At 65.3% G+C, this 111,731-nt stretch carries 111 protein-coding genes, 1 tRNA gene and 1 pseudogene (1 of these 113 running past the window's edge); 59 read left to right on the top strand and 54 right to left on the bottom strand.

The annotated features are described in order from the left end of the window. The first annotated feature begins 280 nt into the window (after positions 1-280). Positions 281-1,972 carry a gamma-glutamyltransferase gene (gene ggt / locus FG91_RS01785; protein WP_037511708.1) on the top strand — a complete coding sequence of 564 codons (1,692 nt, stop codon included), beginning with the start codon at positions 281-283 and terminating at the stop codon, positions 1,970-1,972. 49 nt (positions 1,973-2,021) lie between these two features. After that, complete coding sequence (locus FG91_RS01790) at positions 2,022-3,827, top strand: AMP-dependent synthetase/ligase (protein WP_052187218.1); 1,806 nt, start codon at positions 2,022-2,024, stop codon at positions 3,825-3,827. Between the two features lie 251 nt (positions 3,828-4,078). Here FG91_RS01790 and FG91_RS01795 read toward each other — a convergent pair whose 3' ends face one another. The 11 genes from FG91_RS01795 to FG91_RS21220 all read right to left on the bottom strand — a co-directional run bounded on the left by FG91_RS01795 (position 4,079) and on the right by FG91_RS21220 (position 9,339). Then, positions 4,079-4,525, bottom strand: coding sequence for a hypothetical protein (locus FG91_RS01795; protein ID WP_052187219.1), 447 nt, complete (start codon positions 4,523-4,525; stop codon positions 4,079-4,081). A gap of 61 nt (positions 4,526-4,586) precedes the next feature. Continuing rightward, positions 4,587-5,315 (bottom strand): hydroxyacylglutathione hydrolase, encoded by a 729-nt coding sequence (gene gloB, locus FG91_RS01800; RefSeq protein ID WP_037511169.1) that lies wholly within the window; start codon positions 5,313-5,315, stop codon positions 4,587-4,589. Positions 5,316-5,383: 68 nt separating this feature from the next. Further along, positions 5,384-5,791, bottom strand: coding sequence for a VOC family protein (locus FG91_RS01805; RefSeq protein WP_152567964.1), 408 nt, complete (start codon positions 5,789-5,791; stop codon positions 5,384-5,386). Positions 5,792-5,801: 10 nt separating this feature from the next. Further along, on the bottom strand, positions 5,802-6,239 hold the full coding sequence (locus FG91_RS01810; RefSeq protein ID WP_037511171.1) for a VOC family protein: 438 nt from the start codon (positions 6,237-6,239) through the stop codon (positions 5,802-5,804). A gap of 9 nt (positions 6,240-6,248) precedes the next feature. Beyond that, complete coding sequence (locus FG91_RS01815; protein WP_037511172.1) at positions 6,249-6,686, bottom strand: acyl-CoA thioesterase; 438 nt, start codon at positions 6,684-6,686, stop codon at positions 6,249-6,251. 38 nt (positions 6,687-6,724) lie between these two features. Then, positions 6,725-7,480: an alpha/beta fold hydrolase gene (locus FG91_RS01820; RefSeq protein ID WP_037511174.1), complete on the bottom strand. Its 756-nt coding sequence runs from the start codon at positions 7,478-7,480 to the stop codon at positions 6,725-6,727. 5 nt (positions 7,481-7,485) lie between these two features. Beyond that, on the bottom strand, positions 7,486-7,740 hold the full coding sequence (locus FG91_RS01825; RefSeq protein ID WP_037511175.1) for a DUF6356 family protein: 255 nt from the start codon (positions 7,738-7,740) through the stop codon (positions 7,486-7,488). Positions 7,741-7,820: 80 nt separating this feature from the next. Next, a complete protein-coding gene (locus FG91_RS01830) occupies positions 7,821-8,015 on the bottom strand; it encodes a helix-turn-helix transcriptional regulator (protein WP_037511176.1) in 195 nt (64 codons plus the stop codon). Beyond that, a complete protein-coding gene (locus FG91_RS01835) occupies positions 8,012-8,434 on the bottom strand; it encodes a hypothetical protein (protein WP_037511178.1) in 423 nt (140 codons plus the stop codon). The genes FG91_RS01830 and FG91_RS01835 overlap by 4 nt, the downstream gene beginning before the upstream one ends. Positions 8,435-8,539: 105 nt before the next feature. After that, the gene (locus tag FG91_RS01840; protein ID WP_037511181.1) at positions 8,540-8,920 is read right to left on the bottom strand and encodes a VOC family protein; all 381 of its coding nucleotides are present in this window, start codon (positions 8,918-8,920) and stop codon (positions 8,540-8,542) included. Then, entirely contained in the window at positions 8,917-9,339 is a 423-nt protein-coding gene (locus tag FG91_RS21220; RefSeq protein WP_161785610.1) for a MerC family mercury resistance protein, read from the bottom strand. Before FG91_RS21220 ends, FG91_RS01840 begins: the two co-directional genes overlap by 4 nt. Positions 9,340-9,484: 145 nt before the next feature. On the opposite strand from FG91_RS21220, the gene thrS reads away from it, so the two are divergent. The 4 genes from thrS to FG91_RS01865 all read left to right on the top strand — a co-directional run bounded on the left by thrS (position 9,485) and on the right by FG91_RS01865 (position 14,220). Further along, the gene (gene thrS, locus FG91_RS01850; protein ID WP_037511184.1) at positions 9,485-11,491 is read left to right on the top strand and encodes a threonine--tRNA ligase; all 2,007 of its coding nucleotides are present in this window, start codon (positions 9,485-9,487) and stop codon (positions 11,489-11,491) included. Beyond that, positions 11,488-12,174 carry a helix-turn-helix domain-containing protein gene (locus tag FG91_RS20790; protein WP_052187221.1) on the top strand — a complete coding sequence of 229 codons (687 nt, stop codon included), beginning with the start codon at positions 11,488-11,490 and terminating at the stop codon, positions 12,172-12,174. The genes thrS and FG91_RS20790 overlap by 4 nt, the downstream gene beginning before the upstream one ends. Positions 12,175-12,183: 9 nt before the next feature. Then, a complete protein-coding gene (locus FG91_RS01860; RefSeq protein WP_037511187.1) occupies positions 12,184-13,335 on the top strand; it encodes a hypothetical protein in 1,152 nt (383 codons plus the stop codon). 123 nt (positions 13,336-13,458) lie between these two features. Then, on the top strand, positions 13,459-14,220 hold the full coding sequence (locus tag FG91_RS01865) for a sulfite exporter TauE/SafE family protein (protein WP_037511190.1): 762 nt from the start codon (positions 13,459-13,461) through the stop codon (positions 14,218-14,220). On the opposite strand, the gene FG91_RS01870 is transcribed toward FG91_RS01865, so the two are convergent. Together FG91_RS01870 and FG91_RS01875 are read right to left on the bottom strand one after the other, a co-directional pair. Next, positions 14,217-16,718, bottom strand: coding sequence for an ABC transporter permease (locus FG91_RS01870; protein WP_037511193.1), 2,502 nt, complete (start codon positions 16,716-16,718; stop codon positions 14,217-14,219). The genes FG91_RS01865 and FG91_RS01870 overlap by 4 nt on opposite strands. Further along, on the bottom strand, positions 16,719-17,420 hold the full coding sequence (locus tag FG91_RS01875) for an ABC transporter ATP-binding protein (protein WP_037511196.1): 702 nt from the start codon (positions 17,418-17,420) through the stop codon (positions 16,719-16,721). Between the two features lie 17 nt (positions 17,421-17,437). Here FG91_RS01875 and FG91_RS01880 point away from each other — a divergent pair, with 17 nt between their 5' ends. Beyond that, complete coding sequence (locus FG91_RS01880; protein WP_037511199.1) at positions 17,438-18,151, top strand: arylesterase; 714 nt, start codon at positions 17,438-17,440, stop codon at positions 18,149-18,151. 89 nt (positions 18,152-18,240) lie between these two features. On the opposite strand, the gene FG91_RS01885 is transcribed toward FG91_RS01880, so the two are convergent. The 3 genes from FG91_RS01885 to FG91_RS01895 form a co-directional block, all read right to left on the bottom strand. Next, the gene (locus tag FG91_RS01885; protein ID WP_037511201.1) at positions 18,241-18,693 is read right to left on the bottom strand and encodes an outer membrane beta-barrel protein; all 453 of its coding nucleotides are present in this window, start codon (positions 18,691-18,693) and stop codon (positions 18,241-18,243) included. A 223-nt stretch (positions 18,694-18,916) separates the two neighbouring features. Next, complete coding sequence (gene rlmN, locus FG91_RS01890) at positions 18,917-20,161, bottom strand: 23S rRNA (adenine(2503)-C(2))-methyltransferase RlmN (RefSeq protein ID WP_037511204.1); 1,245 nt, start codon at positions 20,159-20,161, stop codon at positions 18,917-18,919. Between the two features lie 72 nt (positions 20,162-20,233). Beyond that, entirely contained in the window at positions 20,234-20,977 is a 744-nt protein-coding gene (locus tag FG91_RS01895; protein ID WP_037511207.1) for an SDR family oxidoreductase, read from the bottom strand. Positions 20,978-21,089: 112 nt separating this feature from the next. Here FG91_RS01895 and FG91_RS01900 point away from each other — a divergent pair, with 112 nt between their 5' ends. Both FG91_RS01900 and FG91_RS01905 read left to right on the top strand, forming a co-directional pair. After that, positions 21,090-21,482, top strand: coding sequence for a winged helix-turn-helix transcriptional regulator (locus tag FG91_RS01900; RefSeq protein WP_037511209.1), 393 nt, complete (start codon positions 21,090-21,092; stop codon positions 21,480-21,482). Positions 21,483-21,552: 70 nt separating this feature from the next. Continuing rightward, the gene (locus tag FG91_RS01905; protein ID WP_152567965.1) at positions 21,553-22,038 is read left to right on the top strand and encodes a hypothetical protein; all 486 of its coding nucleotides are present in this window, start codon (positions 21,553-21,555) and stop codon (positions 22,036-22,038) included. 147 nt (positions 22,039-22,185) lie between these two features. On the opposite strand, the gene FG91_RS01910 is transcribed toward FG91_RS01905, so the two are convergent. Then, positions 22,186-22,515 carry a UrcA family protein gene (locus FG91_RS01910; protein WP_037511215.1) on the bottom strand — a complete coding sequence of 110 codons (330 nt, stop codon included), beginning with the start codon at positions 22,513-22,515 and terminating at the stop codon, positions 22,186-22,188. Positions 22,516-22,666: 151 nt separating this feature from the next. Between FG91_RS01910 and FG91_RS01915 the strand changes: the two genes are divergently transcribed. Further along, entirely contained in the window at positions 22,667-23,548 is an 882-nt protein-coding gene (locus FG91_RS01915) for a LysR family transcriptional regulator (RefSeq protein ID WP_037511218.1), read from the top strand. On the opposite strand, the gene FG91_RS01920 is transcribed toward FG91_RS01915, so the two are convergent. Then, positions 23,545-24,237: an aspartate/glutamate racemase family protein gene (locus FG91_RS01920; protein WP_037511220.1), complete on the bottom strand. Its 693-nt coding sequence runs from the start codon at positions 24,235-24,237 to the stop codon at positions 23,545-23,547. The two genes, FG91_RS01915 and FG91_RS01920, sit on opposite strands and share 4 nt — an antisense overlap. 341 nt (positions 24,238-24,578) lie before the next feature. After that, positions 24,579-25,076 (bottom strand): hypothetical protein, encoded by a 498-nt coding sequence (locus tag FG91_RS01925; protein WP_081940388.1) that lies wholly within the window; start codon positions 25,074-25,076, stop codon positions 24,579-24,581. A gap of 170 nt (positions 25,077-25,246) precedes the next feature. Between FG91_RS01925 and dnaN the strand changes: the two genes are divergently transcribed. Next, a complete protein-coding gene (gene dnaN / locus FG91_RS01930) occupies positions 25,247-26,362 on the top strand; it encodes a DNA polymerase III subunit beta (RefSeq protein ID WP_037511225.1) in 1,116 nt (371 codons plus the stop codon). 52 nt (positions 26,363-26,414) lie between these two features. Here the strand turns inward: dnaN and FG91_RS01935 are convergent, their stop codons facing one another. After that, positions 26,415-27,758 (bottom strand): PQQ-dependent sugar dehydrogenase, encoded by a 1,344-nt coding sequence (locus tag FG91_RS01935; protein WP_037511229.1) that lies wholly within the window; start codon positions 27,756-27,758, stop codon positions 26,415-26,417. A gap of 172 nt (positions 27,759-27,930) precedes the next feature. Between FG91_RS01935 and FG91_RS01940 the strand changes: the two genes are divergently transcribed. Further along, entirely contained in the window at positions 27,931-28,146 is a 216-nt protein-coding gene (locus FG91_RS01940; RefSeq protein ID WP_037511232.1) for a hypothetical protein, read from the top strand. Positions 28,147-28,333: 187 nt separating this feature from the next. Here the strand turns inward: FG91_RS01940 and argC are convergent, their stop codons facing one another. The 3 genes from argC to FG91_RS01955 all read right to left on the bottom strand — a co-directional run bounded on the left by argC (position 28,334) and on the right by FG91_RS01955 (position 31,697). Continuing rightward, a complete protein-coding gene (argC, locus tag FG91_RS01945) occupies positions 28,334-29,260 on the bottom strand; it encodes an N-acetyl-gamma-glutamyl-phosphate reductase (protein WP_037511235.1) in 927 nt (308 codons plus the stop codon). 3 nt (positions 29,261-29,263) lie between these two features. After that, entirely contained in the window at positions 29,264-30,208 is a 945-nt protein-coding gene (locus tag FG91_RS01950) for a C40 family peptidase (RefSeq protein ID WP_235211905.1), read from the bottom strand. Positions 30,209-30,293: 85 nt separating this feature from the next. Then, the gene (locus FG91_RS01955; RefSeq protein ID WP_037511239.1) at positions 30,294-31,697 is read right to left on the bottom strand and encodes a leucyl aminopeptidase family protein; all 1,404 of its coding nucleotides are present in this window, start codon (positions 31,695-31,697) and stop codon (positions 30,294-30,296) included. Between the two features lie 55 nt (positions 31,698-31,752). Between FG91_RS01955 and FG91_RS01960 the strand changes: the two genes are divergently transcribed. From FG91_RS01960 to FG91_RS01970, 3 genes are read left to right on the top strand one after another with little or no spacing between them, the layout of a single operon-like run. Then, positions 31,753-32,586, top strand: a complete 834-nt coding sequence (locus tag FG91_RS01960; RefSeq protein ID WP_037511723.1) for a DUF3298 and DUF4163 domain-containing protein — start codon at positions 31,753-31,755, stop codon at positions 32,584-32,586. Between the two features lie 16 nt (positions 32,587-32,602). Beyond that, positions 32,603-33,538 carry an SDR family oxidoreductase gene (locus tag FG91_RS01965; RefSeq protein WP_081940369.1) on the top strand — a complete coding sequence of 312 codons (936 nt, stop codon included), beginning with the start codon at positions 32,603-32,605 and terminating at the stop codon, positions 33,536-33,538. Between the two features lie 23 nt (positions 33,539-33,561). Beyond that, a complete protein-coding gene (locus FG91_RS01970; protein ID WP_037511241.1) occupies positions 33,562-33,744 on the top strand; it encodes a DUF3008 family protein in 183 nt (60 codons plus the stop codon). Between the two features lie 3 nt (positions 33,745-33,747). Here the strand turns inward: FG91_RS01970 and FG91_RS01975 are convergent, their stop codons facing one another. Next, positions 33,748-35,289, bottom strand: coding sequence for a flavin-containing monooxygenase (locus FG91_RS01975; RefSeq protein ID WP_443027727.1), 1,542 nt, complete (start codon positions 35,287-35,289; stop codon positions 33,748-33,750). 189 nt (positions 35,290-35,478) lie between these two features. On the opposite strand from FG91_RS01975, the gene FG91_RS01980 reads away from it, so the two are divergent. From FG91_RS01980 to FG91_RS01990, 3 genes are all read left to right on the top strand, one after another. Further along, positions 35,479-36,603 (top strand): DUF47 family protein, encoded by a 1,125-nt coding sequence (locus FG91_RS01980; protein WP_161785611.1) that lies wholly within the window; start codon positions 35,479-35,481, stop codon positions 36,601-36,603. Positions 36,604-36,618: 15 nt separating this feature from the next. Further along, positions 36,619-37,632: an inorganic phosphate transporter gene (locus tag FG91_RS01985; protein WP_037511243.1), complete on the top strand. Its 1,014-nt coding sequence runs from the start codon at positions 36,619-36,621 to the stop codon at positions 37,630-37,632. A 70-nt stretch (positions 37,633-37,702) separates the two neighbouring features. Continuing rightward, entirely contained in the window at positions 37,703-38,164 is a 462-nt protein-coding gene (locus tag FG91_RS01990) for a DUF1579 domain-containing protein (RefSeq protein ID WP_200878383.1), read from the top strand. Positions 38,165-38,168: 4 nt separating this feature from the next. Here the strand turns inward: FG91_RS01990 and FG91_RS01995 are convergent, their stop codons facing one another. From FG91_RS01995 to FG91_RS02005, 3 genes are all read right to left on the bottom strand, one after another. Continuing rightward, positions 38,169-39,641, bottom strand: a complete 1,473-nt coding sequence (locus FG91_RS01995) for a DUF4403 family protein (RefSeq protein WP_037511249.1) — start codon at positions 39,639-39,641, stop codon at positions 38,169-38,171. Between the two features lie 65 nt (positions 39,642-39,706). Continuing rightward, a complete protein-coding gene (rimO, locus tag FG91_RS02000) occupies positions 39,707-41,077 on the bottom strand; it encodes a 30S ribosomal protein S12 methylthiotransferase RimO (protein ID WP_037511252.1) in 1,371 nt (456 codons plus the stop codon). Between the two features lie 19 nt (positions 41,078-41,096). Next, the gene (locus tag FG91_RS02005) at positions 41,097-41,816 is read right to left on the bottom strand and encodes an esterase/lipase family protein (RefSeq protein WP_037511254.1); all 720 of its coding nucleotides are present in this window, start codon (positions 41,814-41,816) and stop codon (positions 41,097-41,099) included. 65 nt (positions 41,817-41,881) lie between these two features. On the opposite strand from FG91_RS02005, the gene FG91_RS02010 reads away from it, so the two are divergent. Further along, entirely contained in the window at positions 41,882-42,208 is a 327-nt protein-coding gene (locus FG91_RS02010; protein ID WP_037511257.1) for a DUF423 domain-containing protein, read from the top strand. Here FG91_RS02010 and FG91_RS02015 read toward each other — a convergent pair. The 6 genes from FG91_RS02015 to FG91_RS02040 form a co-directional block, all read right to left on the bottom strand. Then, positions 42,205-43,260, bottom strand: coding sequence for a potassium channel family protein (locus FG91_RS02015; RefSeq protein WP_052187223.1), 1,056 nt, complete (start codon positions 43,258-43,260; stop codon positions 42,205-42,207). The two genes, FG91_RS02010 and FG91_RS02015, sit on opposite strands and share 4 nt — an antisense overlap. Beyond that, a complete protein-coding gene (locus tag FG91_RS02020) occupies positions 43,257-44,309 on the bottom strand; it encodes a LysM peptidoglycan-binding domain-containing M23 family metallopeptidase (RefSeq protein WP_052187224.1) in 1,053 nt (350 codons plus the stop codon). The genes FG91_RS02015 and FG91_RS02020 overlap by 4 nt, the downstream gene beginning before the upstream one ends. A 70-nt stretch (positions 44,310-44,379) precedes the next feature. Beyond that, positions 44,380-45,144 carry a 5'/3'-nucleotidase SurE gene (gene surE / locus FG91_RS02025; RefSeq protein WP_037511262.1) on the bottom strand — a complete coding sequence of 255 codons (765 nt, stop codon included), beginning with the start codon at positions 45,142-45,144 and terminating at the stop codon, positions 44,380-44,382. Positions 45,145-45,248: 104 nt separating this feature from the next. After that, a complete protein-coding gene (gene serS / locus FG91_RS02030; RefSeq protein ID WP_037511738.1) occupies positions 45,249-46,532 on the bottom strand; it encodes a serine--tRNA ligase in 1,284 nt (427 codons plus the stop codon). 42 nt (positions 46,533-46,574) lie between these two features. After that, a complete protein-coding gene (locus FG91_RS02035) occupies positions 46,575-47,033 on the bottom strand; it encodes an SRPBCC family protein (RefSeq protein ID WP_037511264.1) in 459 nt (152 codons plus the stop codon). Further along, positions 47,030-47,374 (bottom strand): ArsR/SmtB family transcription factor, encoded by a 345-nt coding sequence (locus FG91_RS02040; protein WP_052187225.1) that lies wholly within the window; start codon positions 47,372-47,374, stop codon positions 47,030-47,032. The genes FG91_RS02035 and FG91_RS02040 overlap by 4 nt, the downstream gene beginning before the upstream one ends. Before the next feature lie 338 nt (positions 47,375-47,712). On the opposite strand from FG91_RS02040, the gene FG91_RS02045 reads away from it, so the two are divergent. The 3 genes from FG91_RS02045 (at position 47,713) to FG91_RS02055 (ending at position 50,047) form a co-directional block, all read left to right on the top strand. Further along, positions 47,713-48,396: a hypothetical protein gene (locus FG91_RS02045; RefSeq protein ID WP_200878384.1), complete on the top strand. Its 684-nt coding sequence runs from the start codon at positions 47,713-47,715 to the stop codon at positions 48,394-48,396. Between the two features lie 714 nt (positions 48,397-49,110). Further along, positions 49,111-49,572 carry an RNA polymerase-binding protein DksA gene (gene dksA / locus FG91_RS02050; RefSeq protein WP_037511269.1) on the top strand — a complete coding sequence of 154 codons (462 nt, stop codon included), beginning with the start codon at positions 49,111-49,113 and terminating at the stop codon, positions 49,570-49,572. A gap of 85 nt (positions 49,573-49,657) precedes the next feature. After that, a complete protein-coding gene (locus tag FG91_RS02055) occupies positions 49,658-50,047 on the top strand; it encodes a PilZ domain-containing protein (RefSeq protein ID WP_037511272.1) in 390 nt (129 codons plus the stop codon). Between the two features lie 46 nt (positions 50,048-50,093). Here FG91_RS02055 and FG91_RS21225 read toward each other — a convergent pair whose 3' ends face one another. Then, positions 50,094-50,252, bottom strand: coding sequence for a DUF465 domain-containing protein (locus FG91_RS21225; RefSeq protein ID WP_081940370.1), 159 nt, complete (start codon positions 50,250-50,252; stop codon positions 50,094-50,096). A gap of 123 nt (positions 50,253-50,375) precedes the next feature. On the opposite strand from FG91_RS21225, the gene FG91_RS02060 reads away from it, so the two are divergent. Both FG91_RS02060 and FG91_RS02070 read left to right on the top strand, forming a co-directional pair. After that, positions 50,376-50,573, top strand: a complete 198-nt coding sequence (locus FG91_RS02060; RefSeq protein WP_037511274.1) for a YdcH family protein — start codon at positions 50,376-50,378, stop codon at positions 50,571-50,573. A gap of 254 nt (positions 50,574-50,827) precedes the next feature. Then, on the top strand, positions 50,828-51,274 hold the full coding sequence (locus FG91_RS02070; protein ID WP_037511280.1) for a DUF1465 family protein: 447 nt from the start codon (positions 50,828-50,830) through the stop codon (positions 51,272-51,274). Between the two features lie 13 nt (positions 51,275-51,287). Here the strand turns inward: FG91_RS02070 and FG91_RS02075 are convergent, their stop codons facing one another. Beyond that, positions 51,288-52,367 carry a DUF2332 domain-containing protein gene (locus tag FG91_RS02075; RefSeq protein WP_037511283.1) on the bottom strand — a complete coding sequence of 360 codons (1,080 nt, stop codon included), beginning with the start codon at positions 52,365-52,367 and terminating at the stop codon, positions 51,288-51,290. A 39-nt stretch (positions 52,368-52,406) separates the two neighbouring features. Here FG91_RS02075 and hisG point away from each other — a divergent pair, with 39 nt between their 5' ends. The 5 genes from hisG (at position 52,407) to FG91_RS02100 (ending at position 58,165) form a co-directional block, all read left to right on the top strand. After that, positions 52,407-53,069 carry an ATP phosphoribosyltransferase gene (hisG, locus tag FG91_RS02080; protein ID WP_037511285.1) on the top strand — a complete coding sequence of 221 codons (663 nt, stop codon included), beginning with the start codon at positions 52,407-52,409 and terminating at the stop codon, positions 53,067-53,069. Further along, on the top strand, positions 53,056-54,348 hold the full coding sequence (gene hisD / locus FG91_RS02085; protein WP_037511288.1) for a histidinol dehydrogenase: 1,293 nt from the start codon (positions 53,056-53,058) through the stop codon (positions 54,346-54,348). Before hisG ends, hisD begins: the two co-directional genes overlap by 14 nt. Positions 54,349-54,358: 10 nt before the next feature. Beyond that, complete coding sequence (nusB, locus tag FG91_RS02090) at positions 54,359-54,814, top strand: transcription antitermination factor NusB (protein ID WP_037511290.1); 456 nt, start codon at positions 54,359-54,361, stop codon at positions 54,812-54,814. 117 nt (positions 54,815-54,931) lie between these two features. Next, complete coding sequence (gene thiL / locus FG91_RS02095) at positions 54,932-55,864, top strand: thiamine-phosphate kinase (RefSeq protein ID WP_037511293.1); 933 nt, start codon at positions 54,932-54,934, stop codon at positions 55,862-55,864. Positions 55,865-56,047: 183 nt separating this feature from the next. Next, positions 56,048-58,165, top strand: coding sequence for a sodium-translocating pyrophosphatase (locus FG91_RS02100; protein WP_037511297.1), 2,118 nt, complete (start codon positions 56,048-56,050; stop codon positions 58,163-58,165). Positions 58,166-58,257: 92 nt separating this feature from the next. On the opposite strand, the gene FG91_RS02105 is transcribed toward FG91_RS02100, so the two are convergent. Together FG91_RS02105 and FG91_RS02110 are read right to left on the bottom strand one after the other, a co-directional pair. Then, complete coding sequence (locus FG91_RS02105) at positions 58,258-58,953, bottom strand: tetratricopeptide repeat protein (protein WP_161785612.1); 696 nt, start codon at positions 58,951-58,953, stop codon at positions 58,258-58,260. Positions 58,954-59,074: 121 nt separating this feature from the next. Continuing rightward, positions 59,075-59,887 carry an SDR family NAD(P)-dependent oxidoreductase gene (locus tag FG91_RS02110; RefSeq protein ID WP_037511303.1) on the bottom strand — a complete coding sequence of 271 codons (813 nt, stop codon included), beginning with the start codon at positions 59,885-59,887 and terminating at the stop codon, positions 59,075-59,077. Positions 59,888-60,201: 314 nt separating this feature from the next. Between FG91_RS02110 and FG91_RS02115 the strand changes: the two genes are divergently transcribed. Beyond that, positions 60,202-60,729, top strand: a complete 528-nt coding sequence (locus FG91_RS02115) for a CarD family transcriptional regulator (RefSeq protein ID WP_037511307.1) — start codon at positions 60,202-60,204, stop codon at positions 60,727-60,729. 55 nt (positions 60,730-60,784) lie between these two features. Here the strand turns inward: FG91_RS02115 and truA are convergent, their stop codons facing one another. Continuing rightward, positions 60,785-61,525, bottom strand: coding sequence for a tRNA pseudouridine(38-40) synthase TruA (gene truA, locus FG91_RS02120; RefSeq protein ID WP_037511310.1), 741 nt, complete (start codon positions 61,523-61,525; stop codon positions 60,785-60,787). Beyond that, the gene (gene fmt / locus FG91_RS02125) at positions 61,522-62,442 is read right to left on the bottom strand and encodes a methionyl-tRNA formyltransferase (RefSeq protein WP_037511313.1); all 921 of its coding nucleotides are present in this window, start codon (positions 62,440-62,442) and stop codon (positions 61,522-61,524) included. The genes truA and fmt overlap by 4 nt, the downstream gene beginning before the upstream one ends. 35 nt (positions 62,443-62,477) lie before the next feature. Here fmt and recR point away from each other — a divergent pair, with 35 nt between their 5' ends. Together recR and def are read left to right on the top strand one after the other, a co-directional pair. Further along, positions 62,478-63,074 carry a recombination mediator RecR gene (gene recR / locus FG91_RS02130; RefSeq protein WP_037511316.1) on the top strand — a complete coding sequence of 199 codons (597 nt, stop codon included), beginning with the start codon at positions 62,478-62,480 and terminating at the stop codon, positions 63,072-63,074. A gap of 31 nt (positions 63,075-63,105) precedes the next feature. Then, positions 63,106-63,639 carry a peptide deformylase gene (def, locus tag FG91_RS02135; protein WP_037511319.1) on the top strand — a complete coding sequence of 178 codons (534 nt, stop codon included), beginning with the start codon at positions 63,106-63,108 and terminating at the stop codon, positions 63,637-63,639. Between the two features lie 74 nt (positions 63,640-63,713). Here the strand turns inward: def and grpE are convergent, their stop codons facing one another. Then, a complete protein-coding gene (gene grpE, locus FG91_RS02140) occupies positions 63,714-64,247 on the bottom strand; it encodes a nucleotide exchange factor GrpE (protein WP_037511322.1) in 534 nt (177 codons plus the stop codon). Between the two features lie 5 nt (positions 64,248-64,252). Next, positions 64,253-65,296, bottom strand: coding sequence for a heat-inducible transcriptional repressor HrcA (hrcA, locus tag FG91_RS02145; protein WP_037511326.1), 1,044 nt, complete (start codon positions 65,294-65,296; stop codon positions 64,253-64,255). Positions 65,297-65,415: 119 nt separating this feature from the next. Here hrcA and FG91_RS02150 point away from each other — a divergent pair, with 119 nt between their 5' ends. From FG91_RS02150 to FG91_RS02170, 5 genes are all read left to right on the top strand, one after another. Continuing rightward, the gene (locus tag FG91_RS02150) at positions 65,416-66,216 is read left to right on the top strand and encodes a dienelactone hydrolase family protein (RefSeq protein WP_037511329.1); all 801 of its coding nucleotides are present in this window, start codon (positions 65,416-65,418) and stop codon (positions 66,214-66,216) included. Positions 66,217-66,264: 48 nt separating this feature from the next. Further along, complete coding sequence (rph, locus tag FG91_RS02155) at positions 66,265-66,981, top strand: ribonuclease PH (RefSeq protein ID WP_037511331.1); 717 nt, start codon at positions 66,265-66,267, stop codon at positions 66,979-66,981. A 1-nt stretch (position 66,982) separates the two neighbouring features. Then, the gene (rdgB, locus tag FG91_RS02160) at positions 66,983-67,606 is read left to right on the top strand and encodes an RdgB/HAM1 family non-canonical purine NTP pyrophosphatase (protein WP_037511334.1); all 624 of its coding nucleotides are present in this window, start codon (positions 66,983-66,985) and stop codon (positions 67,604-67,606) included. Between the two features lie 108 nt (positions 67,607-67,714). Next, positions 67,715-68,860 carry a radical SAM family heme chaperone HemW gene (gene hemW, locus FG91_RS02165; RefSeq protein ID WP_037511337.1) on the top strand — a complete coding sequence of 382 codons (1,146 nt, stop codon included), beginning with the start codon at positions 67,715-67,717 and terminating at the stop codon, positions 68,858-68,860. Positions 68,861-68,981: 121 nt separating this feature from the next. Then, positions 68,982-69,860, top strand: a complete 879-nt coding sequence (locus tag FG91_RS02170; protein WP_037511340.1) for a tyrosine recombinase XerC — start codon at positions 68,982-68,984, stop codon at positions 69,858-69,860. On the opposite strand, the gene FG91_RS02175 is transcribed toward FG91_RS02170, so the two are convergent. From FG91_RS02175 to rsmI, 4 genes and pseudogenes are all read right to left on the bottom strand, one after another. Next, positions 69,857-70,462: a DedA family protein gene (locus FG91_RS02175; protein ID WP_037511344.1), complete on the bottom strand. Its 606-nt coding sequence runs from the start codon at positions 70,460-70,462 to the stop codon at positions 69,857-69,859. The genes FG91_RS02170 and FG91_RS02175 overlap by 4 nt on opposite strands. Positions 70,463-70,490: 28 nt before the next feature. Then, positions 70,491-71,435 (bottom strand): annotated as a pseudogene (gshB, locus tag FG91_RS02180) (glutathione synthase); the annotation flags it as partial. Between the two features lie 10 nt (positions 71,436-71,445). Next, entirely contained in the window at positions 71,446-71,796 is a 351-nt protein-coding gene (locus FG91_RS02185) for a YraN family protein (protein ID WP_037511347.1), read from the bottom strand. Continuing rightward, complete coding sequence (gene rsmI / locus FG91_RS02190; RefSeq protein WP_037511350.1) at positions 71,793-72,653, bottom strand: 16S rRNA (cytidine(1402)-2'-O)-methyltransferase; 861 nt, start codon at positions 72,651-72,653, stop codon at positions 71,793-71,795. The genes FG91_RS02185 and rsmI overlap by 4 nt, the downstream gene beginning before the upstream one ends. Positions 72,654-72,714: 61 nt before the next feature. On the opposite strand from rsmI, the gene FG91_RS02195 reads away from it, so the two are divergent. Both FG91_RS02195 and infC read left to right on the top strand, forming a co-directional pair. Beyond that, positions 72,715-73,851, top strand: a complete 1,137-nt coding sequence (locus FG91_RS02195) for a penicillin-binding protein activator (protein ID WP_152567978.1) — start codon at positions 72,715-72,717, stop codon at positions 73,849-73,851. Between the two features lie 172 nt (positions 73,852-74,023). Further along, positions 74,024-74,560 (top strand): translation initiation factor IF-3, encoded by a 537-nt coding sequence (gene infC, locus FG91_RS02200; RefSeq protein ID WP_037511353.1) that lies wholly within the window; start codon positions 74,024-74,026, stop codon positions 74,558-74,560. Positions 74,561-74,570: 10 nt separating this feature from the next. On the opposite strand, the gene FG91_RS02205 is transcribed toward infC, so the two are convergent. Beyond that, positions 74,571-75,266 (bottom strand): NRDE family protein, encoded by a 696-nt coding sequence (locus tag FG91_RS02205; RefSeq protein WP_037511356.1) that lies wholly within the window; start codon positions 75,264-75,266, stop codon positions 74,571-74,573. 130 nt (positions 75,267-75,396) lie between these two features. Between FG91_RS02205 and FG91_RS02210 the strand changes: the two genes are divergently transcribed. Next, the gene (locus FG91_RS02210; RefSeq protein ID WP_235211906.1) at positions 75,397-75,837 is read left to right on the top strand and encodes a hypothetical protein; all 441 of its coding nucleotides are present in this window, start codon (positions 75,397-75,399) and stop codon (positions 75,835-75,837) included. A 68-nt stretch (positions 75,838-75,905) separates the two neighbouring features. On the opposite strand, the gene FG91_RS02215 is transcribed toward FG91_RS02210, so the two are convergent. Continuing rightward, positions 75,906-77,414 carry a S10 family peptidase gene (locus FG91_RS02215; RefSeq protein ID WP_037511359.1) on the bottom strand — a complete coding sequence of 503 codons (1,509 nt, stop codon included), beginning with the start codon at positions 77,412-77,414 and terminating at the stop codon, positions 75,906-75,908. A gap of 98 nt (positions 77,415-77,512) precedes the next feature. Next, positions 77,513-79,699, bottom strand: coding sequence for an excinuclease ABC subunit UvrB (gene uvrB / locus FG91_RS02220; protein WP_037511362.1), 2,187 nt, complete (start codon positions 79,697-79,699; stop codon positions 77,513-77,515). 88 nt (positions 79,700-79,787) lie between these two features. Between uvrB and FG91_RS02225 the strand changes: the two genes are divergently transcribed. From FG91_RS02225 to FG91_RS02280, 12 genes are all read left to right on the top strand, one after another. After that, positions 79,788-80,306, top strand: coding sequence for a DUF3617 domain-containing protein (locus FG91_RS02225; RefSeq protein ID WP_037511364.1), 519 nt, complete (start codon positions 79,788-79,790; stop codon positions 80,304-80,306). Between the two features lie 161 nt (positions 80,307-80,467). Continuing rightward, complete coding sequence (locus FG91_RS02230; RefSeq protein WP_052187227.1) at positions 80,468-81,139, top strand: hypothetical protein; 672 nt, start codon at positions 80,468-80,470, stop codon at positions 81,137-81,139. 331 nt (positions 81,140-81,470) lie between these two features. Further along, entirely contained in the window at positions 81,471-83,225 is a 1,755-nt protein-coding gene (locus tag FG91_RS02235) for a tetratricopeptide repeat protein (RefSeq protein WP_037511367.1), read from the top strand. A gap of 31 nt (positions 83,226-83,256) precedes the next feature. Next, positions 83,257-84,456, top strand: a complete 1,200-nt coding sequence (locus FG91_RS02240; RefSeq protein ID WP_052187228.1) for a serine hydrolase domain-containing protein — start codon at positions 83,257-83,259, stop codon at positions 84,454-84,456. Positions 84,457-84,502: 46 nt separating this feature from the next. After that, the gene (locus tag FG91_RS02245) at positions 84,503-84,739 is read left to right on the top strand and encodes an acyl carrier protein (RefSeq protein ID WP_003039428.1); all 237 of its coding nucleotides are present in this window, start codon (positions 84,503-84,505) and stop codon (positions 84,737-84,739) included. A 169-nt stretch (positions 84,740-84,908) separates the two neighbouring features. Then, on the top strand, positions 84,909-86,168 hold the full coding sequence (gene fabF / locus FG91_RS02250) for a beta-ketoacyl-ACP synthase II (protein WP_037511371.1): 1,260 nt from the start codon (positions 84,909-84,911) through the stop codon (positions 86,166-86,168). Positions 86,169-86,172: 4 nt separating this feature from the next. Further along, positions 86,173-87,105, top strand: coding sequence for an endolytic transglycosylase MltG (gene mltG / locus FG91_RS02255; protein WP_037511374.1), 933 nt, complete (start codon positions 86,173-86,175; stop codon positions 87,103-87,105). A gap of 84 nt (positions 87,106-87,189) precedes the next feature. Beyond that, positions 87,190-88,278 (top strand): Kelch repeat-containing protein, encoded by a 1,089-nt coding sequence (locus FG91_RS20795; protein ID WP_161785613.1) that lies wholly within the window; start codon positions 87,190-87,192, stop codon positions 88,276-88,278. 4 nt (positions 88,279-88,282) lie between these two features. Beyond that, positions 88,283-89,035, top strand: coding sequence for an alpha/beta fold hydrolase (locus FG91_RS02265; RefSeq protein WP_037511376.1), 753 nt, complete (start codon positions 88,283-88,285; stop codon positions 89,033-89,035). Between the two features lie 142 nt (positions 89,036-89,177). After that, entirely contained in the window at positions 89,178-89,738 is a 561-nt protein-coding gene (locus FG91_RS02270; protein WP_037511378.1) for a peroxiredoxin, read from the top strand. Positions 89,739-89,811: 73 nt separating this feature from the next. Next, on the top strand, positions 89,812-90,297 hold the full coding sequence (locus FG91_RS02275; RefSeq protein WP_037511757.1) for a 2'-5' RNA ligase family protein: 486 nt from the start codon (positions 89,812-89,814) through the stop codon (positions 90,295-90,297). A 61-nt stretch (positions 90,298-90,358) separates the two neighbouring features. Then, a tRNA-Met gene (locus tag FG91_RS02280) sits at positions 90,359-90,435 on the top strand. Positions 90,436-90,873: 438 nt separating this feature from the next. On the opposite strand, the gene FG91_RS02285 is transcribed toward FG91_RS02280, so the two are convergent. Further along, positions 90,874-91,143 (bottom strand): hypothetical protein, encoded by a 270-nt coding sequence (locus FG91_RS02285; RefSeq protein ID WP_037511379.1) that lies wholly within the window; start codon positions 91,141-91,143, stop codon positions 90,874-90,876. Positions 91,144-92,014: 871 nt separating this feature from the next. Between FG91_RS02285 and FG91_RS02290 the strand changes: the two genes are divergently transcribed. The 6 genes from FG91_RS02290 to FG91_RS02315 all read left to right on the top strand — a co-directional run bounded on the left by FG91_RS02290 (position 92,015) and on the right by FG91_RS02315 (position 105,204). Further along, positions 92,015-92,692, top strand: coding sequence for a response regulator (locus FG91_RS02290; protein WP_037511380.1), 678 nt, complete (start codon positions 92,015-92,017; stop codon positions 92,690-92,692). Then, positions 92,692-93,714, top strand: a complete 1,023-nt coding sequence (locus FG91_RS02295; RefSeq protein ID WP_037511382.1) for a sensor histidine kinase — start codon at positions 92,692-92,694, stop codon at positions 93,712-93,714. Before FG91_RS02290 ends, FG91_RS02295 begins: the two co-directional genes overlap by 1 nt. Positions 93,715-93,864: 150 nt before the next feature. Next, positions 93,865-94,608, top strand: coding sequence for a LuxR C-terminal-related transcriptional regulator (locus FG91_RS02300; RefSeq protein ID WP_081940373.1), 744 nt, complete (start codon positions 93,865-93,867; stop codon positions 94,606-94,608). A gap of 329 nt (positions 94,609-94,937) precedes the next feature. After that, positions 94,938-102,020: a peroxidase family protein gene (locus FG91_RS02305; protein ID WP_152567968.1), complete on the top strand. Its 7,083-nt coding sequence runs from the start codon at positions 94,938-94,940 to the stop codon at positions 102,018-102,020. A 74-nt stretch (positions 102,021-102,094) separates the two neighbouring features. Further along, positions 102,095-103,849 carry a type I secretion system permease/ATPase gene (locus tag FG91_RS02310; RefSeq protein WP_052187232.1) on the top strand — a complete coding sequence of 585 codons (1,755 nt, stop codon included), beginning with the start codon at positions 102,095-102,097 and terminating at the stop codon, positions 103,847-103,849. Continuing rightward, positions 103,846-105,204 carry an HlyD family type I secretion periplasmic adaptor subunit gene (locus FG91_RS02315; protein ID WP_052187233.1) on the top strand — a complete coding sequence of 453 codons (1,359 nt, stop codon included), beginning with the start codon at positions 103,846-103,848 and terminating at the stop codon, positions 105,202-105,204. The genes FG91_RS02310 and FG91_RS02315 overlap by 4 nt, the downstream gene beginning before the upstream one ends. A gap of 32 nt (positions 105,205-105,236) precedes the next feature. Here FG91_RS02315 and FG91_RS02320 read toward each other — a convergent pair whose 3' ends face one another. Together FG91_RS02320 and FG91_RS02325 are read right to left on the bottom strand one after the other, a co-directional pair. After that, the gene (locus FG91_RS02320; protein ID WP_037511384.1) at positions 105,237-106,115 is read right to left on the bottom strand and encodes an alpha/beta fold hydrolase; all 879 of its coding nucleotides are present in this window, start codon (positions 106,113-106,115) and stop codon (positions 105,237-105,239) included. Further along, positions 106,112-107,278, bottom strand: coding sequence for an aromatic ring-hydroxylating oxygenase subunit alpha (locus FG91_RS02325; RefSeq protein ID WP_037511386.1), 1,167 nt, complete (start codon positions 107,276-107,278; stop codon positions 106,112-106,114). The genes FG91_RS02320 and FG91_RS02325 overlap by 4 nt, the downstream gene beginning before the upstream one ends. A gap of 65 nt (positions 107,279-107,343) precedes the next feature. On the opposite strand from FG91_RS02325, the gene FG91_RS20800 reads away from it, so the two are divergent. Beyond that, complete coding sequence (locus FG91_RS20800; protein WP_052187234.1) at positions 107,344-107,964, top strand: TetR/AcrR family transcriptional regulator; 621 nt, start codon at positions 107,344-107,346, stop codon at positions 107,962-107,964. A gap of 43 nt (positions 107,965-108,007) precedes the next feature. Here FG91_RS20800 and FG91_RS02335 read toward each other — a convergent pair whose 3' ends face one another. The 3 genes from FG91_RS02335 to FG91_RS02345 form a co-directional block, all read right to left on the bottom strand. Beyond that, a complete protein-coding gene (locus FG91_RS02335) occupies positions 108,008-110,362 on the bottom strand; it encodes a TonB-dependent receptor (protein WP_037511389.1) in 2,355 nt (784 codons plus the stop codon). Positions 110,363-110,462: 100 nt separating this feature from the next. Next, positions 110,463-111,461 (bottom strand): YeiH family protein, encoded by a 999-nt coding sequence (locus tag FG91_RS02340; protein WP_037511392.1) that lies wholly within the window; start codon positions 111,459-111,461, stop codon positions 110,463-110,465. An 11-nt stretch (positions 111,462-111,472) separates the two neighbouring features. Next, positions 111,473-111,731 carry the 3' end of an MFS transporter gene (locus FG91_RS02345; protein ID WP_037511773.1) on the bottom strand. 1,040 nt of this gene lie beyond the right edge of the window, so the window shows 259 of its 1,299 coding nt (coding positions 1,041-1,299); the start codon falls outside the window, past its right edge; it ends in the stop codon at positions 111,473-111,475.

The raw sequence follows: 111,731 nt of genomic DNA on the forward strand, positions 1-111,731 counted from the left end.
GCGCTCGTCATACGGGCGCACGGCCCGCGCGGCCGGGACGACGGCAGGCAGGGAAAGGCTGAGGGGGGCCGCCGGTCCGGGCCGCGTGCCGGACGCGGTGGGGACGGAATAAGCCGTCCTCCCCTCCCGCTTGCGGGGGGGGCGGCGACACTTGCGAGCTCCCTCGCTGGTCGCAGGGGGGGGGGGGGCTGCGCCCGCCGCTGCCCACCCCTAACCCCTCCCGCAAGCGGGAGGGGAACAAGGGTTGCGCTACCTCGACCTCCGCGCCAATGTCGCGCCCATGTTGAAAAAATTCCTCCCGCTCGCCGCCCTTCTTTCCGTCACCGTCTCGTCGCCCGCGCTCGCGCAGGGCGTCACCTCGTCCGCCGATCCGCGCGCGACCGAGGCCGGGCGCGAGATTCTGCATCAGGGCGGCACCGCTGCCGACGCCGCGGTCGCGATGGTCGCGGTCCTCACGCTGGTCGAACCGCAGTCGAGCGGCATCGGCGGCGGCGGCTTCATGGTCCACCACAATGCCAAGGACGGCAGCATCTCGACGATCGACGGCCGCGAAATGGCGCCCGCCGCGGCAAAACCCGAGCGTTTCCTCGGCGCTGACGGCAAGGCGCGCGGCTATATGGATGTGATTCCCGGCGGGTTGTCGGTCGGTGTCCCCGGCAATGTGCGCCTGATGGAAATGGCGCACAAGAAATGGGGCAAGCTCGAATGGAAGGCGCTGTTCCAGCCCGCGATCAAGCTTGCCGAAGAAGGTTTCATCGTCACCCCGGCGCTCAACAACTGGCTCGTCCAGTTCGAGCCGATGTGGAAGGAATTTCCCGCCCCGCAGGCGATCTATTATGTCGATGGCAAGCCGGCTCCCGTCGGCACGCGCATCAAGAACCCCGCCTACGCCAAGCTGCTCCGCGACATCGCGGCGCGCGGACCTGACGCATTCTACACCGGCGCCAATGCCAAGGCGATCAGCGATGCCGTCGCCAAGGCGCCGCGCCACCCGAGCCAGCTGACCGTCAAGGACATCGCCGCTTACAAGGCGAAGGAGCGTCCGGCGGTCTGCACCACCTATCGTATCTACAAGGTGTGCGGCATGGGCCCGCCCTCGTCGGGTGCGACCACCGTCTTCGGCATCCTCGGCATGATCGAGGGCTGGGACATGAAGGCGATGGGCAAGGATAATCCGATGAGCTGGCATCTGCTCTCGGAAGCGATGCAGCTTTCCTACGCCGACCGCGCCGCTTATCTCGGCGACGGCGATTTCGTCGATGTTCCGGTGAAGGGCCTGCTCGACAAGAGCTATCTCGCCGAGCGCCGCCAGCTCATCTCGCCCTTTGGCGCCGCGGGCAAATATGAACCCGGTGTGCCGCCGGGCGCGAAGCCGCGCGCCGCCGCACCGCCGGTCGAGGAGCAGGGGACAACGCATTTCGTGACCGCCGACAAGGACGGCAATCTCGTGTCGATGACCTCGACGATCGAAAGCATCTTCGGCAGCCAGCTGATGGCGAACGGCTATTTCCTCAACAACGAACTCACCGACTTCGACCTCGCGCCGACCGAGGGCGGGGTGCCGACCGCGAACCGCGTCGAAGCGGGCAAGCGCCCGCTCTCCTCGATGTCGCCGACGGTCGTCTACGGCCCCGACGGCAAGGTCGTGCTCGCGGTCGGATCGGCGGGCGGCAAACGCATCATCATGCATGTGACCAAGGTGCTCGTCGGTGTGCTCGACTGGGGGCTCGACGCCAAACAGGCGATGGAGCTTCCCAACCTTTTCTTCGGCCGCCAGGGTGTGCTGATCGAGAATAACGAGGCGGGCAAGGCGATCGCCGCGAAGATGAAACCTTTCGGCTACAGCTTCACCGCGACCAGCCTCGGCTCGAAGCTCAACGCGGTCGAACAAACCAGTGCGGGCTGGCGCGGCGCCGCCGACCCGCGCGGACCCGGCAGCTCGTCGATCGACGGGGCGCCGGCGCAGAATTAATCAACGATAACAAAACAGAAGCAACGAAATCTCCCTGGAGAGAGGCAGAATGAAGCTCGTAAATCCCCATCTCGACCATTTTTCGAGTCTGGTCGCGATGTTCTTCGACCGTGCGGGGCGCGGCGGCGAAGATCCCTTCCTGTGGCGCAAGGCCGACCGCGCCTGGCATCCGCTGAGCTGGCGGCAGGTCGCCAATCAGGTGTCGGCGCTCGCGCATAATTTGCGCGAACTGGGACTCAGGGAAGGCGACCGGGTGGTGCTGGTCAGCGAGAACCGGCCCGAATGGTGCATCGCCGACCTCGGCATCATGGCCGCGGGCTGCATCACCGTCCCGACCTATACGACCAACACCGAACGCGACCATCAGCACATCCTCGACAACAGCGGCGCGAAGGCGGTGATCGTCTCGACCGCGAAGCTCGCACGCACGCTGATGCCCGCGGTGATGCGCTCCGAAGCGCATATCGTGATCAGCATGGAGAGCCTGCGCGTCGGCCAGCACGGCGAGGTTGCGGTTCACGACTGGGGGCCGCTCGTGGAGGGCGGCGAAGCGTATGTGGAAGAAACGAAGGCGCGCGGCGCCGCGATGAAGCGCGAAGATACCGCGTGCCTCATCTATACCAGCGGCACCGGCGGCGCGCCGCGCGGCGTGATGCAGCATCACGGCGCGATCCTGCACAATGCCGCGGGCGCCGCCGAGGTGCTGGTCAGTGATTTCGGCATCGGCGACGAGGAAGTGTTCCTGTCGTTCCTGCCGCTCAGCCACGCCTATGAACATTCGGGCGGCCAGTTCCTGCCGATCATGGTCGGCGCGCAAATCTATTACAGCGAGGGGCTGGAAAAGCTCGTCTCGAACATCGAGGAGACGCGCCCGACGATCATGGTCGTCGTCCCGCGCCTGTTCGAGGTGATCCGCGCACGGATGATCAAGTCGGTCGAAAAACAGGGCAAGCTCGCGAACTGGATGCTGAACCAGGCGCTGCGCGTCGGTGAAAAGGATTATGAGCGGCGGATGGGCATCCTCGACCGCCCGGTCGACCTGATCCTCGACAAATTGTTCCGCCCCAAGATCGGCAAGCGTTTCGGCGGCCGGATGAAGGCGCTCGTGTCGGGAGGCGCGCCGCTCAACCCCGAAATCGGCGTGTTCTTCCACTCGATCGGGCTGACCTTGCTGCAAGGCTATGGCCAGACCGAGGCGGGACCGGTGATCAGCTGCAACCGCCCGAGCGCGGGGATCAAGATGGACACCGTCGGCCCGCCGCTGATGAACACCGAGGTCCGCATCGCCGACGACGGCGAAATTCTGGTGCGCGGCGAACTGGTGATGAAAGGATACTGGCGCAACAAGGCCGAGACCGAGCGGGTGCTCGTCGACGGCTGGCTCCACACCGGCGACATCGGCCATATCGATGGGCAAGGCCGCATCGTCATCACCGACCGCAAGAAGGACCTGATCGTCAACGACAAGGGCGACAATGTCTCGCCGCAGCGCGTCGAGGGCATGCTGACGCTCCAGCCTGAGATTTTGCAAGCGATGGTCTATGGCGACAAGCGCCCGCACCTCGTCGGCATTCTTGTCCCCGATCCCGAATGGATGGCCGAATGGGCCGAGGCCGAAGGCTTGCCGAAGGATCTCGAGCGCCTCCGCGAGCATGAGAAATTCCGCGCCACGCTGCGCGCCGCGGTCGACCGCGTCAACGGTCAGCTTTCGGTGATCGAAAAGGTCCGCAAATTCGACTTCGCCGACGAGCCCTTCACGATCGAGAATGAACAGATGACGCCATCGATGAAGATCCGGCGCCATATCCTGAAACAGGTCTACGAGGACAAGATCGCGGCGCTGTATAAAGCCTGAGTCCTCCCCCCTTGATGGGGGAGGCAGCGAGACTTGCCAGCTTGCTGGCTAGTCGCAGCGGTGGGGGTGCGGTCTCGGCCTGAAGCGACAGTGCAATGACGCACCATCACCCCCATCCAACTTCGCCTAGCCGCTCCGCGACAAGGCTGCGTATCCTTCCCCCATCGAGGGGGAAGGGGCTATAAGCAGGCGGGGGTGCGACCCGAAGAGCTCGGCGCAAACCGGACCCCGCCTACGACTGAACCCAAGGCTCAGCCTTTGTCCCCCGCCGGTTTGCGATAGGGGACGAACTCGCCAAAAACACATGTCGGACCGCGGATGCCGCTCGACCGGTCGACCAGGTGGAAGAAATCGCCTTCGCAGGTCGACGACCCGAACTGGCGGACCACCATGATGTCGCTGTCGCGCGCGAGGCCCGGGCAACTGCTCTTCAAGTCGTTACGATAGACGAGATTGCCGCCCGAGCGATAAAGCAGGATGCTGTCAGACACGCGGATCGTGTCGTTGCTGCGATAATTGGGGAGGCAGCGCACCGGCTCGCCCGGAACCTTGCCCGCAAGCTGCTTGTCGAGCCGTTCGGCCTGTTTGGGCGTGAGCGCCGCGGCGCCGGGCTCGCCCGAACCGGCGGGCGCGCAGCTTGCGACCAGCGGCGCGGCCGCGGTCAACAGCGCGGCGGCCATCAGGTTCAGCTTCGCCATGAATTTACTCCTTGAGATCGGCCATTATGGCCCGGACGGATGAATGCGCGCTGAAGCGGCATTATGCCGCATCCTTGAGCGCGCGGATACGGCCGAGTTCGGCCGCGCTCGGCGCGCGTAAAAAGGGGTTGGTCGCGCGCTCTTCGCCGATGCTCGTCGGCACCGTCGCCTCGCCCGCCGCGCGCGCGGATTCGACCGCGGCGAGCCGCGCGGCCAGCGCGGCATTGTCGGGCTCGACCGTTACCGCAAAGCGCGCGTTCGACAGCGTATATTCGTGCGCGCAATAAACGCGCGTCGCATCGTCGAGCGTGCCGAGCTTCTGCATATTCGCGAACATCTGCTCGGCGGTGCCTTCGAACAGACGGCCGCAGCCCATCGCGAACATCGTATCGCCGACGAAGATCGCGGCGTCGCTGCCGAAATGATAGGCGATATGCCCCGCGGTGTGCGCGGGCACGTCCCAGACATCGGCGACATGTTCGCCAAGCCGCACCTTGTCGCCGCCCTTCACCTGGACGTCGAGCGTCGGAATGCGCGCATATTCGGCCGCCGGACCGGTGATCTTGCAGCCGGTCGCTTCCTTGATCGCCGCATTGCCGCCGGTGTGATCGGGGTGCCAGTGGGTGTTCCAGATATCGGTGATCGTCCAGCCGCGCGCGGCCGCCGCTTCGAGCACCGGCTCGGCGACCGCGGGGTCGACGACCATCGTCGCTTCGCTGACGGGATCATGGACCAGCCAGACATAATTGTCGCTGAGGACGGGAATACGGACGATGTCCAGCGCAGCCATGATATCTCCTTTCCAGCGTCTCACCCCTTGAAGACGGAGCGGGGACGCCGGGACCTTGATCCGCCTGCTCAGCTCAGAAGGGCGTCATAGCCCCGCTCGTTGAACTCGATCAGGCAGAATCCATTGCCGAACGGGTCGGCGAACATCGCCTGTCTGCCATAGGGCAGCGCCAATGTCTCGCCCTCCTGTTTCGCGCCCGCGGCAATGGCGCGGGCGATCGCATCGTCGAGGTCAGCGACGGAAAAATCGGGATGCACCGGCGTCCAATGCCGGTTGTAACGGCGGAAATCGCCGCCATCGGGGCCGATCGCCGACCCCGCGGGCTTGACGATCAGATAGATGGGCGCCTCGCAGCCGGTCAGCTCGACGATATCGTCGTCGAACCGCCGGGCCGCGGTCAGTCCTAAGGCGCTCGTATAGAAACGCTCTCCAGCGGCGAGGTCGGGCACGTCGATGTTGATCAACAGGCCCGGCACTGCGCGGCTCCTACCAGGCGCCGGTATTGGGCATCGATGCCCAGGGTTCGGCGGGGTCGAGCGTGCCTTCCTGCAGCAGCTCGACCGAAATGCCGTCGGGCGAGCGCACGAACGCCATATGGCCATCGCGCGGCGGGCGATTGATCGTCACCCCGGCGTCCATCAGCCGCTGGCACGTCGCATAGATATCGTCGACGCGGTATGCGAGATGACCGAAATTGCGCCCGCCCGTATAGTCCTCGGGCGCGCTGCCGTCGGCGGGCGGCCAATTATAGGTCAGCTCGACCTCGGCCACGTCGCCCTGTCCGGGGGCGGCGAGAAAGATGAGCGTGAAGCGGCCGGCCTCATTGTCGAAACGGCGCGTTTCCTCCAGCCCGATCAGCTTGAAGAAATCGACGGTGGCATCAGGATCCGAAACGCGGATCATCGTGTGAAGATATTTGATCATCCGCCTATATTAGGCGCGAAGGGCCCGTGCTTCAAACGCTTCGAACAGGAATAGGAATTCGTCCGGCACCGGCGCCGGTGCGCCCTGCGCCTCGGCGACATGGACATAGACCAGCTGCCCGTCAGCGCGCAGATCGTCTTTCCCCGCGCCGTGGAGCTCGAACAAATAGGTCATCGAGCTGGTGCCGACGCGCGAGGCACGCACGCAAATGTCGATTTCCTCGTCGAGCAGGATCGGCGCGCGATAATTGACCTCGGCGCGTGCGACATGGAACTCGGGGCTGCTGTGCGCCGGCCAGCGGTCGTAGACGCCGACACCGCGCCAATATTCGGTGATCCCGATGTCGAAATATTCGAGGTAGCGGCTGTTGAACACCACCGCCTGCGCATCGATCTCGGCATAGCGGACGCGCTTTTTGACGCTGAATTTGAAATCGCTGCGAGCCATGGTATCCCTCTAGTTCGTCGCGAGCCGCGCGACGGTGTCTAATTTGTCGCGATACGCGCGACCGTGTCGATCAGCAGCGCGATGTCGGTGTCGCGCGATAGGCGGTGATCGCCGCCCTTGACCAGCGTCACCTGCACATCCGCGCTCGCAAGCGCCGCGGAAAGCCGCAGGCTGATGCCGGACGGCACATCGCCATCCTCCTCGCCGTGGAGCAGGCGGACCGGGCAGGCGAGGGGGATATCGGTATCGAGCAGCCGGTTCGCCTCGCCCGACTGGAAAAAGCCGCGCGTCGTCACATAGGGCTGGTCGCTGTACGGGGTTTCCTCGCGCAGTTCGCCTTCGGCAAGGATGATCGCCTTCTCGGCGTCGCTGAAACCCCAGTCGGTGAAATCGGGCGCCGCGGCTATCCCGACGAGTCCCGCCACCCGGCCGGGCCCGTCGCGCTGCACGAGCGCCAGCGCAGTGAGCAGCATCAGCCACCCGCCCATCGACGATCCGACGATGACGACCGGGCCCTCGGCCTTCGCATCGATCAGATCGAGCACGTCGCCGCGCCAGTCGAGCAGGGTCTGGTCGGCGAACAACCCGTCCGACAATCCGCATCCGGCATAGTCGAGGAGCAGGCAGGCATGACCCTCGGCCGCGGCCCAATCGAACAGCGCGGTCGCCTTGCCGCCCGCCATGTCGGACATGTAACCGGGCAGGAAGACGATCGTCGGCTTGGTGCCGGCCGTATAGCGATAGGCGAGCCGCGGACGGCCCGAACGGTCGAGATAATCGTGTGGGGCGTCCACCGGGATCAGATGACCCAGTCGATCGTGCTCATCTGCATCACGGCCTGCCCCTTGGCGCGCCGCTTTTCGACCATGATATGGTTCAGCCGCTGGATCGTGTCGCTGCCCGTGGTGATGCACCAGCCGGGAACGACGGCGTGGACGAGCGCGCAGAGGCCGCCATAGATCATCGTCACACCGAATTTCGACGCGACGCCGAAATGCTCGATGTAATTCTCATCGACGCTCTTGGGATGGTCGACGAACAGGCGCTTGAACATGAGGAGGGCTCCTTTCCGGCTGGAGGGTGCCCTAGCGGGGGAGGCCATCTCCCGCAAGACCGGCGCGCCGATCCGTCCGATTATCCCTCTCGCAGGAAGATGTCCTCGATCGGCAGGCCGAACAGGTCGGCGATCCGAAAGGCGAGCGGCAGCGAGGGGTCGTATTTGCCCGTCTCGATCGCGTTGACCGACTGGCGCGAGACCTGCAAATGGTCGGCAAGGTCGCTCTGGCTCCAGTCGCGCTCAGCACGAAGGACCTTCAGGCGATTTTTCACGCGCAGCTACCCGTCGTGCCGATCGTCACCCTGTTATAGACCGCACCGAGGCCCAGTCCGACGAACCAGAAAAAGGCCGCGCCGAAGCCGCCGTTACCGGCCGGAACCATTTCGTAATTCTGCAGGAATTCCCAGATCGTCATCACCGTCAGGCAAAAGCCGGTGGCGAAAAGGCACTGGCGCACCTGGAGCATACGGATGAACTCGTCGCTCTCCTCCACCAGCAGGCGCATGACGGCCCAGAATACGCCGATGATCGGCAAGGCGGGCGTCACCGCGAGTGCAACGGCCGGTATACCCGAAATGTCGCTGTGCCGAAATGTCCAGCCGGCGGCAAAGATCAGGATGACATAAAGGCTCATCAACACCGCAAGGCGGATCATATAACGCCGGATCGCACGACTTTTGTACGTTGCCATGTCAAGGGTCCTCCATATATTGACAAGGATCCTTTACTTAAGCGATTGCGTTATGTCAAGCAAGCTTTGCATAATGACAAGCTTGCTGTCGTTTCTGAACGCGATTCAGCCGATCAGCTCGCTCGGCCAGCCGATGCGGACCAGCGTCTCGTCGGGATCGGACAGCGCGAATTCATACATGCCCCACGGCTTGTGCGTCGGCGCCTTTTCGCGTTCGAGGATCGCGTCGCGCACGCGTTCGGCGAGCTCCGCGACGCGTTCGGTGTAGAGGTAGAGGCCGAACGGGTTCCGGCCCGGCACCAGCCATCCCTCGGGCGACTCGTTCGTCAGATGAAGCTGCCAGCCCTTGCCGTCCTCCAGCAGGCGATAGCTGCCATAGTCGCCGACGACCGACAGGCCGAGCTTTTCATAGAAGGCGGTGCTGGCGTCGAGGTCGGTGCACGGCAGGATCGCGGCGATGCTGTGAAGCGGCGGGGCGTCGGTCATGCCCGCAACTTATGCCCGCCGCCGCGATGACGCCAGCGCCAGTTGACGAGATGCGCGGCGGCAAGCGTAAGCGCGCCGGCCGAGGTCAACAGGCGGTCGGCGGCCTCGGGATCGGCGGCGGCGATCCACCCCTCGTGCGCCGCCAGGCCAAGCGCAAGCAGGACCAGTCCGGTAACTGCGAGCATCGCGGGCGTAACCCGCCGATGCCGTCTCCAACCATCGCGCATCGCGATCGCGGCAGCGGGCAAAGCCAGCAACAGGATCGCCGCATGAACCCCCTCGGGCAGCGCAATCCAGCGGCTGAACGCGGGGGCCAGAAGCAGGAGCAAAGGCAGAGCAAGGCAGTGGAACAGGCAAGTAAACGACAGGGCAAGTCCCGTCAGGTCGGCAAGGCGCGGGCGCGCGGCGGGAAGGCACATGGGGTTTCTTTCGCGGGAGGGTTCCGACGCCAGATAATGATACATTGTATCATTGCAAGCTTTGTTGTGAATCCGCCCCTTGCCGCCCATATCGCATGCTGGCAAAGGGGCGCTGTTCTACCCCGCAAGAAAGGCCGATTTTTCGATGTCCGACATGATCCGCGTCACCCTTCCCGATGGCTCTGCCCGTGAAGTCGTGCGCGGCACTACCGCGCTGCAGATCGCGGCCGACATCGGACCCGGCCTCGCGAAGGCCGCGCTCGCCGCGAAGATCGACGGCGAACTGCGCGACATCATGCGCCCGCTCGAGGAAGACACGAACCTGTCGCTGGTGACGAGCCGCGACGAGGCCGACGCGCTCGAACTCTTCCGCCACGACTATGCGCACGTCCTCGCCGAGGCGGTGCAGAAGCTGTTCCCGGGCACGCAGATCACCTTCGGCCCGTCGACGGGCGACGGCTTCTATTATGACTTCGCGCCCGCCGCCGATCGCGGCCCGTTCCGCGACGACGAACTGCCGCTGATCGAGGAGGAGATGCGCAAGATCATCGCCGCCGATCTTCCCCTCACAAGGGAAGTGTGGGAGCGCGACAAGCTCATCGCCAAATGGGCCGCCGAGGGCGAGACCTTCAAGGCCGAATGGGCCGCCGAACTGCCGCAGGGCGAGGAACTCACCGTCTACCGTTCGGGCGACGGCTGGATGGACATGTGCCGCGGCCCGCACCTCGCCTCGACGGGCAAGCTCGATCCCGCCGCGTTCAAGCTGACGCGCGTCTCGGGCGCATACTGGCGCGGCGACCAGAAGAATGCGCAATTGAGCCGCATCTATGGCACCGGCTGGCTCAACAAGAAGCAGCTCGCCGAGCATCTCGTCCGGCTCGAAGAGGCGGCGAAGCGCGACCACCGCAAGATCGGCCGCGAGATGGACCTGTTCCACCTGCAGGAAGAAGCCCACGGCAGCGTCTTCTGGCACCCCAAGGGTTACCGGATCTACCGCGAGCTCGAAGCCTATATGCGCCGCGCCATCGACGGCTCGGGCTATCAGGAGGTCAAGACCCCGCAGGTGATGGACGCGCGCCAGTGGGAACAGTCGGGCCACTGGGGCAAATATCGCGAGAATATGTTCGTCATCCCCGACGAGGTTCCGAACATCGAGAGTGAAGGCCCACTGGTGTCCGACGATGCCGAGTGGATGGCGCTCAAGCCGATGAACTGCCCAGCGCACGTCCTGATCTTCCGCCAGGGCATGAAGTCGTATCGCGACCTGCCGCTCCGCATGGCCGAAATGGGCTGCTGCCACCGCAACGAGCCGCACGGCGCGCTGCACGGCATCATGCGCGTGCGCCAGTTTACGCAGGACGACGGGCATATCTTCTGCCGCGAGGACCAGATCGTCGAGGAAGTGCGCGACTTCTGCGCGCTGCTCGACCGCGTCTACAAACAGCTCGGCTTCGAGAAATATGCGGTGAAGCTCGCGCTGCGCCCCGACATGCGCTTCGGCACCGACGAAATGTGGGACAAGGCCGAGGCCGAGCTTCGCGAAGCCGTCGAGCGCGCGGGCATGGCGACCGAAGAATATGGCTGGGAAGAACTGCCGGGCGAGGGCGCTTTCTACGCGCCCAAGCTCGAATTCCACCTGACCGATGCGATCGGCCGCACCTGGCAGTGCGGGACGATCCAGTCCGACCGCGTGATGCCCGAACGCCTCGACGCGAGCTATATCGGCGAGGATGGCGAGCGCCATCGCCCGGTGATGCTCCACCGCGCGATCCTCGGCACGTACGAGCGCTTCATCGGCATATTGATCGAGCATTTCGCCGGCCGCTTCCCGACCTGGCTCGCGCCGGTGCAGGCGGTCGTCGCGACGATCGTCAGCGACGCCGACGATTATGCCAAGGACGCGGTGGCACAGCTTGTCGCGGCGGGCATCCGTGCCGACATCGACGTGCGTAACGAGAAGATCAACTACAAGGTCCGCGAGCACAGCCTCGCCAAAGTCCCCTACCTGCTCGTCGTCGGCAACCGCGAGGCCGAGGAAGGCACCGTCGCGATCCGCACCCTCGGGCAGGACGGCCAGCGCATCATGCCGCTCGCCGAGGCGATCGCGATGCTGAAGGGCGAGGCGACGCCGCCGGATTTGCGCGAGCCGTGAGCAGGATCGGCATCGGCCGGTATGCGGCGGGCGAAAGCCTGCCGCGTCATCGCCATGCCGTTGGTTATGCCGCGCTCGTCCTCGGCGGCGATTATGAAGAATCGGGCGATCAGGGGCGCATCGCCGTGCGGCCGGGAACAGTCGTCGTCCACGGCGACTGGACCGCGCATCAGGACCGTTTCGGCGCGCGCGGCGCGCAGGTGCTCAATCTGCCGGTCGCAAAGGGATTTGCGCCGGGGGCGGGGCATATCGCCGATCCCGATACCGCCGCGCGCCTCGCCGAACGCGATCCGCAGGCCGCCGCCGACTATGTCCGCGACCATTTCCGCGCGGGCGCGGCGCGGCGCGACGATTGGCCCGACCTGCTCGCCGCGGCGCTGGCCGCCGATCCCGACATATTGCTCGCCGACTGGGCCGATCATATGGGGCTCAACCCCGCGTCGATCAGCCGCGGCTTCGCGCGCGCCTATGGCGTCAGCCCCAAGCGCTTCCGGCTCGAGGCGCGGACGCGGCAAGCGCTCACTGCGCTCGATCGCTGGCAGGGCAGTCTCGCCGATCTCGCCGCCGACCAGGGGTTCGCCGACCAGGCGCATCTGACCCGGTCGATCGCCGCGATGACCGGCGCCCCGCCGATCCTGCACCGGGCAAAGTCCGTTCAAGCCGGGCGCGTCGATCCCCGCTAAACCGGGTTCATGGATCGCCGCTTCTTCATTGCCGCCTCGCTCGGCACCGCCGCCCTCGCTGTTCCCACCATCGCCTCAGCGCAAAATCAGCGCCCGCCGATGCGCACGCAATGGAAAGTGCGCGCATCCGAAGGCTTCGATGCGCTCGCCTTTCTGGGACCGCTGGCGGGGGGAGAGCTTTATTTGCCCTATTATCAGGCCGACGTCGACGCCTTCGCGCCGCGCCTTTCGGCCGCAGCCCGCGCCGAGATTCCGGCGCTGTCGCGCGAAGCCAATGATGCGGGTTTCGGGCTGCTCGGCCCGGTCTTGTCGCTCATCTTTTCGGGCGGCGACGACAGCAGCCTTGCCGCGCTGATCGCCGCCGCTGCCGCGCCCGAGGCGCGCCTCCTCACCGCCTATCGCGCGAGCAGCAATTGGAACGAAAAGGATTGGGCGTGGTTCGCCGCGCATGCCCCGCGCGTGAAAGCGGTGCTCGAAGCGATGCGAGATGCGGGTTTCGCCGCCTTTCGCACCGAACGCATCGCCGCGCTGGAGGGACGGATCGTTCAGCTTCAGGCCGATCTGGGCGCCTATGACGTCATCCGCCTTCACGAAAAGCTGACCGGGCGGACCTTCGACCCGCAGATCGAGGTGGTGCTGCTGCAATTTTGCAAGCCGCACGGGATCAAGGTGCAGGGGCAGACGTTCCTGCAGGCGGCCGACTGGAACACCGCGATCACCGTGCGCAATGCGGGCCATGAAATGCTCCATCCCCCGGTGGTGATGGACGGCCCCGCGGCAAAGGCCGCGCTCGCCATCCTCGCCAAAGACCCGCTGATCCCGCGCGTCGTCGCCGAGCATGATCCCAAATGGGGCTATACGACGCTCGAAGGCCTGCTGAACGAGGATCTGGCGCAGGCACTCGATCAGCTGATCGCCGAGGCACTGGGGGTCGCGCGCAATCCGTCCGATCGTTGGCGCAAATCGGACGATGGCATCCATATTCTCGCGGGAGCCTTTTACGGGATGCTGCGCCAGGACAATTGGATCGAAACCGGCGGATCGATCGAAACCTGGCTTGCCGACGCGGCAAAGACCGGGCGCCTCGCACCGCAAAAATTGCACAGCATTGCCGCGCATGTGCTCGAACGCCCTGTCGACAAGCTTTGGCCGCTGGCTTGAACGGCGGGGGCTAGCCGCCCCGGCGTTCCTGCGGTATCGGCCGGGCCGGTTCGATCCGCTGCCGGGGAAACAAGCGCTGCCCTTCCATCCCGCCTTCCGCCCGCCCGTCGTGGCGCACGCCGCTTGACCGGCCTGTCGCAGCTTGTCGGCATCGCGCCGCTGACGCTTGTGGGCGCGGCGGCGATGACCTTTGCCGCCGCCTATGTCCGCGGCCTCACCGGCTTTGGCATGGCGATCATCCTCGTACCGCTCCTGGGACTGATCATCGCACCCGGCGAGGCGGTGGTGCTTGGCATATTGCTGCAACTGCTGATCGGCCCGGTCGGGATCGGGATCATCATGGCCGACGCCGACCGCGCGACCGCGGTGCCGATCGCGCTGCTCGCGATGGCGACAACGCCGGTCGGCATGGTCGCGCTCGATGCGACCACCCCCGACGTCGCGCGGCTGCTCATCACGCTGGTCGCGGTCGGTGCCTTTGTCGCGGTGCTGCTGCCCAAACAGCCCGAAGGGCACCGGCCGGGGCGCGGCGCGATTGCGGGGACGGGGGTCGCATCGGGCATCCTCACCGGCTTTGCCGCGATGCCGGGACCGCCGGTCGTGCCCTTCTACCTCCGCCGCCATCTGGAACCCAAGGTCGCGCGCGCGTCGATGCTGCTGATCTTTTTTGGCACCGCGATCGCGGGCACGCTCGCCGCGCTCTGGGTCGGGATCGCGACCTGGCGATTGTTCCTGCTCGCGGTGATCCTGTTCGTGCCGATGTGGCTGGGCAATTATGTCGGCGCGCGCCATTTCGGCCGGGTCCCGCCGCATGTCTGGCAGGCGATGGTCGCGATCGTCCTCGGCATCGCGGCGGTGTCGGCGGTGGTGCGGCTCTTGAACTAGAGGCTGCGCAGCGCCTGCGCGGGTTTGGCCGAGAGCAAGGGCCAGCTCCCCGCAATCCCGATCAGGAACGACAGCCCCGCGCCGCCGAGCAGGGTCATCCCGACGATCAGCGGATCGGGCGCGAAGTCGAAGTCGAACAGCTGCGTCACGACATACCAGGCGCCCGCAAGCCCCAGCCCGAGCGCGAGCACGGCAAGAATGGCCGCGAGCACCGCATATTCCATGCCCTGCGCGCCCAAAATCTGCCCGCGCGTGGCGCCGAGCAGTTTCAGGATCACGCTATCGTAAACACGCCGCTCGCGGCTCGCTGCAATCGCGCCGATCAGCACGGCAATGCCCGCAAGGATCGCGATGCTCGCCGCCGCCGCGATCGCCTGGCTCATCTGCGTCAGCAGCGTCGTCACCTGTGACACGACATCGCGCACCGCGATCAGCGACGCCGACGGGAAGGCCCGCGGGATGCTGCGCGACAAGGCGGCTTCGGCCTCGGGCCCGACCGCCACCGTCGCGACCATATTATGCGGCGCCGCGTCGAAGGTCCCGGGCGAGAAGACGAGCACATAGTTCAGCCCGAAATTGTCCCAGTTGACGGTGCGGAACGAGGCGACCTTCGCCTGCACCTCGACCCCCAGCACGTTGACCGACAGCGTGTCGCCGAGCTTGAGTCCGAGCGATGTGGCGACTTCCTGCTCGACGCTGACCAGCGGCGACCCCTTGTAATCGGCCGCCCACCACTGGCCGCCGACGAGCTCGCTGCCGTTGGGCAAAACGGGGCTGTAGGTCAGCCCGCGGTCGCCGCGCAGCACCCACGCGCCCTCGGGCAATTCGGCGAGTTCGTCGACGCGCTGGCCGGCAAATTCGGTGACGCTGCCGCGCAGCGCGGGGATCATGTTGATCTCGGCCTTGGGATCGGCTCCCGCCACCATCGTCTGGAAGCGCGCGGTCTCGGTGCGCGGCACGTCGAGCACGAAGAAGCTCGGCGCGCGTTGCGGCACGGTCGACTGGATTTCGGCGGTGATGCTCGTCTGGATCGCTGCCAGCGTCACGAACAAGGTCAGGCCAAGGCCGAGCGCGACGACGAGCGCGCCGGTCGCGGCGCCGGGGCGGTGGAGGTTCGCAAGCGCGAGGCGGAACAGCGGGCGCTTGGGGCGCGGCAGGCGGCTCGCGGTACGGCGCACCAGCCAGCCGAGGCCGACGAGGATGAGAAGCAGCCCGATCGCCGCCCCGATGAACCCGAGCGCGAACAGGGGCTCGCGCGCGGTGCCGACCGCGAGCGCGATGATCGCCGCCAGCGCCGCCGCGACCGCGACGACCGTCTGCCGGTCGACCCGCGCCGCGCCGCTCACCGTCGCGCGGTAAAGGCCCGCGGCGGGAACGTGCCGCGTCGCCGCAAGCGGGGGCAGGGCAAAGGCGACGGCTATGAGCAGACCATAGGCCGCGCTAACGGCGAGCGGCAGCGGATAAATGGCAACGCCGGGTTTGACGGGCAGCACGTCGCCGGCGATCCAGCCGATCGCGGCGGGCGCAAGCGCGCCGACGATCAGGCCCGCGACGATCGACACCGCCGCGACCGCAAGGATCTGCAATCCATAGATGCGCGCCACCGTGCCGCTATCGGCGCCGAGCACTTTCAGCGTCGCAAGGCCGGGGCGCTTGCCCGCGAGATAGCTCGCGACGCCGTTGCCGACGCCGATCCCCGCGATCACCAGCGCCGCGAGGCCGACGAGCGACAGGAACTGCCCCATGCGCTCGATGAAGCGCCGCGTGCCCGGCGCGCCATTGCTGCTGTCGGTGATATCCCAGCCCGCGTCGGGGAATTCGGCGGTCAACGCCTTGCCGACCGCTTCGGGGTTCGCGCTTTCGGGCAAACGGACGCGATATTTGCTCTCGTAAAGGCTGCCCGGCTGGATCAGCTGCGTCGCGGGCAGGTCGGCCAGACCGATGATCGCGACGGGGCCGAGCGTGAAGCCCTCGCCCAGCCGGTCGGGCTCCTCGGCGATCACGCCATCGATGAGGAAGCTCGTCTCGCCGAACTTCACGCGCTCGCCGACCTTCAGGCCCAGCCGCGAGACGAGATCCTTGCCGATCCAGATACCGCCCCGCGGCGGGGGACCTTGGCGCGCGCCGCTTTCCAGCCGCATGGTGCCATAGAGGGGGTAGGCGCCGTCGACCGCCTTCAATTCGGACAACAAGGCCTCGCCGTCGGGATCGTTCGCCATCGCGCGCAGCCGAACGGTGGCCGAGGGCGTGCCGACGCGGCGGAAGCCCGCCATTTCCGCGGGGGTGGCCTCACGCTGCGGCAGGCTGAACTCGACATCGCCGCCGAGGATCGTCTGCCCGCGGACTTCGAGTTCGGACGTGATGCCGCGCGTCAGGCTGCCGATCGCCGCGAGCGTCGCGACGCCGAGGAACAGGCAGACTGCGAGGAGGCGCAGCCCGCGAATGCGCGTCGCAAGGTCGCGGCGCGCGATCCGCCAGAGCGTGGCGAGCGGCAGCACCTAGGCGGCCCGCTCTTCGATTTTCCCGTCGTGCATCACGACCACGCGGTCGCAATGCTCGGCGAGTTCGGGGTCGTGGGTGATGATGAGCAACGTCGCGCCCAATGCGGCGCGGCGCGCGAAGATCAGGTCGATGATCGCGTGGCCGGTCGCGGTGTCGAGATTGCCCGTCGGTTCGTCGGCAAAGATGATCGCGGGCGAGCTTGCCATGGCGCGCGCGATCGCGACGCGCTGCTGCTCGCCGCCCGACAGCTGCGCGGGATAGTGGGTCAGACGGTGCCCGAGACCGACGGCTTCGAGTTCGGCCGCGGCGCGACCGAAGGGATCGGCGATGCCCGCGAGTTCCAGCGGCACCGCGACATTTTCGAGCGCGGTCATCGTCGGCAGCAGGTGAAACGCCTGCAACACGATGCCGATCCGCCCGCGCCTTGCGCGCGCCAGATCATCCTCGTCCATCGCCCCGAAATCGAGCCCCGCGACTTGGATGCTGCCGCCGTTCGCGCGTTCCAGTCCGGCCAGCACCGCCATCAGCGAGCTTTTCCCCGACCCCGACGGTCCCAGCAGCGCGACCGAGGCACCCGCGGGAACCTCCAGATCGACGCCGCGCAAAATTTCGACAGGGGCCTTGTCGCTTCCAAGCGTGAGCGTCACATTATGGGCGGCGATCGCCACGCCGGGCGATTGTCGTTGGGCGTCGGGCAAGGAGAGGACCCTTTGAAATGAGAACGGCCGGATGGCGCTCTTTCTTGATATATGGTTGCGCAATCGCGCTTTGCCAACCGCTCGCGGCGTGTGGATCGGCGGAGAAGCCGTCGGCTTCGACCAACGACAAGGTTGCGGCGAAAACGGCGCCCGCAATCCCCGCCGACGCGCCGCTCGTGATCGCCTTTGGTGACTCGCTATACGCGGGTTACCAGCTTGGCCCGAAGGAAGGGCTCGCGCCGCAATTGCAGGCCGCGCTCGCCGACGATGGCATCGTCGCGCGCGTCCAGAATGCCGGCGTTTCGGGCGACACCACCGCCGCGGGGCGCCAGCGCCTGACCTATGTGCTCGATAATGCGAAGGCAAAGCCCGCACTCGTCGTGCTCGGCCTCGGCGGCAACGACATGTTGCGCGGGATCGGCCCCGACCAGACGCGCACCAATCTCGACGCGATGCTCGCCGAATTGAAAAAGCGCGAAATTCCCGTGCTGCTCACCGGCATGATGGCCGCGCCCAATCTCGGCAGCGACTATGCGAAGAAGTTCAATCCCATCTATCCCGAACTCGCGTCGAAATATGACGCAAGCTTCTACCCCTTCATTCTCGACAATGTCGTCACCGACAAGGCGCTGATGCTCGGCGACAATATGCATCCCAATGCCAAGGGGGTGACGGTCGTGGCCGCGGGGCTGGCGCCGCTGGTCGAACAGGCGCTGCCGAACGCGGAATGAATATCCGCGCTGTCGCACAGCGACAGGGCAAATAAAAAGGGGCGACCCGATGGGCCGCCCCTTCTTTTCGTTTCGCTGTTCCGAAAGGATCAGAAAGCGAAGCCGACGCCGACCGCGAAGGTGTCGAAATCGCTGAAGTTCTCGATGAACTGGTGGCGATATTCGGCCTTGGCGTAAACGTTCTGGCCCAGCTTGTGCTGGTAGCCGGCACCGACATAGGGATCGTCGATCTGGCCGAAGGTGTAGCCGCCGTTGACATAGGCTTTGCCGTTGGCGCCGACCTTGGCACCGAGACGCGCGCCCGACGAGAACTGGACCTTGGCGCCGTCGATCAGCACCTTGTCGCCCGCGATTTCGGCGCCGGCGAATGCCGTCGAGCCGAGGTCGAAATCATAGCCGGCCGCGGCGCCAAGCGTGGCGTCGTCGAGGCCGCTGCCCGTGACATAGCCGCCGCGCACTTCGACGCGGCCTTCGCCCTGCGCCATGGCGGGGGTTGCAACGATGGCCGTCAGGAGAGCGGCTGCAACTGCGAATTTCTTCATGTTCTTTTCCTTCTGCTTTTAATCGGTCACGCCCTTTGGGTCGCGACGCCCTCTAAATGGGGCTCGCGGCTGTCGCTGCAATGAACGGATCGTTCAGAATGTGACAATTTTCTTACCTGTGTTATTTTTACCACACAGTATAGAATAGGTATGCGTTCTCGCCCCGCATATCCGCGGGTTTCTGACGCTTACGAAGATGGGAAAAAGAAGCTTGGGGGCGTCGTCAGCCGAGCGCGGCCTGCTTTTCCTCGGCGATCCGGTCGAGTTCGGCGCGGGTCGGCTTGGTCGCCGCGCTCTTGAGCTGCCCGCACGCCGCCATGATGTCGCGCCCGCGCGGGGTGCGCACCGGCGCCGAAATCCCGGCCTTGAAAATCAGGTTGCTGAACGCGCGCACGCGCTCGGGCGACGAGCATTCATAGATCGCGCCGGGCCAGGGGTTGAAGGGGATCAGATTGACCTTCGCGTGCAGGCCATATTCGCGAATCAGCCGGACGAGCTCGCGCGCATCGTCGTCGCTGTCATTCTTGTCCTTCAGCATCACATATTCGAAGGTGATGCGCCGCGAATTGCCGGCACCCGGATAGTCGGCGCACGCCTTCAGCAGCTCGTCGATGCCATATTTGCGGTTGAGCGGGACGATCTCGTCGCGGATTTCCTTCGACACCGCGTGGAGCGAGACCGCGAGATTGACCCCGATCTCTTCGCCCGCGCGCGCCATCATCGGCACGACGCCGCTCGTCGACAGCGTGATCCGGCGGCGCGAGAGCGCAAGCCCGTCGCCATCCATGACGATCTTGAGCGCGCCCTTGACCTCGTCGAAATTATACAGCGGCTCGCCCATGCCCATCATCACGATGTTGGTCAGGATGCGGCCGTCGGCGGTGTAATTGCCGCCCTCTTCGTCATCGTCGTCCTCGGGATCGGGACCGAAGCCCGCCATCGTCCCCTTGGGCCATTCGCCGAGTTCGTCGCGCGCCAGCATCACCTGCCCGACGATCTCGCCCGCGGCGAGGTTGCGGACGAGGCGCATCGTGCCGGTGTGGCAGAAACGGCAATTCAATGTGCAGCCGACCTGGCTCGACACGCAGAGCGTTCCCCGGTCGGCGTCGGGGATGAAGACCATCTCATACTCCTGGCCATCGGCGGCGGCGAGCAGCCATTTGCGCGTGCCGTCGCTCGACACCTGCGCCTCGCGCACCGTCGGGCGGCCGATGATGAAACGGTCGGTCAGCCACGGGCGCATCGCCTTCGCGATGTCGGTCATCGCCTCGAAATCGGTGACGCCGCGGTGATACATCCAGTGCCAGATCTGCTTGGCGCGAAGCTTCGCCGCTTTGGCATCGAGGCCCGCCTCGACCAACACGCCGCCGATCGCGTCGCGCGTCAGCCCGATCAGGTCGATGCGGTTGCCGCCGCGCAAGGGAACGGTGCCCGTCGTGACGGGGTCGATATGGCCGGGAATCTGCATGATGCGCGGCCATATAGGGGCAAAGGGCCGCTTGCGCCAGTCCCGGCGACAAACGGCCCTTTTTCGTCGCAATTACAACGACGCCAGCATCCCCAGCACCTGCGGCACCGTCCCGTTCGCCTCGGCATTGCGCAGCGGCAGGACATTTTGCACGAGAATCTCCTCAGGCGTCGGCTCCACCGCGAACAGCGCCATCACCTCATCGGCAAACTCATCGAGCGGCATATAACCCTCGCGCGTCGACTGGCCGGGTGTCAGGTCGGTGCGCACCGCGGGCGGCGCCAGCTCGATCACCTCGACCTTGCCCGTGAGCTGGATGCGCAGCGCGACCGAGTAGCTGTGGATCGCCGCCTTGGTCGCCGAATAGGTCGGCGCCTTGGGGAAGGGGACGAACGCCAGCCCCGACGTCACATTGACGATCGCGCTGTCCGCCTGCGCCGCCAGATGGTCGACGAGCGCGTCGATCAGCCGGATCGGACCGAGGATGTTGGTGACGACCGTCGCCTCGGCCTGTGCCAGGTCGCGCTTCGCACTCGCATCCTCGGCATTCATGATCCCGGCGTTGTTGACCAGCACATTGAGGTCCGGAAATTTCGCGACGATCTCCTTCGCGAAAGCGGCGATCGCATCGGCATCGGTGACGTCCAGCGCGACCGCCGACATGTTCGGCCGCCCCGCGATCGCGGCGTCGAGCTTCGCGGCATTGCGCCCCGTGACGATGACATCGTTGCCGGCGTCATGCCAGCGCTGCGCGAGCGCGAGCCCGATGCCCGAACCCCCGCCGGTGACGAGGATGGTGTTGCCTGTGGTCTTCATGATGGCCTCCTTCGAGGTGGTGAGAAGGGCTAAATATTCCTATACTCTCCAAAAGGAAGAAGGCACCCGAAAGTGCCATAGTTACCCGAAAGAGAGATTTGGATTTTCCGCCATGCCCACGCCCGAAAAAATTGCCTATGATCCGAATGCGCCGGTCGATCCGCGCGTCGAAACGCTCGTCAACGAACTCATCGGCCGAGTCGCCGACAAATGGACTCTACTCGTTCTCGAGGAGCTGGAGGATCACGGAACCTGCCGCTTCACCGAACTTTCGCGCCGCGTCCCCGGCATCAGTCAGAAGATGCTGACGCAGACGCTGCGCCAGATGGAGCGCGACGGGCTGGTAGTGCGAACAGTGCACCCGGTCGTGCCGCCGAAGGTCGAATATTGCCTGACCGACCTCGGCCACAGTCTCGGCGAAGCCTTTTGCGGTGTCTGGGTCTGGGCCGAAGCCAATCTGGAAAAAGTGGCAAGGGCGCGGATGGCGTTTGACGAGCGGGGATGAGGTTCGGGCAAGTTGGCGCTCACAGGTTACCGCCAATTGCGATCATTCAAAGTGGCGCTACACTTGGAGTATGGCAGCATGGCAATTCACGCTGGATCTCATTCCTTCCTCTGCAGCACGCTTGAATGGTGTCGATGCGATACGGATGACGCGAGAGCAATTGGATGAGATCGAACCCGAGATTTCTGTCGAGAAGCTGCCCGGCTTATTTCAGGCATTAAGCAGGCTTCTTCCCGAAAAGGAGTCATGGGCGCCAGATCTTCATATCTGGGGCGATGAGAAATCACACGACGTCCAGATTTGGTTCGAGGGCGATCGTGTCGAAGGCATCCAACTCCGGCTAGATGTCGCGAATCCGTCATTCCCACTTGTCAGTGGCATGTGTGGCCTTGCTCGCGACCTTCAATGCGTTTTTGCTGCGAGAGAAGGTGCGATCATTCAACCTAGTGCGGAAGCGGTCGTGAGAGCGGTGATGCAGTCACCCGCAATGCGTTTCGTTCGTGACCCACAGGCTTATATCGAAGCTGCAATTCAAGCAGACAGAGCGGGAGACTAATGTCCGCTTCCACCCCATAGCCGTTCTTCCGTCACTAAACGAGCTTCCGACCCTCGGGCGGCGCATAATCCAATAGCAAGCCGGGACCATGATCGTGCCCGAATCATGGCCCCGGCTTTGACGGACCCTGCAACTTGGGTCCGCCGGTCAGTTGCGGATCGAGCTGACCTGGATCGGCTCGCCGCGCGACGCGTTGGCGACGACGACGTCGGCCTGCACCGAGGCGACGCGCTTTGTATCGCGCCGGCACTGCCGCACGTCATTCTTGCCCGCGATGTCAAAATCGGGGGCGGTGCCGCACACTTCGACGACGGCGCGCCAGATGCGGCGGTCGAGCGCCTTGGTGCCGGCCGCGGTCCGAAGGTCGAGGTCTTTGTGCGCCACGGCGACGCTCGGGTTCGCAGGGGCGGTTTGCGCCGATACGGGCTGGCCGATCGATACGGCAGCGAGGGCGGCGAGGATCAGAAGCTTTTGCATCTTGAGTCTCCATCGGCCGGCTGGGGAGGAGGGGAGGAAGCCGGTGAGACAGAAATAATCGATCGCCGGGGGCGAAAGGAGCAACGATGTTGCGCGGCCATTCTGCAAAATTGCAGAATGAGGGCGGGGCCATTATGTCGCACAAGACGGCATGTATGATTGGAACGACCTGAAGGCCTTTCTGGCCGTTGCCGAGACCGGCAGCACGCTGTCGGCGGCGCAGTCGATGCGTGTCAGCCAGACGACCGTCGCCCGGCGCATCGCCGCGCTGGAGGAGGCCACGGGACTCAACCTGTTCGAACGGCGGCAGGCGGGTTACGCGCTGACCCCGGTGGGCGAAGCGATGGTGGCAAGCGCCGTCGCGGTGCGCGATGCCGCCGACCGCTTCGGCGATGCGGCGGGGGCGCGCTCGCGCGATGCGGGCGGCACGGTCAGCCTGACGACGATGGAAATCTTCGCTGTCACCGTGCTGCCGCCGATACTTCGCGACCTTCGCGCCGCGCATCCGGCGATCCATATCCATCTCGACACGTCGGACGAACCGCGCGACCTCGCCGCCGGCGCCGCGGACATCGCGATCCGCAGCAGCAAGCAGCCCGCGGGTGCGGGGCTGGTCGGGCGGCGCATCGCCGACAATCCCTGGACCGTCTATTGCAGCCGCGCCTATGCCGATCTGCACGGCATCCCGCACGGGCGTGCGGAGCTTGCGACGCACCCCTTCATCGGTGGCGGCGGCGGCGTCTGGGAACCCTATCAGGCGTGGCTGCGCCAGCACGGGCTCGAAGAGTCGGTCGTGATGCAATATGATACGGGATCGGGGCTGCTCGCGGGCGTGCGCTCGGGCATGGGGCTCACCATATTGCCCGCTTTCATCGCCGATCGCGAACCCGACCTGATCCGCTGCATTCCGCCCAAGACCGAGGACACCACAGGCCTGTGGCTGCTGACCCACGAACGGCTACGCCACGTCCCGCGCGTCCGCCTCGTCCTCGATTTCCTCGCCGCCGAACTGACGAAGCTTGCGCGCGGCTAGCTTGCCATCGCGGCATCCACGGCGGCATCGACGTGCAGCGCCAGCGTGTCGAACAGCGGCACCGCGCTATCCGCTTCGCCGACCAGCAGCATGATTTCGGTACAGCCAAGGACGATCGCCTCGGCGCCGTCGGCGATCAGCGCGGCGATGATCCGCCGATATTCGGCGCGCGATGCGTCGCGGACGACGCCCTGCACCAGCTCGTCATAGATGATCCCGTGGACGATCGCGCGATCGGCATCGCCGGGGATCATCGCCTCGATGCCCGCCGCCGCCATGCGCGCGGTATAGAAGGGTTTTTCCATCGTGAAGGCGGTGCCGAGCAGCCCGACGCGCGAAAAGCCCGCCGCCTGGACCGCCGCGATCGCGGGGTCGGCGATGTGGAGAAGCGGCACCGGTGTCGCGGCCTCGACCGCCTCGGCGCACAGATGCATCGTATTCGCACAGATCAAGAGCAGTTCGGCTCCGCCCGCCGTCAAGGACCGGGCGGCGTCCGCCATTTGCGCGTCGAGCACATCCCAGTCGCCGCTCGCCTGCAGCTCGGCGATGGGCGCGAAATCGAGCGATAGCAGCAGGATGCGCGCCGAATGCAGCCCGCCCAGTCGTGCCCGCACGCCTTCGTTGAGCAGCCGGTAATATTGGGCCGAGCTTTCCCAGCTCAAACCCCCGATCAGGCCGATTGTCTTCATCGCGTCAGCTCCATCCAGAAATCGCTGTCCTACAATATCTCGCCGATTTAGCGTGCCGGGCGATGACCAGCGACGCAGCTTTCCTCCTAACGGCTACAGGCATGCTTCCGCGCCCTTCAGCGCGTGCGATGAAAAGCGATTTGCGAGTGAAGTTACGCAGTTTTCCGCCGTTTCGCGAAAACGCATTTTCCGCTTTCTTCGTCACCCCGGACTTGATCCGGGGTCCCGCTTCTCCCGCTGCGTCGCATGGATCCCGGATCAAGTCCGGGATGACGAAGGGGAAACCGAAATGCGAATCGCGAGTGAAGTTGCGCAGAAATCCGCCACTTCGCCAAAGCGCCTTACCGCAGCTTCGCGCACCCCAGCGCCGCCGCATCGATCGCGGTCGCGGCGCCGCGCAGCCGGTAGGTGTCGGCGATTGCGCCGCCCGTCGCGGTGCCGCTCTCGATGCTCATGCTCGGCGCCGATCGCATCGCGGCGACGATCGCCGCGTCCATGCGCGGATCGCTCGCCCAGCCATGCGCGCCATTGCCGGTCAGGATGAAGCGGCGGCCGCCGATTGTCAGGCGCAGCTCGCGGTCGGGTGCGCGCTCTTTCGACAGGCGCACGTAAAATTGTCCGCGAATGCGCGACTTCGGCCAATATCCGACGCTGGCATAGGCTTTGACCTTCGGCGTACCGATCGTCGCCGACGGCGCGGCGAGCGCGTAGCAGCGCGGGGCGCTGGGATCGCGAAACGCGCCCCAGCCGTCGAAAATGCCGAGCGCCGTGGGGCTGGCGGCCAGCGCCACCGCGGGCATCGCCGCCGCTATCAGGAAAAGGGAGGCCCACCGCCGCATCGCGCCTCGTTCGCGCGATTGGGGATGGTTTGCAAGCATGGCTTGCGCGTGCCGCACCGTGCGTTAAGGAAGGTGGACATTTTCAGGGGCCGGAATCGGGGTGCGAATCGCCTCCGATGGTCTGTCCCCAAGGGACTTTTCCCGCGAAACACAGGGATGGCGGATTTAGAATGAAAGCGACGATCGAACGCGCAGTGTTGTTGAAAAGCCTCGGCCACGTCCAGTCGGTGGTCGAACGGCGCAATACCATCCCCATCCTCTCGAACGTGTTGATCGAAGCCGATGCGTCGGGCCAGCTAAAATTGATGGCGACCGACCTCGACCTGCAGGTCGTCGAAACGATCGCGGCGAAGGTCGAGACGCCGGGCACGACCACCGTGTCGGCGCACACGCTTTTCGAAATCGCCCGCAAGCTGCCCGAGGGCGCCGAGGTCAGCCTCGCCGCCGCCGAGGGTAAGATGCAGGTCAAGGCCGGCCGTTCGAACTTCAACCTGCCGACGTTGCCGCGCGACGATTTCCCGGTGATCGCCGAGGGCGACCTGCCGACCAATTTCGAACTGCCCGTCGCCGAGCTGATCCAGATCATCGACAAGACGCGCTTCGCGATCTCGACCGAGGAAACACGTTATTATCTCAACGGCATCTTCCTGCACGTCGCCGAGGATGCATCGGGTCCGGTGCTGAAGGCCGCGGCGACCGACGGCCACCGCCTCGCGCGCTACACCGTCACGCGCCCCGACGGCGCGTCGTCGATGCCCGACGTCATCGTGCCGCGCAAATGCGTCACCGAAATCCGCAAGCTGCTCGACGAGGCCGAGGGTAATGTCGAAATCAGCCTGTCGGCGAGCAAAGTCCGCTTCCAGCTCGGCAACGCGATCCTGACCTCGAAGCTGATCGACGGGACTTTCCCCGACTACAGCCGCGTCATCCCGACCGCGAACGACAAGCTGCTCAAGGTCGATCCGAAGAGCCTCTATCAGGGCGTTGACCGCGTCTCGACGATCGCCAGCGAGAAGACCCGCGCGGTCAAGGTCGGTCTCGATAAGGATCGCATCACGCTGTCGGTCACCAGCCCCGAAAACGGCACCGCCGCCGAAGAGGTCGCGGCTTCTTATGACAGCGATTCGATGGAAATCGGCTTCAACGCCCGCTACCTCAGCGACATCCTCGGCCAGGTCGACGGCGACACCGTCGAACTCCACCTCGCCGACGCGAACGCCCCCACGCTGATCCGCGAAAGCGAAAAGAGCCCGGCGCTCTACGTGCTGATGCCGATGCGGGTGTAGTGACCCGATAAAGCCCGAAACGAAAAAGGCCCCGCGCTTGCGGGGCCTTTTCTTATCCGGCCTTCGCGACCCGCCAGATCACCCCGCCGGTATCGTCGGCGACCAGCGCGCTGCCGTCCTTGGCAACCTTCACATCGGCCGGGCGGCCGCGGGTGGTCTTGCCGTCCTTGCCGAGGAACTGATCGAGCAGCGTGACCGGCAGCGCGTCGACCGGCTTGCCATTGGCGCCGAACTTGACGAACACGACGCTGTACCCCGCGACCGGCTCGCGGTTCCACGACCCGTGCAGCGCGATCAGCGCGCCGTTCGCCCAGCGATCGCCAAGGTCGAGCCCCTGGGTAAAGGTGAAGCCGAGCGGCGCGGTGTGGGCACCGAGGCCATATTCGGGACGCTTGACGTACTGGCGGCGATCCTCGGCCTCGGGCTCGACGCGCGGATCGATGTAGCCGCCCCAATAATACCAGGGCCAGCCATAGAAATCGCCTTCGGTCACGTCGGTCAGATAATCGGGAACCAGGTCGCTGCCGAGCATGTCGCGCTCGTTGACGACGGTCCACAGCCGGTCGCTGCCCGGGTAGAAGCCAAGGCCGACGGGGTTGCGGATGCCCGCCGCGAAGGTGCGCATATATTTGTTCTCGGGCCGCACCTCGAGCACGCTGGCGCGGCGGAATTCGCGGTTCATGCCCGCTTCGCCGATGTTGGAATCGGCGCCGACGCCGATGTAAAGCCAGCCGTTGGGTGCAACCGCGAGGCTCTTGGTCCAATGGCGGTTGGTGCCCTTTGCGGGCAGATCGACGAGCTTGGCCGGCTTGCCGCTCATCTTCGTCTCGCCCGCCACATAGGGGAAGGCGAGCAGCGCGTCGGTGTTTGCGACGTAAAGCGTCGTCCCGACCAGCGCCATGCCATAAGGTGAGTTGAGGCCCGTGATATAGGCGGTCTTGACCTCGGCCTTGCCGTCGCCATCGGCGTCGCGGAGCAGGGTGATACGGTTCGCCGACGGCTTGCGGCCCGTGCCGCCCTTGCCCATCAGATTCTTCATCACCGCGCCTTGCACGCCGCCATCCTTGCGCGGCGGGCTCTGCGATTCCGCCACCAGAATATCGCCGTTCGGCAACACCAGCATCGTCCTCGGATGGTCGAGCCCTTCGGCAAAGCGCGCCACCGCCAGCCCCTGCGCGGCGCGCGGCGCCTGGCCTGCGGGCCAGCTCGTCGCCTCGGGCACATTGACCGTCGGGAAGCTCTCGGTCTTTTGCGACGCCATCACCGGCACCCGCCCGCTGAGTTCGGCGGTCGAGAAGCGCGCCACGTCGGGGCGCGACATGACGTACAATGTGATGCCGCCGACGATCAGCAGCAGCAACAGGGCGAGGGCGGCATATTTCAGGATCTTGCGCATGGCGCCTGTCTACACGGGCCAAGCGCGGCGTCAAAGGGGGTTGCATCGGCACGCGAAGAGTTAACAGGCGACGGCTGAAAATTAACCTTACCCGATCGTTCATCACGGTTGGGAACGGCGCGGTGAGGGGCGGCGCGTAACAGGGCGTTCACCCCAACGGACCAGGAATTCGATGCACCTGCCAGCACCCTTTCTCACCGACCGCGACGCGGTCGAGGATGCCCATGCGCTGATCAGTATGCATGGCGAAGAAGCGGGCTTTGCCGCCGCAGCGCGCGCCGAACAATATCGCGTGCTCGGCAACCACGTTCATTTCGCGCGTTGGCGCCAGATCGAACGGCTGATCACCTATTTGTCGGTCGAGGATATCCTCGACACGGTGCACTGAGTGCAGACACCCTCCCCCTTGATGGGGGAGGCAGCGAGACTTGCCAGCTTGCTGGCTAGTCGCAGCGGTGGGGGTGTGGTTTCGGCCTGAGGTGACCGTTCAAGGACGCGCCATCACCCCCATCCAACTTCGCCTAATCGTTGCGCGATAAGGCGGCGTATCCTTCCCCCATCAAGGGGGAAGGAAATCAGATTCGCAGGCCCGCGGTTTCGGGCAATCCCGCCATGATGTTGAGATTCTGGACGCACGCGCCGCTCGCGCCCTTGCCCAGATTGTCGAGCCGCGCGACGAGGCGCGCCTGGCTGGCATCGCTATTGGCAAAGACGAACAGCTCGATCCGGTCATCGCCCGCATCCGACGCGCGAAGCAGCATTTCGCCATCCGCCGGCGCCTCGCCCATGACGACGATCGGGCTCGCGCCATAGAAATCGGCGAGCGCCGCTCGCAGCGCGTCGGGCGACGCGGCGGCGGGCATGGCATTCAGCGGCAACGGAACCTCGACCACCATTCCGCGATGCGCCGCGATCACCGCGGGCGAAAACAGCGGACCGATCGCAAGCCCGCACCGCGCCTGCATCTCGGGCACATGCTTGTGGCCGAGCGCCAGCGCATAGCCGCGCCATGCGATGTCCGGGTCCTCCTCGAAGCGCTCGATCAGCGCTTTGCCGCCGCCCGAATAGCCGCTGACCGCATGACAGATATAGGGCCAGTCGGCGGGAAGCAGGCCTGCCTGCACGAGCGGTGCGACCAGCGCGATAAAGCCCGTCGAGTAGCAGCCCGGGTTCGACACGCGCGCAGCCTTGGCGACGGCGTCGTGCCCGCTGACTTCGGGGAAGCCATAGATCCAGCCCGGCGCGACACGATGCGCGGTCGATGCGTCGATGACGCGCGTGCGGTCATTGCCGATCATCGCCACCGCCTCGCGCGCCGCATCGTCGGGAAGGCAGAGGATCACGAAATCCGCATCGTTCAGCGCCTCACGCCGCGCCGCCGCATCCTTGCGGCGCGCATCGTCGAGCGCGATCATCGTGAATTCGTTCCGCCCCCCAAGGCGTTCAGCGATTTCGAGGCCCGTCGTACCCGCCGCGCCGTCGATGAAAACCGTTTTCGTCATATCTTATCGCAGTCTTTTATATCCGCTCACCGGCGGATCATGATCCTTTGCTGCCGAACGCGCGATGACGTCGGCCAGCGGCTCGGCCTTCACCGCCATCCATCGTCGGCTGGCATGGATGATGTTGCGATCGTCGGCCATGATGCCGACATGGCCGGGGAAGAAAACGAGGTCGCCGCGCGCGAGCGCCGCCGGATTGACATCCTTGTCGGGGCCGAGCGCCGCAAGCTGGAGGTCGCTGTCGCGTGGCAACTGAACACCCGCGGCCGCCCATACGAGCTGGACGAGGCCAGAACAGTCGATCCCCTTGGCGGTGCGGCCGCCCCAGACATAGGGCGTGCCGATCATTTGTTCGGCGAGTTCGGCGGGGTCACTGTCCTCGGTGCCGACTTCGACGAGCGCCGCCAGCGGCAGATAACCGTGCGACGTCGCGAGCCATTCGCCCTCGGGTTCGCCCATCACCAGCGCGCCGCGCGGCAGGACGGCGGGGCCGCCGCTCGCGGCATCGGGCGCACTGTGCAGCATCGCCTCGATCATCGCGACACGGTGCGTCGGCGCGATCGGCGCTGCGAGCGCTTCGGCGGCGAGATAACCGACATAATGATCGGCAAGGCAATAACCCCACGCCCAGCCGCCGGTGAGGTCGAGCAGCGCAAAGCCTTCGCCGAACAACAGTTCGCTCGTCTGGTCGGCGTCGACCGACGGCGACGCGCGCAGCGATGCGCCGGGCAGTACGCCGCTGCGCATCATCGGCGCCGCATAATGCGGCGCGAAATGTGTTCCAGCTACCGCGATATCGGCCAGGTCGGGACGGATCGCGACGACGCGCGGATCGAAGCTCTGCGACGTGCCCGTCAGGCCAAAGCGATCGCGGCCCGCGCCCGCGGCGCCGGGCCGCCCCATGCGCACGCGGTTTGCCGCTGAATTATCGCCACTTTCTGCTGTCACTTGCCGTCCCGTAAAAAGCTTGGTTCCGCGCGTGGCGGACAATCGCGCGCCATTAGACCAGCAGGACCCTCTTGATCAAGAATGTTCAGGCTTTCCCGCGCCGGTCATAGCGCGCCTGCAGCATCGCCCATGCGGCGCGGAGACCCAGCGCGGCGCCGCCTTTCGGCCGTCCGGGCTTTGCCGAAGGGCGCCAGGCGAAGGTGTCGAGATGCGCCCATAGGGCGCCCTCGGGGACAAAGCGCTTCAGGAACAGCGCCGCGGTGATCGTCCCGGCGAAGGGCGAACTGCCCGCATTGCCGAGATCGGCGATGTCGGTTTCGAGCAGGTCGGCATAGCCATCCCACAGCGGCATCCGCCACAGGGGATCGTCGCGGTCGATCCCACCCGCAAGCAGCGCTTCGGCGAGCGTGTCGTCATTGGCGAAGAGCGGCGGCAGGTCGGGGCCGAGCGCGACGCGTGCAGCCCCCGTCAGCGTCGCGAAATTGACGATCAGCTCGGGCTTGCCTTCGCCCGCCTTCGCGAGTGCATCGCCCAGAACCAGCCGCCCTTCGGCGTCGGTGTTGCCGATCTCGACCGTCAGCCCGAGGCGGCTTTTCAGTACATCGCCCGGACGGAACGCGTCGGCCGAGATCGCATTTTCCGCGGCGGCGACGAGGCAGTGAAGCCGCACCGGCAGCCCGCTCGCCATCACCAGCTCGGCGAGCGCGAGCACGTGCGCGGCGCCGCCCATATCCTTCTTCATCAACCGCATGCCCGCCGCGGGCTTGATGTCAAGCCCGCCGCTGTCGAAGCTGATCCCCTTGCCGACCAGCGCGACGCGCGGATGGTCTTCCTTGCCCCACTCGATCTCGATCAGGCGCGGTGCGTGATGCTTGGCGGCGGCGCGGCCGACCGCGTGGATCATCGGATAGCCCTGTTCGAGCGCCTCGCCCTTGGTCACGGTGAGCTTGCCGCCATGCGCCTTGGCGATGCGTTCGGCCGCCTTCTCGATGGCGGCGGGCCCCATGTCGGCGGCGGGCGTGTTGACGAGATCGCGGACGAGCGCGGTCGCCCGCATTTCCGCAACCATCGGCGCGATCGCCCCGACGTCGCTCGTCAGTAGCACGCGCGGGCCTTTAGTCGGCGGATTCGATTTATAGGTGTCGAAGCGATATTGCGCGCTCATCCACCCGAACAGAGCCTTGCCCGGCTGCTGGCCTTCGAGGCGGTAACGGCCTTCGGGCAGGATTTGCCCCAGCTTGGCGAGGCACCAGGCCGACAGGCTGTCGACCTTCGCGACCGTGGTGACGACCGCCCATTTTTCGGGATCGTCTCCCGGCAGGATCGCGTGGACGAAGGCCTCGGGCTTGAAGCCGACCGCGGCGAGATGCGCGCGTTCGCGGGCGCTGCGGCCCTTCAGCCATTCATCATAGCCCTTTTTGTCGACGAGATGGATCGGGCGCGCGTCCTGCCCCTTGTCGGGCTGGATCAGATCGGAATAGTCGGTCATGCACGCGGTGCTAGGCCGCGCGGGATATTTTGTCGATTCCCGGCGTTATGTCTGCATGACGATCAACGCACCTTGGCGAAATGCCACTTCGATCCTTGCCGGCGCGCTGCTGCTGGCGGCATGTTCCGACGACAAGCCGACGAAGGCGGAAAAAGTGGCGGCCGCGTCGGTGCCCGGCGCGCCGTCCGGCGGCGCCGCCGACGAAGCGGCGAAGGATGCGCCCGCGTCGAAGGTCACCGAAAGCAACGACCTGATCGAATTCGTTTATGCTTATCCCAAAGAAGCCGCCCAAATCCCCGAACTCGCCAAGGCGCTCGACAGCGACCGGGCGACGAAGCGCGAGGCGTTGGTGGCCGCCGCGCGGCGCGACAAAGCAGCCGCCGAAAAGGGCGAATATCCCTATCGCGGTCATACCCATCGGCAGACCTGGCAACGCGTTACGAGCACACCGCGTTTCCTCAGCCTGTCGGCCGAGATCGAGACCTATACTGGCGGCGCGCACGGCATGCAGACCTTCGACACGCTGATCTGGGACCGCAACCGGCGCAAGCAGCTGAAGCCGCTCGACCTATTCCAGAGCGGCGAAGCCTTTGACGCTGCCATCCGTGATTCTTTCTGCGCTGGCATAAAGCGCGCGAAAGCCGCGAAGGGGATAACGGCCGACGAGGCGCCCGACAGCCCCTTCGCCAAATGCCCGCCCGCATCGGCGCAGACAATATGGCTCGGCTCTTCGGATGGGCGCTACCTCGACCGCATGACGATCGCGATCGCGCCCTATGAGGTCGGCCCCTATGCCGAGGGGAGCTACAAGATCAACGTGCCGGTGACGGGTGCGCTCGTCAAAGCCGTGAAGGACGAATTCGCGCGCGACTTCCTCCCGATCAACTGAACCGAAGGACAAGCTCATGGCGAAGCAGCCCAAAGCCGGCAAGGTTGGCGAAAGCGCAAAGGAGAAGAAGGGCAAGCGGAGCGCAGCGACGAAACTGCGCCGCGCGGTGGGGTCGGGCAAGACGATCGCCAAGCCGCCGCCGGATCGCGAAGCCGACCTTGACCGCGCGCCCAAATGGCAGCCGCGTTATCCGGGATCGGGCCGCCTCGACGGCAAGGTCGCGATCGTCACCGGCGGTGACAGCGGCATCGGCCGCGCGGTTTGTGCGCTGTTTGCGCGCGAGGGCGCCGACATCGCGATCGTCTATCTCGAGAACCGGGCGGACGCCGTCGAAACCGCCGCGATCGTCGAGGCCGAAGGACGCCGCGCGATCGCGATCAAGGCCGATGTCGGCAAGGCGAAGACGGGCGAAAAGATCGTCGCGCAGACGGTCGACAAGCTCGGCCGCCTCGACATCCTCGTCAATAACGCCGGTGAACAGCATCCGGCCGCGGATATCCGCGACATTAGCGAGGAGCAGCTGCAGCGCACCTTCGCCACCAACATCTTCGGGATGTTCTATTTGGTGCAGGCGGCTTTGCCGCACCTCAAAAAAGGCGCGGCGATCGTCAATTGCACCAGCATCACCATGTATCAGGGCTCAAAGGGTCTGCTCGACTATAGCGCCACCAAGGGCGCGATCACCGCCTTCACCCGCTCGCTCAGCGAAAATCTGGTCAGCAAGGGCATTCGCGTGAACGGCGTCGCACCGGGGCCGATCTGGACCCCGCTGAACCCGCGCGGCGGCGCGCCCGCCGGGAAAGTTGCGACCTTCGGCGAGGGCACGCCGATGAAGCGCCCGGGCGAGCCCAATGAGGTTGCGCCCTGCTTCCTGTTCCTCGCGTGCGACGACAGCAGCTATATGTCGGGCCAGGTGCTGCATCCCAACGGCGGTACGATCGTTAATGGCTAGCGGGGCGGGCAAGGAGAATTGCCATGCCAGCCAAATCGAAAGCCCAGCAGAAAGCCGCCGGCGCCGCGCTCAGCGCCAAGCGCGGCGATACGCCGAAGTCGAAACTCAAAGGCGCATCGAAAGAGATGGCCGAAAGCATGACCGAAAAGCAGCTCGAGGATTTCGCCAAGGGCTCGACCAAGGGCAAGCCCGAGCACGTCGACTAGGGCTTATTCCGCGGCTTCAAGCTCGGCCGGTGCCGATGCCACTGTCGCTTGCGCGTTGGAGAAGGTCAGCACCCCGTCGGCAATCGCGCCGGTGCGCATGTCGATCCGGTCCTGCACATAATTCTGGCTGAGCCGCCAAGGCAGCGCGACCGTGCTCTTCGGCATGATGTGCAGCGAGCGCTGGATATAGCCCGACGAGAAGTCGAAGACATTTTCCTCTTCAAGGCTCGACGGATCAGCCAGCGCCGGTGTCGCGACGGTAGTGCCGGTATCGCGCATATGGTTGAGCACGCGGCAGACATATTCGGACACGATGTCGGCGCGCAGCGTCCAGCTCGCGTTGAGATAACCGAACACCGCCGAGAAGTTCGGCACGTTCGAGAACATGCACGCCTTATAATAGAAATGGTCGTGCCAATCGACGGGGGCGCCGTCGACGCGCACCGGAATCTTGCCGGCGACAGCGAGTTTGAGGCCGGTAGCCGTGACGATGATGTCGGCATCGAGGTGCCTGCCCGATTTCAGCTGGATGCCGGTGGCGTCGAATTTCTCGATATGATCGGTCACGACCGATGCCTTGTCCGCCTTCATCGCCTCGAAGAAATCGGCATCGGGGACGAGGCAGAGCCGCTGGTCCCATGGGTTATAGGGCGGGGTGAAGGCTTCGGCGTCGTAGCGGTCGCCTAGGCTCTCCTGCAGCTTTTTCGTCAGGAACTCCTTGACCTTCTCGGGCTTCTCGCGCGCGCGGCGGAAGGCGATATCTTGCAGCCGGACATTCTTGAAACGCGTGATTTTGTACGCGAGCGTCTCGGGCAGGAATTTGCGAAGGAAGTTCGCGAACGCGTCCTTGGCGGGCCGGATAAAATACCAGGTCGGGGTGCGCTGGAGCATCGTGACGTGCGCGGCCTCTTTCAGCGACGGGACGATCGTGACCGCGGTTGCGCCCGATCCGATCACGACGACTTTCTTGCCCTTGTAGTCGAGGTCCTTCGGCCAGAATTGCGGGTGGATGATCTGACCCCGGAAATCCTCGCGGCCCGCGAACTGCGCGTCGAAGGGCTCGTCATAATCATAATAGCCCGAGCCGAGGTAAAGCCAGCGCGCGGTCGTGCTCGACCTCGCGCCCTTGCTGTCCTCCATCGTCACCGTCCAGCGCGCGGCATTGCTGTCCCAGTCGGCGCCGACGACCTTGCTGTCGAAGCGGATGCGTTCGCGGATATGGCGTTCGTCGACGATGCGATTGAGATATTCGAGGATCGACGGCCCGTCGGCGATCGACTTTTCATGCTTCCACGGTTCGAAGACAAAGCCGAGCGTGTGCATGTCGCTGTCCGAGCGGATGCCGGGGTAACGGAACAGATCCCAGGTGCCGCCAAGTTGTTCGCGGCGCTCGACGAGGGCGAAGCTGCGGTCGGGCGAATTCATCTGCAAATGCACGGCCATGCCGATGCCCGAAATCCCCGCGCCGACGATCAGCACATCCTGATCGACCGGTGCAGCTTTCGCGTCCGCGGGGCGTTCCGTCGTCGCCGTGCCTGCCATCATCCTGTCTCCCGACTATGTTTGATGGGTAGATTACGCACCGCGTTTCATTTTGCAATCGAATTGACGTTTACGGAAAGTGCGGTGGCGATGAAGCGTCCTTGTCGCTGTCACATTATTGTCATAGGGGCGTAACCTGTTTGTCACCCATGGCCTCGCGCGCCCGAAACCGCCGGAAAGGATGAAAGCCTCATGCGTCAGATCGCCGTCCTTCCCTATCGATTCGGGGGTCCTGCGCAGGACGGGCCGACCGAAATCCTGCTGATCACGTCGCGCGAAACGAAGCGCTGGGTGGTGCCAAAGGGTAATCCGCTGACCGGCATCACGCGTCATGCCGCCGCCGCGATCGAGGCGGAAGAAGAGGCGGGTGTGATCGGCGCGGTGTGTCCGACGCCGATCGGCAGCTATGAATATCGCAAGCGCCGCGCTAACGGCGCGTCGATCAAATATGATGTCGAAGTCTTCCCGCTCGCCGTGACGAACGAGCTCGACGACTGGAAGGAAATGGACGAACGCGACCGCAAATGGTTCTCGTTCCGCGATGCCGCGTCGGCCGTGGAAGAGCCCGATTTGCAAGCGCTGATCCGCTCGTTCGGCGATGGCGGTTTCCGCGCCGTCGCCCAGCCGCGCGGGGTCGTCGAAAATGTAGCAGACAAGACAGGGGTTAGCTGGATGTTCGCATGGTTTCAGCGTTTGCTGCCGCGACAAGGAAATTTCTTTGAATTGTTCGAAAGCCACGCCGCGACGCTCGTCGCCGGGGCGAATGCCTTGTCACGCATGTTGCAGGGCGGCGAGGGCATCGCCGACCATATCCAGGAAGTCATCGAGCGCGAGCATGACGCTGATGCGATCACCCGCGAAGTGCTCCAGACCGTACGCCGCACCTTCCTGACCCCGTTCGACCGCAGCGCGATCACCGACCTGATCGCCTCGATGGACGATGCGATCGACGAGATGCAGAAGACCGCGGGCGCGGTCGACCTGTACGACGTCACCGAATTCGAGCCCGAGATGCGCGACATCGCGGGCATCATCGTCGACGCGGCGCGCCTGACCGCCGAAGCGCTGCCGCTGCTCCGCAACATCGGCGCCAACGGTCCGCGGCTTCACGAGCTGACCGAGCGGCTGGTGCGGATGGAGGGCCATGCCGACGAGATTCATGCCGCCGGGCTGAAGCGCCTGTTCCGCGAGCATGGCGAATCGAACCCGACCCGCTTCCTGATCACGCGCGAACTCTTCCGCCATCTCGAGCGCGTCACAGACAGTTTCGAGGATGTCGCGAACGAAATCGACGGCCTGGTCATCGACCACGCATAAGCGGGGACGTCCACCATGCACGAACTCGCTTTCCCGCTCCTCGTCGGCCTCGTCATCCTCGCGCTGGCGTTCGACTTCCTGAACGGCCTGCACGACGCCGCGAACAGCATCGCGACCGTCGTCGCAACGCGGCTGTTGCGGCCGGTGCAGGCGGTGTTGTTCGCCGCCTTCTTTAATTTCGCGGCTTACTTCCTGTCGGTCATCTTTCCCGAACTACACAAGGTCGCCGAGACGATCGGCAAGGGGATCATCGACAAGGATCTGGTGACCCCCGCGGTCGTATTCGGTGCGCTGGTCGGCGCGATGTTCTGGAACGTCGTGACCTGGCTCAAGGGGATTCCGTCATCGTCGAGCCACGCGCTCGTTGGCGGGATCGTCGGTGCGGGCGTCGCGCATGCGGGGTTCGAGGGGATCGAATGGACCGGGCTCAACAAGACTGTCATCGCGATCTTCCTGTCGCCTTTGCTCGGCATGATGCTCGCGATGCTGGTGATGCTGGTCAGCAGCTGGGCGCTCCGCCGGTCGACCGCCAGCTTCGCCGAGAAGACCTTCCGCCACCTCCACCTCTTTTCGTCCGCCGCTTATTCGATCAGTCACGGGCTGAACGACGCACAAAAGACGATGGGGATCATCACCGTGCTCCTCTATTCTACCGGCTATCTCGGCGGCGAATTCCATGTCCCGCACTGGGTGGCGTTCAGCTGCTACATCGCGATCGCGCTCGGCACGCTGTCGGGTGGGTGGAAGATCATCGAGACGATGGGCGGCCGCATCACCAAGCTGTCGCACCATCAGGGTTTCGCCGCGTCGACCGGCGGGTCGATCATGGTTTTCACCGCCAGCCTGCTCGGAATCCCGGTGTCGACGACGCACACGATCACCGGCAGCATCATCGGCGCCGGCGTCGCGCGCCGCACGACCGCGGTGCGCTGGGGCGTCGCGGGCAATGTCGTCGCGGCGTGGTTCATCACTATTCCGGCCAGCGCGGCTGTGGCGGCGGTTTTCTATGCGATCACCCGCCTGTTCTGAATTGGGCGGGGTTGCGTTCGAATGAGAACGTAATAAGAACGCCCTCTCGGTAAAAATGGGAGCGCGCACGATGGCGGGTGATTTCGATTTCCAGATTGGCAGCTGGCAGGTGAAGCACCGCCGCCTGAAAGAGCGGCTCGTCGGTTGCGACGATTGGGAAGAATTCAACGGAACCTCCGACATGCGGCCGATCCTGGGCGGCGACGGCAATGTCGAGGACAATGTCCTCCATATTCCCGGCGGAGCCTACCGCGCGATCGCGCTGCGATCCTATGACCCGGCGCAAGGCAGCTGGGCGATCTGGTGGCTCGATGCGCGCAGCCCGCATGCGCTCGACGTTCCGGTGATCGGCCGGTTCGAGGATGGCGTCGGCCATTTCTATGCCGACGACATGCTCGGCGAACGGCCGATCCGGCTGCGCTTCATCTGGAGCGGCACCGACACCGCGACGCCGCGCTGGGAGCAGGCGATGTCGGCCGACGGCGGGGAAAGCTGGGAAGTGAACTGGACGATGGACTTTACCCGCCGCTGACCGGTCACCGCGCCGGGCGGTAATCGACGCTGGCCCCGCCGACCATCCGCACCGGCAGGTAGAGGCCGTTGCCATAAGCCTTGATCTCGCCGGTTTCGAAGCGATCGACGTGAGTGCGGATGACGAACGCGCCCTCGCGTCGCTGGTCGACCGCACGCTTAATCTTGCCCTGCAGCTTGCCGAGGTCATTCGTGAAATTCTGCGTCAGCGCGTCGGCGATCAATGGCGCAAAACCCTCGCTGCGGCCGAGCAGGATGAGGAGATCGCCGCCGACGCCGTCGGTGTCGCCGTTGATGACGAGGTCGGTAAAATGAACCTCGGCCGATCCCGGCTGGTTGGCCGGGATCGCGGTCATCCAGATGCGCCCGCGCGTCGGTTCGCCCGATCGCATCTCCAGCTTCGCCTCCACGTCGACCCCGACCGCGATCCGGCCGCCCTCCGCGCCGTAGATCGTCGACTTGCCGAATTTGACCATCATCGAGCCGAGTTTCGGCAGCACGAAAGGACGCTTCGACCGCTTGGCTAGCGCGCGGTCGACGACGGGCTGGAGCTGCGCATAGTCGGCGATCACCGGCACGCGTACGTCGAGATGCGGTTTGGGGATTTCGCGGACCAGCCGCGGCAGCGGGGTGGGCGCGGGGTCGGCGGGCCGCCCAGAGACAAAGGTTTCGGTGATCGCCTCGAGCCCCAGATTGAGGTTCATCCGCTGCCCCTCGATCCGGTAGCCGCCATAGAGGATGCGTTGGGGCGTCACGCGCATCCACACCGGCGGGTTTTCGCGGTTGAGCTCGAGCACGGTGAAGCTCTGCCGCCACACGTCGGCGGCTTGCCCGCGGATGTCGATCTTCGCGATTTCGCGGTTTACTTCGCGTTCGACGTCCGCGACGACGGGTTTCAGCTTTGCGTCGGCCTGATCGGTGAAGGTGATGCGGCGCCCGAGGAAATCGATCCCCGGCGCCTTGGTCCAGCCATAGGTGATGTGCGCCTTGCCCTGCGTGCGCCAGTCGGGGGTGAGCTCGACGCGGATCCGGGCATGCGCCATCGCCGCGCCCGTCGCGGTCTCGCCCTTCAGCACCCCGCCGACGTCGCGCGCGGCGATCGTGGCCCGAAGCGGTACGTCGACGACGATCTCGGCGCCTTCACCGCGCAGCCGCAGCGGCCCGCGCGTCACCTGGCCGACGATCGTGCAGGCGATTGCCGGCGTGACCTTGACCTTCTTGCCAAAGAGCTTGACCCGCTGCGGCTGGACGCAGGCGCGCTCACGCTGGTTGATCGTCCACAGCGTCCTCGGCACCGCTCGTTCGAGCGCTTGCTTGAGCGACGCGGTGTTGGCGTTGATCGGCACCGCGATCAGCGATTTTTGCGTGGGGGAAGGGGCCTTGTCGGTAGCGCGCGGCGGCGCTTCAACCGCGGTCTGGCGGTCGCAACCCGCGAGCGATCCTATTAGCAGCAGCGCGGAAAATGCTTTGGCATGCATGGTACAGCCCTCGTTCGATGGCTCCACCTACCATCGAATAGTAAAAGCTGTTCCAATATTATGCTTTAGCCCGCAACGATCCCGAACAGGTCGTGCTCGTCGGCATCCTCGATCGCGACATCGACGATGTCGCCAGCCTTCAGCGTCGCCGCGACGTCGCGGAGGTAGACGTGGCCGTCGATCTCGGGCGCGTCGGCCTGTGAGCGGCCGGTCGCGCCGATGCTGCCGTCCTCGTCGGCCTCGCCGACCTCGTCGATGATGACGGGGAGGGTGCGGCCGATCTTGGCTTCGAGCTTGGCGGCGCTGATCGCGGCGGTCTTCGCCATGATCCGCTGATAGCGCTCTTCCTTGACCTCTTCGGGCACCTGATCGTCGAGCGCGTTCGCCTGCGCACCCGCGACGGGTTCGAAGCGGAAGGCGCCGACACGGTCGAGCTGGGCTTCGTCGAGCCAGTCGAGGAGATACTGAAAATCGGCTTCGGTCTCGCCGGGGAAGCCAACGACGAAGCTCGAGCGGATCGAGATGTCGGGGGCGATCGCGCGCCAGCTCTTCAGCCGTTCGAGCACCTTCGCCTCGTTCGCGGGGCGCTTCATGCGCTTGAGAACGCTCGGGCTCGCATGCTGGAAGGGGATGTCGAGATAGGGCGTCAGCAGCCCCTCGGCCATCAACGGGATCACCGCGTCGACGTGCGGATAGGGGTAGACATAGTGGAGGCGCACCCACGGGGCGCGGCCTTCGCTGGTTTTGAGCTGGCCGAGTTCGCGGGCGAGGTCGGTCATGTGCGCGCGCACCTCGCGGCCATGCCACTGGCGCGGGTCGTGGCGGATGTCGACGCCGTAAGCCGAGGTGTCCTGGCTGATCACCAGCAGTTCCTTCGTGCCCGCGGCGACGAGCTTTTCAGCTTCGCGCAGCACCGCGTCGATGCGGCGGCTGACGAGTTTACCGCGGAGGTCGGGGATGATGCAGAAGGAGCAGCTGTGGTTGCAGCCTTCGGAAATCTTGAGGTAGCTGTAGTGGCGCGGCGTCAGCTTCAGCCCGCCCTCGGGCACCAGGTCGATGAAGGGGCCCTGCGTTGGCGGCGCGGCGTCGTGGACGGCGTCGACGACCTGCTCATACTGATGCGCGCCGGTGACCGCGAGGACGTTCGGGAAACGCGCGCGGATGACTTCGGCCTCATTGCCCATGCAGCCGGTGACGATGACGCGGCCATTCTCGGCCATCGCTTCGCCGATCGCCTCGAGGCTTTCTTCCTTTGCCGAGTCGAGGAAGCCGCAGGTGTTGACGAGCACGACGTCGGCGCCCGCATAATCAGGCGACAGGCCGTAGCCGTCGGCGCGGAGCTTGGTCAGAATCCGTTCGCTGTCGACGAGCGCCTTGGGGCAGCCGAGCGAAACCATGCCGACCTTCGGCTGGGTGGGGAGGGTTTTGACTGTCATGATTGGCGGCGCCCCTAGTCTATTTTTCGGGGTTTGTCACGCCTGCCAATGTGTCTGCGACGATTCGCCACACGCGCGGGTTGATGCCGAGGCCCAGATGCGTGCTGTCGACTTTGATGTTGCGGGCGTGGCTGTTGTAGATGTCGACCGCGATGTCGGGGCCGACGATGCCGTCGCGGTCGGAGTAGATGACGGTGAGCGGCTGCTTCAGCCCCTTCAGGTTTCGCGCGTGAATCTCGCGCTCGATTGTGTCGGCGTCGCGCCCCGCGAAGCGCTGTGCGAGCGCGGTATATTTGGGGCCGCCGATGATGGGGGTGCCCATGGTGATGATTTCGCGAACGATCTGCGGATAGGCGCGCGCGGTTTCGCGGGCGATGACGCCGCCGAGGCTCCAGCCGATGAGGGTGAGCGGGGCACCGTCGGCCTTGACCCATTCGGCGGCTTGGGCGGCGAAGCGTTTGACGTCGGCGGCGACGCGGCCCTGATTGCGGCCCATGCCCCAGTCGCGGACATGATAGCCGAGGTGGCGGAGATACGCCTCCAGGGGCCGCATCGAGAGTTCGCTCGCGCCATAGCCGGGGAGGAGGGCGACCGGCCGGCCGTCGCCGCGCGGTGCGCCGATCAGGTGATAGCCCGACAGGCCGTAGCGCAGCATGTCGAGCGGCAGCGCGAGCTCGCCGAGCGTCGCAAGCCTGCTCGGCGGCTTTAGTCCCTCGGGAAGCGGGGTGTCGCGGGGCATCGCCTTCTCCCTCCTGTCGCCCTATAGCTCGCCGCATCGGCACGGCATTGCAAGGGTGGTGAAGCATGATTGGCGTATTTGCGGCGATTTCGGCGGCGGTTGCGGTGGCGGCGGGCGCGTTCGGCGCGCATGGCGCGTCGGGGCCGCAGGAGGCCGAATGGCTGCGCACCGGCGGGCTGTATCAGCTGATCCACGCGGTCGCGGCGATCGCGATCATGGGCGTCGCGCGCGGGCCGGCGATCATGCTGCTCGTCGGCGCGGCGCTGTTCGCCGCCACCCTCTATGCGATGGCGCTCGGCGGGCCGCGGTGGCTCGGCGCGGTGACGCCGATCGGCGGAACGCTGCTGATCATCGGCTGGCTCTGGGCCGGCTGGCTTTACTGGCGGAGTTAACCGGCTTCGCACGTCTCGCAGTTGACGACCTCGACGATCATGTCGCCCGCCTGCAGCTTGCTCGCTTCGTCTTCCCAGAAACCATAGGGTTTGCCGCCGCGATAGATGCGCAGGCCGCGCCCGCCGCTCGCGAGCCGGTCGAGGCTGCCGCCGATTTCCTCGCTGCGGACCGGGCGTTCGCGCAGCTGTACCTTGCCGCCGATCGCGGCGAGGTCGGCCATATAGTCGGCGACATGCTCGCCCTGTGCCGATCCTGCGAGGAGCAGGCCGGTGAAGCTCACGGGGTTGATGACGTTCGTTGCACCCGCCTGCCGCGCGAGCAGCTCATTGTCCTGCGCGCGGATGACGACGCTGATCGGCACATTCGGGGCGAGATGACGGACGGTGAGCACGATGAGGATCGAACTGTCGTCGCGTCCCGCAGAAACAAGGACCGTGTGCGCCTTCGCGATCTGGACGTCGATCAGCGTGTCGTCGTTCGACGCGTCACCCTGGAGCACGTTGCAACCCGCCGCCTCGGCCGCCTGGATACGCGGGCCCGACTGGTCGATCACGACGATGCAGGCGGGGTCGGTGCCGCGCGCGATGAGTTCGCGGACCGCCTCGGCGCCGCTGGTGCCGTAACCGAGCACGACATAATGATCGGTGAGCTTTGCCTGGATGCGGGCCATACGCCATTTTTCCCATGTGCGCTTGAGGACGAAATTATAGGCGGTGCCGACGAAAATGAAGAGCACCATGATGCGGATCGGGGTGACGATCACCGCCTCGATCAGGCGCGAGCGGTCGGACACCGGTGCGATGTCGCCAAAGCCCGTCGTGGTGACCGAGATCATCGTGAAATAGACGACGTCGAGGAAGCTGATGTGGCCGTCGTGGCTGTCCTTCAGCCCCGCGCGGTCGACCCAGTGGACGAGCACGACGATCGCGATCAGGAGGAAGGCGACGCCGAGCCGCGTGATGACATCGGCCCAGATCGGCCAGTTGCTCGCGCGCTTCAGCGGGCGAAAGATGTGCGGCATTTTCAGCTTGTCGGAAGGCCGACGGCTCATCGGGGCGGCAACTGCTTCATCGGATCGACTGGTATGCGATTTTTGCGCAACTGGAAATGGAGTTGCGACGTCTGCACCTGACCCGTCGCGCCGGCGCGGCCGATGACGTCGCCTGCGCGGACGCTCTGGCCGCGCTTGACGTCGATCCGGCCCGCATGGCCATAGGCGCTGACCCAGCCGCCGCCATGGTTGATCAGGATCAGCCCGCCATAGATGCCGACCTGGTCGCCGGCGTAGGCGACGACGCCGCCCGCGGTCGCGCGGATCGGGGTGCCCGCCGCGGCGGCGATGTTGATGCCGTCGCTGACCCTGCCCGACGCGATCGGACCGAAGCGCGCGAGGATCGGCCCATTGAGCGGCCATTCGAAGCGGCCGGCGAAGTAGGCAGGTTCGGCGATCGCGGTGGTGACCGGCGGGCGCGGGGCGGCGCTGCCAGCGGTCGGTCGGGCTGCCTCGGCGAGCGCGGGCTGGCTGCCGGTCAGGATGTCGTCGATGTTGAGGCGGAAGGCGGCGGCGCGCGCGTCGACGTCGACCGGACCGCGCGGAACGGGACGCGCGTCGGAGGGCAGACGCAGGCGCTGGCCGACGCGCAATATATAGGGGTCGGACAGCGCGTTGATCGTGATGATCTCGCCCCAATCGACGCCATAGGCCGCGGCGATGCCGATCCCCGTCTCGCCCGCGCCGACGCGGTGATAAAGGCCGGCGGGGACGCGGAGTTCCTGCCCGAAGCGCAGCGTATAGGGCGGCACGAGGTCATTCTCGATCGCGAGCGCCTCGGACCCCGCGCCGGTCATCTCACCGACCGCGCGGAGCGTGTCGCCGGGGCGCACCGAATAGACGCCCGCGTTCACGCGGACCGCGTTGGTTGTGACCGATTTGAGCGTCCAGGTCGGGCGTTCATAGACGTCCAAGGCTTCGCCGAGCGGGCGGCGTTCGAAATCTGGCGCCGGAACGGGCCGCGATGGCGGCGTGGGTGTCGCCGGAATGCAGCCTGCGAGCGATGCGGCACATAGTAAGACCGCGATATGATGTTTGAAATCCCCCATGCGCTCCCTTTGCCAAAGCAAAGCGGCGGTGGCTACATTTCTGTCTCGTTACGACACGGAATTTGGCTTTTTAGTCGCCGTAGGCACCGCGCAGCGCCGCGAGCGACGCGTCGTGGGTCAGGTCGAGCTGGAGCGGCGTGACCGAGATATAATTGTCATCGATCGCCTCGAGGTCGCTGTCGTGGCCGAGGCTGTGCTCGATCCCGTGGAGGCCGAACCAATAATAGCGATAGCCGCGCGGGTCGGTGCCCTCGACAATCGAGCCGCGGCCATAATCATGGAAGCCCTGACGCGTGACGCGGATGCCCTGCACGTCGGCGGCGGGGATCGCGGGGAAGTTGATGTTGATCAGCGTGCGCGGCGCCATCTCCATGTCGAGGAGCGGACGGAGCACCTTGGCGCCCCAGACTTCGGCCGCCTCGAAGGGCACGCTGTCGCCCATGCCTTCCTTGGCGTAAACTTGGCTCAGCGCGATTGAAGGGATGCCCGCGAGCGCGCCCTCGATCGCCGCCGATACCGTGCCCGAATAGGTGACATCGTCGCCGAGGTTGGCGCCGCGATTGACCCCCGACAGGATCAGGTCGGGCTTTTCGGGCATCAGCTTGCCGATCGCCATCATCACCGAATCGGTCGGGGTGCCGCTGCACGACCAGCGCCGCTCTTCGTGCTGGCGGATACGCACCGGGCGCGAGAGGGTGAGCGAGTGGCCGGCGCCCGACTGTTCCTCGGCGGGGGCGCAGACCCAGATGTCGTCCGAAAGCTGGCGCGCGATCGCCTCCAGCACCGCCATGCCGGGGGCGTGATAGCCGTCGTCGTTGGTGAGGAGAATGCGCACTTTTTGGTCTTTCCGTTTCTGTTTCGTTATGCCGGGCTTGACCCGGCACCCGCCTTTTCTTCGCGAAGGAAGGCAGGCCCCGGATCAAGTCCGGGGTGACGGGGTTAGTTAGCCGCGGGCGTGAGCTTGGTGATTCCGCCCATGTAGGGGAGCAGCGCCGCCGGAATGTCGACGCTGCCGTCGGCCTGCTGGTAATTTTCGAGGATCGCGACGAGGGTGCGGCCGACCGCGAGGCCCGAGCCGTTGAGCGTGTGGACGAACTCGTTGCCTTTTACGTCCTCGCGGCGGAAGCGCGTGTTCATGCGCCGCGCCTGGAAGTCGCCGCAGTTCGAACAGCTCGAAATCTCGCGATAGGCGTTCTGGCCCGGGAGCCACACTTCGAGGTCATAGGTCTTGCGCGCGGCAAAGCCCATGTCGCCGCTGCACAGCAGCATCTTGCGGTATGGGAGCTCGAGCGCCTCAAGGATCGTTTCGGCCGCGCGTGTCTTGCGTTCAAGCTCGGCGTCGCTGTCCTCGGGGCGGACGATCGAGACGAGCTCGACCTTCCAGAACTGGTGCTGGCGGATATAGCCGCGCGTGTCGCGCCCCGCCGATCCGGCTTCGGAACGGAAGCAGGGGGTGAGCGCGGTCATGCGGATCGGCAGCTCGGCCTCGGGCAGGATTTCCTCGCGCACCGCGTTGGTCAGGCTCATCTCCGACGTCGAAATCAGCCAGCGGCCGTCGGTCGTCTGGAACAAATCCTCGCGAAACTTCGGGAGCTGCGTCGTGCCATAGGCCGCCTCGTCGCGGACCATCAGCGGGGTCGCGCATTCGGTGTAGCCTGCCTCATTGGTCTGCTTGTCGATCATGAATTGGCCAAGCGCGCGTTCGAGCCGCGCCATCTGGCCTTTCAGGAAAGCGAAGCGTGCGCCCGACATCTTCGCCGCGGTCTCGAAGTCGAGGCCGAGCGCGGGGGCGAAGTCGGCATGCTCCTGCGGCGTGAAATCGAACGTGCGGGGCGTGCCCCAGCGCGCGATCTCGACATTACCTTCCTCGTCCTCGCCCGCGGGGACATCGGCGAGCGGGATGTTCGGGATCGCGGCGAGAATGTCCTGCAACGCGGCAAGCTGTTCGCGCTCGGCGTCTTCTTTCGCGGGAAGCGCGGTCTTGAGGTCGGCGACCTCGGCCTTCAGCGCCTCGGCCTTGTCCTTGTCGCCACTGGCCATCGCCTGGCCGATCAACTTTGACGCTTCGTTGCGGCGCGCCAGCGAGCCCTGGATCTCGGTCTGCAGCGCGCGCAGCGACGCGTCGGCCGCCACGATCTGGGCGGACAGGGGTTCGAGGCCACGGCGCGCGAGGCCGGCGTCGAACGCTTCGGGATTTTCCCGGATCAGGCGGATATCGTGCATGCGCCGCGCTATGGCGTTGCCGCCCGCGCCGCGCAAGCCGTCTTAGCGCTCCAGCAATGCCGCCAACTGGCCGAGCACTGTGCCCCAACCTTCACGGAAACCCATTTCCTCATGCTTCGCACTATCCTCGGGATTCTTGTGCAGGACGCGCGCCGAATAGAGGGTGCCGCCGTCGCGGGCCTCGAAGGTCAGGATCGCGGTCATCGCGAGCCAGGGTTCGGCGGGCTGCCAGCCTTCGGTCAGCACGGTGGTAAAGACGAGGCGCTGTTCGGGGATCGCTTCGAGGAAGCAGCCGTCGACATGCGGCTGGAAATCGCCCCCCTCGTCGCGCATTTGCGTCACAAAGCCGCCGCCGGGGCGGAGGTCGAGCGTGACCACGCGGCATTCGATGGGCGCCGGGATCCACCATCGGGCGAGTTTCGTCGGATCGCTCCAGGCGTCCCACACCGCCGACGGCGGGGCGGCGATGTGGCGGGAAATGGTGAGTTCGCTTTTGCTCATGCGTTTTGCTCCGGAGGATTTTGCGATTCGACGAAGTCGGCGAGGCGGTCGGCGCGGCCCTGCCAGATCGCGCGTTGCTGCGAGAGCCAGCCTTCCGCCGCCGCGAGCCGCTCGGCATCGACGCGGCAGGTGCGGACGCGGCCGTGCTTTTCGGTACGGATCAGCCCCGACACCTCGAGCACCGACAGATGTTTGAGGAAGGCGGGGAGGCCCATTTCAAAGGGTTCGGATAGCTGCTTTACCGGTGCGGCGCCTTTGAGCAGGCGGCTGACGACCGCGCGGCGCGTCGGGTCGGCGAGCGCATGGAAGAGCGAATCGAGGGCTGCTTGTTGGTTCACCATGTGGCGAACCATAAGAATAGTTTCCCATATGGCAAACTGATTCGGGCAGGCCATAAAAAAGGGCCACCCTCGAAGGGGCAGCCCTTAGTTCGGTGGTCTGGGTTAGCCCCCCGGACCGCCAGTGGATTTCTCAAGCCGCGTTGGCGTCGTCGTCGTTGCGGTTCGCCGCGCGGCGCCGCGCGACAAGCGCAGCGGCTGCAGCGCCGAACAATAGCATCATCGGCGGCGCGGGAACAGGGGTCGGATCGCCCGACGAGCTACCGTGACTGCTGCTGCCGCCCGAGCTCGACGAGGACGACGAGGAGCTGCTGCTCGAGGAGGAGGAAGACGACGAGCTCGTGCTGCCGGTCGAACCGAAGCTGCTGCTGCCGCCGGTCGCGCCGCTCGACGTGCTGCTGCTCGACGAGGACGACGAAGACGAGCTCGACGACGAGCTGCTGGAGCCGCCCGAGCTGCCTGAACTGCCGTGCGACGAACTGCCGTGCGACGAACTGCCCCAACCCGAGCTGCCCTTCGAAGAGCTGCCGCCCGACGAGGACGAGCTCGACGACGAGGAGGAAGACGATGACGATGAGCTAGACGACGAGCTGCTGCTCGACGAGGAGGTGCTGACGTTGCCCGAAGAGGTCGAAACATTGCCCGACGAGGTCGAGGTGCTGACGCTGCCGGTCGAGGTCGAGACGCCGCCCGTCGAGGTCGAAGTCGAAACGCCGCCCGTCGAGGTCGACACGCCGCCGGTGGATGTCGAGACACCACCAGTCGAGGTCGACACGCCGCCGGTGGACGTCGAGACGCCGCCGGTCGAGGTCGAAACACCCGACGAGGTGCTGGAGGTCGTGCTGAGGCCGCCGGTCGTGGTCGAGGTGACGACGATGCTGCCGCTGCTGCCGCCGCCGCTGCTGCCGCCGAAGAAACCGCCAAAGAAGCCGCCGCCGAAACCGCCGCCAAAGCCGCCGCCGATCACTGTCACGCCGCCGCCGCTGCTGCCGCCTTCAAAGCCGCCGCGCGGAAAGGGCGCATAGGGGATAGGGGGCAGCGGGATCGTCTGCGTCACGACTTGCTGTTGCGGGGTCGCGGTGCGGATGATGCGCTTCGTCGTCACGACGCGGCGCACGCGCTTCACGGGCTTGCGCGCCGCATGACGTTTGCGCACGACCTTCTTGCCGACGCAGGGCTTGCAGGACTGGACCGACTGCGCGCGCGCCTTGGGAACATCCGCGATCTGCATCGCGCCGCTACCGATGATTGCCCCGCCGCAGGTGCAGGCGCAAAGCTTGGCAAGGGCCATTCGGACAGACATAGGTTTTTCTTTCTTTCCCGTTGCAGGTACGAAGCGCCATCGACCAGCACCCGCCGTCACCTTCGCTATAACGCAAAAGGCCAAAGCTTTATGAACGCGGCAATTGCGTTAACCGCGTTCACCTGTCCGAGAGCGGGAAATGCCACGCGGAATCAATCAAAATCCCGGTATCTGTCCCAAAACAGAACGGATTATGCAATAATTCTATGCGATTGGTTAACCTTCGGACCTAAATCGCGCCGTGCGATGGCGTCCGGCGGGTTGCCATCGGTCGGCAGAATCGCCCCCGACGCCATGCCGGTTCATCGCCGCTTCACGGACCGTCGCTATCGGCAGCTTGGCGCTTGTATCGTCGCCAGCGGCTGGGTATAGGCGCGCCACTCCCCGAGCTGTTTAACAGCCCGTAAGGTGACAGGAAAGGACGCGAGAGCCCCTCATGCCGACCAAGATTGCCGACGTTGGCGCTGACGCGCTTCGCGAAGCCAAATCCAATCTCGATTCGGATTATGTCCCCGGCGACGACGAAGAGTTTATGAACGAACGGCAGCAGGATTATTTCCGCGGCCTGCTGCGCGCCTGGAAGAAATCGATCCTGTCCGAATCCGAATCGACGCTGGCGCATCTTCAGGACGGCCCGCTGCGCGAACCCGACCTCGCCGACCGCGCGTCGAGCGAGACCGACTGGGCGATCGAACTTCGAACCCGCGATCGCCAGCGCAAGCTGATCGCCAAGATCGATTCGGCGATCCGCCGCATCGACGAAGGCGAATATGGCTATTGCCAGGTGACCGGCGAGCCGATCTCGCTCGCCCGCCTGCAGGCGCGTCCGATCGCGACGATGACGCTGGAGGCGCAGGAGCGCCACGAGCGCAACGAACGGATTTCGCGCGAAGATTAGTCGTCGGGAGCGTCGGTCCCATTTACGTTTCCGCAACGACCCGGCCCTAGATTCCGCTCCTCAATCACAAGAGGAACGGGGCGCAATGGATTCACTAGGACCCAGATCGGTCGACGAGGAAGTCGCGGCGCTGTCGCGCGGTGCCGATCGCGACAGCCTGTTCCTGCAGGCCGGGCTGATCCTTCCCGGCAGCCCGGACCCCGTCACCGTGCGCGTGCGCAACCTGTCGCCCGGCGGCATGCTGGCCGAGGCGAACGTCAATGTCGCGCAGGGCGCGGCGGTCGAGGTCGACCTGCGCAACGTCGGCCCGGTCGCGGGCCGCGTGATCTGGGTAGGCGAGGGCAAGTTCGGTATTGCGTTCGACCGTCCGGTCGACCCGCAGGCGGTACGTCGTCAGGTGGTTTCAGAGTCCGATTTGCCGCCGCATCTTCGGCGCACGGGCCTTGAGAAAGGGCCCCTCTATCGCCGGCGCTGATGCGTCCCCTCACGGGGTGGCATCAGCGGGGCGATAGCGCTGGCGATCAGGCGATCGTCAGCATCTCTTCCTTGAGTTTCAGCTTCTGCTTCTTGAGCTGCGCGACGACTCCGGTATCGGGGGCGGGACGGCGCTCTTCATTCGCAATTTTCGCATCGAGGTCCGCGTGGCGGGACTTCAGGGTGGAAAGGTGCGACGTGCTCATTGGCATTCTCCTTTTCGACTCGATGGGCAGGTCGAATTAAATCACGAAATCGCCCCGATGTCGTGGCGATTCGGCCAAGCGGTCCCCGTTGCGGACCAGTGGTGAACGTGGCAGGGAGGCGATGTGAGCCCCGAGGAAATTACCCAGCGCCTGGAACTGCTTCGCATCGAGCACCGCGACCTCGATGCCGCGATCATTGCGCTCGGCACCGCGGCGGTTCCCGACCAGCTGCAGCTCGCGCGCCTGAAAAAACGCAAGCTGCGCCTGCGCGACGAGATCTCCTGGTGCGAGGATCAACTGCTTCCCGACATCATCGCCTAGGATCGGCCGACATTCGGCCCATGCCGGCCTGCAAATGGCGATTTCCCGCGCTTCCGGTGCTCACCTACTGAAGTAGGCTGCGCTCCGGGTCACGAAAAATCACCATTTTCGGCTCGCCCTGAGCCAAATGTCGACCGATCCTAAACGCCTGAATCAAAACGGGACGGCTGACGCGCGCAATTTCATGGTTACCGACGTTGCGGACCCGATAGCCCGATGGCATCTCCCGCGTCATGGTCGGTGGGCGAACGAACATGATGGCAATCGATGTGCCGGTGCAGCGCGCACAGGTCGAAAATCTCTATGTCGAGGCGATGCTGCTCGCCGACGAGGCGCACGCCGCCTTTGCCGCGCAGCGCGACCTCGGGCGGACCGGCGGCGACGCGGCGGCGCAGATCGGCCTTGCATGCGAATCGCTGAAGACGACGACGCGGCTGATGCACGTCATCGCCTGGCTGCTCCACCGCCGCGCTATGTTCGCGGGCGACCCGGGGGCGGGGCCGCACGACAGCGCGGCGCGGATCGGCGAGGCGGTCGCGGCCGACTGGGATATCTGCGCGAGCTTCGATGGATCGGTGCGCCGGATTATTTCGGCGAGCGAGCGATTGTTCGAGCGGATCGCGATGCTGGAGGCCGGCTGGGAAGCGCCGGCGGTGACGCCGGTGCAGCAATTGCTGGCGCGGTTGGAGGCGCGGCTCTGACGGAGAAGGGCGTTTAGCCCAGCCACTCGATCCAAGCGCCGTGCGCGTGTGCTTGGGCAATTTTCCTCGGCGCTTCGCCGCCCGGCCAATAGCGCACGGCGAGTTCATGATGATGCACCGTCCGGTTCGCCTCGAGCGCCACCCATGCGAGCGGGCGGTCGGGGGTCGCGCGCTTGCCGGCTTCCTCCATCGCGGCGGTCACGCGCGCCTGCTGGTCAGTGGGGACATATTGCCAGACGATCGAGTGCATCAGCATGCGCGTCGTCCCTTCGGCTTGCGGGCGCGCGAGTTCGGCCTCGACGAAATCGGCGGCGGTCGCGCGGATCAGCTGCGGCGGCTCCTCGGTCGCGGCGGCGATCGCCGCCTCGATGCGCGCGAAGCGGATATGGTGCTCGGGCCAGATATAGGCTTTCAGCCGCAGCGCCTGCTCGGGATCGGTCAGGTCGACGGGGGCGACGTCGCAGCCTTTGAGGCCGGCAATCTCGATCGCATGCTGCGGCGGATGGTCGCCGCGCCATTGGGGGGTGAAGGCGATCGCGCCGGGCTGCGGCCCGACATGCACGCCGCCGAGGTCGTAATGATAGCGGTCGATCATCAGGTTGATCCCGCCGCTCGATCCTATTTCAAGGCAGTCGAAGCGCGGCGGCAGGCCCTTGTCGGCGAGCCAGAGCATGGCGGCGATGAAGTTCGATGAGCGCCCCGCCTCGTTGGTCTGCGGTGGGCCGTCGAGCCAGGGCAGCAGCGCCGCCTCGTGCCGCGCGACGACCCCTGCGATGATCGTCGCGTCGTTGATGTCCTCCGAATCGGCATAGATGGGCGCGAGTTCGTGCGCGGTTCCCGACAGGTGCAGCGCGTGGATGCCGCCGGCGGCGCGCAGCGGCAGCGCGTCGGCAAGCGGGGGCCCCTGCCAGCCGGCGATACGGCGCGCAAATTCGCTCGCGGGCTTGTCGAGCAATGTGCCGAGCGCGGCGACGACGCGGGCGGTGACGCGCGCGTCGTTGGCGCGGCAATAGGCGACCTGGTTGGCGAAAGCGGTGCGGACGGCCTTCGGCCCGGTCTCGGCCATGTCGATGAACTCGTAGCGCTCGCTCATTGCCCTTTTTCCTCTCGCCGCTTATGGGCGCGCAAGCTTATGCCCGAACCGATCATCTTTGCCATCCCGAAGGGGCGCATCCTCGACGAGGCGCTGCCCCTGCTTGCGCGCGTCGGGATAGAGCCGTCGGGCGAGTTTTTCGATAAGAAAAGCAGAGCGTTAGTTTTTGGGACAAATCAGCCACACATCTCGCTGATCCGCGTGCGCGCGTTCGATGTCGCGACCTTCGTCGCGCATGGCGCGGCGCAGCTCGGCATTGTCGGATCGGACGTCGTCGACGAGTTCGATTACAGCGAGCTTTACGCGCCGGTGGATCTTGGCATCGGCCATTGCCGCCTGTCGCTCGCCGGGCCGGAAGGCAGCGCGCCGCCGGGGCTGGGCGAAAGCCATATCCGCGTCGCGACCAAATATCCCGGAACGACGCGCCGCTGGTTCGAGGCGCAGGGCATCCAGGCCGAATGCATCAAATTGAACGGTGCAATGGAGATCGCGCCGAAGCTGGGGCTTGCCTCGCACATCGTCGATCTGGTTTCGACCGGGCGCACGCTGGTCGAAAATGCGCTCGCCGAGCAGAAAATCATCAGCGAGGTTTCGGCGCGGCTGATCGTCAACCGCGCGGCGTTCAAGCTGCGTTCGGCCGAGGTGCCGGCGCTCGTCGAACGCTTCCGGCAGGCAGTAGGGCAGGGCGATGCGGCGGCTTGATGCTTCCGAACCCGGCTTCGCAGCCGAGTTCGACGCGCTGGTCAACGATCGGCGCGAGAGCGATTCCGATGTCTCCGCCGACGTCGCCGCGATCATCGCGCGGGTAAAGGCCGAGGGCGACGCCGCGCTCGCCGACTATACCGCGAAGTTCGACCGTTTCGATTTGGGCGCGAGCGGGTGGAGCATCTCGAAGGAGGAATGCGCCGCGGCCTACGAGGCGCTGGCGCCCGAGCTTCGCGATGCGCTGAACCTCGCGGCCGACCGCATCCGCGCCTATCACGCCGCGCAGCTCCCCGAGAATCGCGACTATCGCGACGCCACGGGTGCGCGGCTCGGCGCGCGCTGGAATGCGGTCGATGCGGCGGGGGTCTATGTCCCAGGCGGGCGTGCTGCCTATCCCTCGTCGGTCTTGATGAACATCCTCCCCGCGAAAGTCGCGGGGGTCGGACGCATCGTGATGATGACCCCGACGCCGGGCGGCGAGACCAACCCGGTCGTGATGGCCGCGGCGCACATCGGCGGGGTCGACGAAATCTGGCGCATCGGCGGGGCGCAAGCCGTCGCGGCGCTCGCTTATGGCACCGACAGGATCGCGCCGGTCGACGTCGTCACCGGCCCGGGCAACGCGTGGGTCGCCGAGGCGAAGCGGCAGGTCTATGGCGTCGTCGGCATCGACATGGTCGCGGGGCCGAGCGAGATCGTCGTCGTGGCGGACAACCGGAACGCGCCGCATATCATCGCCGCCGACCTCTTGAGTCAGGCCGAGCATGACCCGACGAGCCAGTCGATCCTGTTCACGGACGATGCCGCGTTCGCCGATGCGGTAGGCAAAGCGGTCGATGCGATCATCCCGACGCTCGGCACCGCAACCACAATGCGCGAAAGCTGGGACGCCAACGGCGCGATCGTCGTTGTCCCCACACTCGCCGACGCAATCCCGCTTTGCGACCGGCTCGCGCCCGAACATCTTGAACTCGCGGTCGATGCCACCGAGGCCGACGCGCTCTTTGCGAAAGTGCGCCACGCCGGCTCGGTTTTCCTCGGCCGCCAGACCCCGGAAGCAATCGGCGATTATGTCGCTGGCCCCAACCATGTGCTGCCGACCGGCCGCCGCGCGCGCTTTTCGAGCGGGCTGTCGGTGAGCGATTTTATGAAGCGCACCAGCTTCCTCGCGCTCGACGAGGCGAGCCTCGCCGCGATCGGCCCGGCCGCGGTCGCGCTCGCGGGCGCCGAGGGGCTTCCCGCCCATGCGCTTTCGGTCAGCCAGCGTCTCAGTTAAGAAAAGAGTCATGAACAAACGCGCCCAGTCCCGCTCCGCCGCCCGTCTCGCCGCCGTCCAGGCGCTCTATCAGCATGAGATGGAGGGCACGCCCGTGCCGAAGCTGATCCACGAATTCCATCAGCACCGGATCGGCGCGACGATCGAGGACGAGGAATATGCCGAAGCCGACACCGCCTTTTTCGACGACATCGTCAAGGGCACGCTCGCGCGCATCGAAGAGATCGACGTGGCGATCGTCGCGCGGCTGGCGAGCGGCTGGTCGATGGAGCGGCTCGACCGCACGATGAAGGCGATCCTGCGCGCCGGTTCCTATGAACTGATGGCGCGCGGCGACGTGCCGGTCGGTGCGGTGGTCAGTGAATATGTCGATGTGGCCAAGGCGTTCTTCGACACGCGCGAGGCGGGGTTCGCCAACGGCCTGCTCGATGCGATCGGCAAGGATGTGCGCGGAACCCGCGCATAAGATATCCGTTCGCATCGAGCGAAGTCGAGATGCCCCTCGGCTTGGCGCCATCGCGATGGGTGTCTCGACTTCGCTCGACACGAACGGAAGTCACCCCTCATCGGACGAGAGGGTAATATGAGCGAAGCCGATTTCATCGCCCGCCTGCGTGCCATCGCGACCGATCCCGCCGCGCGCGGGCTGGCCGACGACGCCGCGGTGCTCGGCGACCTTGTCCTCACCCACGACATGATCGTCGAGGGCATCCATTTCCTCCCTGACGAGCGGCCGCAGGATGTCGCGTGGAAGCTCGTTGCGGTGAACCTTTCCGACCTCGCGGCGAAGGGCGCGGCGCCGCTCGGCGTGCTCGTCGGGTACAGCCTGACTGGCGACGAACTTTGGGACGCGGCCTTCGTTCGCGGGCTGGGCGAGGTGCTGCGCCGGTACGAGGTGCCGCTGCTCGGCGGCGATACGGTGGGCATTCCCGCCGGCGCGCCGCGCACATTCGGGCTGACCGCGATCGGCAAGGCGCCCGCGACCGGCGCGCCCGCGCGGAGCGGAGCAAAGCCTGGCGACCAGATCTGGGTCACCGGGACGATCGGCAATGCCGGGCTTGGCCTCGCGATGCGGCTGGGGCAGGTCGATCCGAACGAAACCTGCCTCGCCGCCTATGGCCGTCCCGAGCCCCAGCTGGCTTTTGGGCAGGCGGTGGCACCGTATGTCCATGCGATGATGGACGTGTCGGACGGCCTGCTGATCGATGCGCGGCGGATGGCCGAGGCGAGCGGATGCGAGCTTGGCATCATGCTCGAGACGATCCCGCTCTCAGCCGCGCTGCTCGCGGTGCGTCCCGACGTACTCGATACGCGGCTCGCGGCGGCGAGCGCGGGCGACGATTATCAGTTGCTGTTCACCGCAGATCCCTCAGCCGCCCCGGCGATCCGCGAGATTGCGGCGGGGCTGAATGTCGCCGTCACGGCCCTTGGTCACGCCGGCGTCGGCGAGGGAATCATGCTAACGCACCGGGCGCAGCGGATCGCGCTGCCGGAACGTCTCGGTTTCATGCACTGACACGAAAACACGGAAAAGCGCCAAAATTACCGGGCTTGCCCTTGGCTTTCTTTCTTCCCATAAATCGGCGTCCAAATTTGGGGCGGTCGCATCAGGGGAGAGAGCGAACCGGCATCAATAAGTCGGACGTGCTCGACTGATATCTTCTGCGTCGCCCTTCTCAATGGGAAGGAATAGTCACGCATGGATCCGGTTTTGATCGCGATAGCGTGCGGCCTGGTGGCCGTACTCTATGGCTTTATTACTTCGCGGCAGGTGCTCGGCGCCTCGGCGGGTAACGAGAAGATGCAGGAAATCGCAGGCGCCATCCAGGAAGGCGCCAAGGCCTATCTGGGCCGCCAGTATCGCACCATCGCTATCGTCGGCGTCGTCGTCGCCATTCTCGTCGGCTATTTTCTTGGCCCGATTTCGGCAACGGGCTTTCTGATCGGCGCTATCCTGTCGGGTGTCGCCGGCTTCGTCGGCATGAACATTTCGGTGAAAGCCAACGTCCGCACCGCGGCCGCGGCGCAGACCGGACTGCAGGCGGGCCTCACCATGGCCTTCCGCGCCGGCGCGATCACCGGCCTGCTCGTGGCGGGGCTCGCGCTCCTCGCGATCTCGGTCTTCTTCTGGTATCTGACCGGTCCCGGCGGCTTCACCGTCGGCGGTGACGATCGTACCGTCGTCGATGCGCTCGTCGCGCTCGCCTTCGGTGCCTCGCTGATCTCGATCTTCGCGCGCCTCGGCGGCGGTATCTTCACCAAGGCCGCCGACGTCGGCGCCGACCTTGTTGGCAAGGTCGAGGCCGGAATTCCCGAGGACGATCCGCGCAACCCGGCGGTGATCGCCGATAACGTCGGTGACAATGTCGGCGACTGCGCCGGCATGGCCGCCGACCTGTTCGAAACCTATGTCGTCACCGTCGGCGCCACGATGGTGCTGATCGCGCTGCTGCTGAAGGGCACCGGCGACATGTTGCTCCCGCTGATGACCTTGCCGCTCCTGATGGGCGGCGTGTGCATCATCACCTCGATCATTGGCACCTATTTCGTCCGTCTCGGTGGCGGTAAGAATGTCATGGGCGCGATGTACAAGGGCTTCCTCGTCACCGCGGTCCTGTCGATCCCGGCGATCTGGTTCGCGACCAGCTATGTGCTGAAGGGCGACATGGCGACCGACATCGCGGGGACGACGTTCAACGGCAGCGACCTTTTCTATTGTTCGCTGCTCGGGCTCGTCATCACCGGGCTGATCATCTGGATCACCGAATATTATACCGGCACCAATTTTCGCCCGGTGCGCTCGATCGCCAAGGCTTCGGAAACGGGTCACGGCACCAACGTCATCCAGGGTCTGGCGGTCAGCCTTGAATCGACCGCGCTGCCGACGCTCGTCATCTGCGTCGGCATCGTCGTCGCGTTCCAGACCGCGGGCATCGTCGGCATCGCCTTTGCGGCCACCGCGATGCTGGCGCTCGCCGGCATGGTCGTCGCGCTCGACGCTTATGGCCCCGTCACCGACAACGCCGGCGGCATCGCCGAAATGGCGGGCCTCGATGACAGCGTTCGTGAAAAGACCGACCTGCTCGACGCCGTGGGCAATACGACCAAGGCGGTGACCAAGGGCTATGCGATCGGCTCGGCGGGCCTCGCGGCGTTGGTGCTGTTCGGTACATATACGGCCGACATCACCGAATATTCGGCGAAGCTCGGGCTGACCGAGCCGCTGACTTTCTCGCTCTCGTCGCCCTATGTCATCGTCGGGCTGCTGCTCGGCGCGCTCCTGCCGTACCTGTTCGGTGCGATGGGGATGACCGCGGTCGGCCGCGCGGCGGGCGAGGTCGTCAAGGATGTTCGCGACCAGTTCAAGAACAACCCGGGCATCATGACCTATGAGAGCAAGCCCGACTATGCGCGCACGGTCGACCTGGTCACCAAGGCGGCGATCAAGGAAATGATCATCCCGTCGCTGCTTCCGGTGCTGGCGCCGATCGTCGTGTTCTTCGTGATCCGTGCGGTGGCTGGTCCGGCCGCGGCATTGGAAGCGCTCGGCGCACTCCTGCTCGGCGTGATCGTAGGCGGGCTGTTCGTCGCCATCTCGATGACCTCGGGCGGCGGCGCATGGGACAATGCCAAGAAGTATATCGAGGACGGCAACCACGGCGGCAAGGGCAGCGAAGCCCATAAGGCTGCGGTGACCGGCGACACCGTCGGTGATCCGTACAAGGATACCGCGGGTCCGGCGGTCAACCCGATGATCAAGATCACCAATATCGTGGCGATCCTGCTCCTCGCGGCGCTGGCGCACGGCGCGGCGTAAGCCGCACCGCCTGTGGGCAAAAGAAAGGCCCCGCCGGAGCGATCCGGCGGGGCTTTTTCATAAACTGGTCCAGCCTCAAGGCAGGACTATGATCACTGGTTCCCCGTCGCCAGCTGCACCACGCGCGCCTGTTCGCAGCTGTCGTCATTCCCGGCGTCGCAGCTCTTTTGGTAAAGGACCAGCGCGCGCGCCATATCCTGCGGCACGCCGTCGCCGCTTTCATAAGCCGCAGCGGCGAAGTGGCAGGCATAGCTTCCGAACTGGTCGTTGCTTTTGCTGATGTCGCACGCGGTGCGATACAGGGCGACCGCCTGGTTGTGGTCCCGCGACACGCCGTTGCCGTCGCGATACATATGGCCGAGTGTCAGGCAGTCGATCGCCTCACCTCCGTCGCAGCCCCTTCGCATGTCCTCGACAGTGACCGGGACCGGTTCGGACGGATCGACTTCGGCTTCCGCCACGTCCTCCACCGCCGCTTCGGCCGCAGCGATCGCGCCGTCGGTCGCTTCGTCCGCGGCTTCGTCGGCCGAAGCGAGATGTGCCTCGACTTGACGCATCGCGTCGCAGGACACGGCATTGCCGAGTTCGCAGCCGCGCCGGAAATATTCGAGCGCGCGATTTGCGTCGGGCTCCACGCCCTGTCCCTCGCGCGTATATTTCGATCCGAGCAGAGCGCAGGCGGCGGCGTCGTCGATCCCGCACGCTTGTCGATACAGCTCGGCAGCACGCGCCGGGTCGCCCGCCTCTTCGGCGTCGACGCCTGCAATCCCGACGCTGCTGCTCGGCATGGTTTCCGCCTGAGCCCAGCCGGCTTGGCTGGAAGCTGCGAAAGCCAGCGTCGATGCCGCCAACAAGACGAACCGCCTGAACACCATATTGTCTCCCCCCATTTGCTGTTACCGCAGCATCTTACCGTTCTGCCTTCATCTGCTGCGCATAGCCCGCCTGCACCATCGCGCTCATCCGGTCGAACAACGCATCCGGATCGCTCCTGCGCAGCCCCGCGATCATCGCTTCGGCGCCTTCGGCGACAACCAGCTCGCGCGTCCCAGCGTCGACCGCGGCGAGCATCTGCGCCGCCGCATCGTCGGGCGACAGGCCGTTCTCGATCGCGGCGTCGCTTTCTCCGCGCGTGCTGCCGTCGGCGTTGAGCGCGTTGCGGCTGACATTGGTGCGCACCGATCCCGGCGCGACGACGAGTATCTTCAACCCCAGATGCTCATTTTCGGCGCGCACACTGTCGTGATAGCCGATCAGGCCATGCTTGGCCGCCGAGTAAGCGCTGCGCAGCGGTACGCCCGCGATCCCCGCGACACTGGAAATCGCGATAATCTGTCCGCCCCCCGCGCCGACCATGCGCGGCAGCAATTGCTGGGTGAGGGCAATCGGCGCGAGCAGGTCGACGCCGATGATTTGCTGATAGACCGCAAAATCGGTCTCGATCGCAAGGCTGCGCTGCGAGATGCCGGCATTGTTGACGAGCCCGTCGATGCGGCCCTGCCAGCCCCATGCCCGATCGGCAATCGTAGGAATGGCGTCATAATCGGTCGCCTCGAATGGCAGGACCAGCGTTTCGGCGGCGCAGTCTGCGGCGACGATTTCCAATGCCGCGACGTTGCGCCCCGACAGGATCAGCTTTGCGCCGCGCGCGGCCAGCGCGCGCGCCAGCGCCGCGCCGATCCCCGACGAAGCCCCGGTAATCCACCAGACTTGATCCTTCATATCGTCATCCCCATCTGCACTTTTGTCTCAGCGTGAAACGTCGTTTGGAACGCGTCAAGGCGCCCGGCCGCGGATTTCCGCGCAGGGGTGGCAATTTTGTTGCGAATCTGTTATAATAAATATCAACGCGCCGACACTCTGCCTCTTCCCGTCACTGGGCTGGGGCGCTTTCCGGCGTTCCGATGGAGCCATATCCCTTGTCACTCTGACTGGCTAGCGCCGCCCGAATGCAAATCCCCCTCCGCGAGAGGGCGGGATGCGCCGGTGTTGTCGCACTTTCAGATCGGGGTCAAGGCACAAGAAAAGGAATTTGCATGTCCGTGAACACGCTCTTGTTCGAAGTCGGCGATTATGTTGTTTATCCCAAACATGGCGTGGGGCGCGTCATCGAATTGCAGCGGTCGGAAATCGCCGGCATGCAGCTCGAACTGTATGTCCTGCGCTTCGAAAAGGAAAAAATGACGCTTCGCGTGCCGACGAACAAGGCCGAAGGCGTGGGCATGCGCAAGCTGTCGTCGGACAAGACGCTGAAGGAAGCGCTGCAGGTCCTGACCACCAAGCCGAAGGTCAAGCGCACCATGTGGTCGCGCCGCGCGCAGGAATATGAAGCGAAGATCAATTCGGGCGACCTCGTGTCGATCGCCGAGGTGACCCGCGACCTGTTCCGCGCCGACGACCAGCCCGAGCAGAGCTATTCGGAACGCCAGATCTTCGAAGCGGCGTCGAGCCGCCTCGCGCGCGAACTCGGCGCGATGGAAGAAAGCGACGAAAAAACCGCGCAGGCGAAGATCCTTCAGATCCTCAACGAGCATGCGCCGCTGTACTACGCCGAAAAGGTGTAAGCTCGCAGCCTGGCGATAACAAAAAGGGCGGTCCGCTAGGGCCGCCCTTTTTGATTCAGGGATAAGTCGCGCTGACGAAATACAGCCCGTCGGGCGGCGCATTCAGCCCCAGCGCGTTGCGGTCGGCGGCATCGAGCGCGGCCTTCAGGTCGCGCGCCGACCATTTGCCATAGCCGACGAGCGCGAGGCAGCCGACCATCGAGCGCACCTGATGATGGAGGAAACTGCGCGCCGCGGCCTCGATAATCAGCTCGTCGCCGTGGCGGCTGACGGTCAGCTTGTCGAGCGTCTTCACCGGGCTTTGCGACTGGCAATGCGCCGAACGGAACGTCGTGAAGTCATGGAGGCCGACCAGTTGCTGCGCCGCCCCGTGCATCGCATCCGAATCGAGCGGCCGGGCAACCTGCCACGACAATCCCTTGTCCCACGTCAGCGGCGCGCGGCGGTTGACGATGCGATATTCGTACGACCGGCCGATGCAGGCAAAGCGCGCGTGCCAGTCGTCGGGGACGATCTCGCACGCCACCACCGCGACCGGCGCGGGGCGAAGCTGCGCGTTGAGCGCCTCGGTCAGCTTGAACGGGGTCAGCGGCTTTTCGATGTCGACATGCGCGCGCATCGCGATCGCATGGACGCCGGCGTCGGTACGCCCGGCGCTGAACACCTGCACATTCTCGGTAGTGAAGCGGTGGATCGCTTCTTCGATGACCTGCTGGACGCTGGGGCCGTGCGCCTGCCGCTGCCAGCCCATATAGGGGCGGCCGTCAAATTCGATGGTGAGGGCGAAGCGCGTCATGCGAGGCGCGTGCCCGCCGCTATCGCGCGGCCGCGCAGCAGTTCGCCGGCGTCCATCGCGGGCTTGCCGGCGCGCTGGACACGCACCGCGCGGATTGCGCCGGGGTTGCAGGCGACAGTCAGCGCATCGTCGAGCGTGACGCCGGGAGTGGCGCCCGCGACCGTATCGGACGGGTGCACGACCTCGGCGGCCAAAATCTTGTAGCGTTCGCCGTCGAGTTCGAAAAAGGCGCCGGGCATCGGATTGAACGCGCGGATTTGCCGTTCGACCTGTACCGCGCTGGTCAGGAAATCGAGCCGCGCTTCACTCTTGTCGATCTTTGCCGCGTAGGTGACGCCGTCGTCGGGCTGCGCTTCGGAGGCGAAGGTGTGAAGGTCGGTCAACACCTTGACCATCAGGTCGGCGCCCATGCTCGCCAGCTCGTCGGTCAATTCGCCCGCGGTCTTGCCGCCCGTCGGCGTCCGCCCGATCAATCGCATCGCGCCGGTGTCGAGACCGATGTCCATCTGCATGATCGTTACGCCCGTCTCCGCATCGCCCGCGAGGATCGCGCGTTGCACCGGCGCGGCGCCGCGCCAGCGCGGCAGGATCGAGCCATGGACGTTGAGACAGCCTTCGCGCGGCGCATCGAGAATCGCCTGCGGCAGGATCAGGCCGTAAGCCGCGACCACCGCGACATCGAGGTCGAGCGCCGCGAATTCGGCCTGTGCCTCTTCGCTCTTCATGCTCTTTGGCGTGCGGACGGGCAGGCCATGTTCCTCGGCCCAGACGTGCACTGCGCTTTGCTGTACCTTCTTGCCGCGCTGTGCGGGGCGCGGGGGCTGTGTATAAACGGCCACGACCTCGTGCCCCGCGGCATGAAGCGCGGCGAGCGTCGGCACCGCAAAGGGCGGCGTTCCCATGAAGGCGATGCGCATTGTCATTTCTTGCGCGCCGCTTAAGACCATCCGTCATGGCATCGCAAGAGATTGAAGCGCTCGTCCAGCAACTCGCCCGCCTGCCGGGCCTCGGCCCGCGCTCGGCGCGGCGCGCGGTGCTGCACCTGATGAAGAAGCGCGAAAGCGCATTTGTGCCGCTGCTCGCGGCGCTGCAGACCGTGTCCGAACGGCTCGTCACCTGCGGCATTTGCGGCAATGTCGACACACACGATCCCTGCGCGATCTGTGCCGACCCGCGCCGCGATGCGCGAAGTCTGTGCGTCGTCGAGGAGGTGTCGGACCTCTGGGCGCTCGACAAGTCGCGGCTCTTCCCCGGCAAATATCATGTCCTCGGCGGCCGGCTCTCGGCGCTGGAGGGCATCCGCCCGCAGGATTTGGCGATCGACGCGCTGGTCAATCGCGTCGCGGCGGGCGGCATCGACGAGGTCGTCCTCGCCATGAACGCGACGCTGGAAGGGCAGACGACCGCGCATTATCTCGCCGAGCGGCTCGAGGGCTATCCGGTGCGACTGACGCAGCTTGCACATGGTTTGCCGGTGGGCGGCGAACTCGATTATCTCGACGAGGGGACACTCGCGCAGGCGCTTCGTGCTCGGCGGCCGGTGGGTTGACGTCGGGCGTCCGAGTTCATACCTGCACGCCATGGCCTTACTCCCTATCATAGAGACCCCGGATCCCCGGCTGCGCGTCATTTCCAAGCCCGTCGAAAAATTCGACGCCGAGCTGAAGCAGCTGGTCGCTGACATGTTCGAGACGATGTACGACGCCCCCGGTATCGGGCTGGCTGCGATCCAGGTCGCGGTGCCGAAGCGCATCCTCGTCATCGACCTGCAGGAACCCGATCCCGACGACGAAGAGGGCAAGAAGGTGATCCGCGAGCCGCGCGTGTTCATCAACCCTGTCTTCTCCGACGAGAGCGAGGAGCATAGCGTCTATCAGGAGGGCTGCCTGTCGGTCCCCGAGCAATATGCCGATGTGACGCGCCCCGCCGAGGTGACCGTCGACTGGCAGGATGAGGACGGCAAGCATCATCAGGAACGCATGACCGGCCTGATGGCAACGTGCATCCAGCACGAACACGACCATCTGGAAGGCATTCTCTTCATCGACCATCTGTCGCGGCTGAAGCGCGAGATGGTGCTGAAGAAGCTCGCGAAGCTGCGCAAGGCGGCGTGACCGGCCAATAACCGACAAAAAAAGAAACCCCGGCTTCCACCGGGGTTTCTTTTTGTCTGCGATATCGCGGCGGCTTACCCCGCCTTTGCGACGCCCACCATCGCGGGGCGCAGCAGCCGGTCTTTCAGCATATAGCCCGCCTGCATTTCCTGCACGATCGTGCCCGGCGTCTTGTCGCTCGGGATTTCGAGCATCGCCTGATGCTGGTTCGGGTCGAGCGGCAGGCCGATCGCGGCGATGCGCGTGATGCCGTTGCGTTCGAAGACGCTGAGCAATTCGCGCTCGGTGGCCTCGAGGCCGGTAATCATCGGCTTCATCGCCTCGTCGGCGCGCTGTTCGTCGCTGAGCGCGGCGAGTGCGCGGCCGAGGTTGTCGGCGACCGACAGGATATCGCGCGCGAACTTGGTCGCGGCATAGGCGTGCGCGTCGGCGACCTCCTTTTCGGCGCGGCGGCGCACATTCTGCGTCTCGGCGCGGGCGTAAAGCAGGTCCTGCTGCACCGCGGCGAGTTGTTCGGCGAGCTGCGCCAGCTCTTCATTGCCTTCGGCGGTTTCAACTTCGGGGTTCGCGCCGTCGTCGACCGGCGTGTCGTTTTCGTTGTTCGTCATAAGCCTTATCGTATCAGTCTGGAGAGCGATTGTGCGGTGAAATCCACCATGGGAACGATCCGGGCATAGTTCAAGCGTGTGGGGCCGATGACCCCGACCACGCCGACCACGCGCCCGTCCGATCCGCGATAGGGCGCCGCTATCACGGACGAGCCCGAAAGCGAGAATAATTTATTCTCCGACCCGATGAAAATCCGGGTGGCGCTGCCCTCGCGCGCGCTGTCGAGCAGCTGCGCGATGTCCTGCTTGGTCTCGAGTTCGTCGAGCAATTGGCGGACGCGGTCGAGGTCGCCGACCGCGCTGTCGTCGAGCAGATTCGCCTGCCCGCGCACGATCAGCACCGGCCGGTCAGCACCGTCGGATGACCAGATCGCGAGGCCGCGGCTGACCAGATCCTGCGCCGCGCGGTCGATCGCGATGCGCTCGGCCTCGATCTCGCGGCGCACACGCGCCATCGCCTCGGTGAGCGTCAGCCCGGCGAGCATCGAGGAGATATAATTGCCCGCCTCGACGAGTGCCGAGGGGTTGAGCCCCGGCGGAATGTCGATGACGCGATTCTCGACCGCGCCGTCACCCGCGACGAGCACGACGAGCGACTGGTTCGCCGAGAGCGGCACGAATGCGAGCTGTTTCAATACGCGCTCATGCTTGGGGACGAGGACGAGGCCCGCGCATGCCGACAGCCCCGACAGCGCCGACGTCGCCTGCGCCAGCGCGCTTTCGATCGGGCCGGCATCGGACAGGCTCGCCTCGATCTGCGCGCGGTCTTCGGCGCTGGGTTCGGCGACCTGCATCATCCCATCGACGAAGAGGCGGAGGCCCTGTTCGGTGGGGAGGCGCCCCGCGCTGGTGTGCGGGCTGGCGAGCAGGCCATATTCTTCGAGATCCTGCATCACGTTGCGGATCGACGCGGGCGAGAGATTGAGCGCCGCGAGCTTCGACAGCGTGCGCGATCCGACCGGCTGGCCGGTTTCCAGATACGCATCGACGACCAGCCGGAACACGTCGCGCGCGCGCGTGGTGAGTTCGGTGATCGGCGGAGTGGTCATATGGGGGATTTAGGGATGGGGAGGGGAAGGGGCAAGCGCGGTGCTTCGCGGCCCACCCAAGAAAAGGAGGTGCAATTGGCGGGCCTTCTGCATAGCCTCCCGCCCCGGGGGAGAAAGTCATGACAACACACCCGCTTACCCAGGACGACCCGCTCGACGATTTCGAGCACCGCGACATCGTGCTGCTCGGCCGCACGCACCGCGTCTACACGATGGGCCGCGGTCCTGCCGTCATCGTGATGACCGAAATGCCAGGGATCAGCCCGCACGTCGCGCGCTTTGCGCGCTGGGTCCGCGATGCCGGCTTCACCGTCTATATGCCGCATATCTTTGGGAAAGATGGGGCGGTGCCGCGGGCGCCTCGCATGTTGTTTACGATGATCGGCGGGTGCATCAGCCGCCAGTTCCGGGCTTTCCAGGCGAATGAAAGCTCACCGGCGACGCTATGGCTGCGCGCGCTCGCGGCGCAGGCGCACAAGGAATGCGGCGGCAAGGGCGTCGGCGCGATCGGCATGTGCTTCACCGGCAATTTCGCGCTGTCGATGATGCTCGAACCCGCGGTGCTGGCCCCGGTCCTCGCGCAGCCGTCGCTGCCGCTGAACGACGCGGCGGGGATGCATATCGCTCCCGACGAACTGGCGGCGGTGAAGGCGCGGATGGAGGCCGAGGACCTCACCGTGCTCGCCTACCGCTTCGAGGGCGACAAATATTGCAAGGCGGCGCGTTTTGCCGCCTATGAGGATGCGCTTGGGGACCGCTTTATCGGCAAGGCGTTGCCCGACAGCGCCGCCAATCCCGACAGTCCGATGAAGAACCCGCACAGCGTTGTCACGATCCATCTGATCGATGAGGCGGGCCAACCGACAGTGCAGGCGCGCGACGAAATCCTCGATTTCTTCAAGATGCGGTTGAGCGAATGAGGGCAGCAGCCTAAGGGCCACCGCAATCACCAATCGAAAGGAAATTTCATGCGCCCTTCCGGCCGCGCGCCCGACCAGATGCGTCCCATCGTCATCGAAACCGAATTCACCATCCACGCCGAGGGCAGCGTGCTCGTCAGCTTCGGCAACACCAAGGTGCTGGTGACCGCCAGCGTCGACGAAAAGGTGCCGAGCTGGATGCGCGGCAAGGGTGCGGGCTGGGTGACGGCCGAATATGGCATGCTGCCCCGCGCGACGCACACGCGCGGTAGCCGCGAAGCGGCGAAGGGCAAGCAATCGGGACGCACGCAGGAAATCCAGCGGCTTATCGGCCGCAGCTTGCGCGCCGTCGTCGATATGAAGAAGCTCGGCGAGCGCCAGATCATCATCGACTGCGACGTGATCCAGGCCGACGGCGGCACGCGCACCGCGTCGATTTCGGGCGCGTGGGTCGCGCTGCGCCTTGCGGTCGACAAGCTGCTTGCGGCGAAGACGATCGCCGAGGATCCGATCGAGGACAAGGTCGGCGCGATTTCGTGCGGCATCTATCAGGGCACGCCGGTGCTCGACCTCGATTATGACGAGGATTCGGTCGCCGAGGCCGATGGCAATTTCGTGCTGACCGGCAAGGGCCAGATCGTCGAAGTGCAGGCAAGCGCCGAAGGTGCGACCTATGACGAGGAAGGCTTGCTCCGCCTGCTGCGTCTCGCACGCATCGGTTGCGGCGAGATTTTCGCGGCGCAGGACAAGGCCACGGGGCGCTGAGATGACGCGGAGGCTCGTCCCCGGCAAGCTGGTGATCGCCAGCCATAATGCAGGCAAGGTACGCGAAATCCGTGCGCTGCTCGAACCGTTCGGGATCGAGCCGGTGTCGGCGGGCGACCTCGGGCTTCCCGAGCCTGAGGAAACGGGGACGAGTTTTCGCGAGAATGCGCTGTTGAAGGCGCATGCGAGCGCGTCGGCGTCGGGGCTGCCCGCGCTCGCCGACGACAGCGGACTAGAGGTCGCGGCGCTCTGTGGCCGGCCCGGCGTCTACACGGCCGACTGGGCCGAACGGCAATGGTTCGAGGGCAACCCCGGCCGCGACTGGTATATGGCGATGGGCAAGGTCGAAGGATTACTGGCCGAGCAGGGCCCGGACGTCGACCGCAGCGCGCGCTTCATTTGCACCCTCGCGCTCGCCTGGCCCGACGGCCATGCCGAAGTGTTCGAGGGCCGGGCCGAGGGCAGCCTGACCTGGCCGCCGCGCGGGAAACTCGGTTTCGGTTATGATCCGGTCTTTGTTCCGGCAGGTAACGTGCTGACTTATGCGGAAATCGATCCGGTCGAGAAGCATGCGATCAGCCACCGCGCCGATGCGTTCGCGAAGCTGGTGGCCGGAGTCTTCTGACCTTCCTTCGTCACCCCGGACTCGATCCGGGGTCGCCATCGGCCTTGGGGAACGTCCGCAAGAGATTCCGGCTTTCGCCGGAATGACGAAAGGGAGTAGGGGCCCAGCATGGCCGAACCTCTCGCCCTTTATGTCCATTGGCCGTTTTGCGTGTCGAAATGCCCCTATTGCGACTTCAACAGCCATGTGCGCGAGAGAGTCGATCAGGCGGTGTGGCGCGAGGCGTTGCTCGCCGATCTGCGGCATGAGGCGGCCCTGCTGCCGGGGCGCACGGTCGGGTCGATTTTCTTTGGCGGTGGCACCCCCAGCCTGATGCCGCCTGCGACCGTCGCGGCGGTGATCGCGGCGGCTGACAATGCGTGGGGCCTCGCGGATGACGTCGAAATCACTTTGGAAGCGAACCCCAATTCGGTCGAGGTCGCCAATTTCGCCGACCTCGCCGCCGCAGGGGTCAATCGCGTTTCGATAGGCGTCCAGAGCTTCGATTCCGAAGTGCTTGAATTTCTTGGCCGAGCGCACAGCGAGGATGAGGCGCGCCGCGCCATCGCGACCGCGCAGGAGCATTTCGCGCGCGTCAGTTTCGACCTGATCTACGCGCGGCCGGGCCAATCGATGGCGGCGTGGGAAAGCGAACTTGCGGGCGCGCTTGCCTTCGGCACCGATCATCTTTCGCTCTACCAGCTCACCATCGAACCCGGCACGCGCTTCGCGACGCTCGCGGCGAGGGGCGACCTCACCATCCCGGATGGCGACACCGCCGCAGACCTGTTCGACGCGACGCAGGCGATGACGCGCGCCGCGGGGCTGCCGCGCTACGAAGTGTCGAACCACGCGCGCATCGGGCAGGAGAGCCGGCACAATCTCGCATACTGGCGCTATGCCGATTATGCCGGTGTTGGTCCCGGCGCGCATGGGCGGCGTCTGGGGCAGGCGACCGAGCGGCACAAGAAGCCCGAGAATTTCATTTCCGCCGTCGATCGCAATGGCCACGGCTTGAAGGTCGAGACCGATCTTCCCGCGCACGAGCGCGCGACAGAGGCGATGCTGATGGGGCTGCGGCTGAACGAAGGGATCGATCTGGCGCGGATCGAGTTACGCAGCGGGCTGGCGCGCGAAGCTTTCGTCGATGACGGCGCGGTGGCGCGGTTGGCGGAGCAGGGGCTGGTGGAGCATGGCGGTGACCGGCTGGCGGTCACCGATGACGGCATCCTCCTGCTGGACTCGATCCTTTCCGAGGTGGTCAAAACCCACTAGCTTGCTTTGGGCCCGTTCGTGTCGAGCGAAGTCGAGACACCGCTCGACCTTGCGCCACGTCGATGGGCATCTCGACTTCGCTCGATGCGAACGGAAATGGGAAGACGGGTTGGCGCAAGACATGCTCCGTGACTGGGATGCCCATCTGGCGCATGAGAAGCGCCGGTCGGAGCACACGCGCCGCGCCTATATCGCGACCGCGACCCGTTTCTGCGCCTTCCTGTCAACGCACCGCGGCGGTGCGGTCGATCGCCCGATGCTGACCTCGCTGACCCCGAACGACCTCCGCGCCTATTTGGCCGATCGCCGCGCCGAAGGGCTGGGCAATGCGTCGGCGGCGCGTGAGCTTTCGGCGCTGCGTGGTTTTCTGCGCTTTGTCGGCGGGTCGGGTGCGAGCGTGCCGCAGATGCGCGGCCCGCGCGTCAAGAAGGGCCTGCCGCGGCCGGTTTCTCCCGCCGAGGCGCTACAGCTTGCGCAGGATGTCGAGAACAACGCCCGCGAGGGCTGGGTCGGCGCGCGCGATTTTGCGCTGCTCTTGCTGCTCTATGGCGCCGGGCTGCGGATAGGCGAGGCGCTGTCGCTGACCGGAGCGATATTGCCGCTCGGCGAGACGCTGCGCGTGACGGGCAAACGCGGCAAGGCGCGGATCGTGCCGATCTTGCCCGCGGTCGCCAGCGCGGTGTCACGCTATGTCGACGCTTGCCCTTATCCGATTGCCAAAGAGACACCGATCTTCCTCGGCGCGCGGGGCGGACCGCTCCAGCCCGGCGTGGTTCGCGCGAGCGTGCGGTCGGCGCGGCGCGCGCTGGGTTTACCCGAACGCACGACGCCGCACGCGCTGCGCCACAGCTTCGCGACGCATCTGCTCGCGGGCGGCGCCGATCTGCGCAGCCTGCAGGAATTGCTCGGTCATGCGAGCCTTGCTTCGACGCAGGTCTATACCGCGGTCGACGCCGCGCATTTGCTCGACATTTACAGGAATGCGCACCCCAGGGCTTAGTCGGCCTGCTTCGGCTTCCAGGTGATGACGCGGTAGATATAGACGACGACGAGCGAACCGATCGCGACCAGCGCCACCGGCCCGACAAAGGCATCGAGGTTAGCGAACTTCCCGCCGAACCAGTTGCCCGCGCCCGCGAGCGCGGCGATCCAGATCGTCGATCCGGCCGCGGTCCAAGCCAAGAATTTCGCCTGGTTCATCTTCACCATGCCCGCCGGCAGCGACACCATTGTCCGCGCAACAGGCATGAAGCGCGCGACGAAGATGATCGCGGGGCCATATTTCAGGAAGAAATTGTGCAGCCGTTCGACCTCGTCCCAGTCGAGCGTCAGCCAGCGGCCGTGGCGGTCGATAAATGGCTTGAGCCGTTCATAGCCGATCCAGCGGCCGACCCCGTACCAGATCCAGTTGCCCGCGGTCGTGCCCGCGACCGCGACCGCAACGAGCGTCCAGAAATCGAAATGGCCCTTGGCGACCGCGATGCCGCCAAGTCCCATGATCACCTCGGACGGGATCGGCGGAAAGACGTTTTCGAGGAACATGAGGATGAATATCCCCGCATAGCCCCAGTTCTGAATCAGATTGAGAATGAAGTCGGTCATGGCGGGGGAAAGCGCGGGGGGCGCAGCCGATCCGCCGCTTGATCGCGTCCCAGATCATTCCCGCCGTATCGCTGTTGTTGAACCGGTCGATCGCGACGATCCCGGTGGGCGAGGTGACGTTGATTTCGGTGAGCCATTCGCCGCCGATCACGTCGATGCCGACGAAAACCAGCCCGCGTTCGCGCAGCTGCGGTCCCAAGACGTCACAGATTTCCTTTTCGCGCGGGGTCAGCTCGGCGGCTTCAGCAAAACCGCCGACCGCGAGATTCGAGCGGAACTCGCCTTCGCCGGGCTTGCGGTTGATCGCGCCCGCGACCTCGCCGTCGACGAGCACGATGCGCTTGTCGCCCTTGCTGACGCTCGGCAGGAATTGCTGGACCATGAAGGGTTCGGGCCACACCTGTCCGAACAGCTCGACCAGCGCGCCAAGGTTCGCACCGTCGGCTTCGATGCGGAACACCGCCTTGCCACCGTTGCCGTGGAGTGGCTTGATCACGACGGCGCCATGACGGGTTTGAAAATCCTTCACCGCGTCGAGGCTGCGTGTGACCATCGTCGGCGGCATGAATTCGGGAAAATCGAGTACGAACACCTTCTCGGGGGCGTTGCGGACCGAGACGGGGTCGTTCACGACGAGTGTCTCGCCCGCAAGACGTTCGAGCAGCCATGTGCCCGTGAGGTAACCGAGATCGAAGGGCGGATCCTGCCGCATCAGCACGACGTCGACGTCGCGGCCGAGGTCGATCAGCACCTCGTCGCCGAATTTATAATGCGCGCCCGCTTCACGCTTTGCTTCAAGGATGCGGTGCGCCTTGGTCGTAAGCCGCCCGGCCTCCCACGTAAGGCCGCGTACATCATAGTGGTACAGCTCATAGCCGCGTTCGAGCGCCTTCAGGATCAGCGCGAAACTGCTGTCGCCCCCGATGTTGATATTGTCCATCGGGTCCATTTGTACCGCGGCGCGCAGGGTCATTATTTCTTCCTCAGGGTTGCCAGACGTGGACCAGATGGCGTGGCAGGCGCCTTGGCGCAAGGAGCATCACGTCGATCCTGATGTCATCGCGCGGGCCGGCGAAGCGCGGGCGCAGCATTTCGGCGGCAGCGGCGACGCGGCGCAGGCGATAATGGTCGATGGCAAGGTCAAGATCGGCGGCACGGTCGCGCCATTTGACCTCGATGAAAGCGACCATGCGTCCGCGCCGCGCGACAAGGTCGACCTCGCCGACGGGAACGCGGAGCCGTTCGCCGAGGATGCGCCAGCCGTGGAGGCGGAGCCACCAGGCGGCGCGGCGTTCGGCCCGGCGTCCGCGTGCTTCGGCCGCTGCGCGGTTCAAGCCTGCTCTTTCAGCGTCAGCGCACGTGCATAGACGTCATGGCGGTCGAGCCCGAAGCGTTTGGCAACCGCCTTCGCCGCCTGCGCGACGGGCTTGTCGGCCATCGCTTCACGGAGCGCCGCGTCGAGCGTATCGTCGTCGGCTTCCTCGGCCACCGCTTCGCCCGGCGGGCCGACGATCACGACGATCTCGCCCTTCGGCGGGGCATCGGCATAGCGCGCGGAGAGTTCGGTCAGCGTGCCGGTGACGCATTCCTCGAACATCTTGCTGATCTCGCGCGCGACCGCCGCTTCGCGATTGCCCAACCCCTCGGCCATCGCCGCGAGCGACGCCGACAGCCGCGGCCCGCTTTCGTAGAAGACCAAGGTCGCGCGCAGTCCCGCGAACTCGGCGAGCGTGTCGGCGCGCGCCTTCGCCTTGTTGGGCAGGAAGCCCGCGAAGAGGAAGCGGTCGCTCGGCAGGCCTGACAGGGTGATCGCGGCGATCGCCGCGCACGGGCCGGGCAGGGTGGTGACGTGGCGCCCCGCCGCGCGCGCATCGCGCACGAGCTTGTAGCCGGGGTCCGAAATCAGCGGGGTTCCCGCGTCCGACACCAAAACGACAACTTCTTGTTCCATCCGCGCAACCAGCGCGGCGCGGGTGCGTTCGTCGCTATGATCATGATAGGGGGTCATCGGCACACGCAATCCCAGATGCGACAGCAATTTCGCGGTCACACGCGTGTCCTCCGCGGCGATCACGCCGGCGGAGGCGAGCGTCGTCGCCGCGCGGGCGCTGATGTCGCCAAGGTTGCCGATAGGCGTCGCGACGATATAGAGACCGGGCAAGGGAGAATCTGAGATGTTCGAATCTGGCATGACGCTGAAAATGGCAGAAACTGCCGCCCAGCGCCAAGTTAATGCATCGCCGCGCCGGCAAATGCTGCGCGGGCTCGGTGTGATGGCGATGGCGGGGCTGCTTGGCGCGTGTCAGGTTGTTCCGAAAACCAGTGGCCCGGCGACGCCGCCGCCCCCAACCGACCCGACCGACAATGTCGGTCCCGGCCTTCCCACCGACACCGACCGCCACCGCGTCGCGCTGCTCGTGCCGCAGACGGGGCCGAACGCCGATGTCGGCACCGCGATCGCCAATGCGACGACGCTGGCGTTGCTCGATTCGCGTACCGAGCGTGTGCGCATCACCACTTATGACACCGCGCTGGGCGCTGCAGCGGCGGCGCGGCAGGCGGTTGCCGACGGCAACAAGCTGATCCTCGGGCCTTTGCTCAGCGAAGATGTCACCGCGGTCGCGCCGATCGCGCGCGGTGCGAAGGTGCCCGTCCTGAGTTTCTCGAACGACAGCAGCGTTGCGGGCAATGGCGTCTTCATCATGGGCTTCGTCCCCGGCCAGTCGGTAGAGCGCGTCGTCGCCTTTTCGCGCGCCAAGGGGCATCAGCGGTTCGGCGCGCTCGTGCCCAAGAATGTCTATGGCGACCGCTCGGCGGCCGCGTTCCGCGCCGCGGTCGCCGAAGCGGGCGGCACGCTCGTCGCAGTCGAAAGCTATGACCGCAGCGCGACCGCGCTGACGGGTGCGGCGCGGCGGATCGCCAATGCCGGCGCGATGGACGCGGTGCTGATCGCCGACAGCGGCGGCAACGCCATTCGTGCGGTGCCGGTGATCAAGACCACGGGGAACAAGCAGATTCTCGGCACCGAACTCTGGAATACCGATGCCGCGCTCGGCAGCAGCGCGGTGATGCGCGGGTCTTGGTTCGCCAGCGTTTCGGACGGCCTCTATGGCCAGCTCGCGACCAAATATCGCACGCGTTTCGGCAAGGCGCCGTACCGGCTCGCCAGCCTGGGCTATGACTCGGTGTTGCTGACGGTGCGCATCGCGCGCGACTGGAAACCGGGGACCAATTTCCCCGCCAACCGCCTGCTCGCCGCCGATGGTTTCGGCGGCATCGACGGCATCTTCCGCTTCAGTAACAGGGGTATCGCCGAGCGCGCGCTCGAGGTCAGCGAAATCGGCGCAGGCGGCTTCCGCGTCGTCGATCCCGCGCCGACCAAATGGTAGTCGTTCGCTGACAGTGGCAGACCGGCCACAGTCGGTCCGAAAAGCGTCATAATGAGAGCGCGGCGGCCTTTACGACGGCGCTTTGATCACTATATGACCACCACGCGTGTTTTTGCGTCGATGCTGCACGCCTATTTTAAATGTTCCAGGAGATACAGCTATACCACCGCCCATGACCCGTCGCCCAATGGCACCGATGCCGCCCAAAAACGGCCCGCGTTACAACGAATTTATCGCCTCCCCCAAAGTCCGCGTGATCGACGAGGAAGGCGAAAATCTGGGCGTGATGCTGACGGCCGAAGCGATTGAGCAGGCGGCTTCCGTCGGGCTGGACCTGGTTGAAGTATCCCCGAACGCCGATCCGCCGGTGTGCAAATTCCTCGACGTCGGCAAGTTCAAGTACGAGGCGCAAAAGAAGGCGAACCTCGCACGCAAGAGCCAGAAGACGCAGGAAATCAAAGAGATCAAGATGCGTCCGAATATCGACGATCATGATTTCGACGTGAAGATGAAGAAGGTCTTCGATTTCCTCGGCGAAGGCGACAAGGTCAAGATGACCATGCGTTTCCGCGGCCGCGAAATGAGCCACACCCAGCTCGGCCTCAACGTGCTTCAGCGCGTCGCCGAACTGACGTCTGAAATCGCGAAGGTCGAGGCGCATCCGCGCACCGAAGGCCGCCAGATGCTGATGGTCATCGCGCCGAAATAAGCGCGCCGGCTCAGCCGATACGAAATTCGAGGGCGGTCGTTCCAGCGGGACGGCCGCCCTTTTCGTATCGGCGCTCGATCATCCTGACGTCGCCCTCCGCCGAGATCGCGACGAGCGTCGAGGCGCGCGTGCCATAGACGTCGCCGCGCAGGAACAGCGCGGGGTCGTCCTCGGCCGTCAGCGTGTCGAGCAGCGTTTCAGGGGCGGCGCCGGCCGCGATCGTCGCTTCGAGAGCGAGGCGCAGCCGCTCGGCGCGCGGGCAGGGTGCATCGACGGGCTCGTTGGCGAGCGCATGGACCCCGGGCTCGAGCGGCATGATCAGCGGGACCGGCCGGTTGGTGAGCAGCCGCGCGCCGTCGCCCACCGCGAAGAGGTTGAACGCGTTGAAGCGCGGCAGATCCTCGGCCGCGGGATCGGCAAAGCGCCCTTGGCCGCGCAGCATGTCCGACACCAGCGCGCCGCGCGACTCCTTCGCGGGATCGGGCATGGCGCCGCGGACATTGGTGACGACCACGGCGCGGCCGCTGGGGCGATGAATCCCAAGCCATGTTCCGCCGGCCTGAAGGTCGCGGCCCGCGACGATCCCGCTGCCGTCGTCCCATTCGGCGAGCGGGGCGGCGGGGCGCGCGTGGAACTCGTCACGGTTCCCGATGAGGATCAGGGGCCAACGGGGATGGACCTGCCAGGCAAGGGCGACGACGCACATGGGGTGCCTATCGCGATTTGACGGCGGCTTGCCAAGCGCCATTGCCGGCGCCGCAGGATAAGCTGTTTCGCCGGTGTCGCAGGTGTGTTATATTGTTACTGCAGTGCGATCTTTCTGGAGGGGGAGACGAATGATGACCGAAGTGCGCAAAACGCCGTGGCACCTGTGGGTGGTCGGGGCGGTATCGCTGATCTGGAACGCCTTTGGCGCGATGGATTATACGATGACCAAAATGGGCAGCGCCGAATATCTCGCGGCCTTCACACCCGAACAGCAGGCCTATTTCGCCAGCTTTCCCGTCTGGGCGAACATCGGCTGGGCGCTTGGGGTATGGGGAGCGCTGCTCGGGTCGCTGCTCCTCCTCGTGCGCAGCCGCCACGCGGTGACGGCATTCCTCGTCTCGCTGATCGGGCTGGCGCTCAGCAGTGTCTATCAGTTTGGCATGCACTATGGCGACCTGATGCGGATGTTCGGCGCCTTTCCGATGATTTTCACCGCAGTGGTCTGGGTGATCGCGATCGCGTTGTTTCTTTATGCGCGGTCACAAGCGGCAAAGGGCGTGCTGCGCTGATTTAGCTTAGCCAGCTCGTCATCCCGGCCTTCGCGGGGATGACGAGCTTGGAAAGACGGCAGTTTTGGCTACCGTCCCCTAATGAAGGCGCGGATATCGGCCGACAATTTGTGCCGGTCCTCGTCGCGAATATACATCATGTGACCCGCGTCATAATAGGTGTAGCTGATGCGATCCTGCGGGATGCCGGTGCGCGACAGCGCATATTCGGCGGCGAAAAAGGGCGTCGCGAAATCATAATAGCCCTGCGCGACGAGCACCTTCAGCCCCGAATTCTCGCGCAGCGCCTGCCCGATATAGGGCGCGACGTTCAGATAGCTATTGCTGTCGCGATCGCCGATCCGCCAGTCCCATTGCCCGCCGATGCGGCCGATCGACTGATATTCGCGGTCGGTCTTGAACCCCAGCCCGTCGCGGCTCCAGCTATTGATCGCGGCGGTATAGCTCGCGTCGATGCCATAGAAGCTCGGGTCGTTGTCGGGGCCTTCGCCGGCGCTGTCATAATCCTTGCCGGTGTAGCGGCTGTCGAGGCGGCCGACGGTCAGGCCGCGATCGCGGAGCAGTTCCTTGTAGAAACGGTTCGGCGTGACGCGGAGGTCGGCGCTTTCGAGATAGGTTTCCGATAGCCCGGTGAAGCGCGACAGCTCGCGGCGGATCGCGGCGCGTTCCTCGCCCTGCAATTTCTGCCCCTTGAGCAAGGCCGTTGCATAGGGCCCGATCGCCCATTGCCGCGCTTCCTCGGCAAAGGCTTCGGGCGACGCGGCGGTCGCCTTGCCATGATAGAGCGCGGTCACCGCCATCGACGGCAGGTTGGTGATCGGCGACAGCTCGTTGCCCGGTGTATCGGCGCCGGCCGCGAAATCGAGCACGGTCGAAATCAGGATGATGCCGTTCAGCGCGACGTCGTTGTACGTCTCGTTCATCAGCTGGTTCGCGACCGCCGCCGAGCGCGTGGTGCCATAGCTTTCGCCGCCCAGATATTTGGGGCTGTTCCAGCGGCCATTGTCGTTGAGCCAGCGGCGGATCACCTCGGCGACGAGCTTCGCGTCCTGCGTGACGCCGTAATAATCCTTGGGATCGGCCTTGCCGATCAGGTGCGAGAAACCGGTGCCCGGCGGATCGATGAAGACGACGTCGGTGACGTCGAGCAGCGCGTCGGGATTGTCGACGATCGGATAGGGCGGCGCGCCGTCGTCGACGCCGGTGCCGGGGATCGCGACGCGCTTCGGCCCGAACGCGCCCATCATCAACCAGACAGTGCCCGATCCGGGGCCGCCGTTGAACAGGAAGGTGATCGGCCGGCTCGGGTCGCGCGGTTCCTTGACATAGGAGGTAGTGACGACCGCGACTTCGGGCACGCCCTCCTTGTTCTTGATGATCGTCTCGCCGATCGTCGCGGCGTAATTGATCCGCTGGCCGCCGAAGGTGCCCGACAGCTTTGTTGTGCGGACTTGCGGCTCATAGTCGGCGGGTTTTTCGGCTTTCGCCTTCTCGTCAGCGGGTTTGTCCTGCGCGTAAAGCGCGGCAGGCGTGGTGGCGGCAAGCGCCAGGGCGATAAGCGACAGACCTGTTTTCATTGATGACTCTCCCCGGTTTCGGGGCGGACCCTAAGCAGCGGCCCGAGGCGGGGCAAGAGCGCTGGTCGGAAAACGTATACGTTTTGTCGAAGTGAAGACTATCGCCCCCACTTGGTCTTGCTCTGCTTCCCGAACCGCCCCTTGCGCGTCCCCGGCTTGCCCTCGTTCGAGCGGCCGACGCGCGGAGCGACTTGTTGATCGACGGGCAGGCCAAGTTCGTCGGCCTCCAGTTTACGGATTTCGTCGCGGAGCCGCCCGGCTTCTTCGAACTCGAGGTCGGCGGCGGCGTCGCGCATCTTCTTTTCGAGGTCCTGGATATAGGCGCGGAGGTTATGTCCGACCATGTGCGCGGGCTTGTCCTCGCCGATGTCGATCGTCACCTGATCCTTCGACGCGACATGCGCAATGATGTCGCCGATGTTGCGCTTGATCGTCGTCGGGGTGATGCCGTGCTCGGCGTTATACGCTTCCTGTTTTTCGCGGCGGCGGTCGGTTTCGCGCATCGCGCGTTCCATGCTGCCGGTGATGCGGTCGGCGTAGAGGATGACGCGGCCGTCGACGTTGCGCGCGGCGCGGCCGATCGTCTGGACGAGGCTGGTCTCGCTGCGCAGGAAACCCTCCTTGTCGGCGTCGAGGATCGCGACGAGTCCGCATTCGGGAATATCGAGCCCCTCGCGCAGCAGGTTGATCCCGATGAGCACGTCGAACACCCCGAGCCGGAGGTCACGGATGATCTCGATGCGCTCCAATGTCTCGACGTCGGAGTGCATGTAGCGGACCTTGAGCCCCGCTTCGTGGAGGAATTCGGTGAGGTCCTCGGCCATCCGCTTGGTGAGCGTGGTGACGAGCGTGCGGTAACCCGCCGCGGCGGTCTTTTTCGCCTCGACGATCAGGTCGTCGACCTGTTCCTCGACCGGCTTGATCTCGACCGGCGGGTCGATCAGCCCGGTGGGGCGGATGACCTGTTCGGCAAACACGCCTTGCGTGCGGTCCATTTCCCAGGTTCCCGGCGTCGCCGATACGCTGACCGTCTGCGGGCGCATCATGTCCCATTCGGCGAAGCGCAGCGGCCGGTTGTCGATGCAGCTCGGCAGGCGGAAGCCATATTCGGCGAGGGTGATTTTGCGGCGGTGATCGCCCTTCGACATCGCGCCGATCTGCGGGATCGTCTGGTGGCTTTCGTCGACGAAGAGCAGGGCATTGTCGGGCAGATATTCGAACAAGGTCGGCGGCGGTTCGCCGGGCAGACGGCCGGTGAGGAAGCGGCTGTAATTCTCGATCCCCGCGCAGCTGCCCGTTGCGGCGATCATCTCGAGGTCGAAATTGGTGCGCTGCTCGAGCCGCTGCGCCTCGAGCAGGCGCCCTTCGGTCTCGAGCTCCTTAAGCCGCTCGGTCAGTTCGTGGCGGATCGCCTCGCTCGCCTGCTTGAGCGTGGGGCCGGGGGTCACATAGTGCGAGTTCGCAAAGACGCGGACATAGTTGAGGGTCGCGATCTTCTTGCCCGTCAGCGGGTCGAACTCGGTGATCTCCTCGATCTCGTCGCCGAAGAAGCTGACGCGCCAAGCCATATCCTCATAGTGCGAAGGGAAAATTTCGAGGCTATCGCCGCGCACGCGGAAATTGCCGCGCGCGAACGCCTGGTCGTTGCGCTTGTACTGGAGCGCGACGAGCTTGCGGATAATCTCGCGATTATCGGCGACCTGCCCCTTCTTGAGGTCGAAGATCATCGCCGAATAAGTTTCGACCGAGCCGATGCCGTAAAGGCACGACACCGACGCGACGATGATCACATCGTCGCGTTCGAGCAGCGCGCGCGTTGCCGAATGGCGCATGCGGTCGATCGCTTCGTTTACGCTCGACTCCTTCTCGATGTAGGTGTCCGACCGCGGCACATAGGCCTCGGGCTGATAATAGTCGTAATAGCTGACGAAATATTCGACCGCATTGTTCGGGAAGAAGCTCTTGAACTCGCCATAGAGCTGCGCCGCGAGGATCTTGTTCGGCGCGAGGATCAGCGCGGGGCGCTGCAATTCGTCGATGACTTTCGCCATCGTGAAGGTCTTGCCCGATCCGGTGACCCCGAGCAGCACCTGGTCGCGCTCGCCGTCGAGCGCGGTCGACACGAGCTCCTTGATCGCGGTCGGCTGGTCACCCGCGGGCTCATAGTCGCTAACCAGTTCAAATCGTTTGCCGCCTTCGACCTTGTCGGGGCGCGCCGGGCGATGCGGGACATAGCCCTCCGCCGTGTCGATTTCATCGAGCGATGTACGAATCTGAATTGCCATTGCCGCCAATATGGTATCGATGGGGCGGGTCCACAATCGCAATGAATCAAAACAGAACCCCCAAACGGACAGTCACAGGAGACAGGGTATGAAGAAATTTCTGACGGTCGCCGCGATCGGCGCCCTCATCGCGGTGTCGGGTTGCGGCAAGAGCGAGACCGCTGCGACCAGCGGTCCGGTGAAGCGCGAAGCCGGTAATTGGAAAACCGACGTCAAGCTGGTGAAATTCGAGGTCCCCGGCATGCCGGCGGAAGCGAAGGACCAGATGACGAAGATGATGGAAGGCGCCAGCGGCATGGACCAGTGCTTCACGCAGGAGCAGGTCGACAAGGAAGATGTCGCGGCCGAACTCGCCAAGGGTCCGGGCAACGGCGGCGAGTGCAAATGGTCGAAGAAGGACGTCGCGGGCGGCAAGATCGACGTCGCGGGCACGTGCACGGCGAACGGCCAGACGGTCGACATGGCGATGGCCGGCACGATGGAAGCCAAGAAGACCGACGTCACCATCACGACGAAGGGCAAGGTTCCGACCGGCGGCGACATGGAAATGGTCATGCAGATGACCAGCACCCACACCGGCCCATGCAAGGCACCGGCCACGACCTAAGTCACACATTTTTGATGAAAATGAGGGGGCGTCGGTGGAAACCGGCGCCCTTTTCGTATATGCAGAGGAAATATGGGGGTCGCTAATATGTCTGGTTATGTGACGTTGGGCGCCGACGAGCCGACATGTGCGTGCGTGCGCGCCTTGCGCATCGAAGCCACGTGAATTTGGCCGGCTGGCTCGACCGCCGCGGGACCCCGCTCTGGCTCGGCCTCGCGGCCGGGCTGCTCGCGGTCGCGGCGGGATTGCTCGCGGGCGGCGATGCCGCCGAGCGCGCGGGACTTGCCGCGCGATGGACGGCCCGCGCCGGCCTGCCGCTCTTCCTTGTCGCGTTTCTCGCATCGACGCTGGTGCGCCGCTGGCCGGGCGCGACAACGCGCGCGCTGCTTCGCCGACGGCGGCAATGGGGGCTGGGCTTCGCGCTCGCCCACACGATCCACCTCGTCGCGCTGGGCATTAACGTCATCGTCTATGCGCCGGGGCGGACCTGGCAGTCGCTCATCGGCGGCGGGCTCGCCTATGTCATCCTCTATCTGATGGCGCTGACCTCTACCGACGGGTGGCAGCGACGGCTGGGCCAATGGTGGGGACGCCTGCACCGGTTCGGCATCTATTATATCTGGTTCATTTTTACCGCGAGCTACGCTGGGCGCGCCTTTGGCGCCGATCCGGGCAAGCAGCTGGTCGGCGTCGTCTTTGGCAGCGTTATGGTCGGGGCGCTTGCGCTGCGCCTGTGGCCAGTGCGGCATGTTGAGGGGAGAGCGAGGGATGTCGACTTGCCGGGCGACAGAACAGGTGGGGCTGTCGGGCCGCCCGGCGAAGTCTTGAAATGAGGCCTGAGGGGGATCGAAGGGTGCCAGGGACCAGCTCGCACCTTTCGCCTTTTGGCCTCAACACCGCGTCATCGTAGGAATGCCGCGATGCCCAAAGGATGCCACAGTTTCGAAACTGTGGCAGTTACAAGGGGTCACATGCCGCTATGTTGCCATTTGATAACCAATCCTTAACCCGTTTTCGCGTTTTTCCTCGCCGATTGGCGAGGGGCTTTTCTTCTGATATGGCGTGCGGCCGCCTTGTTACCGTTACGTCGAAGTAACAATGGGTGGCCGCGCTTGTTGATTGGCGTATCACCCGCACCGCCCGCCAGGGGTATTTGAGGGTAGCATGGACCAGGCGAAAACGAACGAGACACAGGACCCCGCCGAGGTCGATCGGATCATCGCGGGAGAACTCGAGAGGCTGCTCGATTCCCCGATGTTCACGCGCTCGCCGGTGCTGTCGCGGCTGCTCCAATTCCTTGTCGAACATCGTCTTCGTGGCGGGCGCAGCTCGCCCAAGGCCTATGCCATCGCGACCGAGGCGCTCGGCCGCAGCGAAGATTTCGATCCCGCCGTCGACAGCTATCCGCGCGTCATGGTGGGGCGTCTGCGCAGCCTTCTCGACCGCTATTATGCCGACACGCCGTGGGTGCACCGGCTGCGCGTGCCGCAGGGCAGCTATGAAGTCGTCGTCCAGTATCGCGCGGCGCCTCCCTCGGCGCGGTCGGCCGACGACCCGGCAGGCGATGATGACGTCAAGACCGCAGACGCCGCGCGGCGCCCGGCGGGACCCGGCGGCGTCCGGCGCGCGCCCGATCGCGGCGCCCACTTTGGCCGCTGGATCGTCGTTCTCATCCTCCTCGCGCTCGCCCTCTTCACGCTGTGGGCGCTCCGCGGCGGATCCGCCCAGCTGTTCGCCGGCGATCCGGTGCCGGTCCCCTTGCTCGAAGTCAGCGCGCCGGCCGCGGGCAATTCGCCCGAATCGCGCGCGCTCGCCCGCGCCCTCGACGGCAAGCTGCGCGACGGGCTGCGGCGCTTCGATCTCGTCGACCTTTTGAGTTCGAAGACGCCCGGCAGTACCACCGCCGGCAAAAGCGACTATCGGCTCGACACATCGCTCGTCCGCACGGTCGAGGGCAACACCGACGTCACGCTCGTTCTCAACCGCGTCGCGGACCAGCGCGCCATCTGGTCGCAACAATTGCGCCTGACACAGGATGAAACGCCCGAATTTACCGCCATCGAGCCTCTGATCGCGCAGCTTGCCGGGGATTATGGCGTGATCGTGCGCGACCAGGTCCAGCGCCAGCCCGACAATTTTTCGCCCGGTTTCCCGTGCCTCGCGCAGTTCAACCGGGTGCGCCAGATGCGCAACACCACGAACGTGAAACAGGTCGACGCCTGTCTGCGCGCGACGCTCAAGGCCAACCCGCGCGATCCCGTCACGCTCACCGCACTGTCGCTCGTACGCTATGGCGACTGGCAGCCGCAGCGGATGACGCCGGCGGGGCGCGAGGCATTTGCCGAAGCGCGGGCGTTGGCGCAGCGCTCGTATGAAAGCAGCCCCAATTCTGCCGCGGGCCTGTTCGCGATGGCGCGCGCCAATTTCTATACGGGCAATTGCGCCGGCGGCAATGCGATGGGCGACGCCGCGATCGCGCTCAATCCCTATGATGCCGACATGGCGGGCTTTCTTGGCCTCTTCAAGCTGACGTGCGGGATGGGACCCGAGGGAGAGCTGTTGCTCCGGCGGTCGCTCCAGCTCGATTCCTCCTACCCCGGGGTTCCGGCGGTCACGCTCGCTTTCACGCTGTCGGAGCGCGGTGACCAAGATGAGGCGCGGCGGATCCTCGATCACATGCCGTCGCCGAGCAATATGGAGCCGCAATATATGATGGTGCGCGCGATCGTGCAGGCGCGGCAGGGGCAGGTGGCGGCGGCGCGCGCGCAATGGCAGCGGCTGCTTGCCTACACGCGCCAGCCCGCCGATGCGACGCCCGAACGGGTGCTGGGCCGGTTCATCATCACCCCGGTGGTGATCCAGCGCGCCTCGGCCGCGCTCCGCGATTCGGGTGTCGTCCCGGTTAAAGCTGCGCCTTGACGCTAGGCCGAGTGCTGCGCAGAGTGGCGCTATGCTCTCGCTTCTAGCCCTGCTGACCTCGGTCGCATCGCCCGCTCCCGCCGCCGTGGCGGTGCGTTTCGACCGCGAAGGACAGGTCGAGACGCGCGTCGCTCAAGGGCAGGCCGACCGGGCGAGCGGCCGCGCGATCACGCCTGACGATCCGGTGCGCGTCGCGTCGGTATCGAAGCTGATTGTCGCGCTCGGCGTGCTACGGCTCGTCGAGACGGGGCGTCTCGATCTCGATCGCGATGTGTCGGATTATCTCGGCTGGCGGCTGCGCCACCCGGCTTACCCTGACCGGCCGATCAGCCTGGCGCAGTTGCTGGGGCATCGGTCCGGGCTCAACGACGATACCGATTATGCTCTGCCGCTGGATGCCGATCTCGAAACCGCGCTCGCCGACCCGGCCGCCTGGGACAAGGCGCGTCCGCCCGGCGGCGACTTCGTTTATGCCAATTTCAACTACCCCGTCGTTGCCGCCGCGATCGAGGGCGCAACCGGCGAGCGGTTCGACCAGGCGATGACGCGGCTCGTTTTTCGCCCGCTCGGTCTCGATGCCTGTTTCAACTGGCCGACGTGCAGCGACGCGGCGGTCGCGCGGGCCGTCGTGCTGCACGATGCCGAGGGCAATGCCGTGCGCGACGACATGAAGGGCGCGCGGCCCGCCTGTCCGGTCGTCCCGGCAGCGAACGGCGGCTGCGACCTTGGCACTTATCGCCTCGCCCGCCACGGCGCCGGGTTCAGCCCGCAGGGCGGTGTTCGCATCTCGGCAAACGGCCTCGCGCGCATCGGCATCATGCTGCTGCGCCGCGGCGAAGACTTTCTGAAACCCGCAAGCCTCGCCCGGCTCGAAGCGATGGCGCGCGTCCGCCCGACGAGCGGTGAGGGGACGGGCGGCTTTTTCTGCGAATATGGCATAGCTATGCACAGCACCGGCGGGCCGGCGCTGCGCGACCCCGCATGCCGCGACGACCTGTTCGGCGACGGCCGCCTGCGCCTCGGTCATTCGGGCGATGCCTATGGATTGCGCTCGGGGCTCTGGTTCGACCTTGAAGGCGGCGATGGCATTGCCTATTTCGTCACGCAGGTGCCGGAGGGGCAGAAAGGGACACGGTCGGCTTACAGCGCTGCGGAGGAAGTCTTGGTCGACGCGGCGCTTCGCCACACGGCCGATGCCAGCCCTCTTGCCAGCCCCGCCCACGGGCACTAGGGCAATTTTCAACATTCACGACATAGTCAGAAAAAAGGAACTGTGCATGAGCGATTCGGCCGAAAAGGTTAAGAAGATCGTCGTCGAACATCTGGGCGTCGAAGCCGACAAGGTCACCGAAGAAGCGAGCTTCATCGACGATCTGGGCGCCGACAGCCTCGACATCGTCGAGCTGGTGATGGCGTTCGAAGAAGAATTCGGCGTCGAAATCCCCGACGATGCGGCGGAAAAGATCGCCACCGTCAAGGATGCGATCGACTATATCGAAGCGAACAAGGGCTAAGCCCCTGCGGTCCGGCCTGGCCGGACGCGGCGGCGACGCCGCCCACGCGTTTCCGGCTTCCCGGTCCCGAGCGTTCGCGCGCAGAGGCCGGGAAGCTTTTTTTATGGATATGCGTTTTCTTGAATGACGCGGCGCCCTGCGGGGGCAGGGGCCGATGAAAGGAATGACTATGCGCCGGGTTGTGGTGACGGGTTTGGGTTTGGTGACGCCGCTGGGCGCCGATGTGGAAACCACATGGGCCAATCTGCTCGCGGGAAAATCGGGCGCCGGGACGATCACCCATTTCGATGCGTCGGACCAGAAATGCACGATCGCGTGCGAGGTGAAGGGCCCCGACCATGAATATGGTTTCGACCCCGGCAAGCGCGTCGATCATAAGGTGCAGCGTCAGGTCGATCCTTTCATCATCTATGGAATCGACGCCGCCGGCCAGGCGATCGAGGACGCGGGCCTCGAGGATATGTCCGAGGAAATGAAGCTGCGCGCCGGCTGCTCGATCGGGTCGGGCATCGGCGGTCTCCCCGGCATCGAAAGCGAAAGCCTGCTGCTCGCCGAGAAGGGGCCGGGCCGCGTTTCACCACACTTCGTCCACGGCCGCCTGATCAACCTGATCTCGGGTCAGGTCAGCATCAAATATGGCCTGCAAGGCCCCAACCATGCCGTCGTCACCGCCTGCTCGACCGGGGCGCACTCGATCGGCGACGCCGCGCGGATGATCCGCGACGACGACGCCGACATCATGCTCGCGGGCGGTGCCGAGGCGACGATCTGCCCGATCGGGATCGCGGGCTTCGCGCAGGCGCGCGCGCTCAACATGAGCTATAACGACCGCCCCGAAGCGGCGAGCCGTCCCTATGACAAGGACCGCGACGGCTTTGTGATGGGCGAGGGCGCGGGTGTCGTCGTGCTCGAGGAATATGAGCATGCCAAGGCGCGTGGCGCGAAGATTTACGCCGAGGTCGTCGGCTACGGCCTGTCGGGCGATGCCTATCATGTGACCGCGCCGCATCCCGACGGTTCGGGCGCGTATCGTTCGATGGAAATGGCGCTGAAAAAGGCGGGCATGACCGTCGCCGACATCGACTATATCAACGCGCACGGCACCTCGACGATGGCCGACACGATCGAACTCGGCGCAGTCAAGCGCCTGTTCGGCAATGAAATCGCCAATGTGTCGATGAGCTCGACCAAATCGGCGATCGGCCACTTGCTCGGCGGCGCCGGCGCGGTCGAGACGATCTTCTGCATCCTCGCGATCCGCGACCAGATCGTCCCGCCGACGCTCAACCTCGACAATCCCGACGAGGGCACCGACGGCGTCGACCTCGTCCCGCACACCGCGAAGAAGCGCGAAGTGAAGGCCGCGCTCAACAACAGCTTCGGCTTCGGCGGCACCAACGCCAGCGTCATCGTCAAGGCGATCGATTAACCCCATGCGGTGGCTGCTCGCGGCCCTGATGGCGCTTGCCCTCGCGGCCTGCTCGGGCGGCGCGCCGAAGGATGCCGAAATCGTCGTCCCGCCGGGCGCGAGCATCGCGAAGGCAGGCGAAATTCTCGAAAGCGCGGGCTTGGTCTCGGCGTCGAGCTTTCGCAACGAGGCGCGCTTCTTCGGCTCGGACGATCCGATCAAGCCCGGCGAATACAAGATCGAGAAGGGGATGGACGCGGGCGACATCCTCGAACTCTTCCAGTCGGGCAAGACGATCCAGCGCATGGTCATGATCCCCGAGGGCATGCCCTCGATCATGGTGTGGGAACGGCTGATGGCCGAAAAACGCCTGAAGGGCGAAATTCCGGTGCCGGCCGAGGGCAGCATCCTGCCCGACAGCTACGCCTTCACCACCGGCGAAAGCCGCGCGGCAGTGGTCAAGCGCATGCAGGCGGCGATGGACAAGGCGTTCAACGAGCTTTGGACCAAGCGCACGCCGCGCGCTGCGGTCAAGGACCGCAATCAGGCGATGGCGCTGGCGTCGATCGTCGAAAAGGAAACCGGCGTTGCCGCCGAGCGCCGGACCGTCGCGGGGGTCTATACCAACCGCCTCGGCGTCGGCATGCGGCTGCAGGCCGATCCCACGATCATCTATCCGATCACCAAGGGCAAGCCGCTCGGCCGCCGCATATTGCGATCCGAAATCCAGGCGGTGAACGGGTATAACACCTACAGCATGATCGGTCTGCCGCAGGGCCCGATCGCCAACCCCGGCAAGGCGTCGATCGCCGCGGTGCTCGATCCCGAAGCGAACGACTATCTCTTCTTCGTCGCGAAGGGCGACGGCGGCCACATCTTCGCGCGCACGCTCGCGGAGCATAATGCCAATGTGCAGAAATGGTATCAGCTGCGCCGCGACCGCGGGGAGATAGAGTAGCCGGCACAGCCGCCGGCGGGGAGGGAAAAGGCGATGCGGAACCTGCCGGGATATGCACTTCTCTTGCTGGCTATGAGCGCCTGCATGACGGGAGGAGGAAGCGCCGCCGAACAGGCCGATAGCGAGGTTCGGATCGAGACCGGTCCCCGTCTCGGTGCCCCGCGCGCCACGCACCAACTCGTCGCCACGGGGAAAGGGCGCCTGCTCGCGATTGGCGGATGTGTCCGGTCGGGCTGCGAAGCCGGTCCTGCCAGCGCGACCGTCGACATCGTGGACGCCAGCAACATGGAATTGGTTGGCAGCGGCAGCCTGCTTGTTCGGCGCATTCAGCCATCGGCGGCCGCGCTGCCCGACGGACGCGTGCTCGTCCTTGGTGGCTGGGTCGATGGGCGGGCGTCGGCGACGACCGAAATCTTTGATCCCGCGACAGGAAAATCGCTGGCGGGGCCCATGATGGCCGGGCCGCGAAACGCACCCGCGATTGCCCGTCTCGCTGATGGCCGCATCCTGATTGCGGGTGGTTATGACGGAATCGACGTGCGCTCCGACGCCGAAATCTTCGATCCCGCTTCTGGCCGTTTGACGACCATTGGGCCGCTCGGGGTCGCACGAAGCGGCGCGACCGCGACCCTGCTCGCCGACGGGCGCGTACTGGTGGTGGGGGGCGGGCGACCCGATCGCGCTCCGCGGCGCGCGCTGGCGAGCGCGGAGATTTTCGATCCCGCCGCCGGACGTTTCAGCCCCGCAGCATCCCTGGAACAAGGGCGTTACAAGCATGGCGCGCTGCGTCTCGCGAACGGCGATGTGCTTGTCGTCGGTGGATCGGATGCGCGCGACTATGATGGCAAGCTGCGTTCGGTCGAGCGCTTCGACATCGCGGCAGGGCGCTTCGTTCCGGCTGGAAATCTCGCCGTCCCCCGGTTCAAGATCGCCGACGGCCTGTTGCTGCTGCCCGGCAATCGCGTGCTGGTCGCCGCCGGCGATACCGCTCCCGAAATATTTGACGTTGCCAGCGGCACCGGCGCGCGGCTCGATTATGATCTGGGCGGGCAATGGAACTATATGACGCTCGTCCGCGCCGATGCGGATACCGCGTTGCTCGCGGGCGGGTATCGCGAGGGGCGGATCGAGCCGACCGATCAAAGCTGGATCATCCATTTGCCGAAGGGCTGACATTATGATCACCGCCAAACTCTTCCTCCACGGCGTCCCCGATAGCCCCGCCATTTGGCGTCCGCTGCTCGCCGCGCTCGACCTCGGCAACACGCCGGTCGCGGTTCCCGCACTGCCGGGCTTCACGGCTCCGCTCCCCGCCGGCTTTCCGGCAACGAAGGAAGCCTATGCCGACTGGGCGGTGGGAGAGGCCGAGGCGCTGTTCGCCGCGCACGGCCCGATCGACATCGTCGGCCACGACTGGGGCGCGCTCATCGCGCAGCGCGTCGCGATGCTCCGCCCCGACCTGATCCGCAGCTGGGTGGTTTCGAACGCGGTGATCGACCCCGACTATCGCGGCCACCGGATCGCGCGCATCTGGAACACGCCGCTGCTCGGCGAAATCTTCATGGCGCTCAGCAAGCCCGCCAAGCTCGCCGAAGGGCTGGCGGCGCAGGGCATGCCCGCCGACATCGCGCGCGAAGAGGCGGCGCAATGGGCGAACAAGGACAAGCGCAGCGCGATCCTGAAACTTTACCGGTCGGCCAAGGGGCTCAGTTTCGAACATGACTGGGCACGCGATATCGGCAAGCTGCCCGCGAACGGCGCGCTGATCTGGGGCGAGGGCGATCCCTATGTCGAGCTGTCGGTGGCGCAGCGTTTCGCCGCGAACACCGGCACGCCGCTGACGGTGATCGAGGGGGCAGGGCATTGGGCGATCGCCGAACGGCCCGCCGAGGTCGCCGCTGCGCTGCGCCGATTCTGGACCAGCCTATAGCCCCGCGCCCGCATTCGGCGTTCGAATTTCCGCAATCCGAGTTAATCGATAAATCCGATCAACCTTTGCCAATTTATCGATTGGACCGCAGCAGCCTTTCATGCGCTTAGGCGCACGAAACCAACAAGAGAAAGGCTCTCCCATGATCAATCAGCCCGTTCCCGCCGTGACGCTCAAGACCCGCGTCCGCGACGAAGCCGTCGACGGCCCGAATCCGTTCCGCTGGCAGGATGTCGACACCGGCGAGCTGTTCGGCGAAGGCCGCCACATCCTGTTCGGCCTGCCCGGCGCCTACACCCCGACCTGCTCGAACGAACAGTGCCCGGGCTTCGAACGCCTCCACGGCGACTTCGCCGCCGAAGGCGTCGCCGACATTCATTGCATCAGCGTCAACGATGCCTTCGTCATGTACAACTGGGGCAAGAACCTCGGCGTTGAAAATGTGAAGATGGTTCCCGATGGCTCGGGCGCCTTCACGCGCCGCATGGGCATGCTGATCAACAAGGATCACCTCGGCTTCGGCATGCGCAGCTGGCGCTACACCGCGATCGTCGATGACGGCGTCGTGGTTCAGATGTTCGTCGAACCCGGCATCAACGACGTCGGCACCGACAGCGATCCCTATGTCGAATCGACCCCCGAAAAGGCGCTCGAGTGGGTGAAGGCGAACCCGTACCAGGGCAAGCTGTCGCAGGCGGCTTAAACCGATAAGCGGCCCGGCATCCCCCCCTCCCGTCCGGGCCGCTGGCGCCGTACCCATCATCGTGACCGCGACGATGGGTGCGGCGGACCAGCTTCACTTCAACAATCTGCGCGCGGCGCATTATCCGCCCGAGCGCAATCATCTCGCGGCGCACATCACGCTGTTTCAGCAGCTGCCGCCGTCGTGCCTCGATGAACTCGACCGGCTGATTCGCCGCATCGCCGCTGACACACCGCCTCCCGCCGCCAGCTTGCGCGAAATCTATTCGCTCGGCGGCGGTGTCGCCTTTCGCATCGACAGCCCCGGCCTGATGGAGATTCGCGAGCGTATCGCCGATCATTTCACCGGTATGCTGACGCTGCAGGACCAGGGAACGCCGCGGCTCCACATCACGATCCAGAACAAGGTGGAGCCCGCGCAGGCGCGCGCGCTGCTCGCCGAACTCGCCGCCGACTTCCGGCCGCGTGCGCTCACGATCGCGGGTCTCGCGGCGCATCACTATCTTGGCGGGCCGTGGCAAGCGGCTTTCACGCGAAATTTTCGCGGTGTGCGTGCATGATATTGACCAGCGCCAACACCCTGCCTATAGGCGCTGCTCGCCCGTCGCGGCGGCCTTTCGGGGCGGAGTAGCTCAGCTGGTTAGAGCAGCGGAATCATAATCCGCGTGTCGGGGGTTCGAGTCCCTCCTCCGCTACCAATCTATCTAAGGCATTGAAATAATTAGATATTTTTGGCGGCCTCGGCTGCCACAGCAATAGCCCGATAAACTCTAACCCATTGAAACCATGAGGGTGAATTTCGGTTTTTGGCTGAAATCTGCGATTCAATGCTGGAGTGTGTGGTATCATTTGCCCCCTCTCGGAAAGGGCGGCTTTGCGCCTGATCTTGGTCGTTCGCGCAGTTCGAGTTGCTTGTCGAAAGCCGACATTGGCTCCCTGCAGCTACCGTCGCGCTTCGAATACAACCTAACCGATATCGGCGCGGACGCGGCCGTTCACGTCCGCGCGCTCGTCGACTGAGTGGAACTGAGGTGCGCTCGCCATCGACGAGCATCGCTTGCGGTGCATGGCTGCCCCTGAGAATGCCGAAAGTGGGCCCGCCTAAATGTCTCCGATACTGTCGAACCGGCTGACCTTCACTTTCTCCACCATTTTTCGAAGTGCAAACCCCATCGGCACCGGGTAGCGGAACATGAGGTGCTCTCGACGTTGGACAGCGGCTTCACTCCAGTGAACTTCGACACCGCATCGAGATCGGTGCGGATGAGGCCCATGCGGACGAGGTGCTTCCTCAGATAATCGTCCTTGCCGTTCGAGCGGGTTCCTCCCCGAAAGTCGGCGAGCTGTTCGGCGATCTCGCTGTAGGTCTTGCGGTACTGGACATCCTTGCACTCGATCGCGAGCACGCGCCCGTCGCTCTCGCGCCAGGCAGCACGTCGCCATAATCGCGGTCGAGTCCCCGGGCCATCAGCTTGGTCATGGCGACTTCGGTCGCGGTCCGCCAGCCCGCCGCTTCGAGTGCAGCGGCAATGTCCAGCGTGAAGGCCGCCCCGCGCGCATTGGCTTTTCTCGCCTTCCAGCGGAGCATTTTGGGCGAGAGCTAATTATCGGCGAAGTCGCCCCGGTAAAAATTGCTGATCATGTACAGCATCGCGGGCTGGCTGGCGCATGCCCGCGAACAGGCGCTGACTGGTCGGCTGATCCGGCCGGCATCCCGCTGTGTGGAGCCTTTGACGAAGGATGCAGCCCGAAGGTAGCCCTGCGCCCTATGCGGGTCGCAGCCAAGCGGGGATATGTCGCGATGTCCGCTTTGATGATGAAACCGGATTCGGCCCACCGGGTAAGGCAGCGGATCCGGGGTCGTTCTCGATTGGGCTTCTCGAAAGGGTGTCGCGAGGCAGCCAGCATTATGCCGCGATGCCTTATTCGGAGGTTGCGGCCCTCCTGACGAGGCTTCGGGAGAACGGGCGATGGGCCGACCTGCTCTCGAATTCGCTATCGCGGCTGCCGCGCTCACGGCGTGAGCCTACAGGATGTCGAACGCGTGCAGCACCAGCCAAAGCAGCGACGACACCGCAAGGACGCAAAGGAACCAGCCTTCTTTGCGCATAATTTTCTTGTCCCCCCAGCCCGATGTTACAATTGCAATCCCTGCTCCGGCAATTCAAGCGCGATCGCGTCCCGCCGTCCATCGACCTATCGGATTAAGCCATAGGGATTAGGTTGTTGCGCTTGACCAACGCGGGGAGGGGTGCTGCACTCGCGCGGGGGAACAGCGTGCGCATACTCATCGTCGAAGATAACGCCAGGATCGGCGCTTTGACCGCCGAAGGGCTTTCGGCGATGGGCTTTTGCTGCGACGTCGCGCCGATGCTGTCCGAAGCGTCGGAGCTGATTGCCGCCACCATTTACGATATTGTCGTGCTCGACCTCGGGATGCCCGATGGCGACGGGCGCGCATGGCTGATGGTCGAACGCGCGCACGGACTTGCGACGCCGGTGATCATGCTCACCGCGCGGTCGGCGTTGGGGGATCGTATCGATGGCCTCGATGCGGGCGCCGACGATTATCTGGTCAAGCCATTCGCGATCGAGGAGCTTGCCGCGCGCGTCCGCGCGCTGCTTCGCCGGCCGGGGGCTCGCTCGAGTCCCGTCCTCTCCGTGGGGTCGGTCGATTTCGACACCATCGCGCGTGTGGGTAGCTGCAAGGGCGAACCGCTCCACCTCAGCCAGCGCGAAGCGGCGCTGCTCGAATTGATGATGGTCAAGGCGGGGAGCGTCGTCAGCCGCGAACAGATCGAGGCGTCGCTCTATTCGTTCGACGAGCCGGTAACCCCGAACGCGATCGAAGTGCTGGTCTCGCGGGTGAGGAAAAAGCTCGCGACGCTGGGTGTGCACGATCAGCTGGTGACGCTCCGCGGCGTCGGTTATCTGATGCTTGAGCCCGTCGATTGATGCAGCGGGGGCGCTCGATCATCGACGAATTGCGGACAGGCTTTGCCTGGATGGCGGCCGCGGGCAGTGTCGTGCTTGCTGTCTTTCTGGTCGTCGATTTCGAACTGGTCCGAAAGGATGTCCGCGAAAGCTACGGGCATATCGGCCTCGTCCATGAGGTGATCGATCATGTCATTTTCCCGATTATCGTCCTGCTCGCCCCGCTGGCGATCGCCACGCGGTGGCTGATCGCCCGCGCGCTCGAGCCGCTCCATGACGCCGCGGAGTTCATTCATCAGGCTACGGGCCGCGAACGCGGTTTTCGCGTGACGCTCGCCGATTTCCCGACCGAAGCCATGCCCTTTGCCGAGGCCGTCAATGCGCTGTTGTCGCGGCTGGACGATGCGGCGCGGCGGCAAGAAGGATTTGCCGCCGACGTCGCGCACGAACTCAAGACGCCGCTTTCAGTCGCGATGCTCGAACTGGGGCGGTTGAAGACCGCCGATGCCGACCGCGTGAGCGCCGATCTCGCGGGGATGAACCGCCTGGTCGAGCAATTGCTGGTGCTCGCCCAGCTCGACGCCTATGCGGCGGCGCCGCAACCCTTCCGGCCGATCGATCTGGCGGATGCGGCGCTCGATGCGATCAAGCTGTGCGCGGTCGATGCGGCGCAGAAAGGGGTCGCGCTCGCATATCGTGACGAGGGCGGGCCACCGGTGATGGGCCGTATCGAAGCGGTGACCGCGGCGCTGCGCAATCTGGTCGAAAACGGCGTCCGGGTGACGGCTGCGGGCAAGGAGGTGGTTATCGTTCGCGGACCCGGCCCCAATATTCGCGTCGTCGATGGCGGGCCCGGGATCGATCCCGCCAGGCTGCTTGCCTTGTCGGACCGTTTCCGACGCGGCGAACATGCGAGCTATGGCGGGGCCGGCCTTGGCCTGTCGATCGTCGCGCGCATTATGGAAGTGCATGGCGGAACGATGAGAAGCCATCCGGACCAGCCAGCGATCGAACTGGATTTCGACACTATTGTAGCGACTTGATACAGATTCCGCCCTCGTCAGCTTTCTGTAAGCAAAATTCGCTACATCTCGAAATGAAGGATTCGGTAGGGCGAGTCTTTCCGACGGACTAGCTCAACAGACAAAAGAGGGGAGCAGCTATCCGGCGTTCACAGCGGGTCGCAACCGTTGATGAACTTTGGGGGAAATATTTTGTCCGCTGTAACAAGGGCACTGGTTTGGGAACGGCAGTTACTTTGCCGAAGCGGCCTCGCTTCCATCATCCGGCGCGAATTCATCCATTGTGACGTTGCGACCGCGGGGGACGCCGACGAGGCTCTCGCTTGGCTGGCCGCAACCGGCGCGCACGACATGCTGGTTCTCGATGGCGGGATCGACCTGAAGTCGATCATCCCCGGCGGTATTCGCGGATTGCGTCACCGCTTTCCGCAGCTTTCGCTGGTGGTCGTCGACTGGCGGCGCGATCGCGACGCCGTGCTCCGCGCCATCTCCGAGGGCGCGCATGGCTTTATTCCGAAGGACATGGATCAGGACGAAATGCTCCAGGCCTTCCGGCAAGTGATGGCTGGCCAGGTCTATGTCCCGCCGATCGTCAGCGATGTCGACGCGGAAATACGGGCCACAGGCTCTTCTGGTTCGCACCAAGCCTCTGTTCCCAGCCTCACCGAACGGCAGCGCGAAGTGCTGACGCACATGTCGATGGGCAAATCGAACAAGGAAATCGCCCGCTCGCTGCGCATTTCCGAAAGCACGGTGAAGGTCCATGTGGCGGCCGCCTTCCGCCTGCTCGGCGTGCACAATCGCGTCGGAGCGGTGGCCGCGCTGCAGAGCCGCGGAGACGCGTCCGCTTATATTCGGGACCAGTTCCTCGGCCGCCGCGCGAACGACGATTTCGGCACACGCGCTTTCGGTTAAATTTCATAGAAAACAGAAGATTTTCTCCCTGTTCGCCACGGGAAAAATAGTTGTGTCCGTATATTGGCCAAAAGTACTAAATAATCCCGCCGTCAAGATAGTGAAGAAGACTCAGTGAGTCCCATATCGGGCTAGTACGTAAAGTCCAATCGACTCCCAATCCCGATTTTATTTAACCTGTTTTTAAGCCGTCGGGTGAGTCGATGCGATTCGCGACGTCGGTCTTGCTGGCGGGGGGCCGCACCAGCTTCTGTTCAACCTTTCGTCCGCACGATTTTGCGGATGAGGCCCCGTGCGTCCGTCGCATGCGGCCGGACCGGAGACGCGACATGGTACAGCTTACGAAACACGACCTCAGCTTCATCCTCGCCCAGATCAAGATTGCGGAGGCGCATGCCGCGGGCGGCGATCTCGCCGCGCTGGTCGCCGGCTATAACGGCAACGACGGCTTCGCGCAGGCGCATCTGCTGCCCTATGGTCTCAGGACCGTCGACGGCAGCTACAACAACCTGCTGCCCGGCCGCGAGAAATGGGGCGCGGCGGATCAATCCTTTCCCGGCATCTTCACGCCCGAATATATGAACGACGCCGACGGTGATCGGTATGACTTCAACCCCGCGCCCAACGGTCCCGGGGCAGATGGCATCATGGGTACGGCCGACGACACGGGCGTGAGCTGGTACACGAACAACAATTATGCGAACGCGGGCACCCGGCCCGGGTCGCAGCCCGGCCCGGGCAGCGGCACCGTGATCGACGCCGATCCGCGCATCATCTCCAACCTGATCGTCGACCAGACGCTGAAGAATCCCGCCGCCATCACCGCGGCGCTGACGCACGCCGGCCTGTCGGGGCAGCCGCTGATGACTGCGCTGACCCAGATCGTTGCGGCACGCGATGCACTCGACGCCGCCATCGCGGCGGCCGAAGCGGCCGAAGGGACGATCGGCGACCTCGCTGCCGCCGTCGCGGCTGCCCAGCTCGCGCTGACCGGCGCGCAGGCGGCCGATGCCGCGGCTGCGGCGCAGGCGGCGACCGACCTGGCCGCCTTCGAAGCCGCCGACGCCGAAGTCGCCCCGGCGATGGGGACGCGCGACGTGAGCCTCGCTGCCTATGTGGCGCTCCTTGCCGACAATACGGATAACAGCGAGCAGGCCGCGGAGATCGCCGCGGCCTTGGAGGCCTATAATACGGCCGAAGCTGCCTACCAGCTGGCGCAGGACAATGCCGAGGCGGCGGAGGCCACCTCGACCGCGTCGGCCGCCGCCGCCGCTGCCGCCGCCGCCGCACTTCTGGCGGCAGAAGCCGCGCTGACCGACGCCGAAACCGCGCTGGCGGAGGCGCAGGCGGTCGATGTCGTCGTCGCCGAAGCAAACGCCGCGCTCGACGCGGCGCTCGCCCAACATGGCGTGGAAATGGACGGCAACACCGTCTTCCTGCCCAACGTTTCGCCCGACGAAGGACTGTCGTCGCCGTTCAATGGCTGGATGACGATCTTTGGACAATTCTTCGATCATGGCCTCGATCTGGTCGCGAAGGGCGGCAACGGCACGGTTTATGTGCCGTTGTCGCCCGACGATCCGCTTTATGTTCCGGGCGGCCAGAACTATATTCCGCTCACCCGCGTGACGGTGAATGCCGGCGCCGACGGCATCCTCGGCACCGCCGACGATGGTCCGGGGCCGAAGAATCTGACCACGCCCTGGGTCGACCAGAACCAGACCTATGCCTCTTCCGCATCGAAGCAGGTCTTCATGCGCGAATATGTCGCGGGTCCCGACGGCAAGCCGGTTTCGAGCGGCCTGCTGCTCGAGGGCAGCAACGGCGGCCTTGCGACCTGGGCCGATATCAAGGCGCAGGCGCGTGACGTGCTGGGAATCGAGCTCACCGACCTCAATGTCGGCAACATCCCGCTGATCGCGACCGATCCCTATGGCAATTTCATTCCCGGCGCGAACGGCTATCCGCAGCTCGTCGTTGGTATGGGCGCCGACGGCCAGCTCGGCACCGCGGACGATGTTCTGCGTGAAGGCAATCCCGTCGCGCCCGTCAGCGCGCAAGGCGTCGTGCTGACCGGCCATGCCTTCCTCGACGACATCGCGCATGCCGCCGCGCCGGTCGTGGTCGGCGGCGTGCTGCAGGCCGACAGCGATTCGGCGCTCGGCTATGCCAATGCCGACGGTTCGCCCGGGCCGCAGGGCCAGCGCGGGCCCACGGCGTATGACAACGAGCTGCTCGACCGCCACTTCATCGCGGGCGACGGCCGCGCGAACGAGAATATCGCGCTGACCGCGGTGCATCAGGTGTTCCACGCCGAACATAACCGCATCGTCGAGCATACCAAAGATGTGACGCTTGCTTCGATGGATCGCGCCTTCATCAACGAATGGCTGCTGACCGACCTGACCGATGCGCAGTTCGCGACGCTGACGAGCGGCAATCCGGCCGCGATTGCGACGCTGTCGGAATCGCTGGTTTGGGACGGCGAGCGCCTGTTCCAGGTCGGCCGCTTTACCAACGAGATGGAATATCAGCATCTGGTGTTCGAGGAATTCGGCCGCATGATGCAGCCCGACATCGACGCCTTCGTGTTCGAACCCTCGGCCGACATCAACCCCAGCATCGCCGCCGAATTCGCGCACGTCGTCTACCGCTTCGGCCACTCGATGCTGCGGCAGGATATCGCGGTCATCGAAATGGATGAGAACGGCAATCCGGTGCAGAACGACATCTCGTTGTTCGACGGCTTCCTCAATCCCGTCATGTACGACTCGCTCGGCACCGCAGAGCAGGCGTCGGGCGCGATCATCCGCGGCATGAGCCGCCAGACGGGCAGCGAGATCGACGAATTCGTCACCGACGTGCTGCGCAACCAGCTGCTCGGCATTCCGCTCGATCTCGCGACGATCAACCTCGCGCGCGGCCGCGACGTCGGCATGCCTTCGCTGCAGACTGCGCGCGAACGCTTCTTCGACGCAACCGGCGACACGTTGCTGAAACCCTATGAGAGCTGGGCCGATTTCGCGCTCAACCTCAAAAATCCGGCGTCGATCATCAACTTCATCGCGGCCTATGGCACGCATGACACGTTGATTAACACGCAGGCGAATCCAAAGACGGTCGAAGAGCTGCGCGAAGCGGCGACTTTGCTCGTCCTTGGCGGCGCGGGCGCACCCGCGGACCGGCTCGACTTTCTCAATGCCGAGGGCGCCTATGCCAATGACGCGAAGCTCGGCGGCCTCAACGACATCGATTTCTGGATCGGCGGCCTCGCCGAAAAGAAGATGGCGTTCGGCGGCATGCTCGGCTCGACCTTCAGCTTCGTGTTCCAGATGACGATGGAAAATCTGCAGGACGCCGACCGCTTCTATTATCTGTCGCGTACGCAGGGGCTCAACCTGCTCAACGAGCTGGAAAACAACACCTTCGCCGAACTGGTGATGCGCAACACCGATCTGGGCGACGATCATTCGACCGCGCTACCGGGCAACCTGTTTTCCGCATTCGAAATGCCGACGCTGGAAATGGACATCAGCAAGCAATTGGGCGCCGACCCGGTATCGGACGATCCCTTCCTCGGCGGCTTCGCCAGCCTCGTCGAGCGCATCGATGCCAATAATGACGGCGTCGCCGAATATATCCGCATCAACAGCAACGAGCATTTCACCATCGGCGGCACCGAGAACAATGACACCATCGTGTCGGGCGGCGGCGACGATGCGATCTGGGGCAAGGGCGGCAACGACCGGATCGAAGCCGGTTACGGCGTCGACAAGGTGTTCGGCGGCGAGGGCGACGACATCATCACCAACGCCGGCACCGACATCGGCGAGGCCGACTTCCTCCATGGCAACGAAGGCAATGACGTCATTCATGGCGGTTCGGGCCTGTCGCTGCTGTTCGGCAACCAGGGCAACGACTTCATCATCACCGGCCCCGACGGCAAGGAAGCGTTCGGCGGCACGGGTGACGACTTCATCCTCGGCGGTTCGGGCGGCGACTTCCTGCTCGGCAACGAAGGCAATGACTGGCTGGAGGGCGGGCAGCGCTTCGATACGCTGGCCGGCGAGAATTCGGAGCTGTTCTTCAACTCCTCGATCATCGGCCATGACGTGATGAACGGCGGCAGCGGCGATACCGACTATGACGCTGAATCCGGCGACGATATCATGTTCCAGAATAATGAGGGCATCCAGCGCTCGAACGGGCAGGCGGGTTTCGACTGGGGCATCCACAAGGGCGACACCACCGCGGCCAATTCGGACCTCGGCATCCCGATCTTCGCGACGCAGGAAGCGTTCATCCTGCGCGATCGCTTCGACCTGGTCGAAGGGCTGTCGGGCTGGAACCTCGACGATACGCTGACCGGACGCAGCCGCAGCACCAATGCGCGCGGCGAGTTGCAGAACACGGCGGCGATCCCTGGCCCGGACTCGCCGCTCGACTCCTACTCGAACGATCTGCTGGCGAAGAACGTCGATCTGATCGACGGGCTCGACGTGCTCGTCGCGCATCTTGGCGCCGGCATTCCGGTGACCAAGGTGGTGGGCGGCCAGACCATCCCCGTGCTCGATGAAAATGGCGTGCAGGAACGCGTGATCTTCAGCACCGCAGAGGCCGGCGACATCCTGCTTGGCGGCGGCGGCAATGACGTGATCAAGGGCCTCGCCGGCAACGACATCATCGATGGTGACCGCTGGCTCAACGTCCGCATCCTCGTCACCCCCAAAGAGGGCGACAGCTGGGCGGCGTTCAGCGTCGACAGCATGACCGAAATCGCTCCGCGCATGGTCACCGGCGAAATCAATCCCGCTCAGCTGTCGATCGTTCGCGAGATCCTCGACGGCGATGCGGCAAACGCGAGCACCGACATCGCGGTCTACACCGATGTGGTCGCGAATTACACGTTCACGCGCAATGCCGACGGCAGCATCACGGTCGATCATACCGGATTTGACGAGGATGGCGGTGACGACGACCTGCCGGAAGAGGTCCAGAACCGGCCGCTATCCGACGGCACCGACCGGCTGTTCAACATCGAGAAGCTGCGCTTCTCCGACGGGAATGGCGGCACGGTAGAATATACGATCAGCCAGTTGATCAACGAGCCGGCCACCGGTGCACCCGTGATCAGCGACATGACCCCGACCGAGGGGCAGGCGCTGACCGTCGATACCAGCGGCATCGCCGACGCCAACGGCATCGCCAGCGGCTTTTCCTATCAGTGGCAGGTTTCCGAAGACGGCGGTACGAACTGGAGTGATCTGCTCAATGCCACCGGCGCTTCGTTCACGCCGAACGAAGGCGGAGCCGGAGTTGTGAGCCAGATCGGTGACCTCCTGCGAGTGCGGGTCAATTTTACCGACGGCGGCGGCAATGCGGAGACCGTCTTCTCGGTGGCGACCGGCGTGGTCGGCGATAATTGGGATGCCGTTCCGTTCGTCTCCAACACATTCAACGGCACCGCCGGCGACGATATTGCAGACGGCACCAGCGGTCTGGTTGGCTTCGGCGCCAACGACACGCTGAATGGCAATGGCGGTAACGACATACTGAACGGCGCGGGCGGGACCGACACGCTGAACGGCGGCGCGGGCAACGACCGGCTCGATGGCGGTACAGGCAACGACACGGCCGTGTTCACGGGGGCGGTAGGGAGCTTCGCGCTTGGCTCGAACGGCACCAATCTGGTGGTCACGGACCTGACCGGCGCCGAGGGCACCGACACCCTCAGCACGATCGAGACGCTTCGCTTTGCGGGTGCGAACTACGCGGTTGTGGCAGGCACGATCGGCAACAACGCCAATCTGAATGGCGCTAACGGCGCCGCCGCGTCGCAGGCGGTGTTCGGCCATGCCGGCAACGACTCGCTCAACGGCGGCGGGGCCAATGACCTGCTGATCGGCGGGCAGGGCGACGACACGATCCGGGGTGATGCCGGCAACGACACCATCTACTGGACGGCGGGCGACGGCCGCGATGTCATCAACGGCGATACGAATGCGGCGAATATTGCCGGGACGGTGGACACGGTGAAGATCGTCGGCGACGGCTCGGCCGAAACCTATCGCATCTACACGCGCACCGAGGCGCTGGCGGCGGGCATCACCGGCCTCGGCGCCAACACCGAGATCGTGATTACCCGCAACGGCACCAACAATGCCGCGGTCATCGCCGAGCTCGACAATATCGAGGAGATCGTGATCAACGGCCTGGGCGGCGGCGACACTTTCACGCCGATCGGCAATTTTACCGGCACCAGCCTGCTGACCAGCACGATCACCCTCGAGGGAAGCGCGGGCGACGATATTGTCGACATTTCCGCGCTGCGGTCGGCGCACCGTATCGTGTTCCGTTCGAATGGAGGCAATGACACGATCCTCGGTACGCTGCGCGATCAGGATGTGATCGAGCTGCCCGAAGGGGCAAACCCGGCCGACTATGTTGCAAGCACGGCTGACGGCATCACCACGCTGAGCAGCGCGACGCATTCGGTTAGCTTCGCAGGCGACGCTACGCCCCAGTTGCGCGTCGCGGGATCGAATGTGTCCGATGACGAGGATCACGACGATAACGATCCCGTCCACGACGACGATCACGACGATGACGACCACATCCATGACGACGATCACGACGACGATGACGACGATATGGTCGTTACTCCGCCGTCCGACGACGACACGCTGACCGGCGGGGCTTCCGATGATGTTCTGAAGGGTGGATCGCGCGACGACGTCATCCGCGGCCGCGGCGGCGACGATGTCATCGGTGGCGGCTCGGGCGACGATCGTCTCGACGGCGGTGCTGGCGACGACGATCTGGCCGGTGGGTCGGGAGACGATGTGCTGCTCGGCGGTGCCGGCGACGATAGGCTCGCGGGCGGATCGGGGGACGACCGGCTCGACGGCGGCGACGGCGATGACGTTATGACCGGCGGCAGCGGCGATGACATATTCGTCTTTGGCGAAGGCGACGACCGGGTCACCGACTTCCAGCTCGGCGAGGACAGCATCGACCTCAGCGGGCTTGGCATCACGGCGCAGAGCTTTGCCTCGCGCGTCGTGATCAGCCAGTCGGGGAACGACACGCTTGTGCGCATCGACGGGAATGAGCTGCGTCTCGACGGTGTTTCCGCCGCCAATTTGCAGACCGCCTCGTTCGCATTTGCTTCGGCGGGCCCGAATTCGGCGACAAATGGCACGCCGCCGGCCGAGAGCGTGGCGACGGCAAATGATCCGTCGCCGCAGCCGGTCGATCAAGGCGGAACCGTTACCGCGCCCGATCCCTCGGCACCGAGCCATGACCGCTGGAGTGACGGGTTCGACGGCAGTCTGGGGCCCTCGTGGCTGCAGTCGCGGTTCGAATCGAACGGCCGCCACGAGATGGCCCATCACGAGTGGGATCTCTTCTAAGCTCCCGCGCCCCCGGGAGGTCCGGGCCGGCCCCCGCCGGTCCGGACTCGACCGAATAGGAAAGAACCAGGGTCATGCGAACCGATTCCGCCGTTCCGCCGCAAATCAGACAGGCCTTTGCCGCCTGCCGTCAGCATTTTGTGGCGGCCGCCGCGTTCAGCGCGCTCGTCAACATCCTCTACCTCGCGCCGACGATCTACATGATGCAGGTCTATGACCGCGTCGTTCCGACCGGCGGCGTGCTGACTTTGTTCTGGATCACCGTCATCGTCGCGCTCGCCATCGCCTGCCTCAGCGCGCTCGACATGGTGCGCAGCCGGCTGATGCTGCGCGCCTCGCTGCGGCTCAACCGTCAGCTTGCGGCGCCGATCCTAGACCGCCTGCTCGCCCGCGCAAAGGGCAATGCCGACCCGGCGGCGGCGCAGGCGATGCGCGATTTCGACGGGTTCCGCAGCGCGGTCGCCAGCCCGTCGGCGATCGCCCTGTTCGACCTGCCGTGGACGCCGCTCTATTTCGTGGTCGCGTTCATCATTCATCCGGCGCTCGGCCTGATGATATTGGGCGCCGGCCTGGTGCTTCTGGGCCTCGCGCTTCTCAACGAGCGCGCGACCAAAAAATCTGCAGCGGCGGGGCACAAGGCGATGGCGGCGGCCTATGCGAAACAGGAATCGATCTTCGAAAAGGCCGAGATCGTTCGCGCGCTCGGGATGCGCCGCGCGCTGGTCGCGCGCCAGATCGCCGATCGCCGCGCGGGGCTGGAGGCCAGCGCGAACACGCAATTGACCGCCGCGCGCTACACCGGGCTGGTCAAATTCGCGCGCATGTTCCTGCAGTCGCTGGCGCTCGGCGTCGGCGCCTGGCTTGCCATCAACGCCGAAATTTCGGTGGGCGCGATCATCGCCGCGTCGGTGCTGCTGGCGCGCGCGCTGCAGCCGATCGAGCAGATGGTCCAGGCGTGGCCGACGATCGGGCAGGCGCGGGCGGCCAAGGCGTCGATCGAGGCGCTGTTCCGTTCGACCGACAATCTGGTCGGCGATCGCGTCGCGCTGCCGGCGCCCGAGGGTTATATCGAGCTGTCCAATATTTCGCTTCGTTCGCCCGACAACAGCGCGCTGATCCTGCGCGGCGTGTCGACCTGGCTGATCCCCGGCGAAGTGCTCGGCGTGATCGGTCCTTCAGGCGCCGGCAAGACCACGCTGGCGCGCATCGCGGCGGGGGCGATCCCGCCCGACGGCGGCGAAGTCCGCATCGACGAGGCGCAATATGGCGACTGGGATGCCGAACGCCTCGCGTCGCATATCGGCTATCTGCCGCAGGAGCCGACGCTGCTGCCGGGCACGATCGGCGAAAATATCTCGCGCTTTGCGGCGGCACGCGGCGAACATGCGGTCGACATCGATCATAAGGTGACGCGCGCCGCGATCTCCGCGGGCATTCACGACCTGATCCTGCATCTGCCCGGCGGCTACAACGCCCGGATCGGCGACGGCGGGCTGCGCCTGTCGGGCGGACAGGCGCAGCGCATCGCGCTGGCCCGCGCGCTCTATGGCGAGCCGAAAGTCCTCATCCTCGATGAACCGAACGCCGCGCTCGACAGCCAGGGCGAAGAGGCGCTGAACGACGCGATCGCCGCCGCCAAGCTGCGACAAGCGGCGATCATGATCGTCACCCATCGTCAGTCGGCGCTGCGCGACGCGGATCGCCTCGCGGTGCTGAAAAATGGCGTGATCGAATATCAGGGGCCACGCGGCGAGGTGATGGAATTGCTGCGCGAGAGCGCGGCGGCCGCGGCGAATGTCATCAAGATGACGAGGAACAAGAAACCATGAACGCGATGAGCTTTGGCGACGACCTGCACGGCGAACCGCTTCCCGTCGATACGATCGATTCCCCCAAGCGCGAGTTGCGCACGGGGATATGGATCGCCGCGGCCTTTTTCGTCGGCTTCCTCGGCTGGGCGGCGCTCACCCCGCTCGACGCCGGCGCGATGGCGCAGGGATCGGTGTCGGTTTCGGGCAATCGGCAAGCCGTGCAGCACAAGGATGGCGGCATCGTCACCGCCTTGATGGTGACGGAAGGGAGCGAGGTGCGCCGCGGCGATGTGTTGCTCAAGATCTCGGCCTCCGACATCGTGGCCGCCGAACGCGGCCTGACCGGTGAGGTCGTGGCCTTGCTGGCGCAGCGCGCTCGATTGACCGCCGAACGCGACGGCGCGCGGCACATCGCGCGGCCGGTCGAATTTTCATCCTATCTCGCGGGCGACCGGGTGCTTGCTGACGAGGCGATGCGCGGACAGCGTTTGCTTTTCGACGCGCGCCAGCGGTCGGGTGTCACCGAACGCGGCATGTTGGGCCAGCGGATCGCGCAGCATAACCAGCAGATCGGGGGCTATGGCGCGCAGATGGAATCGAACCGGATCCAGCAGCGGCTGATCAACGAGGAACTGACCGGCCTTCGCACATTGTCCGAGCGCGGTTTTGTTTCGACCAACCGGCTGCGCGCGGTGGAGCGCAGTTCGGCGCAGCTCGACGGCGATTTCGGGGCGCTGCGGTCCGACGTCGCGCGGCTGGAGGAGGCGATCGGGGAATCCCGCTTGCAGATGGTGTCGCTCGACCGCCAGATGATCGAGGAGGTCGCGACCCAGCTTCGCGAGGTGCAGGTCCGGCTCGACGAATTGCAGCCGCGGCTGTTCGCGACGCGCGAAAGATTGACCCAGTCGGTTGTCCGTGCGCCGTCCAACGGGCGCGTCGTCGGGCTTAAGGTCTTCACCGTCGGCGGCGTCGTCGCGCCGGGCGAAATGCTGATGGAAATCGTGCCGCAGGACAAGGCGCTGGTCGTGCTGGCGAAAGCCTCGCCGAACGACGCCGACGACCTGTCGTCGGGCATGCAGACGCAAGTGCGCTTTTCGGGCATCCAGGAACGCAGCCTGCCGATCCTGAAAGGCCAGATCAGCAAGGTGTCGGCGGACAGTTTCGAGGATAATCGCACGGGGATGGAATATTTCGAGATCGAGGTCGTCGTTCCGCCCGCCGAAATGAAGAAGATTGCGGCCTTGCGAGGTGAAAACAGCCTACGCGCGGGCATGCCCGCGGAGGTGATGGTGCCGCTGCGCGAACGGACCGCGCTCGGCTATCTGATCGAACCGCTCACGCAAACATTGTGGAGGGCCGGCCGGGAACATTAGGAGCGAGCCCTGGTGACGTGCGGAGGCCGGATTCAGGTATGATGCTCCTTGTGCAGCGCGTGTTTGGAAAAGGCGATGATGGCATCGTTGAAGATATCGTTGCGGTCGCCCGCGACCATGTGACCCGCGCCGGCGATATCGGCGACCTCGAGCCAGGGGAGCCGGCGGCGAAACGCCGCGATGCTGGCGTCGCTCACGACATCGCTCGACAGGCCGCGAACGAGCAGGACGGGAAGGTCGGGGAGGGTGGCCAGCGTTTCGGCGGCTTCCGGCAGGGCGCCGAGCGAGTCCGACCGCTGCCTGTCCAGCATCCGCGGATCCCAATGCCAGTAGAGCCGCCCGTCGTCGCGGCGGCGGAGATTCTTCATCAGGCCGCTCGTATCGCGCGTCCGGGGCCGGTGCGGATTATAGGCATCGACCGCGGCGGCGGCTTCCTCGACCGAGGCGAAGCCGCTCCGGTGACTGTGCATGAAGGAGAGGACGCGCTCGATGCCGCGGGGCTCGGGTTCGGGGACGATATCGACCAGCACCAGTCCCGCGGGACGCAGGCCCTTATGGATCGCGTGAATCGCGGTTGCGCCGCCGAGCGAGGCGCCGACGAGGATGAACGGGACGTGCAGGAGGCTGGTCACGGCCTTTAGATCATTGGCCCGGTCGCCGATGAAATAGGCACCATCGGGCGACCAGTCGCTGTCGCCATGCCCGCGCGCGTCGAAGTTCAGGGTTTGCAATCCCTCGGTGCGCAGGCGCTCCACCGCGCGGCTCCAGCTATGCCGCGTCTGACCCCCGCCATGGAGCAGGATCACCGCCGGGGCGCCCGCCGGACCGCCATGATCGACGACGAGATCGAGACCGTCCGCCGAGCGAATGATGCGCTGTTGCATCGGTAATATATGCTGGACGTCGGTCATGCGGGCTTCCTTGTGGCGGCGGTGTCAAGATGCTCCATCACCGTTTGATTGAACCGGTCGAGCGCTCCCTCGAACCGTCCGAACAGGAAATGATCGTTCGCGCCTGAAGCCAGCCCGGCGTGAATGCCCTCGCCGATCCTTATGTCTTCCTCGAGCGTCTTGATGGTGATCGCATGGTTGCGCTGCCAATGGTCGTCGCCTTTCCCTTCGCCCGGTTCGCTGCCGGTCGGGGCGAGCGTCGCCAGGCGAAGACTGGTGCGGCCGGGCGCGAGCGGCTCCTGCCTGATCCAGACCACATGATCCTGCTGGACGAGCAACTGGGTCGTCGGAAACAGCGTGTAGACGAGGTTGGCATGGTCGCGCATCCGCCAGCCATCGCGCGAGGTTTCGGTGAGCGCCGCCATACCGGTGCGCGGCAGGACCGAGCGCAGATGCGGCCCCAACGCACGATAGCTGGAGAGATTATCCTCGAAATAGGGGCCGATGGTGCCGCGATGCGCGACACGGAAGTGATAGGATTCGATTCCGCCTTCGATCAGGAGCTTCCAGTTGGCGTTGCAGACCATGCGATCCTCGGCCGCGATCGTCATTGCCGCCATTCCCAGCGCGTCGAGCTCGTCCGCGAGCGGCGCGAAATAGCCGTCGAAGTCGAAGCCGCCGCCGGGATCTCCCGCCACCCAGACGAAACCGAAGGCTTCGTGCACCGGCAGCGGCTTCAGGCCGATACCCGCCTTGTCGATCCCGCCGAAGCCACTCTCGAAATGGGGGGCGCCGACAAGCGGGCCAGAATTGGCATAGGTCCAGCCGTGATAGGGACAGGTGAAGCGATGCGCGCAACCCGATGCGGCCTCGACCAACCGCGCACCGCGGTGGCGGCAGACGTTGAGAAAAGCATGCGCGGCGCCCTGCCTGTCGCGCGTCAGCAGGACGGGAAGGCCGTGGACGTCGCAGCGCAGGAAGGCGCCGGGGCCAGCGAGCTCGCTGACGTGCGCCGCGGCCTGGGGCAGGCGGCGCATGATCGCTTCGCGTTCGCGGGTGAAGCGTGTTTCGTCGAGATATTGTTCGACCGGGCTCTGCGCGACGGTCTCGTCGAGGAAAAAGCTTCGGGTCGCGGCGAGCGACCGCAATTCATCGATGAGTTCAAGTTCGACCCCGCGGTCCATGCGAATCCCCTTACCGGTTGGTAGGGACGTTGACTTACCGATCGGTAGGCGTCAAGCCATGGCGCATGGCCACGGCTTTCAAAACCTCCGCCTCCACCCGCGACCGCATGATCGAGGAAGCGCGCGCGCTATTCGCGGAGCGCGGCTTCTACGGAGTCAGTATCGCCCAGATCGCGGCGGAGCTTGGCCTGACGAAGCAGGCGCTCCTCCATCATTTCGGAACCAAGGAACGGCTCTATGGGCTGGTGCTGGAACAGATCGCGGGCGAGCTGGCCGGCCTGAAGGCTTCATCGGAACCGGGTGCCGACGCGGCCCGGCAGTTGCAGGACTGGCTCGTCGCGATGATTTCCGACACGCCGCCGCGGATCGAGCGGTCGCGACTTTTGATGCGCGAAATCCTCGACAATCAGATCCGGGCTGAACGCGCCGGATCCTGGTATCTCAAGCCGTTTCTGGGCGAGCTTGTAACGATGCTTCGCGGCGTGCCGGGCTGGTCGGGCGCTTCGGACGCCCAATTGCGCGCCACCGTGGTTCAACTGCTCGGCGCGGTCAATTATCATGCCGTGTCCGGCCCGACCTTTCGGGGCATCTTTGGCACGGAGGCCGCGCAGGCCATGAACGACATATTCGCATCGCAGTTGCGGCATATGGTGCATGCCGTGCTGGCAGCAGGACCGGAGGCGTAGACGCTGCGGCACGGCATCACTGTACCGTGCCGCAGCGATCACTTTAGAACCGGACGGTTGCGTTGACACCATAGGTTCGGGGTTCGTTCGCGAGGATGCGGTTTGCCGTGCTCCCCAGAAAGGCGCCGTTGTTGAGGCCGAGCGCCGCGCCGAGCGGTTGATAGACCGCGAGCGGGCGGTAATGGGTGTTGGTGAGGTTGCTGCCGAAGATCGCGAGCGACCAGCGGTCGTCGGGGCCGCTCAACGTCAGCCGCGCGCCGAGCAAAGCATAGCCGTCGGCGATCGATTGCGGATTGGCGTCGTTGACCGTGCCGACATATTGGTCGGATACAAAGGAGACATTGGCGTTCGCCGCCCATGTCCATCCGCTCGACCCGACATCGCCGTTCCAGTCGACTGCGACATTGCCCGACCAGGGGGGCGAGAAGCTGTTCGGCTTGCCGGTCAGGTCCTGCGTCCCGCCGATACCGGGCAGGCCCGAGGCGCCCGCGAAATCGGTGAATTCGGAGTCGAGATAGGCGAGCGAGCCCGAGAGCGAGAAGCGGTCGCTGGGCGCGAGCCTCAGGTCGAGCTCGAAGCCCTGCTGGCGCAAATTGCCGGCGTTGCGGACGACGAAGCTGACCCCGTCGAAGGCGCGGTCCTGAAATCCCGATATATCCATGCGAAAGAAGGTGATGTTCGCAGTGAGCGCGCGGTCGAGCCAGCTTGTCTTGGCGCCGAACTCGTAATTCTTGACCGTCTCGCGGTCGAAGACGCGCCGCGTCGAGATCAGATTGCCCTGCGGGTCGAAGGTCGACAGCGACGGTATGCCGCCGCCCGAATTATAGCCGCCCGATTTATAGCCCGTCGAATGGGTGGCAAAGAGCATCACGTCGTCGGCCGGCTTGTAGTTGAGGCTGACGCGATAGGTGAAGCGGCCTTCCGAAAGACCGGGATAGTCGAGCACCTCGGGCGCGCGGATCGTCTGGGTGAAGGGGCTCGATAGCTGCGAATAGCTGCCGCGTTTGCGGTCGTTGGTCCAGCGGCCGCCGAGGGTGAGCGTGAGCGCGTCCGAAAGATAGATATTGCCCTGCGCATAGGCGGCGATGCTGCGGACCTTCTGATACACGTCCTGATCGGTCGCGGCGACGCCGCCGGTGCTGGCGAAATAGGCGGCGCATGCGGTGCGTCCCGGCCCCGCGGGGACGAGGACGTTGCAGAACTGCGTGTCCATGTTGAGCTGCTCGCCGAGCGCAAATTTCTCCTCGAAATAATAGACGCCCGCGACCATGTCGAAATGGCCGCCCAGCCATTCGCGTTCGGGTGAGATGAATTGCAGTTCGTGGTTCTGGCTGCCCGAATCGAACAGGTTGCGCCGCGTCGCGAGCGGGACGGGCAGGAAGATGATGTCGCCGTCGAGCTGGTCGTTCGTCCATTTGCGATAGCTGTTGACGAGGCGCAGCGTCGATCCGCCGCCGATTTCGAGCGATGCCGTGCTCGACACGCCCCAATTCTTGTCGAGCAAGCCCGAGGCGACCGACTGGTTCATCACCCGGTCGTTGAGGTTGGTGTCGGGGCCGCCGCTGAACGCCGCGCGGAGGAAGGCGAGCCGCGCCGGGGCGACCGAGGCGGGATCGAAGTCGAAGTTGACGACGCCGTCGCCGTCGAGCCGCGTATAATCGCCGCGCACGATCCATTCGAGGTTGCCGAACTCGGCCTTCACCGTGCCGCGCACCGCGACATCGTCCGACCCGCCATAGGTCTTGCCGTCGTAGACGTTCTTCCACGGCCCGTCATACCATTGCCCCATCGCCGCGACGCGCGCCGAGACATTCTCGCCGAGGGGGACGTTGATGTGGCCCGACAGCTTGTAGCGGTCGAACGAGCCGGCTTCGGCCGACACCGCACCCGAAAATTCATCCTCGGGCAGCGCGCTGCGGATCGACAGGGCGCCGACGCTGGCGTTGCGCCCGAACAAGGTGCCTTGCGGGCCGCGCAGCACCTCGACCCCGTCGATATCGAGGAAGGCGCCGAGGATCGAGCCCGAGCGCGGGACATAGACGCCGTCGACGAACACCGCGACGCTCGGTTCGATCAGCGTGTTGGCGAGGCTGCCGACGCCGCGGATGCCGATGCGCGTCGAGCCGGTGTTCGACGAACGCACCGTCTGGAAATTGGTCGCGACGCGGCCGAGGTCCATCACGGTGAGGATGTTCGCGCTCTCCATCGTCTCGCCGCTGACCGCCGCGATCGAGATCGGCACATCCTGGATATTCTCGGCGCGCTTCTGCGCGGTGACGACGATCGCGTCGCCCATGTCGGGCGCGGAGTCGGCGGGTTTCGCCTCCTGCGCGGCGGCAGGCATGGCCGCGAGTGCGACAGCGAAGGCGGCAAGACTCGTGCAGGCAATCCTCTTCATATTTCCCTCCCAGGATGATCATTGGTGATCTTTGATCGAAGGCTATCGGCGCTCGGGCGGCGATATTTCACATTTCGTGACAGGTTTTTTGCAATGCGCGTCACATGGGCACGAGCGCGAGCCAACCGAGCACCATCGCGGCGAGCAGCGCCGTCTCGCCGATCATCAGTGCGACGGGCTTCCAGCCGACCTGCACCAGATCGCCCAGCCGGGTCTTCATGCCGATCGCGGCGATCGCGGTGACGAGGCACCAGTGGGACAGCCTGCTTCCGGTTTCGGTCACCGCTGTGGGCAGGGGGATCAGGCTGTTGAGCGCGACCAGCGCGACGAAGGCGACGACGAACCAGGGCAACAACGGCGGGCGTTCGGTTCCCGCTGCGCCGGCTTCGCGGCGGCTGATCTGCCCGGCAACGAGGATGACGGGCAGCAGCATCGCGACGCGGAGCAGCTTGACGATCGTCGCGGTGTCACCGGCATCGGGCGAGATTGCGTAACCGGCACCGACGACCTGCGCGACGTCGTGGATCGTCGCACCGATGAAGACGCCGGCGGCATGATCGTCGAGCCCGAGCGCACGCGTGATCAGCGGGTAGAGGACCATCGCGGACGTCGACAGCGCCGACACGCCGATCACGGTGAACAGCGTTGCCTGTTCCTTCTTCGGGTTCGGCGGCAATGCGGCGGACAGCGCCATCGCCGCCGACGCGCCGCAGATTGCGGTCGCGCCGCCCGACAGGAAACCGAACAGCGGGTTGAACCCCATCGCGCGCGCCGCGAGGGTCGAGATCAGGATCGTCGCGCCGACAAGCGTCACGACCATCGCCACCGGCCCCCAGCCGAGCGCGGACACCTGATCCCAGCCGATGCGGAAGCCCAGCAGCGCGACGCCGAGCCGCATCAGCCCCTTGGCGGCGAAATCGATCCCCTCCCGGCCGCGCGGCGCCTCGGTCACGAAGTTGAGCGCCATGCCGAGCAGCAGCGCATAGAGCATGACCGGCGCGTCATAATGTTCCGAGAGGAAGGTCGCGGTCGCGGCGACGACGAGCGCGACGGCAAGGCCCGGCGCCGGGGCAGCGGCGCGCGCAGCGAATGATGGCATGATGCTGGTTCCTAGGGTTGGGAGGCGACCGTATCGAGGTCGGTGAGATAGCTGCGCCGCGCGGCGAGGAAGAGCAGCGCGGCGATGATGGCCGCGATCGGCAGGAAGCGCAGCGCGTCGAGCAGGCCGATCGTGTCGGCGATCCGTCCGGTCAGGATCGGCCCCGGCGCGAGTCCGAGCAGATTATGCGCGAGCGTCAGCGTTGCGAAGGCCGAACCGTGGAGCGCGGCGGGGGTGAGGTTCGCGACCATCGCGCCCGCGGGCCCGGTC

The sequence above is a fragment of the Sphingopyxis sp. LC81 genome (assembly GCF_000756375.1).
Taxonomy (GTDB): Bacteria; Pseudomonadota; Alphaproteobacteria; order Sphingomonadales; family Sphingomonadaceae; genus Sphingopyxis.

Bases quoted from the DNA above. Each gene is read 5' to 3' on its own strand.
- ggt (WP_037511708.1), top strand. From the start codon at position 281: ATGTTGAAAAAATTCCTCCCGCTCGCCGCCCTTCTTTCCGTCACCGTC.
- FG91_RS01790 (WP_052187218.1), top strand. From the start codon at position 2,022: ATGAAGCTCGTAAATCCCCATCTCGACCATTTTTCGAGTCTGGTCGCG.
- FG91_RS01795 (WP_052187219.1), bottom strand. From the start codon at position 4,525: ATGGCGAAGCTGAACCTGATGGCCGCCGCGCTGTTGACCGCGGCCGCG.
- gloB (WP_037511169.1), bottom strand. From the start codon at position 5,315: ATGGCTGCGCTGGACATCGTCCGTATTCCCGTCCTCAGCGACAATTAT.
- FG91_RS01810 (WP_037511171.1), bottom strand. From the start codon at position 6,239: ATGATCAAATATCTTCACACGATGATCCGCGTTTCGGATCCTGATGCC.
- FG91_RS01815 (WP_037511172.1), bottom strand. From the start codon at position 6,686: ATGGCTCGCAGCGATTTCAAATTCAGCGTCAAAAAGCGCGTCCGCTAT.
- FG91_RS01825 (WP_037511175.1), bottom strand. From the start codon at position 7,740: ATGTTCAAGCGCCTGTTCGTCGACCATCCCAAGAGCGTCGATGAGAAT.
- FG91_RS01835 (WP_037511178.1), bottom strand. From the start codon at position 8,434: ATGGCAACGTACAAAAGTCGTGCGATCCGGCGTTATATGATCCGCCTT.
- FG91_RS01840 (WP_037511181.1), bottom strand. From the start codon at position 8,920: ATGACCGACGCCCCGCCGCTTCACAGCATCGCCGCGATCCTGCCGTGC.
- FG91_RS21220 (WP_161785610.1), bottom strand. From the start codon at position 9,339: ATGTGCCTTCCCGCCGCGCGCCCGCGCCTTGCCGACCTGACGGGACTT.
- thrS (WP_037511184.1), top strand. From the start codon at position 9,485: ATGTCCGACATGATCCGCGTCACCCTTCCCGATGGCTCTGCCCGTGAA.
- FG91_RS01860 (WP_037511187.1), top strand. From the start codon at position 12,184: ATGGATCGCCGCTTCTTCATTGCCGCCTCGCTCGGCACCGCCGCCCTC.
- FG91_RS01880 (WP_037511199.1), top strand. From the start codon at position 17,438: ATGAGAACGGCCGGATGGCGCTCTTTCTTGATATATGGTTGCGCAATC.
- FG91_RS01885 (WP_037511201.1), bottom strand. From the start codon at position 18,693: ATGAAGAAATTCGCAGTTGCAGCCGCTCTCCTGACGGCCATCGTTGCA.
- rlmN (WP_037511204.1), bottom strand. From the start codon at position 20,161: ATGCAGATTCCCGGCCATATCGACCCCGTCACGACGGGCACCGTTCCC.
- FG91_RS01895 (WP_037511207.1), bottom strand. From the start codon at position 20,977: ATGAAGACCACAGGCAACACCATCCTCGTCACCGGCGGGGGTTCGGGC.
- FG91_RS01900 (WP_037511209.1), top strand. From the start codon at position 21,090: ATGCCCACGCCCGAAAAAATTGCCTATGATCCGAATGCGCCGGTCGAT.
- FG91_RS01905 (WP_152567965.1), top strand. From the start codon at position 21,553: ATGGCAGCATGGCAATTCACGCTGGATCTCATTCCTTCCTCTGCAGCA.
- FG91_RS01910 (WP_037511215.1), bottom strand. From the start codon at position 22,515: ATGCAAAAGCTTCTGATCCTCGCCGCCCTCGCTGCCGTATCGATCGGC.
- FG91_RS01915 (WP_037511218.1), top strand. From the start codon at position 22,667: ATGTATGATTGGAACGACCTGAAGGCCTTTCTGGCCGTTGCCGAGACC.
- FG91_RS01920 (WP_037511220.1), bottom strand. From the start codon at position 24,237: ATGAAGACAATCGGCCTGATCGGGGGTTTGAGCTGGGAAAGCTCGGCC.
- FG91_RS01925 (WP_081940388.1), bottom strand. From the start codon at position 25,076: ATGCGGCGGTGGGCCTCCCTTTTCCTGATAGCGGCGGCGATGCCCGCG.
- dnaN (WP_037511225.1), top strand. From the start codon at position 25,247: ATGAAAGCGACGATCGAACGCGCAGTGTTGTTGAAAAGCCTCGGCCAC.
- FG91_RS01935 (WP_037511229.1), bottom strand. From the start codon at position 27,758: ATGCGCAAGATCCTGAAATATGCCGCCCTCGCCCTGTTGCTGCTGCTG.
- FG91_RS01940 (WP_037511232.1), top strand. From the start codon at position 27,931: ATGCACCTGCCAGCACCCTTTCTCACCGACCGCGACGCGGTCGAGGAT.
- argC (WP_037511235.1), bottom strand. From the start codon at position 29,260: ATGACGAAAACGGTTTTCATCGACGGCGCGGCGGGTACGACGGGCCTC.
- FG91_RS01955 (WP_037511239.1), bottom strand. From the start codon at position 31,697: ATGACCGACTATTCCGATCTGATCCAGCCCGACAAGGGGCAGGACGCG.
- FG91_RS01960 (WP_037511723.1), top strand. From the start codon at position 31,753: ATGACGATCAACGCACCTTGGCGAAATGCCACTTCGATCCTTGCCGGC.
- FG91_RS01965 (WP_081940369.1), top strand. From the start codon at position 32,603: ATGGCGAAGCAGCCCAAAGCCGGCAAGGTTGGCGAAAGCGCAAAGGAG.
- FG91_RS01970 (WP_037511241.1), top strand. From the start codon at position 33,562: ATGCCAGCCAAATCGAAAGCCCAGCAGAAAGCCGCCGGCGCCGCGCTC.
- FG91_RS01975 (WP_443027727.1), bottom strand. From the start codon at position 35,289: ATGATGGCAGGCACGGCGACGACGGAACGCCCCGCGGACGCGAAAGCT.
- FG91_RS01980 (WP_161785611.1), top strand. From the start codon at position 35,479: ATGCGTCAGATCGCCGTCCTTCCCTATCGATTCGGGGGTCCTGCGCAG.
- FG91_RS01985 (WP_037511243.1), top strand. From the start codon at position 36,619: ATGCACGAACTCGCTTTCCCGCTCCTCGTCGGCCTCGTCATCCTCGCG.
- FG91_RS01990 (WP_200878383.1), top strand. From the start codon at position 37,703: ATGGCGGGTGATTTCGATTTCCAGATTGGCAGCTGGCAGGTGAAGCAC.
- FG91_RS01995 (WP_037511249.1), bottom strand. From the start codon at position 39,641: ATGCATGCCAAAGCATTTTCCGCGCTGCTGCTAATAGGATCGCTCGCG.
- rimO (WP_037511252.1), bottom strand. From the start codon at position 41,077: ATGACAGTCAAAACCCTCCCCACCCAGCCGAAGGTCGGCATGGTTTCG.
- FG91_RS02005 (WP_037511254.1), bottom strand. From the start codon at position 41,816: ATGCCCCGCGACACCCCGCTTCCCGAGGGACTAAAGCCGCCGAGCAGG.
- FG91_RS02010 (WP_037511257.1), top strand. From the start codon at position 41,882: ATGATTGGCGTATTTGCGGCGATTTCGGCGGCGGTTGCGGTGGCGGCG.
- FG91_RS02015 (WP_052187223.1), bottom strand. From the start codon at position 43,260: ATGAGCCGTCGGCCTTCCGACAAGCTGAAAATGCCGCACATCTTTCGC.
- FG91_RS02020 (WP_052187224.1), bottom strand. From the start codon at position 44,309: ATGGGGGATTTCAAACATCATATCGCGGTCTTACTATGTGCCGCATCG.
- serS (WP_037511738.1), bottom strand. From the start codon at position 46,532: ATGCACGATATCCGCCTGATCCGGGAAAATCCCGAAGCGTTCGACGCC.
- FG91_RS02035 (WP_037511264.1), bottom strand. From the start codon at position 47,033: ATGAGCAAAAGCGAACTCACCATTTCCCGCCACATCGCCGCCCCGCCG.
- FG91_RS02040 (WP_052187225.1), bottom strand. From the start codon at position 47,374: ATGGTGAACCAACAAGCAGCCCTCGATTCGCTCTTCCATGCGCTCGCC.
- dksA (WP_037511269.1), top strand. From the start codon at position 49,111: ATGCCGACCAAGATTGCCGACGTTGGCGCTGACGCGCTTCGCGAAGCC.
- FG91_RS02055 (WP_037511272.1), top strand. From the start codon at position 49,658: ATGGATTCACTAGGACCCAGATCGGTCGACGAGGAAGTCGCGGCGCTG.
- FG91_RS21225 (WP_081940370.1), bottom strand. From the start codon at position 50,252: ATGAGCACGTCGCACCTTTCCACCCTGAAGTCCCGCCACGCGGACCTC.
- FG91_RS02070 (WP_037511280.1), top strand. From the start codon at position 50,828: ATGATGGCAATCGATGTGCCGGTGCAGCGCGCACAGGTCGAAAATCTC.
- FG91_RS02075 (WP_037511283.1), bottom strand. From the start codon at position 52,367: ATGAGCGAGCGCTACGAGTTCATCGACATGGCCGAGACCGGGCCGAAG.
- hisG (WP_037511285.1), top strand. From the start codon at position 52,407: ATGCCCGAACCGATCATCTTTGCCATCCCGAAGGGGCGCATCCTCGAC.
- hisD (WP_037511288.1), top strand. From the start codon at position 53,056: ATGCGGCGGCTTGATGCTTCCGAACCCGGCTTCGCAGCCGAGTTCGAC.
- nusB (WP_037511290.1), top strand. From the start codon at position 54,359: ATGAACAAACGCGCCCAGTCCCGCTCCGCCGCCCGTCTCGCCGCCGTC.
- thiL (WP_037511293.1), top strand. From the start codon at position 54,932: ATGAGCGAAGCCGATTTCATCGCCCGCCTGCGTGCCATCGCGACCGAT.
- FG91_RS02100 (WP_037511297.1), top strand. From the start codon at position 56,048: ATGGATCCGGTTTTGATCGCGATAGCGTGCGGCCTGGTGGCCGTACTC.
- FG91_RS02105 (WP_161785612.1), bottom strand. From the start codon at position 58,953: ATGCCGAGCAGCAGCGTCGGGATTGCAGGCGTCGACGCCGAAGAGGCG.
- FG91_RS02110 (WP_037511303.1), bottom strand. From the start codon at position 59,887: ATGAAGGATCAAGTCTGGTGGATTACCGGGGCTTCGTCGGGGATCGGC.
- FG91_RS02115 (WP_037511307.1), top strand. From the start codon at position 60,202: ATGTCCGTGAACACGCTCTTGTTCGAAGTCGGCGATTATGTTGTTTAT.
- truA (WP_037511310.1), bottom strand. From the start codon at position 61,525: ATGACGCGCTTCGCCCTCACCATCGAATTTGACGGCCGCCCCTATATG.
- fmt (WP_037511313.1), bottom strand. From the start codon at position 62,442: ATGCGCATCGCCTTCATGGGAACGCCGCCCTTTGCGGTGCCGACGCTC.
- recR (WP_037511316.1), top strand. From the start codon at position 62,478: ATGGCATCGCAAGAGATTGAAGCGCTCGTCCAGCAACTCGCCCGCCTG.
- def (WP_037511319.1), top strand. From the start codon at position 63,106: ATGGCCTTACTCCCTATCATAGAGACCCCGGATCCCCGGCTGCGCGTC.
- grpE (WP_037511322.1), bottom strand. From the start codon at position 64,247: ATGACGAACAACGAAAACGACACGCCGGTCGACGACGGCGCGAACCCC.
- hrcA (WP_037511326.1), bottom strand. From the start codon at position 65,296: ATGACCACTCCGCCGATCACCGAACTCACCACGCGCGCGCGCGACGTG.
- FG91_RS02150 (WP_037511329.1), top strand. From the start codon at position 65,416: ATGACAACACACCCGCTTACCCAGGACGACCCGCTCGACGATTTCGAG.
- rph (WP_037511331.1), top strand. From the start codon at position 66,265: ATGCGCCCTTCCGGCCGCGCGCCCGACCAGATGCGTCCCATCGTCATC.
- rdgB (WP_037511334.1), top strand. From the start codon at position 66,983: ATGACGCGGAGGCTCGTCCCCGGCAAGCTGGTGATCGCCAGCCATAAT.
- hemW (WP_037511337.1), top strand. From the start codon at position 67,715: ATGGCCGAACCTCTCGCCCTTTATGTCCATTGGCCGTTTTGCGTGTCG.
- FG91_RS02170 (WP_037511340.1), top strand. From the start codon at position 68,982: ATGCTCCGTGACTGGGATGCCCATCTGGCGCATGAGAAGCGCCGGTCG.
- FG91_RS02175 (WP_037511344.1), bottom strand. From the start codon at position 70,462: ATGACCGACTTCATTCTCAATCTGATTCAGAACTGGGGCTATGCGGGG.
- rsmI (WP_037511350.1), bottom strand. From the start codon at position 72,653: ATGCCAGATTCGAACATCTCAGATTCTCCCTTGCCCGGTCTCTATATC.
- FG91_RS02195 (WP_152567978.1), top strand. From the start codon at position 72,715: ATGCTGCGCGGGCTCGGTGTGATGGCGATGGCGGGGCTGCTTGGCGCG.
- infC (WP_037511353.1), top strand. From the start codon at position 74,024: ATGACCCGTCGCCCAATGGCACCGATGCCGCCCAAAAACGGCCCGCGT.
- FG91_RS02205 (WP_037511356.1), bottom strand. From the start codon at position 75,266: ATGTGCGTCGTCGCCCTTGCCTGGCAGGTCCATCCCCGTTGGCCCCTG.
- FG91_RS02210 (WP_235211906.1), top strand. From the start codon at position 75,397: ATGATGACCGAAGTGCGCAAAACGCCGTGGCACCTGTGGGTGGTCGGG.
- FG91_RS02215 (WP_037511359.1), bottom strand. From the start codon at position 77,414: ATGAAAACAGGTCTGTCGCTTATCGCCCTGGCGCTTGCCGCCACCACG.
- uvrB (WP_037511362.1), bottom strand. From the start codon at position 79,699: ATGGCAATTCAGATTCGTACATCGCTCGATGAAATCGACACGGCGGAG.
- FG91_RS02225 (WP_037511364.1), top strand. From the start codon at position 79,788: ATGAAGAAATTTCTGACGGTCGCCGCGATCGGCGCCCTCATCGCGGTG.
- FG91_RS02235 (WP_037511367.1), top strand. From the start codon at position 81,471: ATGGACCAGGCGAAAACGAACGAGACACAGGACCCCGCCGAGGTCGAT.
- FG91_RS02240 (WP_052187228.1), top strand. From the start codon at position 83,257: ATGCTCTCGCTTCTAGCCCTGCTGACCTCGGTCGCATCGCCCGCTCCC.
- FG91_RS02245 (WP_003039428.1), top strand. From the start codon at position 84,503: ATGAGCGATTCGGCCGAAAAGGTTAAGAAGATCGTCGTCGAACATCTG.
- fabF (WP_037511371.1), top strand. From the start codon at position 84,909: ATGCGCCGGGTTGTGGTGACGGGTTTGGGTTTGGTGACGCCGCTGGGC.
- mltG (WP_037511374.1), top strand. From the start codon at position 86,173: ATGCGGTGGCTGCTCGCGGCCCTGATGGCGCTTGCCCTCGCGGCCTGC.
- FG91_RS20795 (WP_161785613.1), top strand. From the start codon at position 87,190: ATGACGGGAGGAGGAAGCGCCGCCGAACAGGCCGATAGCGAGGTTCGG.
- FG91_RS02265 (WP_037511376.1), top strand. From the start codon at position 88,283: ATGATCACCGCCAAACTCTTCCTCCACGGCGTCCCCGATAGCCCCGCC.
- FG91_RS02270 (WP_037511378.1), top strand. From the start codon at position 89,178: ATGATCAATCAGCCCGTTCCCGCCGTGACGCTCAAGACCCGCGTCCGC.
- FG91_RS02275 (WP_037511757.1), top strand. From the start codon at position 89,812: ATGGGTGCGGCGGACCAGCTTCACTTCAACAATCTGCGCGCGGCGCAT.
- FG91_RS02295 (WP_037511382.1), top strand. From the start codon at position 92,692: ATGCAGCGGGGGCGCTCGATCATCGACGAATTGCGGACAGGCTTTGCC.
- FG91_RS02300 (WP_081940373.1), top strand. From the start codon at position 93,865: ATGAACTTTGGGGGAAATATTTTGTCCGCTGTAACAAGGGCACTGGTT.
- FG91_RS02305 (WP_152567968.1), top strand. From the start codon at position 94,938: ATGGTACAGCTTACGAAACACGACCTCAGCTTCATCCTCGCCCAGATC.
- FG91_RS02310 (WP_052187232.1), top strand. From the start codon at position 102,095: ATGCGAACCGATTCCGCCGTTCCGCCGCAAATCAGACAGGCCTTTGCC.
- FG91_RS02315 (WP_052187233.1), top strand. From the start codon at position 103,846: ATGAACGCGATGAGCTTTGGCGACGACCTGCACGGCGAACCGCTTCCC.
- FG91_RS02320 (WP_037511384.1), bottom strand. From the start codon at position 106,115: ATGACCGACGTCCAGCATATATTACCGATGCAACAGCGCATCATTCGC.
- FG91_RS02325 (WP_037511386.1), bottom strand. From the start codon at position 107,278: ATGGACCGCGGGGTCGAACTTGAACTCATCGATGAATTGCGGTCGCTC.
- FG91_RS20800 (WP_052187234.1), top strand. From the start codon at position 107,344: ATGGCCACGGCTTTCAAAACCTCCGCCTCCACCCGCGACCGCATGATC.
- FG91_RS02335 (WP_037511389.1), bottom strand. From the start codon at position 110,362: ATGAAGAGGATTGCCTGCACGAGTCTTGCCGCCTTCGCTGTCGCACTC.
- FG91_RS02340 (WP_037511392.1), bottom strand. From the start codon at position 111,461: ATGCCATCATTCGCTGCGCGCGCCGCTGCCCCGGCGCCGGGCCTTGCC.